This is a genomic window from Candidatus Manganitrophaceae bacterium (assembly GCA_016200325.1).
In the GTDB taxonomy this organism is placed as follows: domain Bacteria; phylum Nitrospirota; class Nitrospiria; order SBBL01; family Manganitrophaceae; genus Manganitrophus.
The window spans coordinates 346,030-461,372 of the sequence record JACQEZ010000019.1; the positions used below are offsets into that span (position 1 = coordinate 346,030).

General features: G+C 58.0%; 105 protein-coding genes, 2 tRNA genes, 1 pseudogene and 2 riboswitches (2 of these 110 only partly in view). Of the genes and pseudogenes, 43 read left to right on the forward strand and 65 right to left on the reverse strand.

Features of this window, described 5'->3' with window-relative positions:
- Positions 1–124: the 5' end (the start) of a 16S rRNA (uracil(1498)-N(3))-methyltransferase gene (locus tag HY282_16560; protein MBI3805363.1), read on the reverse strand. The gene continues 641 nt to the left of window position 1, outside the view; 124 of the gene's 765 nt are visible here — the first part of the coding sequence; its start codon is at positions 122–124; its stop codon lies beyond the left edge, outside the window.
- A gap of 555 nt (positions 125–679) precedes the next feature.
- Here HY282_16560 and HY282_16565 point away from each other — a divergent pair.
- Positions 680–1,423, forward strand: coding sequence for a 2OG-Fe dioxygenase family protein (locus HY282_16565; protein ID MBI3805364.1), 744 nt, complete (start codon positions 680–682; stop codon positions 1,421–1,423).
- 103 nt (positions 1,424–1,526) lie between these two features.
- On the opposite strand, the gene HY282_16570 is transcribed toward HY282_16565, so the two are convergent.
- On the reverse strand, positions 1,527–1,805 hold the full coding sequence (locus tag HY282_16570; protein ID MBI3805365.1) for a hypothetical protein: 279 nt from the start codon (positions 1,803–1,805) through the stop codon (positions 1,527–1,529).
- A 252-nt stretch (positions 1,806–2,057) separates the two neighbouring features.
- Here HY282_16570 and HY282_16575 point away from each other — a divergent pair, with 252 nt between their 5' ends.
- A complete protein-coding gene (locus HY282_16575) occupies positions 2,058–2,615 on the forward strand; it encodes a hypothetical protein (protein MBI3805366.1) in 558 nt (185 codons plus the stop codon).
- A 243-nt stretch (positions 2,616–2,858) separates the two neighbouring features.
- Here the strand turns inward: HY282_16575 and HY282_16580 are convergent, their stop codons facing one another.
- The 14 genes and pseudogenes from HY282_16580 to HY282_16645 all read right to left on the reverse strand — a co-directional run bounded on the left by HY282_16580 (position 2,859) and on the right by HY282_16645 (position 18,401).
- Complete coding sequence (locus HY282_16580; protein ID MBI3805367.1) at positions 2,859–3,152, reverse strand: nucleotidyltransferase family protein; 294 nt, start codon at positions 3,150–3,152, stop codon at positions 2,859–2,861.
- A 188-nt stretch (positions 3,153–3,340) separates the two neighbouring features.
- Positions 3,341–3,592, reverse strand: coding sequence for a DUF433 domain-containing protein (locus tag HY282_16585; GenBank protein ID MBI3805368.1), 252 nt, complete (start codon positions 3,590–3,592; stop codon positions 3,341–3,343).
- A 231-nt stretch (positions 3,593–3,823) separates the two neighbouring features.
- Positions 3,824–4,705, reverse strand: coding sequence for a restriction endonuclease (locus HY282_16590; GenBank protein ID MBI3805369.1), 882 nt, complete (start codon positions 4,703–4,705; stop codon positions 3,824–3,826).
- A gap of 14 nt (positions 4,706–4,719) precedes the next feature.
- Positions 4,720–4,793 (reverse strand) — tRNA-Gly (locus HY282_16595).
- Positions 4,794–4,914: 121 nt separating this feature from the next.
- A complete protein-coding gene (locus tag HY282_16600) occupies positions 4,915–8,025 on the reverse strand; it encodes a type I restriction endonuclease subunit R (protein MBI3805370.1) in 3,111 nt (1,036 codons plus the stop codon).
- Positions 8,026–8,029: 4 nt separating this feature from the next.
- The gene (locus HY282_16605; protein MBI3805371.1) at positions 8,030–8,527 is read right to left on the reverse strand and encodes a DUF4411 family protein; all 498 of its coding nucleotides are present in this window, start codon (positions 8,525–8,527) and stop codon (positions 8,030–8,032) included.
- Positions 8,527–9,699 carry an ImmA/IrrE family metallo-endopeptidase gene (locus tag HY282_16610; GenBank protein MBI3805372.1) on the reverse strand — a complete coding sequence of 391 codons (1,173 nt, stop codon included), beginning with the start codon at positions 9,697–9,699 and terminating at the stop codon, positions 8,527–8,529. Before HY282_16610 ends, HY282_16605 begins: the two co-directional genes overlap by 1 nt.
- A 26-nt stretch (positions 9,700–9,725) precedes the next feature.
- Complete coding sequence (locus tag HY282_16615) at positions 9,726–10,400, reverse strand: hypothetical protein (protein ID MBI3805373.1); 675 nt, start codon at positions 10,398–10,400, stop codon at positions 9,726–9,728.
- Between the two features lie 71 nt (positions 10,401–10,471).
- A complete protein-coding gene (locus tag HY282_16620) occupies positions 10,472–12,571 on the reverse strand; it encodes an SAM-dependent DNA methyltransferase (protein MBI3805374.1) in 2,100 nt (699 codons plus the stop codon).
- Between the two features lie 164 nt (positions 12,572–12,735).
- A pseudogene (locus tag HY282_16625) lies at positions 12,736–13,488 on the reverse strand (DUF1016 family protein).
- A 327-nt stretch (positions 13,489–13,815) separates the two neighbouring features.
- Positions 13,816–14,052, reverse strand: a complete 237-nt coding sequence (locus tag HY282_16630) for a DUF2283 domain-containing protein (protein ID MBI3805375.1) — start codon at positions 14,050–14,052, stop codon at positions 13,816–13,818.
- A gap of 960 nt (positions 14,053–15,012) precedes the next feature.
- Positions 15,013–15,582: a response regulator gene (locus HY282_16635; GenBank protein ID MBI3805376.1), complete on the reverse strand. Its 570-nt coding sequence runs from the start codon at positions 15,580–15,582 to the stop codon at positions 15,013–15,015.
- 161 nt (positions 15,583–15,743) lie between these two features.
- Complete coding sequence (locus tag HY282_16640; GenBank protein MBI3805377.1) at positions 15,744–16,886, reverse strand: hypothetical protein; 1,143 nt, start codon at positions 16,884–16,886, stop codon at positions 15,744–15,746.
- Positions 16,887–17,036: 150 nt separating this feature from the next.
- Positions 17,037–18,401: an ankyrin repeat domain-containing protein gene (locus HY282_16645; GenBank protein MBI3805378.1), complete on the reverse strand. Its 1,365-nt coding sequence runs from the start codon at positions 18,399–18,401 to the stop codon at positions 17,037–17,039.
- 282 nt (positions 18,402–18,683) lie between these two features.
- Between HY282_16645 and HY282_16650 the strand changes: the two genes are divergently transcribed.
- From HY282_16650 to HY282_16675, 6 genes are all read left to right on the forward strand, one after another.
- Positions 18,684–19,916, forward strand: coding sequence for an HDOD domain-containing protein (locus HY282_16650; protein ID MBI3805379.1), 1,233 nt, complete (start codon positions 18,684–18,686; stop codon positions 19,914–19,916).
- 170 nt (positions 19,917–20,086) lie between these two features.
- Positions 20,087–20,704, forward strand: coding sequence for a pyridoxamine 5'-phosphate oxidase family protein (locus tag HY282_16655; protein MBI3805380.1), 618 nt, complete (start codon positions 20,087–20,089; stop codon positions 20,702–20,704).
- Positions 20,705–20,930: 226 nt separating this feature from the next.
- Positions 20,931–23,516, forward strand: coding sequence for a S8 family serine peptidase (locus HY282_16660; GenBank protein ID MBI3805381.1), 2,586 nt, complete (start codon positions 20,931–20,933; stop codon positions 23,514–23,516).
- A complete protein-coding gene (locus HY282_16665) occupies positions 23,513–24,064 on the forward strand; it encodes a protease complex subunit PrcB family protein (protein MBI3805382.1) in 552 nt (183 codons plus the stop codon). The genes HY282_16660 and HY282_16665 overlap by 4 nt, the downstream gene beginning before the upstream one ends.
- A 334-nt stretch (positions 24,065–24,398) precedes the next feature.
- The gene (locus HY282_16670; protein ID MBI3805383.1) at positions 24,399–25,637 is read left to right on the forward strand and encodes a DEAD/DEAH box helicase; all 1,239 of its coding nucleotides are present in this window, start codon (positions 24,399–24,401) and stop codon (positions 25,635–25,637) included.
- 116 nt (positions 25,638–25,753) lie between these two features.
- Positions 25,754–25,930 (forward strand): hypothetical protein, encoded by a 177-nt coding sequence (locus HY282_16675; protein MBI3805384.1) that lies wholly within the window; start codon positions 25,754–25,756, stop codon positions 25,928–25,930.
- 175 nt (positions 25,931–26,105) lie between these two features.
- Here the strand turns inward: HY282_16675 and HY282_16680 are convergent, their stop codons facing one another.
- Complete coding sequence (locus HY282_16680; protein MBI3805385.1) at positions 26,106–26,639, reverse strand: hypothetical protein; 534 nt, start codon at positions 26,637–26,639, stop codon at positions 26,106–26,108.
- A gap of 97 nt (positions 26,640–26,736) precedes the next feature.
- Positions 26,737–27,588, reverse strand: a complete 852-nt coding sequence (locus HY282_16685) for a phosphosulfolactate synthase (GenBank protein ID MBI3805386.1) — start codon at positions 27,586–27,588, stop codon at positions 26,737–26,739.
- Between the two features lie 149 nt (positions 27,589–27,737).
- Here HY282_16685 and nth point away from each other — a divergent pair, with 149 nt between their 5' ends.
- The 3 genes from nth (at position 27,738) to HY282_16700 (ending at position 29,561) form a co-directional block, all read left to right on the forward strand.
- Entirely contained in the window at positions 27,738–28,379 is a 642-nt protein-coding gene (gene nth / locus HY282_16690) for an endonuclease III (protein ID MBI3805387.1), read from the forward strand.
- Between the two features lie 96 nt (positions 28,380–28,475).
- Complete coding sequence (locus tag HY282_16695) at positions 28,476–28,667, forward strand: hypothetical protein (protein ID MBI3805388.1); 192 nt, start codon at positions 28,476–28,478, stop codon at positions 28,665–28,667.
- 207 nt (positions 28,668–28,874) lie between these two features.
- Positions 28,875–29,561, forward strand: coding sequence for a response regulator transcription factor (locus tag HY282_16700; protein MBI3805389.1), 687 nt, complete (start codon positions 28,875–28,877; stop codon positions 29,559–29,561).
- A gap of 65 nt (positions 29,562–29,626) precedes the next feature.
- Here the strand turns inward: HY282_16700 and HY282_16705 are convergent, their stop codons facing one another.
- On the reverse strand, positions 29,627–30,049 hold the full coding sequence (locus HY282_16705; protein ID MBI3805390.1) for a hypothetical protein: 423 nt from the start codon (positions 30,047–30,049) through the stop codon (positions 29,627–29,629).
- 107 nt (positions 30,050–30,156) lie between these two features.
- Between HY282_16705 and HY282_16710 the strand changes: the two genes are divergently transcribed.
- Both HY282_16710 and HY282_16715 read left to right on the forward strand, forming a co-directional pair.
- Positions 30,157–30,546 carry a hypothetical protein gene (locus tag HY282_16710; protein MBI3805391.1) on the forward strand — a complete coding sequence of 130 codons (390 nt, stop codon included), beginning with the start codon at positions 30,157–30,159 and terminating at the stop codon, positions 30,544–30,546.
- A gap of 718 nt (positions 30,547–31,264) precedes the next feature.
- Entirely contained in the window at positions 31,265–31,570 is a 306-nt protein-coding gene (locus HY282_16715) for a DUF3800 domain-containing protein (GenBank protein MBI3805392.1), read from the forward strand.
- 424 nt (positions 31,571–31,994) lie between these two features.
- Here the strand turns inward: HY282_16715 and HY282_16720 are convergent, their stop codons facing one another.
- From HY282_16720 to HY282_16735, 4 genes are read right to left on the reverse strand one after another with little or no spacing between them, the layout of a single operon-like run.
- Complete coding sequence (locus HY282_16720; protein MBI3805393.1) at positions 31,995–35,036, reverse strand: DEAD/DEAH box helicase family protein; 3,042 nt, start codon at positions 35,034–35,036, stop codon at positions 31,995–31,997.
- Between the two features lie 9 nt (positions 35,037–35,045).
- The gene (locus HY282_16725; protein MBI3805394.1) at positions 35,046–37,001 is read right to left on the reverse strand and encodes a site-specific DNA-methyltransferase; all 1,956 of its coding nucleotides are present in this window, start codon (positions 36,999–37,001) and stop codon (positions 35,046–35,048) included.
- Positions 37,002–37,015: 14 nt separating this feature from the next.
- Positions 37,016–37,774, reverse strand: a complete 759-nt coding sequence (locus HY282_16730; protein ID MBI3805395.1) for a DUF4391 domain-containing protein — start codon at positions 37,772–37,774, stop codon at positions 37,016–37,018.
- Positions 37,774–40,971, reverse strand: a complete 3,198-nt coding sequence (locus HY282_16735; GenBank protein ID MBI3805396.1) for a helicase — start codon at positions 40,969–40,971, stop codon at positions 37,774–37,776. The genes HY282_16730 and HY282_16735 overlap by 1 nt, the downstream gene beginning before the upstream one ends.
- A gap of 473 nt (positions 40,972–41,444) precedes the next feature.
- Here HY282_16735 and HY282_16740 point away from each other — a divergent pair, with 473 nt between their 5' ends.
- A complete protein-coding gene (locus HY282_16740; protein ID MBI3805397.1) occupies positions 41,445–42,275 on the forward strand; it encodes a hypothetical protein in 831 nt (276 codons plus the stop codon).
- A gap of 809 nt (positions 42,276–43,084) precedes the next feature.
- Here HY282_16740 and HY282_16745 read toward each other — a convergent pair.
- The 5 genes from HY282_16745 to HY282_16765 form a co-directional block, all read right to left on the reverse strand.
- Positions 43,085–43,546 (reverse strand): hypothetical protein, encoded by a 462-nt coding sequence (locus HY282_16745; protein MBI3805398.1) that lies wholly within the window; start codon positions 43,544–43,546, stop codon positions 43,085–43,087.
- On the reverse strand, positions 43,543–43,890 hold the full coding sequence (locus tag HY282_16750) for a helix-turn-helix domain-containing protein (GenBank protein ID MBI3805399.1): 348 nt from the start codon (positions 43,888–43,890) through the stop codon (positions 43,543–43,545). Before HY282_16750 ends, HY282_16745 begins: the two co-directional genes overlap by 4 nt.
- 309 nt (positions 43,891–44,199) lie before the next feature.
- Positions 44,200–44,613, reverse strand: coding sequence for a hypothetical protein (locus HY282_16755; GenBank protein ID MBI3805400.1), 414 nt, complete (start codon positions 44,611–44,613; stop codon positions 44,200–44,202).
- Positions 44,610–46,856 carry a DUF3631 domain-containing protein gene (locus HY282_16760; GenBank protein ID MBI3805401.1) on the reverse strand — a complete coding sequence of 749 codons (2,247 nt, stop codon included), beginning with the start codon at positions 46,854–46,856 and terminating at the stop codon, positions 44,610–44,612. Before HY282_16760 ends, HY282_16755 begins: the two co-directional genes overlap by 4 nt.
- A gap of 3 nt (positions 46,857–46,859) precedes the next feature.
- Positions 46,860–47,072, reverse strand: a complete 213-nt coding sequence (locus HY282_16765; GenBank protein ID MBI3805402.1) for a helix-turn-helix domain-containing protein — start codon at positions 47,070–47,072, stop codon at positions 46,860–46,862.
- 174 nt (positions 47,073–47,246) lie between these two features.
- Between HY282_16765 and HY282_16770 the strand changes: the two genes are divergently transcribed.
- Together HY282_16770 and HY282_16775 are read left to right on the forward strand one after the other, a co-directional pair.
- Entirely contained in the window at positions 47,247–47,927 is a 681-nt protein-coding gene (locus HY282_16770) for a hypothetical protein (protein ID MBI3805403.1), read from the forward strand.
- Positions 47,908–49,029, forward strand: a complete 1,122-nt coding sequence (locus tag HY282_16775; protein ID MBI3805404.1) for a site-specific integrase — start codon at positions 47,908–47,910, stop codon at positions 49,027–49,029. The genes HY282_16770 and HY282_16775 overlap by 20 nt, the downstream gene beginning before the upstream one ends.
- 14 nt (positions 49,030–49,043) lie before the next feature.
- Here the strand turns inward: HY282_16775 and HY282_16780 are convergent.
- The 4 genes from HY282_16780 to HY282_16795 form a co-directional block, all read right to left on the reverse strand.
- Positions 49,044–49,119 (reverse strand) — tRNA-Met (locus HY282_16780).
- Positions 49,120–49,334: 215 nt separating this feature from the next.
- A complete protein-coding gene (trpS, locus tag HY282_16785; GenBank protein MBI3805405.1) occupies positions 49,335–50,354 on the reverse strand; it encodes a tryptophan--tRNA ligase in 1,020 nt (339 codons plus the stop codon).
- Entirely contained in the window at positions 50,351–51,166 is an 816-nt protein-coding gene (locus HY282_16790) for a sirohydrochlorin chelatase (GenBank protein MBI3805406.1), read from the reverse strand. The genes trpS and HY282_16790 overlap by 4 nt, the downstream gene beginning before the upstream one ends.
- Complete coding sequence (locus tag HY282_16795; protein ID MBI3805407.1) at positions 51,163–52,185, reverse strand: hypothetical protein; 1,023 nt, start codon at positions 52,183–52,185, stop codon at positions 51,163–51,165. The genes HY282_16790 and HY282_16795 overlap by 4 nt, the downstream gene beginning before the upstream one ends.
- Before the next feature lie 261 nt (positions 52,186–52,446).
- Between HY282_16795 and HY282_16800 the strand changes: the two genes are divergently transcribed.
- The 12 genes from HY282_16800 (at position 52,447) to HY282_16855 (ending at position 63,545) form a co-directional block, all read left to right on the forward strand.
- A complete protein-coding gene (locus HY282_16800) occupies positions 52,447–53,217 on the forward strand; it encodes an alpha/beta fold hydrolase (GenBank protein MBI3805408.1) in 771 nt (256 codons plus the stop codon).
- Between the two features lie 91 nt (positions 53,218–53,308).
- Positions 53,309–53,641, forward strand: coding sequence for a hypothetical protein (locus tag HY282_16805; GenBank protein MBI3805409.1), 333 nt, complete (start codon positions 53,309–53,311; stop codon positions 53,639–53,641).
- A gap of 100 nt (positions 53,642–53,741) precedes the next feature.
- Positions 53,742–55,100 (forward strand): hypothetical protein, encoded by a 1,359-nt coding sequence (locus tag HY282_16810; protein MBI3805410.1) that lies wholly within the window; start codon positions 53,742–53,744, stop codon positions 55,098–55,100.
- Positions 55,101–55,111: 11 nt separating this feature from the next.
- Positions 55,112–56,053, forward strand: coding sequence for a zinc ABC transporter substrate-binding protein (locus tag HY282_16815; GenBank protein ID MBI3805411.1), 942 nt, complete (start codon positions 55,112–55,114; stop codon positions 56,051–56,053).
- 162 nt (positions 56,054–56,215) lie between these two features.
- Positions 56,216–57,046, forward strand: coding sequence for a metal ABC transporter permease (locus tag HY282_16820; GenBank protein ID MBI3805412.1), 831 nt, complete (start codon positions 56,216–56,218; stop codon positions 57,044–57,046).
- Positions 57,047–57,082: 36 nt separating this feature from the next.
- Complete coding sequence (locus HY282_16825) at positions 57,083–57,556, forward strand: hypothetical protein (protein ID MBI3805413.1); 474 nt, start codon at positions 57,083–57,085, stop codon at positions 57,554–57,556.
- Between the two features lie 4 nt (positions 57,557–57,560).
- Positions 57,561–59,480 (forward strand): Ig-like domain-containing protein, encoded by a 1,920-nt coding sequence (locus HY282_16830; protein ID MBI3805414.1) that lies wholly within the window; start codon positions 57,561–57,563, stop codon positions 59,478–59,480.
- Positions 59,481–59,679: 199 nt separating this feature from the next.
- The gene (locus tag HY282_16835) at positions 59,680–60,024 is read left to right on the forward strand and encodes a hypothetical protein (protein MBI3805415.1); all 345 of its coding nucleotides are present in this window, start codon (positions 59,680–59,682) and stop codon (positions 60,022–60,024) included.
- A 74-nt stretch (positions 60,025–60,098) separates the two neighbouring features.
- Positions 60,099–60,422, forward strand: coding sequence for a hypothetical protein (locus tag HY282_16840; protein MBI3805416.1), 324 nt, complete (start codon positions 60,099–60,101; stop codon positions 60,420–60,422).
- A gap of 93 nt (positions 60,423–60,515) precedes the next feature.
- A complete protein-coding gene (locus HY282_16845; protein ID MBI3805417.1) occupies positions 60,516–61,505 on the forward strand; it encodes a transporter in 990 nt (329 codons plus the stop codon).
- 25 nt (positions 61,506–61,530) lie between these two features.
- Positions 61,531–62,958, forward strand: a complete 1,428-nt coding sequence (locus HY282_16850; GenBank protein MBI3805418.1) for a YncE family protein — start codon at positions 61,531–61,533, stop codon at positions 62,956–62,958.
- An 11-nt stretch (positions 62,959–62,969) separates the two neighbouring features.
- Entirely contained in the window at positions 62,970–63,545 is a 576-nt protein-coding gene (locus HY282_16855; GenBank protein MBI3805419.1) for a TlpA family protein disulfide reductase, read from the forward strand.
- Positions 63,546–63,554: 9 nt separating this feature from the next.
- On the opposite strand, the gene hemG is transcribed toward HY282_16855, so the two are convergent.
- Positions 63,555–64,997, reverse strand: coding sequence for a protoporphyrinogen oxidase (gene hemG, locus HY282_16860; GenBank protein ID MBI3805420.1), 1,443 nt, complete (start codon positions 64,995–64,997; stop codon positions 63,555–63,557).
- Positions 64,998–65,561: 564 nt separating this feature from the next.
- On the opposite strand from hemG, the gene HY282_16865 reads away from it, so the two are divergent.
- Together HY282_16865 and HY282_16870 are read left to right on the forward strand one after the other, a co-directional pair.
- Complete coding sequence (locus HY282_16865; GenBank protein ID MBI3805421.1) at positions 65,562–66,356, forward strand: class I SAM-dependent methyltransferase; 795 nt, start codon at positions 65,562–65,564, stop codon at positions 66,354–66,356.
- 460 nt (positions 66,357–66,816) lie between these two features.
- Positions 66,817–67,401, forward strand: a complete 585-nt coding sequence (locus HY282_16870; GenBank protein MBI3805422.1) for a CHRD domain-containing protein — start codon at positions 66,817–66,819, stop codon at positions 67,399–67,401.
- Positions 67,402–67,521: 120 nt separating this feature from the next.
- Here HY282_16870 and HY282_16875 read toward each other — a convergent pair whose 3' ends face one another.
- Both HY282_16875 and HY282_16880 read right to left on the reverse strand, forming a co-directional pair.
- Complete coding sequence (locus HY282_16875; GenBank protein ID MBI3805423.1) at positions 67,522–68,130, reverse strand: fibronectin type III domain-containing protein; 609 nt, start codon at positions 68,128–68,130, stop codon at positions 67,522–67,524.
- Positions 68,131–68,417: 287 nt separating this feature from the next.
- Positions 68,418–69,047, reverse strand: coding sequence for a cysteine hydrolase (locus HY282_16880; GenBank protein ID MBI3805424.1), 630 nt, complete (start codon positions 69,045–69,047; stop codon positions 68,418–68,420).
- A gap of 197 nt (positions 69,048–69,244) precedes the next feature.
- On the opposite strand from HY282_16880, the gene HY282_16885 reads away from it, so the two are divergent.
- Together HY282_16885 and HY282_16890 are read left to right on the forward strand one after the other, a co-directional pair.
- Positions 69,245–70,780, forward strand: a complete 1,536-nt coding sequence (locus HY282_16885) for an MFS transporter (protein ID MBI3805425.1) — start codon at positions 69,245–69,247, stop codon at positions 70,778–70,780.
- A 197-nt stretch (positions 70,781–70,977) separates the two neighbouring features.
- Positions 70,978–71,364, forward strand: a complete 387-nt coding sequence (locus HY282_16890; GenBank protein ID MBI3805426.1) for a nuclear transport factor 2 family protein — start codon at positions 70,978–70,980, stop codon at positions 71,362–71,364.
- Positions 71,365–71,401: 37 nt separating this feature from the next.
- Here HY282_16890 and HY282_16895 read toward each other — a convergent pair whose 3' ends face one another.
- The 20 genes from HY282_16895 to pdhA all read right to left on the reverse strand — a co-directional run bounded on the left by HY282_16895 (position 71,402) and on the right by pdhA (position 91,551).
- A complete protein-coding gene (locus HY282_16895; protein ID MBI3805427.1) occupies positions 71,402–72,370 on the reverse strand; it encodes a ferrochelatase in 969 nt (322 codons plus the stop codon).
- Positions 72,367–73,434: a uroporphyrinogen decarboxylase gene (hemE, locus tag HY282_16900; GenBank protein ID MBI3805428.1), complete on the reverse strand. Its 1,068-nt coding sequence runs from the start codon at positions 73,432–73,434 to the stop codon at positions 72,367–72,369. Before hemE ends, HY282_16895 begins: the two co-directional genes overlap by 4 nt.
- Positions 73,435–73,565: 131 nt before the next feature.
- Positions 73,566–74,453 carry an energy transducer TonB gene (locus HY282_16905; GenBank protein ID MBI3805429.1) on the reverse strand — a complete coding sequence of 296 codons (888 nt, stop codon included), beginning with the start codon at positions 74,451–74,453 and terminating at the stop codon, positions 73,566–73,568.
- Between the two features lie 2 nt (positions 74,454–74,455).
- Positions 74,456–75,268, reverse strand: coding sequence for a heme ABC transporter ATP-binding protein (locus tag HY282_16910; GenBank protein MBI3805430.1), 813 nt, complete (start codon positions 75,266–75,268; stop codon positions 74,456–74,458).
- Positions 75,255–76,328 (reverse strand): iron chelate uptake ABC transporter family permease subunit, encoded by a 1,074-nt coding sequence (locus HY282_16915; GenBank protein MBI3805431.1) that lies wholly within the window; start codon positions 76,326–76,328, stop codon positions 75,255–75,257. Before HY282_16915 ends, HY282_16910 begins: the two co-directional genes overlap by 14 nt.
- Complete coding sequence (locus HY282_16920) at positions 76,325–77,245, reverse strand: ABC transporter substrate-binding protein (protein MBI3805432.1); 921 nt, start codon at positions 77,243–77,245, stop codon at positions 76,325–76,327. Before HY282_16920 ends, HY282_16915 begins: the two co-directional genes overlap by 4 nt.
- The gene (locus HY282_16925; protein MBI3805433.1) at positions 77,242–77,925 is read right to left on the reverse strand and encodes an adenine nucleotide alpha hydrolase; all 684 of its coding nucleotides are present in this window, start codon (positions 77,923–77,925) and stop codon (positions 77,242–77,244) included. Before HY282_16925 ends, HY282_16920 begins: the two co-directional genes overlap by 4 nt.
- A gap of 34 nt (positions 77,926–77,959) precedes the next feature.
- Positions 77,960–78,523 (reverse strand): cob(I)yrinic acid a,c-diamide adenosyltransferase, encoded by a 564-nt coding sequence (locus HY282_16930; GenBank protein ID MBI3805434.1) that lies wholly within the window; start codon positions 78,521–78,523, stop codon positions 77,960–77,962.
- A gap of 28 nt (positions 78,524–78,551) precedes the next feature.
- The gene (locus HY282_16935) at positions 78,552–79,961 is read right to left on the reverse strand and encodes a cobyrinate a,c-diamide synthase (GenBank protein ID MBI3805435.1); all 1,410 of its coding nucleotides are present in this window, start codon (positions 79,959–79,961) and stop codon (positions 78,552–78,554) included.
- On the reverse strand, positions 79,951–80,898 hold the full coding sequence (locus tag HY282_16940; protein MBI3805436.1) for a cobalamin-binding protein: 948 nt from the start codon (positions 80,896–80,898) through the stop codon (positions 79,951–79,953). Before HY282_16940 ends, HY282_16935 begins: the two co-directional genes overlap by 11 nt.
- Positions 80,899–80,940: 42 nt before the next feature.
- Positions 80,941–81,681, reverse strand: a complete 741-nt coding sequence (cobS, locus tag HY282_16945) for an adenosylcobinamide-GDP ribazoletransferase (GenBank protein ID MBI3805437.1) — start codon at positions 81,679–81,681, stop codon at positions 80,941–80,943.
- 8 nt (positions 81,682–81,689) lie between these two features.
- Positions 81,690–82,748, reverse strand: coding sequence for a nicotinate-nucleotide--dimethylbenzimidazole phosphoribosyltransferase (gene cobT, locus HY282_16950; GenBank protein ID MBI3805438.1), 1,059 nt, complete (start codon positions 82,746–82,748; stop codon positions 81,690–81,692).
- Entirely contained in the window at positions 82,745–83,275 is a 531-nt protein-coding gene (gene cobU, locus HY282_16955; protein MBI3805439.1) for a bifunctional adenosylcobinamide kinase/adenosylcobinamide-phosphate guanylyltransferase, read from the reverse strand. The genes cobT and cobU overlap by 4 nt, the downstream gene beginning before the upstream one ends.
- Positions 83,276–83,283: 8 nt before the next feature.
- Positions 83,284–83,871: a hypothetical protein gene (locus HY282_16960; protein MBI3805440.1), complete on the reverse strand. Its 588-nt coding sequence runs from the start codon at positions 83,869–83,871 to the stop codon at positions 83,284–83,286.
- Positions 83,872–83,885: 14 nt separating this feature from the next.
- Positions 83,886–85,769 carry a TonB-dependent receptor gene (locus HY282_16965; protein MBI3805441.1) on the reverse strand — a complete coding sequence of 628 codons (1,884 nt, stop codon included), beginning with the start codon at positions 85,767–85,769 and terminating at the stop codon, positions 83,886–83,888.
- A gap of 21 nt (positions 85,770–85,790) precedes the next feature.
- A riboswitch (cobalamin riboswitch) is annotated at positions 85,791–86,088 on the reverse strand.
- Between the two features lie 121 nt (positions 86,089–86,209).
- Positions 86,210–86,411, reverse strand: a riboswitch (cobalamin riboswitch).
- Positions 86,412–86,493: 82 nt separating this feature from the next.
- On the reverse strand, positions 86,494–86,943 hold the full coding sequence (locus HY282_16970) for a hypothetical protein (protein MBI3805442.1): 450 nt from the start codon (positions 86,941–86,943) through the stop codon (positions 86,494–86,496).
- Positions 86,936–88,024: a type IV pilus twitching motility protein PilT gene (locus tag HY282_16975; protein MBI3805443.1), complete on the reverse strand. Its 1,089-nt coding sequence runs from the start codon at positions 88,022–88,024 to the stop codon at positions 86,936–86,938. The genes HY282_16970 and HY282_16975 overlap by 8 nt, the downstream gene beginning before the upstream one ends.
- Positions 88,025–88,262: 238 nt before the next feature.
- The gene (locus tag HY282_16980; GenBank protein ID MBI3805444.1) at positions 88,263–89,483 is read right to left on the reverse strand and encodes a 2-oxo acid dehydrogenase subunit E2; all 1,221 of its coding nucleotides are present in this window, start codon (positions 89,481–89,483) and stop codon (positions 88,263–88,265) included.
- 2 nt (positions 89,484–89,485) lie between these two features.
- Complete coding sequence (locus HY282_16985; protein MBI3805445.1) at positions 89,486–90,463, reverse strand: alpha-ketoacid dehydrogenase subunit beta; 978 nt, start codon at positions 90,461–90,463, stop codon at positions 89,486–89,488.
- Positions 90,460–91,551, reverse strand: a complete 1,092-nt coding sequence (gene pdhA, locus HY282_16990; protein ID MBI3805446.1) for a pyruvate dehydrogenase (acetyl-transferring) E1 component subunit alpha — start codon at positions 91,549–91,551, stop codon at positions 90,460–90,462. The genes HY282_16985 and pdhA overlap by 4 nt, the downstream gene beginning before the upstream one ends.
- Positions 91,552–91,701: 150 nt before the next feature.
- Here pdhA and HY282_16995 point away from each other — a divergent pair, with 150 nt between their 5' ends.
- Genes HY282_16995 through HY282_17020 form a run of 6 tightly spaced genes read left to right on the forward strand, consistent with a single transcriptional unit; the run spans position 91,702 to position 97,838 of the window.
- Entirely contained in the window at positions 91,702–92,892 is a 1,191-nt protein-coding gene (locus HY282_16995) for a thiolase family protein (GenBank protein MBI3805447.1), read from the forward strand.
- A 29-nt stretch (positions 92,893–92,921) separates the two neighbouring features.
- On the forward strand, positions 92,922–93,803 hold the full coding sequence (locus HY282_17000) for a 3-hydroxybutyryl-CoA dehydrogenase (GenBank protein ID MBI3805448.1): 882 nt from the start codon (positions 92,922–92,924) through the stop codon (positions 93,801–93,803).
- Positions 93,800–94,948, forward strand: coding sequence for an acyl-CoA dehydrogenase (locus HY282_17005; GenBank protein MBI3805449.1), 1,149 nt, complete (start codon positions 93,800–93,802; stop codon positions 94,946–94,948). The genes HY282_17000 and HY282_17005 overlap by 4 nt, the downstream gene beginning before the upstream one ends.
- Positions 94,945–96,552: a methylmalonyl-CoA mutase family protein gene (locus HY282_17010; GenBank protein MBI3805450.1), complete on the forward strand. Its 1,608-nt coding sequence runs from the start codon at positions 94,945–94,947 to the stop codon at positions 96,550–96,552. Before HY282_17005 ends, HY282_17010 begins: the two co-directional genes overlap by 4 nt.
- A 1-nt stretch (position 96,553) precedes the next feature.
- Positions 96,554–97,396, forward strand: a complete 843-nt coding sequence (locus HY282_17015; protein MBI3805451.1) for an MBL fold metallo-hydrolase — start codon at positions 96,554–96,556, stop codon at positions 97,394–97,396.
- Entirely contained in the window at positions 97,389–97,838 is a 450-nt protein-coding gene (locus HY282_17020) for a cobalamin B12-binding domain-containing protein (GenBank protein MBI3805452.1), read from the forward strand. The genes HY282_17015 and HY282_17020 overlap by 8 nt, the downstream gene beginning before the upstream one ends.
- A gap of 344 nt (positions 97,839–98,182) precedes the next feature.
- On the opposite strand, the gene HY282_17025 is transcribed toward HY282_17020, so the two are convergent.
- Positions 98,183–99,433: an imidazolonepropionase gene (locus tag HY282_17025; GenBank protein ID MBI3805453.1), complete on the reverse strand. Its 1,251-nt coding sequence runs from the start codon at positions 99,431–99,433 to the stop codon at positions 98,183–98,185.
- Positions 99,434–99,608: 175 nt separating this feature from the next.
- Here HY282_17025 and HY282_17030 point away from each other — a divergent pair, with 175 nt between their 5' ends.
- The gene (locus tag HY282_17030) at positions 99,609–100,028 is read left to right on the forward strand and encodes a DUF5069 domain-containing protein (protein MBI3805454.1); all 420 of its coding nucleotides are present in this window, start codon (positions 99,609–99,611) and stop codon (positions 100,026–100,028) included.
- A 317-nt stretch (positions 100,029–100,345) separates the two neighbouring features.
- Positions 100,346–101,479, forward strand: coding sequence for an ABC transporter substrate-binding protein (locus tag HY282_17035; protein ID MBI3805455.1), 1,134 nt, complete (start codon positions 100,346–100,348; stop codon positions 101,477–101,479).
- A 400-nt stretch (positions 101,480–101,879) separates the two neighbouring features.
- On the opposite strand, the gene HY282_17040 is transcribed toward HY282_17035, so the two are convergent.
- The 5 genes from HY282_17040 to HY282_17060 all read right to left on the reverse strand — a co-directional run bounded on the left by HY282_17040 (position 101,880) and on the right by HY282_17060 (position 108,910).
- Positions 101,880–102,272, reverse strand: coding sequence for a hypothetical protein (locus HY282_17040; protein ID MBI3805456.1), 393 nt, complete (start codon positions 102,270–102,272; stop codon positions 101,880–101,882).
- Between the two features lie 527 nt (positions 102,273–102,799).
- Positions 102,800–104,485: a urocanate hydratase gene (gene hutU / locus HY282_17045; GenBank protein MBI3805457.1), complete on the reverse strand. Its 1,686-nt coding sequence runs from the start codon at positions 104,483–104,485 to the stop codon at positions 102,800–102,802.
- Complete coding sequence (locus HY282_17050; protein MBI3805458.1) at positions 104,482–105,531, reverse strand: agmatinase family protein; 1,050 nt, start codon at positions 105,529–105,531, stop codon at positions 104,482–104,484. Before HY282_17050 ends, hutU begins: the two co-directional genes overlap by 4 nt.
- Positions 105,532–105,675: 144 nt before the next feature.
- Positions 105,676–106,347: a lytic transglycosylase domain-containing protein gene (locus tag HY282_17055; protein ID MBI3805459.1), complete on the reverse strand. Its 672-nt coding sequence runs from the start codon at positions 106,345–106,347 to the stop codon at positions 105,676–105,678.
- 130 nt (positions 106,348–106,477) lie between these two features.
- Complete coding sequence (locus HY282_17060) at positions 106,478–108,910, reverse strand: endonuclease MutS2 (GenBank protein MBI3805460.1); 2,433 nt, start codon at positions 108,908–108,910, stop codon at positions 106,478–106,480.
- Between the two features lie 69 nt (positions 108,911–108,979).
- Here HY282_17060 and HY282_17065 point away from each other — a divergent pair, with 69 nt between their 5' ends.
- Complete coding sequence (locus HY282_17065; GenBank protein MBI3805461.1) at positions 108,980–110,545, forward strand: NFACT family protein; 1,566 nt, start codon at positions 108,980–108,982, stop codon at positions 110,543–110,545.
- Here HY282_17065 and HY282_17070 read toward each other — a convergent pair.
- A complete protein-coding gene (locus HY282_17070; GenBank protein MBI3805462.1) occupies positions 110,531–110,932 on the reverse strand; it encodes a response regulator in 402 nt (133 codons plus the stop codon). The two genes, HY282_17065 and HY282_17070, sit on opposite strands and share 15 nt — an antisense overlap.
- A gap of 380 nt (positions 110,933–111,312) precedes the next feature.
- Here HY282_17070 and HY282_17075 point away from each other — a divergent pair, with 380 nt between their 5' ends.
- Positions 111,313–111,576: a hypothetical protein gene (locus HY282_17075; GenBank protein MBI3805463.1), complete on the forward strand. Its 264-nt coding sequence runs from the start codon at positions 111,313–111,315 to the stop codon at positions 111,574–111,576.
- 7 nt (positions 111,577–111,583) lie between these two features.
- Here HY282_17075 and HY282_17080 read toward each other — a convergent pair whose 3' ends face one another.
- Genes HY282_17080 through HY282_17090 form a run of 3 tightly spaced genes read right to left on the reverse strand, consistent with a single transcriptional unit; the run spans position 111,584 to position 115,048 of the window.
- Positions 111,584–112,732 (reverse strand): citrate synthase, encoded by a 1,149-nt coding sequence (locus tag HY282_17080; protein ID MBI3805464.1) that lies wholly within the window; start codon positions 112,730–112,732, stop codon positions 111,584–111,586.
- Positions 112,719–113,657 carry a methylisocitrate lyase gene (gene prpB / locus HY282_17085; protein ID MBI3805465.1) on the reverse strand — a complete coding sequence of 313 codons (939 nt, stop codon included), beginning with the start codon at positions 113,655–113,657 and terminating at the stop codon, positions 112,719–112,721. The genes HY282_17080 and prpB overlap by 14 nt, the downstream gene beginning before the upstream one ends.
- On the reverse strand, positions 113,654–115,048 hold the full coding sequence (locus HY282_17090; GenBank protein MBI3805466.1) for an MmgE/PrpD family protein: 1,395 nt from the start codon (positions 115,046–115,048) through the stop codon (positions 113,654–113,656). The genes prpB and HY282_17090 overlap by 4 nt, the downstream gene beginning before the upstream one ends.
- A 237-nt stretch (positions 115,049–115,285) precedes the next feature.
- Here HY282_17090 and HY282_17095 point away from each other — a divergent pair, with 237 nt between their 5' ends.
- Positions 115,286–115,343, forward strand: partial view of a nucleotidyltransferase gene (locus tag HY282_17095; GenBank protein ID MBI3805467.1) — the start only. Its footprint extends 560 nt past the window's final position; 58 of the gene's 618 nt are visible here — the first part of the coding sequence; it begins with the start codon at positions 115,286–115,288; its stop codon lies off the right edge, out of view.

Below are 115,343 nucleotides of genomic sequence, written 5' to 3' on the forward strand. Positions count from 1 at the left end.
CGACCCGCACCCCCTCTCCCGACACGACCTTCAGGACATTGAGCAGATGCGCGGCGCGGGGCCCCGACAGGGTCACCTCGCCGGAATCGCCGACTTCACTCCGCTCCAGAATAATGAGATTCATCAAAACCCTTCCGTAGGATATCTGCTTGCAAGGCGAGCGCTTCGCCCCTTGCCGCATCTGAGCAGCCATCCCGATCTTGCCGCTCTCCATTCGGACACGGAGAGCGATTATACCCCTCCTGCCGGAAGGAGGAAAGAAGGAAGATCCGCTCGCCCCCTCCGGTCAAGAACCGTCCTAATCTAGTGTTCTTTGTGTTTGAATTAAAAAGGGGCGTAAGCGCCTGCGCGTCAAGGGCGCACCACGCCCCCCCCACCCTGCCGCGTTTTATATCAGACGTCCCATCGACCGAATCAGGTCACCTGTCGAAGCACCATCCGCGGTGCCCTCCCGCGCGTGGTGCAAGTTGTGACCGTAAGGGGGGAGCCGGGGGGGATCTCTCCCCCCGGCTGCACGGGGAGGCCGGAGGGGGCCGGGCAGTCGGCCCCCACGGTGGGGGGTGGGGTAAAACCCCACGAACTTAGGCAGCCATTGATTTCGATCGCATTTGGGGGTATCCTCTTGCTCCGTCCGCTGTGCAATTTCTTTTTTTGCGAGGCTCCGCTCCCGAGATCAACCATGCCGACCACGATTCTCTCTCCCCCCTTTTCACCCCCCGACCAGCTGCCGAAGGCGCTGCGCGCCCACGGCTATGCCGTCCTCCCCCCCGCCGGCGTCTGCGCGCTCGCACGCTGTCAGCCCGCGGACTTGGAAGCGCTCCAGCCGAGCTGGAACGACCTGCCGTTCGATGCCTACCTGAAAGACAGCGGCCGCTATCGGCGCCGGCGGCACGCCTCTTTTGTCGTCGACGGCATCGACGTCAAGCAGGTGCCCCACCGGGCGCATTGGCAGCCGCTCGACTACAATGCCCTGCATGGCGGGATGAAGCGGCTCTTCGAGCCGATCGCGCCGGCGACCGTCGCGGCGCCGGTCTGGGCGCCGCTGCTTCAGGCGATCGGTCAGATCTGCTCAGAGATGAAAAATCCGCAGCCCTGGTATGTCGAGGCGCACCAGTTCCGGATCGACACGGCGCACGGCATCGGCCGGCCGACGCCGGAAGGGGCGCACCGCGATGGGGTCGATTTTGTAGCGATCTTTTTGGTGGGGCGGGTGAATATCAAAGGGGGGGAGAGCCGGATCTTCGAAGCGGCCGGCTCGAACGGCAAGCGGTTTACGCTCACGGAGCCCTGGACGCTGCTGCTCCTAGACGACACGCGGGTAATACACGAATCGACGCCGATTCTCCCGACGGCGGAGGGGGGCTATCGGGATACGTTGGTCCTGACCTATCGGGCCGGCGGGTTCCAGGAAGAGGGGTCGTGATCGACCTCCTTGGGAGCCAGTTGGGAGCCGGTCGGAACGACCGCTTTTCATCCGGCTTGGTCTTCATGGGATGTTCGAAACGCTCGGGACCGGCCGATCCTCCTCAGCCGAGGTAGCCTTTCTTCGAGGGATCATAGACGAGCGCGCCGTCGCGGACCAGCTCAATCAAATATTCATCGACCAGCTTGTTGAAATTTTTCTGCTTGGCCGCGCGCTCGAACGGCAGGAGGTCCGGCGCCTCGCTCCGGTAGCAGAGGGGAATCAACGGATGTTCCTGCAGCGCCGCGCGAATCGCGTCGCGGGAAAGGGCCTCGCCCCCGCGCCGAACCAGCTCGACAATAAAACTTTTTACTTCGTCTAAACGTTCCGCTTCTGGATGCATCAGCCGACCCCTTTTTATTTCCGCGAGTATACCATGAAGCCGTCAGCGGTGTCAGCGCCGAACGGTTCATCCCGTCGCCTCGCCTTTCTTATTTGATCTAGCGTATAGGATGTGTTAGAAAGGGAGGTGCCTTCGATCCCGCGGCGGAAACGCGGGGGTCTTAAGACGGCGCGTCTTCCTCATTGATTCTTCCAGATCGACCTGCTTGTTCCAATCGATTCGTAAGCCCACCCTATATAAGGAGCGGCCCCGATGCGTTCTCTGATGATTGTCTTTAGGCGATCTTCCCTTCCCCTTCGATGGGGTTTTCTGGCGGTCGGATTGATCCTTTGCCTCGCCTCTTGGGCGGCGGCGGAGGATATCACTATTTCCGAGAAAGACTTTGGCTGCGTCATCGGCTTGCCGAAGGTCCGAAACACGTTTGTCCGACATGCCGATCCGGCGAAGCAGAAAGAGGCGATGCGGATTCTTCAAGACCGTGTGCCCGACGCGGAGTATCCGGTCGGCACGATTCTGCAGCTGGTTCCGGCCGAAGCGATGGTGAAGCATCCGCACGACAAATTTCCCAACACGAACGGCTGGGAGTTCTTTGCGCTCGATCTCTCCGAGCAGGGGACAAAGATCAGAGACCGGGGCGATCAGGTGAAAAATCTTTCGGTCAACCTTCCCTGCTTGAGCTGTCACGTGCCGGCGAAGAAGTTCGATTTCGTCTGCGAGAAAGGGCATGGGTGCGCCCCGCTTCCCTTCGACGATCAGAAAATCGCGGAGATTCAGAATGCGGATCCGCGCTGCGTCAAGAAAAAAGGGTAGTCTGCGCGGGCCTTCTTAATCAAGGGCCAACACCGGTGATCCAGGTGGGGTTCATTTAAAAGGAACCTGTTTCCTTCTCAGGTGTTTGAGGAAGTGTCTTCCTTTCAAGCGAGGGCATATTCAAGCGAGCGAGGGTTCTCCATCCGTTTCGATGCGTTGAGGATTTCGATGCCGACTGCGTGAACTCCTGCGTTTCCAGAAAACAGGTGAGGATATCGGCCACGTGGTCACGATAATTTCGGGTCACGCCAGCACCGCCTCGGCCAGAACCGTGCGCCCGATTTCCGGCTTCAGCGCCTTCTTTGATACCAGATCCACTTTGCCTCCCAGCCGTTCGCTGAGAAGTTCTTCGAGTTCCAGAAACTTGAACAGTCCGATCGGCGGCTCGAATTCGACCAGCACATCAATATCGCTTTCTCGGTGGGCTTCGTTGCGTACCACGGAACCGAAGATGCCGATGGTCTTCACGTTGTATTCGGCCGCCAGCTTCGGCTTCATCATCCGGAGAATCTGAAGAATCTCGGTTTTTGTCTTCATGATTTTTACCTCTTCTCAAATCTCCCAAAACGATAAGTCAATAAAGATTCTCACAAGTGGTCCTTGCAACGTGAGCGCTACCGGTTAGAGCGCCCGAGATGTCCAGAATCTCTTATGGGGTTCGGCTGATTCGAATTGGCACGAACAATCGTAAAGTCGCAACTTTCATCCGCTAAAAACCGCATACTTTATTTTCGGATCGGTCGTTTCGGTTTTTCTAAGAGGATCGTCTCTTCGTGGGCCACCGTATCGGCCGCATAGCCGACTGCAGCCTGAATATCTTCGCGCGTCAATTTGGGGTAAGCATCTAAAAGGTCCGTCTCGGTGGCGCCCTCGCTCAACTTCCTGAGGATCAGTTCTACAGTAATTCGGGTTCCGCGAATCACCGGTTTCCCCAGCATCACCTTCGGGCTCATCTCGATTCGATTCGTGCTGGCCATCATCGGGCCTCCAAATAATTCGAGTTTCTCGGAATCTTATGTTCTATTTGTAAATCTATCTTTGATATCTGTTTGCAAGTATGCGCTGAATTATAATATGAAGCAATCTCTTAAGTAAGCTGGAAACCGGGTCATTTAGGAACTAGGAATCAAGGAAGAGGTCAATCGTAAAATGGGGCAAGTCTTGTATTTTGAGAATCTATCAAGAGCACTAACCTCCTTCAATTAAGGTTAATCAGAAGGAGAAAAGAAATAAACAGCCCTGAGAGGGAGTAAGCGCCTTTGAACTTTTGGGATCTTCTCATAATGTTCAACCCAAAGGTCGAATAATCGTTTAAGGTCCACAAGCATAATACGTCTCTTCTCCTGCCCTCGCGCAGTTGACTCTGCGTCGCTTGTGAAACCGCCCATCGAGACAAAGATACCTGCATCACCATCTCCAAGCGTAGCTAAGAAGGCCCGAACCCCATCACCCGTCACTTTATCTGACCGCCGCTTCACTTGAACTTTGATACGAGCACCTTGAATGCCCAACGGATCGTTATAAGCGATAATGTCGATTCCTTTATCTGGGCCCGGTGGGGCAACCCAAGAAACGTGATAGCCCATGCCTCGAAGGAGAGCTGCCACAAGATTCTGAAAATCTTGTGGGCTTATTCTAGAAAGATGCTCTTGAATTTCGACCCAAGCACTCTCCTCCGCCTCTTCTAAGGTTGTCGTCGCACCGGCAGATTCGCTCTCGACTTCCGGCTCTTCTTCTGGTTGGCTCCTCCTCCATTGGCGATATAACCGCTCTGCCTCCCCAGCAAGGGTTTCAGGATCTCTAAACTTTTCGTATGCTTTTTTTCCTTCTTCTGTAATAGTCCATTGACCTTTATCCTTTACGAGCCAGCCCGCCTTTACGGAAGAAATCGTTGTAAATCGAACCCCTTTTTCGAAGCGGCGGACGTTCGGCTGCTTGGGAAACGTACTCTTTTCAAACGTAGTCAGATTAATTTTTCGGCTGAGCATGTCCAGGACGATCATTGCAGGAAGCCCATCAGGATTCACCATCAAAATTTCGAAAATGTTTTGGATGTACTCTCCTCGCCGACGCCGAGTTAATTCAGCCATTGAAAACTCCTTTGTACAAGAGATCGAACTCCTCCCAATGCGGCCTAAAGCTTGGGAAGCTCCTACGCTACCACTGCGCTACTCCCGCGTTGGACCTAAGATTACAACCGGCTGACTATCTCATCGGTGCTAGGTCTCGCGAGTGGGTTTGATCTGCTCTGGTTTTTCTTACGAACAAAAGCAGACTTGTATCCGTTTTCTATTCTGAATTAAATTCCAGTGGGCGTATCCGAATCTACCCGTTTACCTCCACGAACCGCTTCAAAAATTTCCTTCGCAAGAATTTGAAATGCAGAACCTTGGAACTCGTGGTCCGCCATATAGCGCGTGACGATCTTATCGTTCTCGACCATGCGCTCGATCATGAAGTCTTCAATCAACTTCCGAATACCGAGCTCGAACTTGTCGAGTGGATTAGCAAGGGCGGTCTGGATCACGTGCTCGTCTTTACAGGCTTTCTCCTTAATCTGCTGAAAGAAAAGTCGATCCTCCTCGGTGAACTGCGTGCCGAAGCGTTCGTTCAAAACCTGAATGATCTCGGATAGCGGCGCTTTCTCGTCCTTTGCCTTGCCGGTTCCCACTTCCGTTGGACTTTTCACATACTGCGCGTCCCCTTCCTTCAATTCGATCGCTCCGGAGAAAACACGTTCAAGCCGATAATATTGCAGACCTACTTCCTCACCCACTCTCACGATTTGCTCGTCACGATTCAACGGCAGATGTGGAAGTAGGAACTTTCCATAGCTGTATAGCATCTCCAGTTCGGGATCGGTATACGGAATGATCTGGCTCAAGAAAGCGTATACCTTTACATACCCGCCCAGCTTCTCTCGGAATTCTCTCCGCTTCTCTTCGTCAGTAATCGCTTTGAAGCGGTCCACTGCAGGTTGAAGGTGGCGCTGCATCCGGGCATGATCGGAGGGCGTCTGGCGCTCGGCGGGCTTATAGAAGATTTGCGCAAAGGCTTCGACCTCGCTCCAGTGATAGACCTGAGCCTGATCGAGTTCGTGCTTCAGCGTCTCCAGCTTGGATGGATCGGATGGCTCCTGAAGACCGGTCTTATCATAATACGGTTTAAACGCTCGATAAATATTCTCCGCATCATTGACGAAATCGAGAACGAACGGAACGTCCTTTCCCGGAATCATCCGGTTCAAGCGAGAGAGCGTCTGCACCGCCTGAACACCGTCGAGCCGCTTATCAACATACATCGTGTGGAGCAGTGGCTGGTCAAAGCCGGTTTGATATTTATTTGCGACCAATAAGATCTGATAGTCAGGAGAATCGAAGCGTTCGGGAAGTTGTGATTCACTGATCGGTTTACCCGTCACCAGGTCTATATTCATCCCAGGCTCGGTGTATTCTTGCTCCGTGTCCGGATCTTTGACGGTTCCGCTGAAGGCGACAAGTGGACGGATATCAGTGTACCCATGCTCCGCAATGTATTGATCGAAAGCGAGTTTGTACCGCACAGCGTGCAGCCGCGAAGAGGTGACCACCATTGCCTTGGCACGCCCACCGAGCCGGTGCTTTACGCTCCAGCGAAAATGCTCCACCATCACTTCGGTCTTCTGCTCAATACTGTAAGGATGAATGCTCATGAATTTAGCAAGCGCCCGCACTGTTTTTTTCTTCGGGAGCTTTGGGTCCTCTTCGGCTGCTTTCAGCAATCGATAATACGTTTTGTACGTTGTATAGTTTGTCAGGACATCGAGGATGAAGCCTTCTTCAATCGCTTGCCGCATACTGTAGATATGAAACGCTTCCGGTTTGCCGCTCGCGCCGACGCGGCCGAACAGCTCGATCGTTTTCCCCTTCGGCGTTGCAGTGAAGGCAAAGAAACTAAGATTCTGTTGAGGTCCGCGGGACTGCATCACCTGGTTTAGCCGGTCTCCCCAATCCGCTTCCTCCTCATCGCTTTCTGTCGCAGCGCCGAGAATTGCCTTCAGCTCCCGCGCTGTCTCGCCGGTCTGGCTCGAATGGGCTTCATCTACAATCACCGCGTATTTTCTTGCTGCGATCGCCGCTTCCCACGCCTTGGCTTGCTGCTTCTCTTCTTCCGTCGCCTTCTCTCGACTCTCCGCGCCCGCGACATGGAGCAGGCCACGCAGGACGAAGGGGAACTTTTGCAATGTGGTGATCACAATCTTGGTTCCATCGACCAGGGCCGCCGCTAGCTGTTTCGAATCTTCATCAATCGCCTTCACGACCCCTTGGGCATGCTCGATCTGATAAATCGCGTCTTGAAGCTGCTGGTCCAGTATGCGGCGATCGGTGATCACGATGACGCAGTCGAATACTTTCTGGTCTTGCTGATTGTGAAGGCTCGCCAGCCGGTGCGACAGCCACGAAATGCTGTTCGTCTTCCCGCTCCCCGCGGAGTGTTGGATCAGATAGTATTGGCCGGGTCCCTCTTGCCGCGTCTCCGACACAACTTTCCGAACGGCGTCAAGCTGGTGATAACGGGGAAAGATCAGTGTCTCGCGGGTGATCCGCCGCTTGCCTCCTTGACCGTCATCCACTTTCTCTTCTTTCTTTTCGAGAAACATGAAGTGGCCGAGGATATCGAGGAAGCTGTCGAACGGCAAGACTTCCTCCCAGAAGTAACCTGTTCGATAGCCGGAAGGGTGCTGCGGGTTGCCGGCACCGCACTGGACTTCACCGGGATGGCTGCCTCTGTTAAAGGGCAAGAAGTGAGTCGCTTCCCCTCGCAGGCAGGTCGTCATATGAACTTCGTCGGGGTCGGCGGCGAAATGAACCAACGCCCTCGACTTGAACTGGAACAGCGGCGCGCGGGGGTCGCGATCTTCTCGATACTGCTTGACCGCATGGCGCCAGTTCTGGCCGGTGCCGGGATTCTTCAACTCGCAGGTGGCCGCAGGCAGACCGTTCACCGCAAAGAGCAGATCGATTGTGTCATTTTTCCCGGGATGGCAGGGCACCTGCCGGGTCACCGTCAGGCGGTTCTTTTCGAAGAGCGCCAACGTTTCATAGTTCAATCCGTGGGCGGGTTTGAAGTAGGCGAGGCGGAAGGTCTTTCCGTAGAACTTGAACCCGTGGCGTAGAATATGGAGCGTTCCTTTAAGGTCGAGTTCTTTGACGAGGGTTGAGATAAGAATCGGCTCCAGCCCTTCGCCGTGCAGGCCTTTCATTTCGGCCCAGAGCTTCGGCTGGGTCTCTTGAAGGAAGGCGAACACCTGCGCCGGGAAGAGCGCCCGCTCCCCGTCCCATTCTATTTTCGCTCCGGCTGTCCAACCGGCGCGGACCAGGAGGGTTTCTCCCACATAGGCTTCAAAGGCCCGTTCGGTGGTTTGCGACATGCCGTCACGCCCCTTTTGCGCCGAGGACAAATCGCGCCCGTTCTCTACGCAGCATTTCATAAGGTGTCATGCACTTGATACTCAAGCCGATACAGACGTTCGGGATTTTGACCTTACGCACGGTTTCCGCGGCGACTTCATGCGTGACCACGGTATGTTCGTGCGCGAGCGCTTGGGCGACAAGATAGTAGTCGGCGAGCTGTAAGAATGCATTGACCGCGGCGGCGCTGTATCCTTGGCCGGTGACCCAGGTGCTCACCCTGTTCAGAGCGGGCAACATCTCCGCGTCGGGCGGCCTGAAAAAACCGGCCCCGCGCGCGGTCGTCCATTTCGCAAGGCCATCGTTCCCGGCGAGGAGCTCGTCGCCCACGCGCTCGATGCTGAAGACATTTCCCGCCGCATTTTCGGCGGCCAGCCAATCCCAAAACGCAGGGCAGAAGTCGAATCCGTAGTGCAGATTTTTTGCTTGGATAAAGATGTTGGCGTCAAGGAGGTATCCCATCAGATGCGGAACCTCAGGCTTCGGCCCAACTCGTGGAAGGTTTCGATCTTCGAGATTCCGAGCAGGCGGAACGCGTCACGATAGAGGGTTTGGCCTTCCAGCGTGCTCTCGACCAGGGCACGCGCGAAACGTTTGCTGACACGCGCCGCCTGCGTGAGGTAGAAGTCTCCGCCGCTTCCCGCCGGCCGCGCAAGCAGCCGCTCCAACTCTGCGGCATATGCCTGATGAAATTCCGCTCGCGAGAACCCTCCCGCGTCGAAGATCCGGCGGATGATGACGAGCGTGCTGACCTTGAAACGCCGCGCGAGCCGGCTGATTTCCAGCGCCGGATCTTCGTCCGCTCGAAACTCATCCCGCATCATTTGCAACGGCACCAGCAATTCCGCAGCGACCTGATTGCTCCATCTTTCCACAGCGTACCCGGCGGCTGGCACGTTTCGCGGACTATCTATCACCTCCGCGGGATCGGAATTCGAGAGGGCGGACTCCCCAAGCCATAGGTGGGCCAGCTCATGGGCGAGGGTGAACATCTGCCCCGCCTTGGTGTCCCCGCCATTGATAAACACCAACGGCGCCAGAGCATCGGCCATTGCAAATCCGCGAAACTCGTTCGGATCGAGCCGTCGGGTGTTGTTATTCAGCACAACGCCGCTGCACATGACCAGCGCGCCCAATGCGTCCGCCTGCGCGATGAAGTGACGCAGCGCTTCGGTCCACGTTGGGCAATCGCGGCGCGCGTCGAGATCGAACCGGAGCGCCTGCCGCATCTGCTCGGCCGTCTCTTCCACCGGGCTGTCGAGACGAACGGAGCCGACGAACCGGCGTGGCTCGATGCCGGCGAATCCTGCATACTCGCGATACCACGCCTGCCGCTGCTGGCAGAGATAGATCATCTCCAGGAGGTTGGGGCTGGGCCGCGCAATTGATTCATTATTGATGGTGCGGAAATCGGGGATCGGGATTTCCTCAACGGGAGGTTCGGGGAGAAACAAGAACCCAATCGGCGTGTAAGTCGCCTTGGCAAACTTCTCCAACTGTTTGAGGGTCGGCTTAGCCTCTTCGACTTCCCAGAGATCAAGCTTGGGGAACCGGCCCATCAGCTCATCGAGGCTGAACCCCGCGCGCTCGCGCGCCCAGCGGAGCAATTCCGGTTTGACATCCACTCGCATCATGTCTGTACTCTAGCGATCGCGCCGACTTACGTCAAGGCGCTGCTTGCCGAAGCGGCCTTTCGGACATCGATCTTTCCCGTCACGGCGGCCGTGATCAGGGCGGTACGGTATTCCTGTAGGAGTTTGAGCAGAGAAGCAAATAGCCCATCTGTCTCGTCATTCATTACCTTGCGTTTCATCCCGGCAAGTCCATCTAGTTTGGCCATCTGTCTATCCAGAAACTCCGAGATCGCTTGCTGTTCCTTAATAGGAGGAATTGGTATCCACGCATCACCAATTGCGCTCTTCGGCAGACCATAGCGCGTCACACCACTTGCTGAGATCTGGAACTGTTGGTTGATAGCGCAAGACTGGAAAGCACGCAGTAAATAACGACCCAAGAGTATTGTCGCATGTGGTCGCACAATGGCAAGATGATAGCCACATACCAGGTCGGGGGCAGACTCCTCTACAAGTGCGGGGACTGCGATATCGTTCCACTCCTCTGAATCCTTCGTGATGACGACATCCCCAACACGAAGCCCAAACCGGCGAATTTCCTCCGGGGTCGCAGTCGTCTCCATAAGACCCATGTTAGGGCGAATGAATTCGTTATAGTAGACATCAGTGTAATTACAGAGTTGAACAGGTAGTTCATCCTCCGACGGCACTTTGTCCACACTACTAACCCAGTAGTTGGCAGATGTCTTGAGCCTCTTCACCTCCCAATGCTAAGGCACGTTGCCTAGCCATTCAATTCCACTCGATTTGTATTTTGGGTAGGTCGCGTGTCTCATTTCGTCACATCCTTGAGTAAGTCCAGGATCTCATCTTCCAATGTCTTAATCTCCGACTCGATCTGTCCCAATGGCCGCGGCGGTTCATATCGGTAGAAGTGACGGTTGAGCGGAATCTCATAGCCAACTTTGGTCTTGCTGTGATCGATCCAGGCATCCGGGACATGCGGCAGCACCTCGCGCTTGAAGTACGCCTCGATGTTCTCCTTCAGGGGCACGCTTTCGGTATCTCGCAGTTCGGGATCTGGCTCCGGTTTGCCGTCACGGCCGCGGCAGATCTCGGCGGTTTCGTCCCGCTCACTAAGAGCGCTCAGCACCGCCTTCAGTTCCGGGGAGGCGAGGCGCACATTCTGTTCTCGTTCCATCTCATGGAGTTCGGTCAGGAAGGCGTTGCGATCTTTGTAAAGCTTCTGGCCATTGGCCTTACCAAACGCGCGGAGTAGCGCGAGGATTGTTTCTTGCCGGTCCTTCCCGGCCGCGATCTCCTGGAGCCTGATCTTTTCATTCTTCTTATTGCTGGCGGCGAGATTCTTGAACCCGCCCTCCTCCGCGATCCGCGCGATCCGTTCCTCCGTGGTCTGGAAGTTGAGCCGCAATGGACGCTCGACGGTGATTTTGTGGAACCCGAAATCAGCATTGTCGAAGATTTTGCTCACGACAAGCGTCTTCTGGAGCCCGTCAATGATGAACGCGCGGGTCTCGCCGTCGCGGAAATTTCCGAAGACCCGGGTAATCTCGCCGATCTGGTCGGGTTCGCCCTCCTCTTTGTCGCCGATCTTGTTGCGCTTGTTGCCGAGGCTTTTCCGCATCTTCACATAGAATTGGCGCGCGTCGATAAGCTGAATTTTCCCCTTGCGTTCTTTTTCTTTCCGATTCGTGAGCACCCAGATATAAGTGGAGATGCCGGTATTGTAGAAAAGCTGGTCGGGCAGCGCGACCACGGCCTCCAGCCAGTTATTCTCAATGATCCATTGGCGAATGTTGCTCTCGCCGCTTCCCGCATCGCCGGTAAAGAGCGGAGAGCCGTTAAAGACAATCCCGATTCGGCTGCCGCCTTCTTTGAGCGTCCGCATCTTGGAAAGCATATGCTGAAGGAACAGAAGCGAGCCGTCATTGATCCGGGGCAGCCCCGCGCCGAAACGGCCTTCGTAGCCGAGGGTGCGGTGCTCGTTTTCGATAAATTGCGCCTGCTGTTTCCACTCAACGCCGAAGGGAGGATTCGCCAGCATGTAGTCAAAGGTGCGCTTCTTCCCCTCCTTGTCTCGATCAAAACCATCTTTGGCAAAGCTGTCACCAAGGACGATGTTGTCGGCGTCTTCCCCTTTGATCAGCATGTCCGACTTGCAGACAGCCCAGGCTTCGTCGTTCCAATCCTGGCCGAAAAGGTGCGGGTTGGCCTCCGAGTTGAGATCTCGGATATATTTCTCGGCCACGGAGAGCATACCGCCCGTTCCACAGGCAGGATCGAAGATGGTCTTCACCACGTGACTGCGGCGAAGATCTTTCTCCGGTGAGAGAAGCAGGTTGACCATCAGCTTGATCACCTCGCGCGGGGTGAAGTGCTCCCCCGCTTCCTCGTTCGCCTGTTCCGCGCCGATCCGGATGAGTTCTTCAAAGACATAGCCCATCTGAACGTTGTCCACTCGCTCAGGGGAAAGATCGACTCTCGCGAACGCCTTGATCACTTCATAGAGCAGATTCTTTTCAGCCATGCGGGCAATCTGCTGATCGAACGCAAAGCGATCCATGATATCGCGAACGTTTTTGGAAAACTTATTGATATAGCTATTGAGATTAGGGGCAAGCTGATTGAAGTCGTCAAGAAGTGTGGAGAAATCGAGCTTGGATAAATTATAGAACGGGCGGCCTGTCGTCTTCTGAAGCAGGCTTCGGACGACGTTCTCCGGTTTTGTTTTGATCGCGGCGTGCTTCTTCAGCACCTCTGCCTTCGTCGGAGCAAGCAGACAATCGAAGCGGCGGAGGACAGTGAGCGGCAGAATAACCTTGCGGTACTCGTTCCGTTTGTAAGGACCACGGAGCAGGTTGCAAATGCTCCAAATAAAATTGGCAAGCTGGGAATGGGTCTCAGGGCTCATTGATGACTCCTAACAATACGACTGAATAAAAATGATGGAGCCCGCTCCTGGTATTTCTCTGGGGGATGAAACGAATGGCTTACTATATCAAATCGGAGAAAAAGATCAACCGGAAATGTACGGAGGCAATCGGTCAATTAGGAATGACGAATGAGCAATCGGAGTCAGGATCCATCCGTCAACTCACTCCGTAACGCATTGGAAAGTTGTTTCGGGCTCGGCAGCTTTCCTTTGAACTCGGCGGGGAGCCGCGGCTGAAGTTGATACTCCGCAACACCGATCGGGTTGGTCTTGGTTTTCAGGGCAAACTCCACTTCCAAATTGTCCTTCTCCGCGCAAAGGATGATCCCGATGGAGGGACGGTCGTCGGAGGCGCGCTCTTTTTCGTTGAGCAGGTTCAGATAAAAATCCATTTTGCCGGCATACTCCGGCTCAAACGGGCCCACCTTCAACTCCACCGCCACCAGCGCCTTGAGAAAGCGGTGATAAAAAAGAAGGTCGAGGAAATACTCCTTCTTCCCAAGCGTCAGGCGATGCTGGCGGCCGACAAAGCAGAATCCATAACCCAACTCCAGGATGAAATCCCGCAGTCGGTCGATCAATCGATCTTCCAGTTCCCGCTCTTTCACCACCCGGCCGAGGCCGAGGAATTCGAGATTATAGCTGCTCTTCAGCGCCTCCTCCGCCTGCTCGGCCAACTGCTCCGGCAGGGCGGCGGGGAAGTTGTGCGCCTTCCCCTCTTTGAGAGACCGCTCATACGCCCCGGCCTTGATTTGATTCAGCAAGACGTTGCGGCTCCAGCCGAACCGCGCCGTGGCGCGGAGGTAGTAAAAGCGGACAGCGGGTTTTTGGATCTTGTTGAGAATCAAAAGGTGGTGCCCCCATGGAATTTCTTCAACAGCCTTCCGTATCAATTCTACCCCTTGCCGCTCATCCATTTTGGCAACAAGTTGTTGCCGAGACTCCGATCCCGGCGAAGGGGTGGATAATCCGGCAACAGCCTGTTGCCAAATTGAAGGAGAGGAATAGGCTTCGTAAAGATCTTGGGGTCAAGTCTTGAATTTTGAGATTCAAGAATATAGTGCCCGGCTCCTGGTATTTCTCTGGGGGATGAAACGAATGGCCTAATATAGATAATCGGAAGGAAAAGTTCAAGAAAACAGATCGGCTTCAGGGTAATCCTAGACAAACAGAGTCAAAGTCTGCTGTCCCACTGACTCCCATTTCTGGCACAGCCTGTGCCGTCATTTCTTGGCCCGTTTGCTCGCGTGCAAAACGGTAAAACCGATGACCTCATCGCCTTCATACCGGACGATCACATCGTCGTCCGTCATTTCGCTGTCAGTGGCGTAGCTCGGCTTCTTGTAATTCACATACAGTGTGTCCGCCTCGGCGTCGTACGTCAGCCAGACCGCGTGCTGTGGCGCCCGGTTGACGGCCGGAATCAGTTTCAAATATTCCTGAAAATCGGTTATGGCCATACCTGTCTCCTCTTTGCAAGCGACCGGACTCTTCGAGTCAGGAACGCGGTAATGATAAAACCGTCATTCGACCCTTCCCGATAGACAACGACAAGATGCTTGCTCTCTTCTAGTTCTCGGACGGCGATCAGGATACGCTCCGGCTGCAACACGGTCGCCACTACCTCCGAGCGTGATCCGGCCAGCTCACAATGCTCTTCCGTGATATGAGCCCATCGTTCATCAGTGAGTCGAATGGCGACACCGTTCTTGGAAGTCACCCGATCAATCATCGCACCCTGCCGGCTCTTTTCCTTATTTTTGGATTAATCTCAATTCGATCTATGACCTAGACATAGGTCTACTTTAACTTATTACATGGACTTGAGTACTAAGCTAAAAATATTGTCCAAATTTGTTTTAGGTTAATATTGTCAGCACCTTCAGTCTTATACTAAAGCACAGTTTGACACTATATACAGTTAGTACTTGCTAACACTTGCTAACACCACTTAGCACTCACTAACACTATGGACACTCTCTAGCAGGTGTTAGACTCACTAAGCACAGTTTGACTCACTATATGCAGTTAGTACTGCTAACACTTGCTAACACTGCTTAGCACGTCTTAATTAAATGCAAATTGCGGCTTACACCGAAGGTAAACCTTGAGCCACTATAATAGACTCTACAAAAATTTTCAATGAACTAACTTCTGATTGGGATGGACAACTTTTTTGGACTGGGTAGTTTTTCAGAGGTAATCGTTTAATTAAGAATTGAAGTATGGGTAGGGAGAATCAGATCGTCAACCAGTGGGGAGCTTCACCCCATCACGCCGTCGCGCTTTCGTCTTCATCAGAAATGCAGAATGCGCTATTTCCTCACCTTCGCACACGAGGATCAGAAGTAGAGCGTTTAAGAAAAGAACCTTTTCAAGAAAGAAGAAGAAACGAAGGTAGAGATAATCGGTGCAGTGGGTTAAGCCGTCGCGCGCTGTTTATTGAGCAGATGGGTGACCAGCTGGTCGACCCGCTCCACCAGACCGTCCATGCCGGACGACGTTCCTTTGTTGACGTAGCTGGCGGGGGCAAAGACGCCGAGCTGTTTTTTTAAAGTGTCGTCGCACTTTCGCGCGGAGAAGAAGAGAATCGGCGACCGGGGGACCTGGTACTTCCCTTCGAGCGCCCGCATCATCCGGGCGGCGGCGATCCCATCCATCACCGGCATCTCCAGATCGAGGATCACCAGGTCGACCGGCTGATGGTCGGCGAGCCGCGCATTGAAGAGGCCGATAAACTCCTGTCCATTGCCGGCGGTGATCACGGTGTCGGCGAGCCCCTTGTTCACCAACATCCCCTTCAGCAGGTCGTTGACGAACGCCACATCGTCGACGGTGAGGATGCACTTGGCCGCCGAGGCGGGAAGCGGCTTCGCCCCCAAAATAAATCCGCAGTAGATGCAGGTGAGCTCCTCGTTGCCGTCGCGGGTGATCCGATTCCACGGAACATTCTCACCGCAGCAGATACAGAACTTCGTCTCCTCCGCCATACAACCTCCGGCTCCTGATATTTCTTTGGGGGATGAAGGTAACTATAACAAATCGGAAGAAAAGAGCAAGGTCGGTCAATCCTACAATGCGGAAGGCGGAAGGAGGAAAAATCAATCGGCGTCCTTCTGATTTGAACGGGGAGGAGGGTGGGATGAGAACCTTAGCGCCCTCTCAACGACCGGCGAGAGGCACCCGCGGGGGCCAGCGAAGAAGGTGTGTGCGGAGTGGCCTGCGACAGCGGCGGCGCCATCGGCGAGATCGCGGGGCCGGAAGGGGGGGCGAGCGGCGTGACGCCGAAGGACGACCGGGGCTGCACGGTCGGCCGGCCGGCGGAGAAAGGCCGAGCAGAGGGGGCGCCATGAAGGCGGCGGCCAGGGTGATCGAGAACGAACGGCTGCGGCGGAAGCGGCACCGGGCGGCGTTCATAGAACGGGGGGAGGCCGAACCGACGGTCGTTCATAAAACGGTCTTGGATAAAGCGGTCTTGGCGGAGGTGGTCGGTGAAGCGGTGCTCAATAAAATGATCGTGGAATCCAAACCGGCGGCCGTGGAAGTGGACAGGCTGGTTGAAGACGAAAAATCCGTTCCATGACACCCCGTTCCAGAAGAACCCCTGATCGACCGGCACCCAGAGATAAGAGGAGAAGTACGGCTCCGGCGGCGGGGCGATCAAGATCAACGGCGGCGCATCGAGCACCGGCGAGGTCGAAGGGACGTTGGTAAGCGCCGGATCGGATCGGATCGGGATTGCGACGCCCAGGAGCGCGGCGGTGGTATCGAAGGCGAGCAGCGCCTCCTCCGGCTGAACGGAGAGGGCGCCGCGCTGCGCCGCCGAAACGGCCAAGAGCCGAAGCCGCGAGACGAGCTCCGGGGTGATCGGCGCCTCCAGGCTCCATCGTCCCAACGCCGGCGTGATCCGGCGCTGCGTGAGCAGGTCGGCCGCCTCCTCCGGCGAGAGGGAATCGCCCAACCCGAGCTCCGCCGCAAGCTGAACGGCAAAGGTCCCCTGCATCACGCGCGTCTCCTCCGGCGCCGCCGCCGGGGTGGGCGATTCGGGAAGCGGCGCGGTCGGCGCGGGCGGGGGGGCCGGGGTTTTCGGCGCGGCGGGCGAGGGGGGCTCTTTCAACACATCGGGGCGGACGCCGGGGGGAACGTTGCCGCGGTCATTGGTGGCGTTGAGGACCCCCTCTCCATCCTTCCAGGAGTAGAGCTCCGCCGGCGCCGGGCTGATAAGCGCGGCGAGGAGGAGCAGGGAGAGGAACGGCTTAAAAAGCGTTTTCGGCGTAAGTCCAGTCTTCTTCATATCTTCATTATAGGACGTTGGAGGGTGAGATTCAACGTGGCGGGACCGGTTCCGGGACGAGTTCAAAGTAGGATGGTCGCAATAAAGATAAGAACATTTGGAACGGGGAATCGGAGCGTTCACCGATCCAACGACAGGGCTCGGCGCCGCTTATCGGCCCGCGCCGGCCGCTTCGTCTGAATCGGTTCTATCCGTCTCAGCCGGCGGGGCCGGATTTTGAACCCGCTCCACGTTTAATTTTTCTTCCGACGGGGCCGCCTCCTTCTCAGCCTTCGCCAGAACTTGGGCCACCTCGGCATGACCCCGCTCTTTGGCGTAAACGGCCGCCGTTTTTCCCATCTCGTCTTGGGCATCGACCTCGGCGCCCCCCCGAATCAAGAGGTTCACCGCCTCCCCGTTTCCGGAGAGGGCCGCCTGCATCAGCGCCGTCCGCCCCTCCTTCCCCCGCGCCTGAACGTCGGCGCCGTTCTTGAGGAGAAGGGCGATGAGCGCCGGCTCCCCGTACCCGGCGGCCAGCAGAAGCGGGGTGTCGTCGGTGAGGGTCTTCGCATTGAGGTTGGCTCCCCGCGCGATCAGCAGCGCCACGACGGGGATCTTTTTCGCGGCGGTCGCTTGCAGCAGGGAGGTCTCGCCGTCGAAGGTGCCGGCATTCGGATCGACCCCGGCGTCGAGCAGCGTTGAGACGATGTCGGCATACCCGGCCCGCGCCGCCCCCCGCAGCGCCGCCCCGTCGGCCCGGGCGCCCCGCGCCAACAAGGTTTTGACGATGTCGAGGTGTCCCCCTTCGGCGGCGGCCCCCAGGACCGTCTGATGGAGATCGGCCGTGGCGTTGGGATTCGCCCCTCGGTCGAGGAGGAGCTGAACGGCCTCCGCCCGGCCCCGGAGGGCGGCGCCGCCGAGGGGGGTGGCCCCTCTTGCCGTCTTCGCATCGACATCGACCCCCGCCTCGAGCAAGAGGCGGATCACCTCGAGATGGCCCCGTTCCGCCGCCGCGGCGAGCGCGCCGGCCTTCTCGTCATAGGTGACATCGTCGAGCTTTTCGAGGAGCAGCTTCAGCGTCTCGGCATAGCCGTTCGCCGCCGCGCCGACCACCGAGGTCATCCGCGTTTTATCTTTTTCACACGTCCGCCCCCCCGCCTTCAGGAGCGCGTGGGCCGCCTCGGTCCGGCCGTTGGAAGCGGCCCAGAGCAACGCCGACTGCGCCCGGCCCCCGGCCCCGCAGAGATCGGCGCCGCGCTGAAGCAGCTGTTCGATCACGGCGACCTGGCCATTTCCGGCGGCCCAAATCAACGCCGGCCGGCCGCTCTTGTCTTGCACGTTCGGGCTCATCCCCGCCTCTAAAAATAAACTCACCCGATCGGCATCCCCCCGCCGGATCTGCTCGATGAACCCCTCCGGGGAAAAGGAGACATGAAGCGCTTCGAGACGCTCGCGAATCGACGCCGGCTCCTGAGCGCGGGCGGCCCAAGGAAAAGAGAGGAGAAAGATCGATACCCAGAGCCACTTCATCGTCATCGGACCTCCAAATAGAAATTCCGAAACCGCTCCCGGCAGTATACTTTTTACCGCTGAAGGAAGCAATCCTCTCCGCGGTCGTCCTCAACAGAAACCCGATCGAAAAACGCCGGCGCACAGCGGGCGTCCGGTCGGTCAGCGGACGATCTCCCCGGACGATCTCCCCCCCTCGCGGACGGCCTTCAATCCCGTCCGAGGGGCAAATGAAAAATCAGGACCCTCCTTTCCTTGACCGATCGGCATCGGCATGGTATCCATGCAGGGAATGACCGGAGGAGGACGATGGAGATTTACCTGGTGCGGCATCCGATTTTCAACCGGATGGAAGAGGTCGTCGGATATGAGGTGCTGTTTCGGGATGGGCTCGACGGGATGGTCGGCGCGCTCAGCCCCGATCAGGCGGCGTCGAAGGTGGCCGATGCCCTCTACCAGCTGGGGATCGACGCGGTCAGCGGCGGGAAAAAAGCGTTCGTCCCGCTGACCCGCAATCTCCTGCTGCAGGAGGCGGCGACCGTTTTGCCGAGCAGCCAGGTCGGCGTGGAGCTGTTGGAAGAGATGGACGCCGACCCGACGGTCCTGACCGCCTGCCGGAATCTGAAAGAGGCCGGAATCCCCCTCGTCCTCGGCGAATATGCCCTGGCGCCGCAGCGCGCGGCATTGCTGGAGCTCGCCGACATCGTGAAGATCGACGGCGCCGCCGTGTCGAAAGCAGACGGCGACTTCCGAGGGCGTCTGCCGGGGGCGACCCAGCTCCTCGCCTCGAAGCTGGAGAGCCGGACCGATTTCGAATCGGCGATGACCGCCGGCGGACACCTTTTCCAAGGGAGCTTTTTCAGCAAGCCGGTTTTGATGAAGGGGAAAGAGATCCCCGGCTTCAAGCTCAACTACCTCCGGATCTTGGAAGAGATCCAACGCCCCGAGCTCGACTTTGACCGGCTGGAGAAAATTCTCAAGGTCGAGATGTCCCTCTCCTACAAGCTCCTCTGCTACATCAATTCGGCCTTCTTCGGCTGGCAGGTGGAGATCCAGTCGATTAAACATGCCCTGGTGATGCTCGGGGAGGAATCCTTTCGACGGTGGGCGTCGTTCATCGCGCTCGCCGGGCTGGCGGGCGACCGGCCGCCGGAGCTGGTCTTTCAGGCGACCCTGCGCGGCCGATTCCTGGAGCTGCTGGCCGAGCCGTGCAAGCTGGGCCACCGCGCCGACGATCTTTTTTTGATGGGGATGCTCTCCCTCATAGACGGATTGGTCGGCAAGCCGATGGCGGAAATTTTGGACGGCATGCCGATCACCCAGGACATCAAGAACGCCCTTCTCGGAAAAGGGGGCCGGATGGACGACCTCTACCGCCTGAGCCTCGCCTACCTGGAGGCGAATTGGAACGCATTCGACACCCTCGCCCAGCAGATGGGAATCGATCCGAAAGCGATTCCGGAATGTTACACCGCCGCGCTCGCCTGGGCCAATGAGCACTTCCAAAACATCCCGGCCGAAGGAGCTGCGCAGAAGAAATAGACCCGGGCAAATCTGAACGAGGGTTCTCCTCATCCGTTTTCTTCTGAGCGTAAAAATCCGAACGCGCTCCCCATTAGAAAATCAGCCGAAAAGAAGATCACTCCGACCTTGACGCCGGCCCAGCCGCTTTGCTATCGTGGCCCTCAATCGAGGAGCGAGGAGGGAAAGCGATGTCCGATATCTATCGTGAGGGGCACCGGAAGCTGCAGGATCAGTTCGACACCCGCCGGCTGGCCGACCGGCTCGATGAGACGATCGTCCGGGATGGCTTCGATGAAGAAGATGTCGAATTTATTCGAAGCCTCGACATGTTCTTCCTGGCAACGGTCGACGATCGCGGAAATCCGACCTGCTCTTACAAAGCGGGAGCACCGGGATTTGTCCGGGTGGTCGATTCCCGCACCCTGGCCTTTCCGAACTATGACGGCAATGGGATGTATTTATCGATGGGGAATATTCAGGCGACCGGCCGGGTCGGGATGCTCTTCATCGACTTCGAAAACCAATCCCGGATGCGGGTCCAGGGGGAGGCGACGATCGATCCGAACGATCCGCTCCTGTCCGACTATCCCGAAGCGCAGTTCATCGTCCGGGTCCACGCCCGCGAGGTTTTTCCGAACTGCCCCCGCTACATCCATCAGATGACCCGCGTGAAGCGCTCCGACTTCGTCCCGAAAACCGGCTGCGAAACGCCGGTCCCTGCCTGGAAAACAAGAGAATGGGTCGGCGACGCCCTCCCCGCAGAAGATCCGGCGCGGGACCCTTCGCGCAAAACGCTGGAACGCTGACGCCCGCTTACCTGCGGGCGGAGGCAAAGGATCGCAACGCTATTTAAAGGAGCCGTCCACTCCCCCTGGCTTCTTTGACCGGGACCATTCCACATGCAAATACGACCTGTTCCGAATAAAAAGAACCTCCGAGACCTCATCCGCATTGACTCTTTTCGGAGAGTTCACGTAAACTGAATACGAAATGATCTGCGGTATTCTCCGGTCGGACATCAGGAAAAATAACATGCAACGGAAGGTATCCCTCCAGGGGAGTCGGGTTTCTCTTTCTTGGTTCATCCCCCTCTTCATCGGATCCCTGCTCCTCACCGCCTGCGGCGGCGGAGGGGGGGGCGGGAAGAGCAGCGGAGCACCGGCGGCGGCGATGGGAACCGCTTCGGGCAAGTTGAGCATCCCGCCGAACAATACGGTCGAGGTCGAGCCGAACGACAGCATCGCGCAGCCCCAGCCGATTTCCAGCCCGATCGCCGTTGCGGGAAGCGCCTCCATCAGCGATCCGGGCGCCACCCTCCCGACCAGCGACGGGGAGGTCCGCCTCCCCGACATCTTCAAGCTCACTGCGGCCGGTCCGGTCCGGATCACTCTCAGCATCGCGGCGAACGATCTCGACAAAAATGATTTGGACCTCGTTTTGATGGACACCACCGGCAAAGTGGTCGATTCGTCGGCCGGATTGACCGAAACCGAGTTGATTGAAACGACCGCCGGCGGCGATTTTCTCGTCGGGGTCGTCGCCTTCGCCGGAACCAGCGCCTATGTCCTCAACGTCGCGCCGATCGGCAGCTTGTCGACCGCCGGAGAGGCGGTTCCGCCCGGGGCCGACTTTGTTCCGGGAGAGGTGCTGGTGAAGCTGAAGCAGACGGGACCCGGGGCGAAGGAGAAAAGCGCATCGCTCGCCGCCCGGCACCGGCTGGTGCAAAAGCAATCACTCCCGCAGGGGGTCGAACGGATGCAGGCGACCCTCCCCTCCCTTTTGCTAAAGAACGGAACCGCGGTCCGATTGAAAATAAAAACGGCGAAGAGCGCGGCGAATGAATTAAAAGCGCTCACCCTGGCGACGATTCAGCACCTTCAAGCGGACCCGGAGGTCGCCTATGCCGAGGCAAACTTCCTCCGAAGGCCCTCCGCCGTGCCGGTCCCGAACGACACCCACTATCCGCTCCAATGGGATTTCGCCCTGATGAACCTTTCACAGGCATGGGAGGTGACGACCGGAAGCGACGACATCATCGTGGCGGTCATCGATACCGGGGTGCTGCACCATCCCGATCTGGAGTCGCGGCTGATCGCCGGATATGATTTCATCAGCGACCCGGCGACGGCGGGCGACGGGAACGGCCTCGATGCCGACCCGACCGATGTCGGCGACGATCCGAAGCACCAGAGCAGCAGCTTTCACGGCACCCACGTCGCCGGCACCATCGGCGCGGTGACCAACAATGGGATCGGCGTGGCGGGGATCACCTGGCAGACGAAGATCATGCCGCTGCGTGTCTTGGGCGACGGCGGCGGAAGCGACGCCGATATCGCCCAGGCGATCTATTATGCCGCCGGCCTCTCGAACAGCTCCGGGACCCTTCCCCCGGCGCCGGCCCGGATCATCAACATGAGCCTCGGCGGTTCCGGCTTCAGCCAGACGATGCAAGATGCAATCACCGCGGCGCGAAACGCGAATGTGATCGTCGTCGCCGCGGCGGGAAATGAGAACAGCAGCGCCCCCAGTTCCCCCGCCAGTCTCGAAGGGGTGATTTCGGTCTCGGCGGTCGATATTAATTCGAAAAAAGCCCCCTATTCCAACTACGGCCGGACGGTCGACGTCGCCGCCCCCGGCGGAAACACCGCCGTCGACCTCAACGGAGATGGATTCCCCGACGGGATCTTAAGCACGCTCGGCGACGACAGCGGCCAGTTCTTCTATCGCTTCTACCAGGGGACCTCGATGGCGGCCCCCCATGTGGCGGGGGTGCTGGCGTTGATGCTGGCGGTGAATCCGAAACTCACCCCGGTCGATATCGATCAGCTCCTCGCCGGCACCCACCCGTCGACGACGCAGCGGATCACGCGGGACCTGGGGCTTCCCGGCCGGGATGATTTTTACGGACATGGACTGATCGATGCCGCCCTGGCGGTGCAGGCGGCCAAGGCGGTTCCCGGCGGGGGAACGCAAACCATCCCGACCGGCTCGATTCTGACCGTCTCGACCCCGGTGCTCGATTTCAGCAATTACATCAGCACCCTCCAGATCGACATTAAAAATGCCGGCATCGGGACGCTCCAGGTGACCGGGGTCTCGGCCGACGCCCCCTGGCTGACCGTCACGCCGGCCTCCGGGACCACGCCGCTGACGATCAGCGCCACCGTCGATCGGACCTCACTGCCGTCGGGAAGTCAGACGGCGACGATCACGATCACCTCGGACGCCTCGCAAGGGAGCCGGACGGCGACGGTCGAGGTCCGGATGTCGGTCGGCGGGGCGACCGAGGGGAACGTCGGGACGGTTTTTGTCCTCGTCATCAACAAGGAGACGCTGGAGACGGTCGACGAAGCGCAGACGACCGCCGACCAGCATTATGCTTATACCACCCCTCAGACACCGGCCGGCACCTATCTGATCGCCGCCGGGACCGATCGAGACGGCGACGGCGTGATTTGCGACAACGAAGATGCCTGCGGCTTCTTCCCGGACGATGTCACCGTGAAACCGGGGGAAGATCTTCCGAATATCAACTTTTCGGTCGGAGAGCTCGCCTCTCCCCAATCGGTCCGATCGGCGGCCGGCCTTCAAGGCAAGAAACTGAGGCGGCTCCATTGAGTTTTTTTTCTGTGAAGAAGACGACCGCGAGCGCCTTCCGGAGCACCGCCCGGCCGCTTTGGATTGTTTGGACGATCTTACTCGCTCTGGCCGCCTGTGCGGCCTCTAAAATGGACTATGCCACGATCGATCAAGGGATCACTTCGGGAAAGCGCGCTTCGTCCCCCTCCGTCGAGGTGATCGGCGACCGGGCCGCTTTTGAGCGGCTCGTCACGGAGATCCACTCCGATCGGCTCCCCCCGGCGCCCCTCCCCGACATCGATTTTCAACAATGGTGGGCCGTTTTTATCTCTCTTGGGGAGAAACCTTCAGCGGGATATCGGTTAAAGATCGCGGAGGTGACCCGCGCCAAAGAGACGGTGCGGGTGAAAATAGAGACGGCGGCCCCCTCCCCGGGCGACCTTCAGGCGGCGGTGATGACCGCGCCGTTTGCCCTGATCAAAATAAAAAAGGAGCCGGCGGTCAAAAAAGTGGCGTTGATCGATGCCGACAACAACGTCATCGGGGAATACGCCGTCCCCGTCGAGACGCCGGGACCGAACGACTGACCCACCGCATCCATTGCAATGTAATCTCCCTCACCCTTCTGTTTTTTCTTGCTTATCCGGCCTTGTCTGTGATACCTTTACGTCAGTTTCATGAACCACGAGGCGGAATCCGCTTAGTTTGATCCCTCCTCAGAAGCGGGTTCATCCACTCCCATCGATGGACTCTTACACTTCACACGGTTCTTAAAACCCGAGCAGAAATGGGCCACCGCGGCGCCATGCTTCTACCCTTCTATCTAATAGCTAAATTTAGATAGCTGCGGAGAGCGCCCCGTTGGGATTTTGCTTGCCACGCGGGGACCGCGGTCCCTCACTTGTTAAATTAGGAGATTGAATGTCATTCGAAAGTCTGGGGCTTGCCCCCGAAATTATTCGCGCCGTTAAATCACGCGGCTATGAAACCCCTACACCGATTCAGGCTCAAGCGATTCCGGCGATCATGACCGGGAGAGACCTCACCGGTTGCGCCCAGACCGGCACCGGCAAGACCGCCGGATTCACCCTGCCGATTTTGCATCGCCTTCGCGAAGGAAAATCGCCGTCGCTTCGGGCGCTGGTGTTGGTGCCGACCCGAGAGCTGGCGGCCCAGGTCGACGACAGCATCCGCACCTACGGCCGGTTCCTTCGGTTGAAAACCGAGGTGGTCTTCGGCGGCGTCGGCATCCGTCCGCAGAAAGATTCGCTTCGCCGCGGGGTCGATATCCTTGTCGCCACACCGGGACGGCTCCAAGACCATATGCGCCAAGGAACGGTCAACTTTAAAAATCTGGAAGTGCTCGTTCTCGACGAGGCCGACCGGATGCTCGACATGGGATTTCTCCCTGCGATTCAGGCGATCCTCAAGCACCTTCCGAAAGACCGGCAGACCCTCTTCTTCTCGGCCACCCTTTCGGGAGAGGTGAAGAAGCTCGCCGATCAAATCCTAACCGATCCCCACGAGATTGAAGTGGCGCGACAGGGAACGCCGGCGGAAGGGGTTCGCCAGGTGGTCTATCCGGTCGATTCCTCCAGAAAGCGCGACCTGCTGGTCCACCTGATGGATCAGGAGAAGATGAGCCAGGTGCTCGTCTTCACCCGGACGAAACACCGTGCGAACGACCTTGCCACCCATCTGATGAAAAAGGGAAAGAGCGTCGCCGCCCTTCACAGCGATAAGAGCCAGGGAGCGCGGACCCAGGCGCTGGAGCAGTTCCGGCGGGGGAAGATCCAGGTGCTCGTGGCGACCAACATCGCCGCGCGCGGGCTGGATGTCAAAGGGATCACGCACGTGGTGAACTATGAAATGCCGGAGGCGCCGGAGGATTATGTCCACCGGATCGGGCGAACCGCCCGCGCCAAGGGAACGGGGGACGCGATCTCGCTGATGGCCCCCACAGAGCGGGGAAGCCTTCGCGACATCGAGCGGCTGATCGGCTCCCGCATTCCGCAGGTGCTCGTCGCCGGGTTCGAAGTGAAAGAGCCGGCGGCCGGTGCCGCCAAACCGAAGTCGGATAAAAAGCCGTTCCAGGCACGTCGCAAAAAAGAGGGCGGCTGGAAAGAGACCGATTTCAAAAAGCGCCCGAAACGGTGGTAGGATCCTCCGGATCGGGGGATGAAAATCGTATTGACTTCATCCCCCGATCCGGATAAAATCTGGGCTTTTTGAACGCCTAGATCGACGATGCACAATAACGAAACCAGGAGAAAGAAATGGCAGTTTTGATCAGAAAGTATAAATTACCCTCGGGCCAGCTGAAGGAAGATCGGATCACCGAACAGGATCGGATCGACCGGTACCTCGGGATGTTCGACCGGAATGACCTCAAGCAGATTCAGGCCGGACAGAAAGTCATGATCGAAAAAGACGAGTGGCAGCTTCTCCCCTAACGCCCTCCCCTCTCACTCATCCTCATTCTCACATGACGCTCCGGCATCGACGAAGAAAATGCGCTCTGAGACAGACACGGCAACCGGAAGCGGGCGAAGGGTTTAAGAGAAAGCGCAACGGCCGAGGCAGACGCCCCGGCCGTTTTTATTTAAAACCAGAGACGCTCGCATCCCTTTATCGATGCCTGAGCCTGGCCTGCCTGAGCGTTGCTTGATGGACCATGCAGAAATCGGCGCTCTTTCGGTCGATTTCATCCAGAGAACTCGAGAGATGCATAACACACTTCGGATTCTCGCAAGGGTCGAATGGATAGGTCCGTCCCAGCGCATGCACCCCCTCTTTGAGCAGCCGCGTCCGAAAAAGTGAATCGTCTTCCGGGGCGCGCTCCACCCCGGGATGAAGCGGCGCGAGGGAGACGATGGCGACGCGATCGACCCGATCGACCTCCGCCAGCACCGGATCCGACTCAGGATTGTAGAGGGGCGCGTCGACGATCCCCAACCGCCGCTCCTCTTCCCCCCGTCCCGCTTCCAACACCCGAAGAAAAATCGAAGAGCGAAACTCATTCCGATTCCGATCATACGCCCCCTCCGGAATCGTCAAAGAATCGCCAATCCAGACCTCCCCGCCAAACCGAAGGGCAATCTCTTCCCTTAGAAAATCGAGCAGCCCTTTCGGAACCGCATCAAATGGGAGAAGGGAGATCACAATACACCTCCTAAAGAGATGGAATTGAGGGTCTAATCAAAGAGACGACGTGTCGCTGACGCACTCTGTTACCTACTCTGAAACCTCGCCATCCGCCTCACGCCGCCTTATAAGTAACCACCCGCCCCCAAAGACTCTTCGTCCCCCAAATCCCCGACCGGAGCGACTCCAGCTGAACGATTTGACTGTGATCGACGAAAAGGTTCACCTCCGGCCCATAATTTTTGATATACCAGGCAAACACCTCCGGATCAGCCGCTTCAAACATCGGCTTCTCCAGCCCCAGGCCGCGAACAATCTTGGCGACGACATCGATCCGCCAGGTCGGCACATTCTCGGTGATCCCCTCCGACTCGATCATAATCATGTAAGCCCCCGCATCGATGAACCGCTTCGCCTGCAGGATCGCCCACTCCGGATCGCGCGTCCCCTCCGCCTGCAGCTCCGCGGAAGCGGTTGCCCCGCCGGCGCCGAACTGAATCCCGACCTCCGGCTTCGCCTTCATCCCCGCTTTTTGGACTTTCTCGACCAACCGGAGAAGATCATCGGTCGGGAGGGTGATGAAGCCGGCCGAGATCTCGATGATGTCGAATCCGAGCGCTTTGCACTCGCGGATGTAGTTCTCCACCGCCTGCGGGCCTTGGGTCAATATATGCTCGATAAACCCGCCGGTGGAGACGAGCACATCATAGGAGTGGCAGAGGTCGAGCAGCTCTTTGACGGCGCGCCGCGGCATCAGAGAGAAGGAGCCACCGGCAAACTTGAGGGCATCGACGTAGGCGCTCATCGTTTCCAGAACGTCTTGGAGATACCGCTTTCCCATCGGCGTGTAATACGGCCCCCGGATCTCGGTGACGCCGCGCGGGCGGGGCTTGCTCGGGCGGTCGTTCAACCGCAAAAACGAAAAGGCCCGTTCATCTTCTTTTTTTTGTTGTTGTGGTTCAGCCATACTGCCTCCTTCAGATCATTCCCAATGAAATTCCCTTTTTTTATTCTGCCACAGACGAAGCGGGCGCCACAATCGCCCGGAAGAAGGGGGCGCCGGGCCGATTTATTTTGTGATGGAGAAATTCAGCCGAGATGCGTAGAATAGGCGGGATGAAAAAGCGCCCCGACCAAAAAGCCGAGCGGCGGCAGCGGGCCGAGGAGATCATCGCCGAGCTCAAGACGCTCTTTCCGCAAGCGAAGATCGTTTTGAACTTTTCCAACCATTGGGAGCTGTTCGTCTCGGTGGTCCTCTCGGCGCAATGCACCGACAAGATGGTGAACCAGGTCACCGCGACCCTCTTTAAGAAATATAAGACGCTCGACGACTATGTGAATGCCGATCCGGAGCTGTTTGAACAAGATATCCGGCAGACCGGCTTCTATCGGAATAAAGCCAAGAGCGTCTTGGGGGCGGCGCGCCTGCTCAAGGAGCGGTTCGGCGGGACCCTCCCCCGAACGATGGAGGAGATGCGGACCCTTCCCGGCGCCGGACGAAAAACGGCCAATGTCGTCTTGGGCAATGCCTACAACATCGTCGAGGGGATCGCGGTCGACACCCATGTGAAGCGGCTCACCCGGCGCTGGAAGCTGACGCGGGAGAGCGACCCGGAGAAGATTGAGCGGGATTTGATGGAGCTGATCCCGAAAGAGGAGTGGTTTCGGTTTACCTATTTGGTCATCGAGTATGGACGGAAGTACTGCACCGCCCGGCCCCATCCCCACGAGGCCTGTCCGCTGAGCCGGTTTGGATAAGGGGGATGCGCGGCGCGCGGTTGGAGCAGAAGGATCACCATGCAGGCAAGGGAAGCGTCTGAACGCTCCCGATTTTAATAACTGAGGAGGAATCGAATGGCAAAAGTGTCTAAGAAACGACGGCAGTTCATGATCCGCAAGAAGCGAAACCTCCGCGACAAGGTCAAGCGGTTGGAGCGGCAATATACCACCGCGCGGTCACGGGGAGAAAAGGAAGATATCCTGGCGCGGATTCGGAAGGTCTCTCCGACCTACTCGCCGGAGAGGATCGTCCAGGCCGCCAAGTAGGATTTCCGGCGGTCTTCCGGACGATCTTTCGCAATTCTTGGAAAGAATAGCCATGCGAAAGACCCGCCGTTCCTGAAACAAAGAATTTACATCTGATTAACCTCCCCTTAATCAGACATCGGTAAGATTGAAATGAGGTAAATCGACCGGGTGGCGTTCGAGACGAACGCGCGGTCGAATGACGCTGATCTTACTTTAGGGGGATGCATGTCTCAGAAGATCTTGGTGGTGGATGACGAGCCCGATTTAACCAAACTGGTCGCCCACCATCTTCAGAAAGAAGGGTTCGAGCCGATTGCCGTCTCCAATGGGACGGAGGCGCTCAAGATCGCCTCGAAGCAGCCGGTCTCCTTGGTGATCCTCGACGTGATGATGCCGGGAGAGGACGGCCTCCAGGTCTGCCGGAAGCTACGCGGCAAGGAGGAGACCGCCTCCCTCCCGATTCTGCTCCTGACCGCCCGCGATGAAGAGAGCGACAAGGTGGTCGGGCTGGAGCTGGGGGCCGACGACTATGTCACGAAGCCTTTCTCTCCCAAGGAGCTGATGGCCCGGGTGAAGGCGCTGCTGCGCCGAACCGAGCGGCGGGAGTCGGCCTCCGGGTACCATTTTCGCGACCTGACGATGGACCTCGGCCGGCATGAGGTGAAGGCGAGCGAGAAGAAGGTGGCGCTGACCGCCAAAGAATTCGCCCTCCTCGAGCACCTGCTGAAAAACAAGGGGCGGGTGCTGACGCGGGACTACCTTCTCAATACGATCTGGGGCTATGACTACTTCGGGACGACCCGGACGGTCGATGTCCATATCCGCCGGCTCCGCGAGAAGATCCCGATGCTCGCCGCCGCCATCGAGACGGTCCCCTCCCTCGGATACAAGCTGATCGAAGAAGACGAATAAGGAAACACCGGGTCAGACGGCGTCGGACGTTAGAATGGCTGCCCGATGGGAGCCGTCGGCCGCTTTCAAAAGAAAAAGAGCCTTTTAAGACGCCGCTTCAGGCCGCTTCCTAAAACAAGCTCGGAACACTCCCCCGCCAGGCGCCTCAATGCCGTCGGCAACGCGGCGAGGACGGGGCCGAGGTCTTCCAATCGAAACGTGACATACTTCTTTTTCCCTCGCCGCGACCGGATCCAATCGGAAATCGTCAGCTCTCCTGAACGAACATAGGCGACGGCGGCGATCAGATCGCCGAGCCCGTCGATCAACTTCACCGGATCGGAGGGCCGGGGAAGCGGCTGGTATTCGAGACCGATCAGATCAAAATAGCCGATCGCCGGAATGTTCTCTCCATTGATCACAGCCAGCTCACTCTGGTCATTCGTCCTGCCGACCGGCCCCACATTGAATCCATTGCGGGAAGACCGGGGGGAGATGACATCCGACATCCTAATCTTATATAATTTCCCTGTCGGGCATGCCCGGGACGGCTTGTCCTCGGAAATCGCAGTGGCGCATGCCGTTCACCCACATTCTAAGCAGAAAGATTTCAGGTATGTTTACGCAGGACGACTATGAAAAACTGATCAAAAGCTATAACGACGATTTCATCTACCTGCTTATTCGGGCAAGCCAGCAGAGCTATGAATGCCTGATCTCTTCCTTCATGATGCTGAAAGATTTATACGGCATCATTGTGAAATTCCAAGACTCGGGAAAATACCGGTTCAGAATTCTCCCCTATCCCTTGTCTTTTCGCTCAAGCGATGAGCTTCTCAGGACGATGGGATTCGACGACGAAGAGATCCGAAACATCTATGGGTTTCTGGAATTCGTGAAACAAACCCAGGGAAAAGAGTTCGAGGAATGTCTGGAGGGAAGCGTCTACAGTCTCTGCAAACGGCACCCCGGCGACGAGCCGTGGCAAATGAGGCGGTCGAATTAGCCGAGAGGCGCCGTTCGACATCGGTTGCGCGGTGTGCGAAAGCAGGGGGACAGGATCATGAAGGTTGGGGAAGAATGGTAGCGGCGGAGGGCTTCGAACCCCCGACACGCGGATTATGATAAGGATTTGGGGCTATTTTGATAGATTTTTACAGGCTGTGACAGATTAAGATTTTCTCTAGATATCTCAATGCCTTATTGCCTGACCCATTGCTACAGATTGATCCCGGCTTTGACCCGTAATCGGGACCAAAACCGTGACTGAACCGTGACCAAAACCGTGACCAACCGGAACGGGATATTTCCGTAGGAGAAGTGCCCAGGAGATGCGTCATATGCGAGTCGATCTCACTGATAGAATGTGATTTATCTATGCCCTTCATCGGGCTAAAATCGGTTGTACTAAGACATGCGACAACTATTACTAGTTAATAAGGCTTGATTATTGTGCTTGTCTTTGTTGATGAGTCCGGTGATTCGGGTTTAAAAATAGGTCAAGGCTCTACAGAAAAGTTCATCGTCGCGCTTATTTTATTTGAAGATCATGATGAAGCAGGATCAGCAGACCAAAGGATCTCCCTCCTTAAGAAGGAATTGGGGCTTCCATCGTGTTATGAGTTCCACTTTAATAAGTGTAGGCCCGACCTGCGGAAAGCATTCTTGGAGGCCATGGAGACGGATTCAAATATAAGGAGTCATTTTATAAATACATAAGTGGTTTGGTATTTCAGAATGCTAAACCTCAGCTTGATATGGCTACTGTAGTGTTAGATGGTAGTGGCAGTCAAGATTTCCGCTCTCAGTTAGATCGTTATTTAAAAAATAGGATCAATACTCCTGGAGAAAACCAAAGGATATTAAAAGTGAAGATCCAAGACTCCAAAAACAATAATCTTATTCAATTGGCTGATATGGTTTGCGGTGCGATTGCGAGGAGTTATAAGAGGCACAAACGAGATGCCGATGATTATAGAAAAATCATACGGCCAAGAGAGTTTTACGTTCAGGAATGGCCTGCAAAATAAAGCGGCCTGAATCCTAGCCCTCAAGGGGCACGCACACCATACGGTGACAATTCGGATTCAGGCCATTTCCAATTGAAATGGTATCAGTATGATATCATGATGTCAAGCATGATATCTTAAATATTAATCACTATAAGTTTATGATTTTTTATGGCTTTTCTGACTATCCCACCTTGCCTTATCTGCCTTAGCCTTTCAGTCGTACTTTATACTATGTCTTTCTTACCTCAATTAGCTGCTGGGCTAATTGATCGAAAATTTCTTCCTGAGAGATCCTCAAGTATCTCATGAATTTTTGAGATGTGAGTTTGGCGAACTGAGCCACTACCGGCTGAGGTGAAAAGGCCTCGCAAAGTAATACCGCAATGGGGACACCATTCCTTCTCTCGTTATTGAGCTAAACCAAGTCCGCTCCCGGCCGGATTCAGATGTGGGACATCAGGTCATCGATCTTTGTCGCTTTGATGAAGCGGGCGGGGTTCTCACTGACGGCCAGCGCTTCGAAGTGCGCCTCTCCACACTTTATCTTTGCGCTTTCCTTGTCCCGCAGGTCGTCGGTGAAGAGGCTGCTTTTTGTTTCGACCACGAAATAAAGACGCTCGGCTCCGTCTTTCTCTACTAGAACGGCCCAGTCTGGGTTATAGGTACCAAGCGGTGTGGGAACGCGGAACCAACCAGGGAGCTTGGCATAAACCTTGATCGCTTCGTTCTTTTCCAGTTGCTCGGCAAACGTGCGCTCGGTGTCGAACCGGTAGATCACCTGCTCATGGACCGACCTGTTGGAGTCGATCATCGACTTGAGATAGCCGATAAGTTCTTCGGTCTCGAATAGTTGCTGAGCGTAATAATCCTCCGTGCCAATACGCTGATATTTGATGCCATCCACCAGAGCGAGGCGCTTTGCGCGGTTGATAATCTCGGCGGTGAGTTCAATGAACTGTTGAGGGTTACGCTTGAAATCATCAAGCCGGGCGCTCTCCACCAGAATGCGGTGAATGCTGCGGCGGGTGAGTTGCGTCTTGTCTTGCAAATCGGTGAGGATATCGGGCAGATCGATGTCAGCCTCGTCGAGCGTCACGGGGGCGGAGGTGGCCGTCTCCTTCGTGTCCACGCCGGCGCGTCCGATAGAAAGGTCAGCCTTGCGCCATTGCAGCCGCATCCTGGCAATGACGAAGCTCGAATCTTTGATCGCCTTGATACAAGTCGCGAGCAATGCTTCATTGTCGAACTGTACACGGTAGGTGGTTTTGTGCTTGATACGGTCCCACAGCGCCTTGAACTCCGCACTGTGCAGCACGGCCTGGCGGGTCTTCACATGTTTGCGCTCGTCAGCATTCTTGATTTCAAACCGTCCCGCCAGCTTGCGAAGAATTTCCGCCACCTGCGGCAGTTGGGCTGCGAACGGTTCCGGCAATGCCAGCGTGCCGTCCTTGAGCTTCTGGCGCAGGGTGTCCTGCACCTTGCCTTGGGCATTCACGAGACCGGCCGAGCGCAGATGCTCCCAAAGCACCTTTGACTGCTCGAGACCCAGAGGCGCGGGTTGGCCGTCGGCTCCCGTGGCGATGATCCCAGCAAATTGGTGGGTCTCCACAATGCCGAAGCGGATGCCGGTTTCGTCCTCGATCTCCTTCTGGAGTTTTTCCGCGAACTGTTCATAACTCTCCGTTGCGATCACGGTCAAAGTGTTCACCTCAAACCCGCGCAGGCGCTCGCCCTTCTGGTTCACGCACAGGCGCAAACCTCGCCCGATGGTCTGGCGGCGCTGCTGCTCGGAAGCCATCTCGCGAAGGGCGCATATTTGAAAGACGTTCGGATTGTCCCAACCTTCGCGCAGCGCGGAGTGGGAGAAGATAAACTTGAGAGGCGTGTCGAAGCTTAGCAGCTTCTCCTTGTCCCGCATGATGAGGTTATAGGTGTCGTCGTCCGCCTTCGTATCCCCGCGCGTGTCCTTCAACATCTCCACCGTCTTGGTACCGACCTTTTTCTTGTCGATAGAGAAATAGCCATCGTGCACGTCCTCTGCGGCGGTGGTCAGGTCTACTTCCTTGAAAAGGCTTTGGTAGTCAGGATGGTTGGCGAGGCGGCGGTATTCCTCCTCGAAGATGCGGGCATAGTCCCCCTTCACCGCGTTGCCGTCGGCATCGTATTGCCGGTATTTCTCCACGGCATCGACGAAGAACAGGCTGAGCACCTTGATCCCCTGCGGGGTGAGGCGCTTCTCCTTGTCCAGGTGCTCCTTGATAGTGCGGTGGATCATCTGACGCTGTATGGCCAGCGGGTCTACGTCACCATAGGATTGGCCAAGGCGAAGGTATTGCTCACCACCAGGGTAGCGCAGTTCCAGGAATTCATCATTCTTGGCGACGCGGATCTCACCCACCCGGCAGTCGCGATAAACGGCCCGCCCGGTAGTCATTTCCAGGTCGTCGCCATCCTGCACCATGATTTCGCGTCTTTGCACGCCGGTGACCGTCTGCACATCGACATCAACCTTGGCCGTGATGACACCTCGTTTATTGCTCACGGAGAGCAACCGCAGATATGCTTTATTGTGACCGCCCTCTACAGAGGCTGCCGCTACTTCGATCTGCTTCACCAGCTTCCGCTCGTAGGCGTCCACCGCGTCGAGCTTGAAAACCATGTGGTGCGCCTCTTTGGGCGTCGCGGAATAACGCAGGTTGCACAGTGGATTCATCCGATCCATGGCCTTCTTACCCTTGCCGTCAAGTCCGCCTTCCACACTCTGCGGCTCGTCCACAATGATGATGGGGCGCGTCGCCCGGATCAGATCGACGGGCTTCTCCCAACCGGTATCCTCGTGACGGCGATACATCTTGTTCTTCGATTTCTCTCGGCGGGCGGCCTCGTCCGCTTCCTCCGTTTGCGCCTGTTGTTCGTCGCCGAACTTGTTGATCGCACCGACCGTCATGACCATGATTTGGATCTGTGGGCTGGTAGCGAAGTTCCGCACTTGGCCGAGCTTCTCCGAATCGTAACTGAAGAAGTCGAACGGCGGGCCTGCATAAAGCCCTTTCAAGTGCTCCTCGGCGGTCTCGATGGTATGATAGACGCCTTCTTTGATCGCCACCGATGGCACCACGATGACAAATTTGGTGAATCCGTATCGTTTATTCAGCTCGAAGATGGTGCGAAGATAGACATAGGTCTTTCCGGTGCCGGTTTCCATCTCCACAGTGAAATCGCCGGACGCGAGCAAGGCCGAGGGAGCTAGCCCGCCCCGAAGCTGGATGGCGTTCAGATTCTTCAGGATCTCGTCGTCCAGCAATGTCAACCGATTACCGATACCCATGTCATTTTCTGCGAAGCCCATCCGCTGCTGCGGGTCCGCGGGGTCGCGAGTGACGGTGAACTCGGTGCGGCAGGTCTCCTGCCCACGAAATAGATCACATACCGCTTCGATGGCCTGAAGCTGGTAGTCGAGGTTAGGTTCGAAGTGCAGTTTCATGCTCCCTGCCTATAAGCTACGCACGTTTTCCAGCCCATGCTGCTGAAGAATGGCAGCGAGGTTCGTCTTGGCCACGTCATCAGCAAAGGCGCTGTCACGAAAGACCACGGTGCTCTCGCTGGCAGGCGCTTGTTCCTTATGCCACGCTATAATGCCCATGGCCAATGGCTCCACATCCTCCCGCACGATGGACTCACTCAGGCAGACGATCAACACGCCACCGCCAATGCTGTGGACTTCATGCTCCTTCTTCATGCTGCCTCCCACCTTCTTCATTGCCATCGGCACGGTGAGGTCGAGGCCAAGCTTGAGCAGGAGTTCAAAGAGGATGTCCTGCTGGGTGCGGCCTACTTTTAGGTTCTCCGCATGCGCTTCAAGGCTGGCGGCAAGGGCAGCGCGGTCCGGGTCCCACTCCTGAATGTTACTGCTATCGAGCTTGAAGACGCGGAAGCCGAGGTCTCCCGCAAGCATCGGGTTTTCCTCCCGAATCTTCTTCCCGGCTCGGCGCAGACGTTCTTTGGTCAGTTCCGCAATGTTTCTTGGCTTGCCCAGCTTATCGCACTGGTCGGCGGCCGTTTTCTGATCTTTGTTTGCCGGATCGAGAGGCTCAGGAAGCTGAACCAAAATGTGTCGACGATATACTCCGTCAGCCGTATTTTGCGCCCACACTGCGTGTCCTGTCGTTCCCGATCCCGCGAAGAAATCGAGGACGATGGGCGCATTATCGTCCCGAATGGCATTAGGACTTGTGAGACCGAGTATTCTTCGAATGAGGCGCGTCGGCTTCGGGTTGTCGAAGACCGCCTCCCCAAAAAGCTCTTTCACTTCCTGCCCACCTTCGTCCGTCGTACCCGTAGACTCATAATCCCATAAATCGATGGGAACCATCCCTTCGTCCATCTCAGTTAGAAAATTCTTCAAGCGAGGGAACTTGGCGTCGCCAGCTTGCCCCCACCACAATCGTTTTTCCCGCACATGCCGTTCATGTTCGAGTCGCTCGTATTTCCATGCGTGCGTCGGATGGTCAACTGGAGCACCCGAGACGGGGTTCACGATTGTGTATACAAGATTTGGCCGTTGATCTTTCGTTGCCGGATTGACGTAGGACGAGCTTGTCCACTCTCCGCGTGGATCATTGTCTGGGTTGGAATAGATTTCCTTCGACTTTTCCCCTCGTGCTTCGCGCAAAATGGCGACCGCGTCGGACTTTCGGAATGCGATAAGCGTGTCTTTCAGTGAATAGAAGAGTCGCGCATTGTTACTACGCGTGTATCGTTTTTCCCACGCAATCGCACCAAGAAAATTTTCCTCTCCGAATATCTCCGCCATAACTGCTTTGAGGTGGGCGGACTCACCATCGTCGATGTTAACCACTATTAGCCCATCATCCCTCAGTAGATTTCTCGCAAGCTTCAACCGCGGATACATCATATTGAGCCAGTCGGTGTGAAACCGGCCGCTCGCTTCGGTGTTGCTGCTGATCTTCTGCCCTCCCTTGGTCTGTCCAGTCAATTCCAGATAGTTCTTGATGTTGTCCTGAAAGTTGTCTGGATAGACGAAGTCCTTGCCGGTGTTGTACGGCGGGTCGATATAGATCAGTTTCACCTTCCTGGCGTAGTATTTCTGGAGGAGTTTGAGGACTTCGAGGTTGTCGCCCTCGATCATGAGGTTCCGGGTGGTATCCCAATCCACCGAATCCGCAGGGCAAGGCCGCAACGTGCCGGTGCTAGGGGTAAGCGCAAGCTGGCGGGCGCGGCGTTTACCATGCCAGTTGAGGCCGTATTTCTCCTCAGCATCGGTGACGGTCCGGTCGCCCACGAGCTGCTTGAGCACGTCCAGATTCACGGCTATGCCGTCTTTGCCCTCGGTGATGAGTTCGGGGAAAAAGGCTTTGAGCTGGGCAAGATTCTGTGCAACGAGGTCGGGCGACTTCGTCTCGGGGTCACTATCGGTCAGTTTTTTCATTGTGTCCTTGTTCTTCAAAGTTTTTCGCGAGCGGCGGCTTGAGCCGCCTCCACGCGCTTCAGTTCCAGGTTCAATTCTACCTGCCGCGCCACCTGCTTCTCCTTCACAGCGGCCGCACGCAGGCGGGCGATCTCCGCATCGAGCCGCGTGCATTCCAGCAAGGCGTCGCGCCGGGCGGCAGCGTGTTCGGCGTTGCTGGCTACCGAGAACACGCCGGTCACGCGGGCAGCATGGAAGGCAAGCAGTGTATCTATCCAGCCCTGATACAGTGCATAGAGCGTTGTTCGCGGCTGCTGACCCAGCGCCAAGGCACCACAGAAGGCCGGCCAGCACTCGCCATCGCGTGCCGCGTCCCATTCAGCGGCGACTACCTCACCCTCAAGCACAGTCTTACCCGCTTTCCCCTGCGACCAGCGCTTGTGGGCGGCAGAAATTCCAGGTCGGCCTCCCTGCTCCGTCAACAGCAGCAGCGGATAAGGTACCGCGCGGTGCACCAGCTCCACCAGCCGCGCCGTCCTGGCCTCGCTCCGCAAGGTGAAACGCAGCACGGCGATCTCCAAATATTCCTGCACGTCGTCTCGGTACTCGGGTACACCGATGGTCGTGGGCTTGAGAGCCGCCAGCCAGAACAACTCCTCGATGCCGTCATTGATAATGCGCTTGTCAGCGGCTGTGGGCGCACCATTTTCGAGCAACAGCTTCTTGGGCACGCGCTGATCCACGCGGCTGGTGGCTGGCAGGTCGAGGGCGGAGACGAGCGCGTCGTGGTTCATCATGCCGCCTCGGACAACACCGCGAGCCAGGCCACCACCTCAAAGTCGTTAATACCCGCAAACTCGCCCTTCATGGCATGAGTGCCGCCGGGACTGAACAGACTCGCCACGGCGCGCTCTTCGTTCTTACCGACCACCGAGGCCACGGCGGCGGCGAGCAGGCGCTGCGCAGCGCGCATGTCCTCGCCCTCCTTTGTCGCCTTATCGAAGCGGGCGCACGCCTCTGCATCGGGCAAGTCGCGCCCGAGGCAGAGGCGCTTGAGCCGGTCAAGAATCTGCTTGGCTTGCGTGTACGGGAGCAGCACCGTGCCACCGTCGCCCACATGCACGAGATAATGAGCACCAAGTGGATAGCCGGCCTCGGCGCTGCGCTTGGCGGCCTCGCCCTCGGCACGGAGGCAGAAGATGATGCCCGGCGCGATTTCCGCTTCTGTGGTAGTCGTGACCGCGCATGTGCCGAGCGGCAGACTCTCCAGCACGCCGGGATGTGCCTTGAGGTATTGCGCCAGATCGATACGGAAGTCGGTCAGTGTGAGGTCCGCAATGGAGATGCCGGTGGAGAGGTCCTCCAAATCGATCACTGCGTCCTGGAGTTTCAACAGTTGCTTGCGGCGGTACTCCAGATCGTTCATCTGGTTGCCGGATTGCTGCTCGATTAAATTCTCCTCGCCGGTCGCGGAGATGTCAAGCAGCACCATGCGGCCGCTAACCCGCTGTTCCAGGTTGATATATTCCTCCAGCTCCATGTTGGGCCAGAAATTGACGAGTTGGATGCACTCATTGGGCGAGCCGATGCGATCAATACGGCCGAAGCGCTGAATGATGCGCACAGGGTTCCAGTGGATGTCATAGTTAATCAGCCAGTCGCAGTCTTGGAGGTTTTGACCTTCGGAAATACAGTCCGTGGCGATGAGCAGGTCAAGCTCGCCGTCGCCGGCGAGTTCCTCGGGCCGCTCCTTGGACCGGGGTGCGAACGTGGTAAGGATCGATGCCAGGTCTTTGCGCAGCCCGTGCAGCGTCGTCTGGTTTCGACCCGTGCCGGTGACAAGCGCCGTATCAATACCAAGGGTTATTTTCGCCCAAGGTGCGAGCTGATCGTATAGATATCGGGCGGTGTCCGCAAAGGCAGTGAAGACGATCACCTTGCGGTTGCCGAGGTTGATCGGGTTACGGCATTTGTGTTCGATCATCTCACGCAGGGCAGCAAGCTTAGCGTCACGGGAGGCATCCACCTGGGCCGCCGCCGCGTGGAGGGTCGCCAAACGGTTGCGGTCCTCTATCAGATCCTGTTTCCAGCGGATGAGGTCCACGTCCTTCAGCAGCACCTTCACCTTGCGTCCGACGAGCAAACTCTCGAAGGCGGAATCGTCGAGGTCCACATCTTCGATGTCGATCTCCTCCAACTCCTCGGCGTGGCTCTCGATATGGGCCAGGGTGACCTCAACGTCTCGTAGTTGACGCTGCACCGTGAGGGCAAACGATGGAACCGCGCTTTCCATGCGCTTAAGCACGTTGACACGCAACAAGTGGATCAGGCTTTCCTCGCGGTCGGCTTGACGGAAGAAGCCCTCGCCACCGCGAATCTCGGTACTGTACTTCTTGTCGTAAGCCGCCTGCTTGTGTGGCAGCACGTACCGGAGGGGCGCGTAGGAGGCGAGGGTTAGGCGGCGGATTTCATTGTTGATCTCGCGGATCGAGCGGAATTCGCCGGCTCGGTCCACATCGGCTTTGATGTTGATCGGTTTCAATCGGTCTGGAAAGCGTCCGGTTTCGGCGGTGCCGTAATACTTCTCGATATGCTTGCGCGAACGGGCGATGGTGAGCAGATCAAGCAGAGTGAAGTAATCGAAGCCGAGCATCTCGATCAGCCGCGAGGGCGTCCGATCCGGGTCATCGAAATCGAGCCAGCGGTTGAACTGCTTCTGCGCGAGGCGCGTGGTGCTGTCGATGCTGCCGATGCCGTGATCCAGCAGAGCCGTGTCGTCGCCTTCTGTAGCGAAGGCGATCTGGTTCCGTAGATCGGCCATGCGGTTGTTGACCGGCGTCGCCGAGAGCATGAGTACGCGGGTCTTGACGCCTTCCTTGATGATCTTGCGCATGAGGCGATCGTAGCGGGTCTCGCTGCCAACCCGCGGCGTTTTCTTGTTGCGGAAATTGTGAGATTCGTCAATGACGACAAGGTCATAGTTGCCCCAATTGACATGTGCCAGATCGATATCGCCTGACAAACCGCCATCGCGTGACAAGTCCGTGTGATTGAGGACGTCATAGTTGAAGCGGTCCGGGGCAAGAAAGTTCCGCCGGTCATTCGTCTTATAGAGAGTCCAATTGTCGCGCAGCCGCTTCGGGCAGAGCACCAGCACCCGATCATTTCGCAGTTCGTGGTATTTGATGATCGCGAGCGCCTCGAAGGTTTTCCCAAGGCCGACACTGTCTGCGATGATGCAGCCGCCGAATCGGTTGAGCTTGTCGATCGCGCCGACCACACCGTCGCGCTGGAATCTGTAAAGTTTCTTCCAGACCACCGTATTGCGGATACCGGTCGCCGACTTGACGATCTGATCCTCGTCGAGCGCATCGTCGCGGTCCCTGAATAAATGGAAGAGAATTAGAAAATAAATGGATGACGGCGGCTTGCGCTCAAAGATATTTTCGAGTTGTGCCAGTAAGACGTTTTTTGCCTCTGGCGAAGCGGGAAGACTATTCCAAAGGGCGGTAAACCAAGCACCGAGCATGTTCCACTCGTCTGAGTTCTCGGAACACTGAATCAGACCGAACTGATTACCCGGCATGAGACCAAGGCCATCCGTCGTGAAGGGACAGTTTCCGGTAATGACTCGACGCAGAGCAGCGTCCATGTGACCCATAATCAAAGTGGACTGAGGAAGCACTCCGGTTGCTCCCCGGAGTTCAGTCTTGTTCTTGATCCACTCGGCACACAAGCGGGCAAGCCAGCGACCTTGGAGACGGTTTCGGAAAGGGCGATCCTTTTCCGAGCCGAATAAGCCGAGGTCATTCCCCTCAGCGACGGGTAGTATTAATCGACAGTAATCAAGTTGCGCCAGTAACTCACATACATCAGCAAAAGCGAAAAGCGACAGTGCAGGTGAAGCGACATCCAAGTGGGAATTCAGTGTAATACATTTGCGTAGTTCATCGACGACCCGGTCGTTGCCCGTGTTTTTAATCAGCCTCAATGTGCGCCCCAAACAATGGATACTGGAAACTTGGGTCTCGCGTTAACACGCTTGTTGGTTTTAAAGTGCGCAATGAAGTATTTGGAAATTCAGAAGCCAGAAAAGGCTTTCTTCGTATCTCGTTAAAGTATCTTAGGTGCCGAGTATACTCAAAAGGGAAAAGGATCGCAAGCCGGGTGTAAGTCGATTTGAAAATAGTGGGACATATTAAATCGGACAAGAAAAGTCGATTTATAGATGCCGCCCTGGTACCCGGCCAAGCCATGGGAATGCACCCTTTCTCATCTCGAAGGAGTGAAGGATCGTCGGACTACCTTGCTCGTTTCTCTTGACGTTATAGATATGGTCAACATAATATGTGTCTCAAAACAACTGGAGAGTTCGTGCAATTAGGGATGAGAACGATCTGTTTGCAATATATTCACAATGTTTAGTTGTGCTCTGGTGGAAATACCTTTTAAAAGAGGGGCATCATGAAACGGGAGGAAGTAGCCAACATCATTAACAGCAAGTACCAGCGGTACACAGCCGAAGTGATTAACCTTATCAAAGCACTCCCTTCAAACTGCCGCCAAAGCGGCGATGACTCTGGCTTGAAAAATGTGTGGGAGGAATGGAAAGCGCAGATTCAGGGCGAAGAATCCCCCCTTTTCTACGCTTATGAGGAAACGATCCGTGGTCTCTGCCGAAGTGTCATCCAGGCTCTACCTCAGGATGAGCAGTCGTTATTATGGCTTTTGTCCGACGGTTATTTTGATAGTGATAACGATTCTTCCTCTGCCGGCGCTCCTACGTTGGACGCGGTAGAAGACGAGCTTTATAATCGTATTTGGTCCATTGGTGCGGATGAAGATCTCTTGTCGGACCAGGAAGAGGATGAAGATCTATTAGGTGAGGATCATGAACTAACTGCTACCGAATCTAAAATCAATCAAGATAAACCAAGTTATGCCGCTAAAATAGTTGGAAAAAGAATCAGAGATGTTTACATCTCCAGGAAAACCGATAATGCGGCGACTCAAATTATTCTTATCTTCACGGATTATGATACTTGTGTATTTACTATCCAGCATTCTCTTCTTGAAGTATTATTCACCAGAGTAAATGACCCTAAATTTGATGATCGACTCCATGATAAACATTTCAAGCGCATCGATAGCGCGGTTTTCAGTGGAACCTCTGACAAAGAGGTCCATGAGCTTTATCATTGCCTATGGACCAAGGCCACAGTAGATCCAAAATACGATAAAGCTGAATGGAGAATGCTTGGCGATATTTTGAGGGAGTCTGGATTTAGGGTTTGATTGAGAATCTACTGCTGATTCGATTATAAAATGACCTTGGCTTTGGCACCTGACCCTTCTCAGAAAGTCCTTGCGCATCGGTATGCATTTCCGTAGCCATAAAACTATGGCTTTTACTCACAATTGCACAAATTGCGGTGTGGATTTCACTTCCGATCGCAGGCGGTGTCGTTTCCATTCCGTCTCGTGCTCGAATAGTTATCGATATAAACTAAAAGAACAGCGGATTGAGACCGCAGTCAGCCAGTTATCAATAAAGCAACAAAAATTCGTATCTAGGGTCATATCCGGTAAATCGCAGACGCAAGCACTCATTGATGCTGGATACAATGTAGGTAGCAGCGCAAATGCGCGTGCGTTAGCATCGAAGGAGATGAAAAGCCCTGAAGCGAAAGAGGCTCTTATGGTATTGCTAGAGGAGAATGATCTGGAGCTTTCACGGCTTCTGAATCTGATCGGTCAAGGTCTATCAGCCATCCGTACCATCTCCATACCGAAATTGGAAGTGATGACATGACAATCAAAACAAAGGCGACGAGCAAGCCAGGGAAGACACTGAAGAAGCAGTTAAAGACCTCTCAAAAGCGGATAAAGTACAAAGCCCAAGAGGAAAATTGGGGCCTGCCCCTGGTGGTGTCAAAACGCTTGCGCTCGGGATATAACGACCCCTCATCCAGCAAGGGAAAATAGATCTTCGCGGTCAAACCGTTCGGTCTGCCGATGATCTTGCTGCCCTTGCCCAGGGGGTAAAGAGATGTGCTAAATTCTGCTCCAATTCATCAATGTGCCGGCGGAGTGGGGTTGAAAGTTCAGGACAAGCCCTTTTCAATCCTTTCCTTTTTTGCTTCCAAAAAAATCTCAAAAGCACAATCGCGCTCCACCGCTGAAACATCGAACCCCAGAACGGAGCGAAGCCGATCCACGCGCGGCTTGGCTGGGGTCCGTGGATCAGGCAAGGTATATTCCTCCAACGGCATTACAGCAATCGCTGCAACGATCAAGGCGATACGATATTGATCCCCCGGACTGGGAGTTTCTGAAACTGGTGGGATCGGGTTGGCCTCCTCATCAATAACAGGCAGTATCCGGGGGAGAAACCTTTCTCCATCGGGGGACTGCACTCCGCCAAGACGGTTGGCTTCGGCAGGGGGAGGACCCCAAATCTCCACCATGTCGGGCCGTTGGGACAGGATCTCCGACCAGATGAAGAGATCCCCCACCGGAATAACCGGCCGGGTATCATTGATTTTTCTGAGATACCGCTGTCTCATAATGGTGCCTCTTCTTTAACTCGTTTTATTTGATCGGCCCTGCGTCGTTTCCTTTTCTCGTCAAGGACTTCAACCCGTTTAATTATGGCTCGGAATCGACGCATAGATGGCAGGCGAGGATGTTCTCCAAACTGCATCCTCCGATACCGCCAAACGGTCTTCAATGAAACCCCGACAAGACGCGCTGTCTCTCTGATGGAACATCCCTCGGACAGAAGGGCGACAATCGCCTTCTGCTTATCGGATGAAATGCGAGGAGCGCTCGTCCTTCGGGCAAGTTCCTTGAAGAGGGGAAGATGCCGCCGCTCAATCCTCGACGCCCCATTGACCTTGCTGATTTTCAACCCCCTCCGCTTCGCGGCGGAGCGCACGCGGAAATAAGAAAGACCGCGAAAACCACAAATCCCAGAAAGAAAGCCCATCTCGCGTATCGTTACCCAAGGATATACCTCCCTTGGCCGAGGGGAGAGAATTTCGTTCCGGGTGCGTTTGCGGGGCCTTCCAAAACACTTCTCCCGAATGCGCTTCGGAACAACCAGAAGATCGGCCCGGTCCGTCACCTCCTCCCCGTTCAAATACGTCAACCGCTTGCCGATCAGAAGGATGGTGGGACGACCTGGAACAGAAAAGATCATATCAGCCATGATCGAATGTTATACCTCGCTTAAAAAAATAGTGACGGGTTCCTTGTTATTGCCATGTTCGCTTTCCCTTCTCCTTGTCGCCACCGCTTCGGCGATCTCAAGGAGAATGTCCGCCATCTCCTGCCACTTCCCGGCGTTTCCTTCCTTCTCCGCCTCCCCCTGGATGAGGATGGCGACCTCCCATCGGTCTTTTTCCGCGTCGGTGAGCTTCCCCCAAGCGCAATGGGCCAGCTTCGGCCATAGATCCCACTTCATTTTCTCGAAATCGGCTAGTGTATTGACCAGTCTGAAGATTCCCCGCCGGATGTACGGGAGGGCCTTCTCCACCCGCTCGTCGGGGATCTCGACCGTTTCCCCTTCTCGGATCGACCGGACCTGATCGCCGATCCTGATTTTAACGGGCTTCGACGCAATGACCTTCATAATTCGATGACCTCCTCTTTATCAGGATTTTCCCCTTCATTGAGAGAGACCCCCCCCTTTTCCCCCTTTCGAAACGCTACACCGCTACAGCCTGTGTCACTATTGGCGATTCTCATTTTTTCAAGCGCTACACCATTTTTTTCTGTAGCGCTTTGAAAAACGCTAAAACCCGCGCCAGTATTGGTTTGTATCTCTGTAGCGCTTTGGAAAGGGGGAAAGCCCCCTTCTGGTAGATATCGTGCGAAAGCTTCGTCAAAATCTTCCTTGAGAAAGCCCTTTTTGACCCCTTCCCTGATCCGGACATCCCTTGATTTGATCCCGAAATCGTTCAGTAGCTTTGCCATTCTTGCTGGTGTCAGCCCCTTTCCCCCGAAGGCATCTGGCCAGGGTCGTTCTTCAAGTTTTAGAATTTCCTCTAAAAGAACGGATGAGAAAATCTTCTCTTCGTTTTTATGCCTCTCTGAGATTACCTCTCGTATGTCGGAAAGAAGCTTCACCCCAAGGCCGCCTTCTCCTGGGTCGCTTGATAGCTTTTCGGCGGCCCTCCGCACCTTCTCTGGCCACGCGCCCCCGGCTACTTCAGCGATAGCAAAGAGGGGTTGCCAGTTATCACGTGCCCGGTCGTTTAAGCTTTCGGGGGTCTCGGGATTTGTCTCTTTCAGCTTTCTCTCGTTGTCTTTCACCCACCTGAAAAGCTTCCGGCCAAGAGTCAAAAAGAGGCGGGAGTGTTCTCCTTTGAGTCGCTCTACTTTCTCCCCGGGTTTCTTTCTCTGTAGCGAGATGACGATACTCCGGTCGGTCATCGTCGCAGGTAGCTTTCCAATAAGAGCAACTACCTTTGCTCCCCAAGTATTAAACCGCCTCGGCTCATGGTCGTCTCCCACCGTCCGAATAACGAAGGCGGTTGTTCGGGTATGGCCGGAATTGAAGATTCCCCGCAGCTCTTCGTTGCCTTTTAAAAAAGAATCGGCCTCATCTACAATCAAGGTCGGAGACCACTTTTCGATCGACCGAAAGAGGGCTGGTCCGCTGATATTTGAAGAAGTAAGTGGTTTGGGAACTAATTGAGCAATGATCGAAAGGAGGGTCGTTTTTCCACAGCGCATTTCTGGAGATACGATTGAAAGAATAGGAGCAACTCTGAAAAGGTCGATAGAATGAGAAAAGGCAACCCAGAGAGGAATAGCCATCGCCGCGTGATCGGGTATAATCATAAACGTTTTCAGAGTTGTCTCGATCTCATCGAATAGGGCCGCGCCGTCTACCGGTTCATCCCAGGGAATGATCTCTTCAAATTCCATCGGGGTTCCGGTTTGCGATGTTTCGCCCTCCGGTCGAAGGGCCGCCACTTCCGCATCGAGCACCGACACCCGGACGCCGCCGATCTTTGCCACTCTCTCCCGGATCTGCTCATAATCGAGCAGCGATAATCCGGCGAGTGCTTGTAGGATCTCCCGAACGTTGGCCTTGTCGTCGCCGTCCTCATATGCTTTGAGCCACTCCTCGACAGTGAAGATCGGAGGGGCATCAAGCGGATCGCGTGGAAGCGATTGCAGGTCGGAGAAGTTATGCCGGAGAAGGTAATCGTCAAGTCCAACCTTCTCCCCGTTCGGCCCGGATGGAAGCAGGATCGCCGACACCTCAGCGCCGCGTTTTCGCAGTTCGACCGCCAAACGGTATTGAGCCTTCCTGACGTGCGGCTTTATCGCTTGATCGGAGTCGAAAACGATAAATACTCGCCGCTCACTCCGGCCATTCCATTCGATCATCGAAAGGTCTTCAATCGGATGGCTCAAGCCGTAGTCGTCTCTGTATGTGAAGGAGTCCACGCCGTTAAGCCCAAGGCATACGAGATCCGCCTGAACGCCCGAAAGCGCTTTCTTCACCCCTTCAGTGATGTATATATCGAGTATGCGCCGCGTCAGATCCTCCGGTTTTAGCATCGGAGGGATGTAGAGCCGATTTCGCGCTCCTTTCGGCATCAAATACTTTGCCGTGCGACCATCTGGAAAGCGGTAAGGCTTATCTGGCTTGACTGTCGTCAGGGGGGCAAGGTTGGGGTTTCCGTGTGTCGGCCAATCAACCCCCCATCCCGGCCCGCAATCAATGCCGTTCAAAATCCGCTTTGCCTCTTCCGCCTCGACCGACCTGATGCCAGCCGCTTCAATGGTCTCCTCGGACAAACCGGACTGCCGGAGATCTTCAATGTGCTCGGGCCGCAGTTTTAATGTCGTCATCTCCATGACTCACTCCGTAGAGGAATTCAATCCAATTGCCGGCCTGTACCCTTCCCGAATTAGTTTTTCAATGGCCTCCTCCGGAATCATGACGGCCCTACCGATTCGGACAGTCGGAAGTCGCCGTTGAAAAATCATTTTTCTGATCGTTGCTTCTTTCAACCCACTCAGCCTCGCGGCTTCCGGGACACGCAATAACCTTGACATACTCAGCGTAGCCATTCATTTTCCTCCTATATCCTGGTTGATATTGACAATGACAGCATCTTACTCTAGAATTCGTAATAATGTAAAACGCTACGAATTATGACAGATAAAAATTTAAAAGAAGAACAATGGGTTGGAAGCTTTATTTTTTGTTGTTCTAACTGCGACGTTTTATGACAGAGGTTTCCTATGAAGAGGTGGTATCCACTTCGTGATGAGTCTGCCCATTTCTTGGGGTACGTTAATCTGTACCGGATGAAGGGTGCCGACCTGCTTTTGACTCCGGAGAGCAAGATATGGAGCGGTGGTATTCCTTCGACACTGGAAGGTAAGGCATGGCGTGAGGCCATGGATGAAATCTGTGCGCATCTGGTCCAGATCGCGGAACCGCACCAGCAGCCGGGCATCAACCGGAGAAAGGCGCTACAGGGGTTCGCGCGGAAGACCACCCTACATGCCCATCAAACAATGTATCGTCTCGATGATAAATCTCTGGAGCTGGTTCCGACCTCGCGTATCACCTTTTATTCCCAGCCCAGGAGAAAAATTTTTGGTCTTGATGATAAACCGCAGGAGCCCGCTCCGGTCCCACCAAATTTCCATTTACCTGGACGTATGTGGACGCTGGCTACTTTTCTTATTCTGGACATCAAACGCCGACCAGAGAGGCTGAAACAATGCCAACACCATCAGAACGGGAGACAGTGCCCTTTCCTGGTATGGGACGAGTCCAGAAACAACATACGGAAGTTTTGCACCGACAAGGACTGTTGCAAAGACCGAAATAGGATGGCTCAGGAAAAGTTACGACAGAAGGTACGACTGACGCTTAAACATAAGGAGGCTAAACATGGCAAGAGCAGGCGGTAAGGATCGGGGCCTTGTCGAAAGACCGAAAGAATCGGGGATCTGGTGGGTCAGGGTGTGGCACGAAGGTAAAGAGCACTGGTACAGGGTCGGAGCCAAGAGCGCTGCAAAAGACTTATACCGCACCATCAAGGATAAACAGCGGCGGGGTCGATTCTTTCCGGAGGAATACGAGCGGAAGAAAAAGGTTCCACTTAAAGACTTCATGGATCAGGTGATCGCCGTTTCAAAAAAACAATCGCTCCGGGATGATAAACGCTTTGCTGAGTTTTGGGGGGAGATATTCAAAGACCGACCGATCGACACCATCAAGCCTGCGGAGATCGAGAAGGTCCAAATCCGGCTCCTGGAAGGCGATGGGAAGGAAGACATGGGACGGGAGCCCAGCACGGTCAACCGGTATACTGACTTCCTACGACATGTTTTCTATTTGGCGATCCGGGACAACCTAATTCAGTCGAACCCGGCCGCAAGGATCAAGCGATTCAAAGAGCCTGCCGGGAAGATCCGGTTTCTCTCAGAGACGGAGGAGAACCTTCTCGGGGAAAAGATCATCAATCCACTTCATAGGAAGATGGTTCAATTTGCACTCAATACCGGCCTTCGACAATCCGAGCAATTCAAGCTCCGATGGGAGAATATCGACACGGAGAGAAGGACTCTTTTTATTCCACGGTCAAAGTCTGGGGAGTCCCGTTCAGTCCCACTCAACGATCAAGCACTTGGGGTACTTCGATCTTTAACTTCCTGGATGACCTCCCCTTGGGTTTTCCCATCTGAGGTTTCTTCAAGTCCGATGGATGCTCGAAATTTCTACGGGAGGATCTATCTCCCCGCCCTGAAGGCCGCAAAACTGAACGGGGAAGTAAACTGGCACACGCTCCGACACACGTTCGCCAGCCGTCTTGTCATGGCGGGGGTCGATCTTCGGACCGTTCAGAGCCTGATGGGGCATAAGACAATCGCGATGACGATTCGGTATGCCCACCTCTCCGACGCGCATAGACTCGACGCAGTGAACCGCCTCTTTTCGAGTAAAAAAGAAAACGTAACCGTGACCAAAACCGGGACCAAAGAGGAAGTTATATCAGGGGGAGTGTCGTAAGTTATTGAAAAGGATGGTAGCGGCGGAGGGCTTCGAACCCCCGACACGCGGATTATGATTCCGCTGCTCTACCAACTGAGCTACGCCGCCATGTTTTGATTTTAGGAGATAACCGGTTCGTTTATATCATTTTTTCATTAGAGACGTCAATCGGGAAGCATCTCAAGTGCGGAATGCGGGATAAGAAAGCACTCAGCGATCAGCTCTCAGCAGTCAGCTTAAGCATGAAATCTTTAGGCTGATGGCTGACGGCTTTTTCCCTTTTTTCACTCCTCAATCCGAAATCCGCATTCCGCAATTGCGCTTCACCCCTGAAACGGGTAGTCGGTCTTCATCGCTCGCCGAACCGTCCGCATCGTCTCCTGCGCGACCGCGCGGGCGCGACGTGTTCCCTCCTTCAGAATTTCATCGACCGCTTTTTCGTTTTGATCGTAGTGGGCGCGCCGCTCCCGGATTGGGTCGAGAAAAGTATTCAGCGCTTTGGCCAGCTTCTTCTTCACCTCCACGTCGCCGACCTTTCCCTCGACGTAACGGGCTTTCAAGTCGGCGATCTCGGCGGCGTCCGGGTTAAAGGCGTCATGATAGACGAAGACCGGATTGCCTTCAATGTGTCCCGGATCGGTCGCGCGAAGCCGGGTCGGATCGGTGTACATCCGCATCACTTTTGCCTCGACCGTTTTAGCATCGTCGGCCAGATAGATCGCATTGCCCAAGCTCTTGCTCATCTTCGCCTGGCCGTCGATCCCGGGGAGGCGGGCAAACTCTCCCACTCTCGCCTGCGGCTCGACCAACACCGGCGCGTCGGGCGCATAGAGGATGTTAAAGCGGCGGACGATTTCGACCGTCTGCTCGATCATCGGGAGCTGATCCTTGCCGACCGGAACAAGGTCGGCATTGAAGATCGTAATGTCGGCGGCCTGATGCACCGGATAGACCAAAAACCCCGCCGGCAGGTTCTGCTCGAATCCTTTCTGCTGCATTTCGTCTTTCACCGTCGGATTGCGCTGCAGCCGGGCGACGGTGACGAGGTTGAGATAATAGATCGCGAGTTCGGCGATCTCCGGAATCATCGACTGGATCAGGATCGTGCTTTTCGCCGGATCGATCCCGACCGCCAGGTAATCTTTGGTCACCTCTCGGATATTCTGCTGTAGAATCTCCGGATGCTCGAAATGGTCGGTCAGCGCCTGAACGTCGGCGATCAAGATATAGGTCTCATATTCCTCCTGAAGCTTCACCCGGTTGATGAGCGAGCCGACGTAATGTCCGAGATGAAGCCGGCCGGTCGGCCGATCTCCGGTCAATATCCGCTTTCGTAGGTTCATCCTTCCTCCGTTAACTTCTTTGCCTTCAACCCCGGGCCCCCCGCCACCTCTCTCGCCTGGTGGATCCCCTCCCAAACGATCTCCGCCAACAGCGGGTGGGCGCCGAAGTACTCCGCCACACGGACCGAAAGCCCCGGATGGCGTTCCTTGAGTTTCTCCATTTTTAGATAAACCCCTTGTAAAATCCGCCCCGTGAAGAGAAAACAGGGGAAGACGACGATCGACCGTTTCCCCATCGCCGCACACTGATCGAACGCATCGGACAGGGAAGGCCAGGCGATCTCGGCGAAACAGGAGAGGAGCTGCACGCCGGGGAACGCCGGCCGGAGCTTGGCCGCAAAACGCTCCACCGCCTCGATCCGTCCCGGCTCGCTCCCGCCGTTGGCCACCAGCAGCAAGGCGCTCCGCCCCCCCTCCGAAGCGAGCGGCCCGATCCGAAGCCGTGCCAGCTCCAGCAGCTTCGGATGCCGGTGCATCGCTTCGCCGAAATGGATCGGGACCTCACGGTGACGCCCTCGCGCCTCCGTCAGCAGGCGGGGAAGATCGTTCAGCATATGCCGGCCGGGGAAGAGGAACAGCGGATAGGTCCAGATCCGCTTCGCCCCCTCCGCCACCGCCGCATCGATCGCCTCGGAGATCGACGGCGCCGTCAACTCCAAATAGCCGGCCTTCACCCTCGGAAAACCGGAATGCGCCTTGAAGAGGTTAATAAACCGCTCGAATTCTTCGATCGCAGCGACATCCCGGCTGCCGTGCCCCAGAAGAATGATCGTCTCTTCTCTCGGATCCGGTCTGGTCTCTCCACCGATCACGCCGCTCGGCTCTCCTTGAGATGAGCCATCCCGGCCCCTTCATCAAGGGCGCGCTCCGCGCGCCGTCCTCCCTCTGAAAAATCGGAGACCGCTCCCGACGCCACCAAGCCGGCGGCGGCGGCCAACACCGTCCACTCCCGCGCCGGACCGGCCGCCCGGCCGGAGAGGATCCTCTCGATCAGATCGGCCTGTGCCGCAGCATCTCCCCCCGGGATATCGGCCCGGCGCGCCGGGGCCTTTCCGATCTGGGACGGCGAGATCGAAACGGGCTTCTCCTCCCCGTCCACCATCAAATAGCCCTTCGTCTCGGCCGCGATCGACGGCTCCGGACCCCCCTCCACCCCCCGGATGATCAAGACCCGGCGGCTGCCGAACCGCCGGAGGGCCGACAAGGTCTTTTCGAAATAAGGGGGATGCGAGATTCCGATGAGGTGGCAGCCCGATTCGGCCGGATCGACTATTCGTGCAACCGCATTAAAAAGGGTCCGGACCCCGAGCTCGTTTCGCAAAAGCTGAAAGCGGTGAAGCGGCGGATTGAACCGGGCCACGTCGAGATAAAGAAAGCCGTGCCGCTCGAGGATCGTCGCCCCCTCCTGCGGGGTAAAATCGATGCAGATCCCGAGCGCCCGCAACACCTCCGCCGCGCCGATCCGCCCCGGCGTCTCCGAAAAACCATGAAGCAGCACCGGACGCCCGCACGCGGCGATCAGAAAGGCGGCCGGAATCACCGCATGAAAGAAGCTCTTCTTTCCGGCATAGACCGGGATATCCAAGGGGGATACTCCGGGGCGGAGCATCATCGGCTTATTGTAGCTCCGGCAGACCTCGGTGAAGGCGCGCATCTCGTCGTCGGTCTCTCCTTTTACCCGCATCGCCACCAGCAGCCCGCCCGCCTGAGCCGGGGTCGCCTCTCCGGAGAGGAGGAGCTGGGCCGCCTCGCGCGCCTCTTCATACGTCAGGTCTTGCGCCGCCTTCTCGCCGGCTCCCACTTTGTGGACCCACTCCGGCATTCGATTCATCGATCCATCCTCTCTTAATGCAACCGCCTGTATTATGGAGGGGGCGCGAGGAGGTGTCAAGAGGTGGGAGGGATAAAAATGAGAATCCGAAAAGGGATATCAGGATGAAAATACCTCCGTCGAAGAACGGACGGCGGCGCCCCCGACGCGCGGGCGGCGGTGTGCGCGAGCGGCGGGGTAATCGTCCCTTGCAATCGAAACGGGAAACCAGTATCCTCATTTTCATATCTCGCACATTTCGCCCTATTCACGAGGGGACCCATGGAAGAAAAATCGACCTTAGAATTGATTCCGGGGCATAAAACATCGGTGGTTCTCGCCGCTCCGGACCGGCCGACCGCGCAGGCGGTCCTCCTCTGCCACGGCTTCATGTCGGGGAAGGAGAGCGGAACCAACCGGACCCTCACCCCCCGCCTGCTCTCAAAGAAAATCGCCGCCTGCCGGTTCGACCTTTTTGGTCACGGCGAAAGCGACGGCCCCTTCGCGCGGCTGACCTTGACCCATTGTTTAGACCAGACCGAAGCGATGCTCGGCTGGCTGCGGGAGAAGGGCTACAGCCAGATCGCCCTCGTCGGATCGAGCTTCGGCGGTTTGATCGCCATCCACACCGCCGCGAAACATCCGGAGTTCTTCTCCGTCGCCTTCAAATGTCCCGTCTCGGATTACCCGCCGATCTGGCAGACACACCTCGGCGAGACCGGCATGAACCACTGGAAAGAGAGCGGACTCCTCGCCATCGCCACCCCGAACGGAAAGGCTCGGCTGGAATATTCGTTCTATGAAGACCTCTTGAAGTACAACACCTACCGCGCGGCGGCTCTGATCCAAAGCCCGACCTTGGTCATCCATGGAGAGGCCGACGAATATGTCCCCTTCGACCAGAGCCTTCGCCTCTTCGACACGCTCCGCTTGGTCAACGACCAACGGGAGATGGAAGCGATCGCCGGCGCCAACCATGAGTTCTCCAACCCGGAAGACTTTGAGAAGATGATCACCCGAATCGAACGGTGGATCGTCGATCATGCCCGATAAACGCGCCCCCGAATCGTCCCCGCCAGGGTGAACCTCTCCCCGGCGCACATGAATTCTTGACATGAAGATGCCGGAAAACTATACTGGGCCCATGTTGAACCTCCTCCTTCCCTTTTCACATCGCAAATCGCGACGCCGGTGGCGGACCGTCGGCATCACGCTGCTCCTTCTCTATTTCCTTCTCTTCTCCATCTTCTCCTTGTTTCATGCATACGCCGCCAATGAGCTCGACGGTGCGCACGGCTGCAGCATCGGCCAGTGGATCCACCTCGGCCTGCAAGCCGCGCTCTTCTTTTTTCTCGTTGTGCTTTCCACGCTGCTTTTCGACATCGACAGAAGCCCTGCGCTTCTGCTGGTAAAAACCCTCCTCTGGAGCGATCCCTTCAAACGGGGTCCGCCACGCCTCTCCCTCTCGACCTGCTAATCGTTTTTCAAAGCAGTTCATTTACAATCCGGCGCCTCCTGCCTAAAAGGGGAGGAGAGCGGCTCGGACTTGTCTTTGAACCTCTGGAGGAGGGCACTTCATGCGTTTCACTTTCCTTGTCATTCTCCTCTCTCTCATCGCTTTGGACCTCTCTCAGGTCAGTGCTGAGGAGCAGGACGCGGATCAACGCCAAAAGGGCGATCCGACTCAACAAGAATTAAAAGAGCTGAAAGACCAAGTCCATTCTCTGAAGAGTGAAGTCAACGAACTCCGAGGTCAGATGGAGAGCGCCGCTTCTCTGTCGGCGCAAAAACCGGCCCCGTTCCAAGGAAGAGGGGCGGCGGGTTCCTCCCTGATGAATCCGAAGATTTCATTGGACGGCCTCTTCGCCGCAGCAGCCTCTTCGGAGCCCGATCTTCAAAACATCGAGACCGGGGGACACGATCCGAACCAACGGGGCGTCACCGTTCAAAATGTCGAGCTGACGCTCAGCTCGGCGGTCGATCCCTATTTCACCGGGAATGCGAACATCGTTTATCAACTCGACCGAAATGGGGAGAGCTTCGTAGAACTGGAAGAGGCCTATCTCACCACCACCTCCCTTCCGTGGAACCTTCAGGTCAAAGCGGGACAGTTCTTCAGCCCATTCGGACGGCTGAACCCGACCCATCCGCATGCCTGGGATTTTGCCGATCAGCCCTTGGTCAACGGCCGCTTCCTCGGACCCGATGGGCTACGGGGACCCGGTATTCAGATCTCCTACCTCTTTCCCCTTCCGATCTATTCCGAAGCAATCGTCGCGGTTCAAAACGGCACCGGCGAGACCGGCTTCAGCTTTAGAAACAGGCCGGGCGACGTTCTTTTCGGGCGAACCCTGGTTGATCGCCCGGTCGCGCATCTCACCGACCTTCTTATTATTCCGAGGCTGGTCGGCTCGGCCGACCTGACCGACACGCAAACCATCGTCCTCGGGATCTCCGGCGCTTTTGGTCCGAACGCCAGCGGCACCGATACCCGAACGTCGATTGTCGGCGCTGATTTTTTCTACAAGTGGAAGCCGTTGCGCGCCGAATCGGGCTGGCCGTTCGTCGCTTGGCAGACGGAGGTGATGGCGCGCCGGTATGAAGCCGGTCCGGTCGACGACCCCTCCGCTCCGCTTCCGAAGCAAATACTGCGCGACCGGGGAGGGTATACCCAGCTCCTCTGGGGATTCAAACGGCAGTGGGTCGCCGGTTTTAGGCTCGACTATGTCGCCGGAGCCGGAGGCGATCCGGCGCTCGATCCTTTGCGCGATCGCCGGTTTCGTGTTTCTCCCGATGTCTCATTTTATCCGAGCGAGTTCTCGAAGTGGCGGCTGCAGTACAACCGGGATGAAATTCAAAGCCGGGACAAAGTCGTTCACTCCGTTTTTCTCCAATGGGAGTTCTTAATCGGCGAGCATGGGGCCCACAAATTTTAGGAGTATTTAAAATGAAAAAACGATCATCCCGCAGGGTCACCCTATCGATCAGCTTCCTCTCGGTCCTTCTCTTCGCTTTCGGGGCGGAGGCAAAAACAAAGATCGTCACGACGACCCCCGATTTCGCCGCCGTCGCCAGAGAAATCGGCGGAGACCGGGTCGAGGTCTCCAGTCTGGCAAAGGGAATACAAGATCCCCATTTTATTGACGCCAAACCGAGCTTTATCCGTCTGCTCAATCAGGCCGATCTCTTGATCGACGGCGGGGCCGATCTGGAGGTCGGCTGGCTCCCCCCGCTCTTGGAGAATTCACGAAACGGGAAAATCCAAACCGGCGCCCCCGGCCGGATCGTCGCCGCCACCGGCGTGAACCTCCTGCAGATTCCGACCCGGCCGGTCGAACGCTCCCAGGGGGACGTTCATCCTTTGGGAAATCCGCATTACATGCTCGACCCGGAAAACGGAAAGGTCGTCGGGGAGCAGGTCGCCGCCACCCTCTGCCGCCTCGACAGCCGCTCGTGCGATCAATACCGGAAAAATCAGACTGCGTTCAATCAACATCTCGATCAGAAAATGACCAAGTGGATGGAGAAGCTCGCTCCCTATCGCGGAACGAAGATTATCACCTACCATGACAGCTGGCCCTACTTTGCGGAGCGATTCGGCTTGATTGTCGTCGGCCATGTCGAACCGAAGCCGGGAATTCCCCCCTCCCCGGGACATCTGGAAGCGCTGGTCGATCTGATCACGCGGGAGAAGCCCAAAGTCATCCTCATGGAGCCTTACTTCAGCGAGCAGGCGCCGAGGTTCCTGGCGCAGAAAACCGGCATTCCGGTGTTGGTCCTTCCTCCTTCGGTCGCGCCGGAGGCGGGGATCAACAGCTACTTTGACTTATTCGATCAGGATATCGACCGACTGGCCGACACATTGATGAAAGCAGAGAAGAAGCCATGATCGGCGGAAGGGGCGGCGTCGGTGCCGGCGCGCCTTCCATCCGCGAGAATCGCCTCGGCAGAGAGCCATCGATTCTGATCGACAGTTTCACCCAATCGTCTATAATAGTGAGGTAGCGCGCCTGCCTCGACCGATCTCTATTTGTATATTAAGGAATACAGGGTGATCTCTTTTCTCCTTTGGCCTTTTGTTGTCTCTCTCATTTTGACCGGGATTCATACCTATCTCGGCATCCATGTCATTCGACGCGGGGTCATCTTCGTCGATCTCGCCTTGGCGCAAATGGCGGCGCTCGGCGCAACGCTGGCGGTTCTTTTCGGTCACGACCTCCATGACCCCGCCGCCTACTGGGCCTCTCTGGGGATGACCTTTATCGGCGCCGCCTTCTTCTCCCTTTCCCGCTCCCGAAAGGAGCGGGTCCCGCAAGAGGCGATCATTGGGATTACCTATGCCGTCTCGGCCGCCGCCGCGATCATCGTCCTGGACCGCGCCCCCGGCGGTGCAGAACATATCCGCGCCCTTCTCGTCGGTGATATACTCACAGTGACTCCGGCGCAGGTCATGAAAACAGCCCTCCTTTATAGCGCGGTCGGCCTCTTCCACTGGATTTTACGACAGCCCTTTCTCCTCGTCTCATTCCATCCCGAGGAGGCGATCCACAAAGGGTACCGGCTGCGCCTTTGGGATTTTTTATTCTATATGACGTTTGGAATCGTGGTGACGAGCTCGGTCTCGCTCGCCGGCGTGCTGCTGGTCTTTGCTTATCTCATTGTCCCGGCGGTTATCTCGATTCTCTTTGCGGAAACGATTGCTCAGCGACTCTGGATCGGCTGGGGACTCGGAATTGCAGCAAGTCTCCTCGGAATCGCGGCGTCGGTCACATTCGATTTGCCGACGGGGGCGTCGATCGTCTGCGCATTCGGGCTTCTCCTGGCCCTTTCGGTCGGGACGAGAGGCGCATACGGCCGCTTCCTGAATGAGGACGACCGTTAAACCATTTTACGTTTAGATAGAGGGAGGGAAGCAGTGATGAAACGGAACGTTCTATTTTTGATATTGGGTACCTTACTCTTTCTCGCCGTCGCTTCTCCCGCCGGGGCGGTGAAGCCTCGGCCGCCGCTCGGGCTTTTCCTTCAGCAGGGAGAAGCTTCGGAAGGGGGGATCCCCATTGCGCTCGTCGCCACGGCCAACGTCGATGTCGGACGGGTGGAGCTTTCGATCGAGCTTCCCCCCGGCCTCTCTTTAACGACGGAGGCGCCGACCTGGGAAGGGCCGCTCAAAAAAGGGGAGACGCATCGGATCGAATTCGTCCTCCAAAACCCGGGGGGCAACACGCCGCGCAAGGTGACCGGAAAGGCGATCGTCCACCTCGATCCTTCCGGCACGTTCGTTGAGAGAAGCACCCTTATCCTCAATGGGGCACAGGGCCAGACGCCGTCGCCGCCCCCTTCCGTTAAAAGAAAACAAGGAAAAGAGAGCATCCTCGAATATAAAGGAGAGTAATCTCATGCACATTCAGATTCGTTTTCGAATTCTACTCGGTTTCGCGCTGCTCCTCTCCGCCTGCGGGGGAGGCAAGGGGGGAAGCGGCGGCGGCGCGATTGCGCAAATTGAGGTCACCCCCCAGCAGGCGAATCTCTCCCCCGGCCAAACAATACAGTTCTCCGCGACCGCGCGGAACGCTTCCGGAAACACGATCGGCGACGTCACCTTCTCCTGGCAATCGCTCGATCCGAATATTGCGACGATCGATTCCAATGGGCTTGCCACCGGCCGGGGCGTCGGGGTCGCCACGATCGTCGCCGCTTCCGGAACATTCACCGGGAACGCTGACCTCGGGGTGGTCAATGCCGCCCGGGGCGCGTCGAACCTGACCCTCTCCGGCACGGCCCAATATGAAGACAAGCCGTTCGACCAGAACGGCTTTACCGGTGCGCGCACTCCGACCCCGATTCGCGGCGCCGTCGTGAACCTGATCGCCATCGACGGTTTTGCCACGCTCGCCACCGGCGCCACCGGCCAGGATGGAACCTTCTCTTTTTCCGGACTCGACAACTCCGCGCGGCGGGGGGGAATTTATCTCCAGGTCCTCTCCATGACCGATCCAAGCAGCGCGACCAAGATCGAGATCCGGAACAATCCGGACGAGCGCGCCCTTTTCGGCGTCTCTTCCGCGTCGATGGACGACGGCGCCGGAAGCGCCTTTACCGGCGTTCAGATCCTCGCCTCCGCCGCGTCCCGGATCGGCGGGGCGTTCAACAGCCTCGATGTTTTTTCAAAAGCAAGCGAATTAATCCAGAGCGCCGGCCCTTGCAATCGCCCGAACCATCCCCCGACCGCCTCCCCCTGCGTTCCGCCGCTGCTGACCGCCTATTGGGAGCCGGGGGGGTCCACCGGCACCTTTTACGACAACCAACAAAACGTCATCTATATCTTAGGCGGGGGAACCTCGGACAAGGACACCGACGAATATGACGACTCGGTGATCGCGCATGAGTACGGCCACTTCGCTGTCGCCCAGTTCTCTCACGACAACTCTCCCGGCGGCTCGCATGTCATCACCGACAATGCGCAAGATATCCGGCTGAGCTTCTCCGAAGGGTGGGGAAATTTCTTCTCCAGCGCCGCCCGCAACAACCCGCTCTATGTCGACACCTTCGGCCAGAGCGTTTTTTCCTTCGAGCTCGAAGGGCTCACCTCTCCTCAGCTGTTGGCCCCTCCGACCCTTCCGACCCTCGCCGTCTACGACACCCATGAGCTCTCCAACGCCAAAGTCCTCTGGGATATCTTTGATGCCCCCGCAAACGATGACGATCCCCTTCAACTCGGCTTCACCCCGGTCTGGCAGACGATCCTTCAGCTCCCTCCCCTCTCGCCGGCGACGATGGAGTTTTTCTGGCTGACGTTTAAAGGGCTCGATCCGGGCGATGCACCCGGTTTGCAGTCGATTCTGCAAGCGCGCAAAATCGAGTTCACGGCCGACCCGGCCCCCTCGGCCTTAATGCCCGATGGGGCGGCGCAACATCACACCCTTTATAAGAGCGACACCGATCCGACGGCGGATGAAGATGTTATTCCGCTCAATGGCCTGACCCTCAATCAGCACTACACAGTGGAGACACTGAATTTGACCAACGCCGCCGATACCTTCTTGGTGATCACCGATGCGTCGGAGAACCCCATTTCCGGATTACAGAACGACAACCGAAATGGCGCCGACGATCAGAGCTGTGATACCGCCACCCCGGTCGGAGACAACGGGCAGAGCGGGAGCGCCTGTCCGCCGAACGACAAGCTGACCCTCTCTTCCGCGATTTCATTTACGGCCCCTGCGGCCACGCTCCATGCACATGTCAAACACTCCCCGATCGCCCCCCCTTCGGCCGGGCTGTTCGGGTCGTACGATATCCAGCTGAAGAGCCCTTAAACTCAACTGGCGAAGAAGACCGGGCCTCGTGCGGGAGGTCCGGTCTTCTCTCTTCGGACCGGCCTCTTTCCAGATCACGGCTTTCCAGATCACCGGCTATCCCGCGACTGGATCGTCCTGATTGGGATCCAATCGATTTCCTTCCACCCGGCAGTGGAAAAGCTTGACAAGAGGAAAAAATCGGTTTATAAAACGGGGCATGTTTCCCCCTCGTTCTAAAAAGATCACCCTGCTTTTTCTTGCCATCTTCTATTTCAGCGCGTTATTTCTCGGAACCCTCTGCTCCTTTGATTCTCCAACCGGCCAGACCCATCATCACGGCCGGACGGTCTCGCATACCGCTTCCTGTCTTCTCGCCTGCGCGAGCAGCAGCGTTGCGGCGCGGCCTCAAAATCTCACCCTGACCCTCTTCCTTCTTTTCATCGGGATGTCGGTCGCCCTGGGGAAGGGTCTCTCCCCTCGATCGATCCCCCTTCGGCTCCAGAGCCGCGCCCCGCCCCTCTCATCGCTCTCCGTGTCAGCGGGCGGCCTGCTTCTTAAGTAAGGCGGCTCTCTCTGGATCACTGCGCCGATTGCCCCGCGCGGGCGATGTCGCGCGCATTCGATTGAATCGAACCGATGAACACCCTGCTTCGGGTTTGGACAAAACAGACGGCGCTTTTCTTCGTGCTGATTTATCTCTTTTCGACCGGGCTGATCACCGTCCGGGCAGAGGGGCATCTTCTCAGCCACGGGGAACATGCGGGCCACGCCAAGCGGCACGCCTCGTTTCTCTGCAGCTGGATCTGCGCCGCGTCGGCCTTCGTCCCGACGGCGGAGCAAGCGCTCGACCACCGGTCGATCCCCACGGCTGAAGATCGGACGGTCGAATCGGAGGAACCGCTTCGACCGCATTCCTTTTTCGCCTACACGATCCGGCCTCCCCCACCCTTTCCCCTCTAATGATTGCTCTTTGATCCCGCCAGGCGCGCGGCCGATACGACACCGCTGCGCCTCGGGCCACCTTATGACCAGAACCGGATGAAAGGAGTTTTCATGCGTCGGATATTTATCTGTAGTGCGTTCCTTGCGCTTCTCATCACCCTGATCCCCTCGCCGGGGGCGAAGCCCGCCCTGGCGAGCTGCGGATCGGCCAATTGTTTTCTCGTGACCGGCACCCAAGAGGGCATCGCGGAGCCGGGCGGCATCACGATGGACTTATCGTATCGCTGGATCCCTCAAGACCAGGTTCACAAAGGAAGCCATTCGTCCGATGTCGCCAGTGTGCCGGCGATCGATTTTGAGAACGGCCTGATCCTTCCGAATCATCACCAGGAGATCCGGACCAACAACGAGCTGATGCAGCTCGATGTCACCGTGGGGGTCACGACAAAATCGGCCCTCACCCTGGCGGTCCCCTTCTTCAACGACCGCCGCCATGAGCACATCGACGACGGCACCTTCAGCAATACCGGCGGGACGAGCGGGTTCGGAGATATCCGGCTGCTCGGGAAATATGCGCTTCTGGTCAGCACCCGCCATCTGCTCGTCGGCGGCGTCGGGATCAAATTCCCGACCGGCGAATACAAGCTGCTCGACCCGGAAGGGGCGATCGGCGAGCCGACGCTGATGCCGGGATCGGGCTCCTGGGATGGGCTGGCGTCGCTCTATTACAGCTATCAGATCCTTCCCCACGAGCTCGATGGATTCGTCTCGACCTCTTATCAATACACGACCGAGAATCCGCTCGACTATCAGCTCGGCAGCACCTGGATCGTCAATGCCGGGGCGAGCTATCGATTGACCGAGAAAATTGTGACCAGCCTTCAGGTAAACGCGCGCCAGGCGCCGCACGATGACTATAAAGGCCAGACCGTCTCAAACACCGGGGGACGGTGGATCTACATCACGCCGGGGGCTCGGGTACAGGCCTCGCCGAACACCGCCCTGTATGCCCACGTGCAATTGCCGATCTATCAATATGTCAACGAGGCGAACCTGGTGCCGCGGTATGGCTTGATCTTCGGGGTGTCGCATGTATTTTAACCTGAAGTTCTTTGGAGGAGACATCATGACGTCGAGAAATAATTTATTAAAATCCTCAATCGTCCTTTCCCTCTTTGTCCTGGCGGCACTCGCCGGCTGCAGCGGCCAATCGGGCCCCCCGGCCGGCCTCTCCAAAACCGGCGCCCCTCCGGGGGTGGAAGCCCGGATCTTCGTCGGGAATACGAACGGAAAGGTGTCGGTCATCGAGCAGGGGAGCGACGGAAATCCAATCGCCGAGACGATCGATCTCTTCTCCAGCGTCGGCGACATGGCGAGCTCAACGCGGAACCACATTTTCGTCAACATGGGAAGCACCAACCAGACCGCCGCACTCGACCCGGTCGGGGCGACGGCCGTCTTCAAAAAATTTATCGCCGTCGGACAACGGCCGGTTCATATCTACCGGGAGTCTCCCGATGGAACCCGGATCTGGGTATTGAACGATGCAGACCCGAGCACCGGGATCGATACCGTCACCTCCGCCTGCAACACGGCCCAAGCCGGATCGGTCTCCGTCATTCAGAACCATGACGAAGGGGGAGATGAAACGGGCAATGCCGGAGAGGTCCTCAAAACAATCTGTATTGGAAAGGGACATCATAAGGCGGCCTTCAGTTACCCGACCTCGGCCGCACCGACCGTTCCCCTCCGCGCGTTCGTCAGCAGCATCAAAGAGGGGACGATTTCAGTGATCGACAACGATCCGGCCTCACCGACCTATCTCACCGTGATAGGGACGATCGACCTCTGCGATTCGGCGGGAGAGGCGGCCCAAGGCAAACCGGCCTGCGACAGCAACCCGGCCACCTCCAACAACGCCGGGCCGCATGGGATGTTCTTCTCCCCGGTCAGCGGAAAGCTCTACAACAACAACGAGTCGTACGGCACGGAGAACGTCATCGACCCGGCCACCCTCGCGATCGAGGCAACCGTGAACATCGGCCCGGCCAGCGCGACCCACATCACCCCGGATGCCCGGTTCATTGTCGTTCGAGGGACCGATACACAATCCGATCCAGCCCGCATCACCGGAAACCTGGCGGTCATCAACGTCGCCGACAACAGCGTTACGATCACGAACCTTCCCGACGTCTCCCCCGGCGACCTTGCTTTTACATCGGATGGAGCGAAGCTTTATGTCGCTTCCGCCGCTTCCGGAAACACCGCTCAGAAGGCAAGTCAGAAGAGCAATGTCGTTCAGGTCTTTGATACCACGGCACTCCCGACGCTGACCCTGATAAAAGAAATCGGGATCGGGTCGACGACCGCCGGGAGGGTGATCGGACTGCAGGAGCACGACGGAACGGCGGAACATCTTTTCGCCACGAACCGGACCGACGGAACGGTGTCGGTGATCGATGCAAAGACCGATACGGCGATCAATACCGTCCAAGTCGGCGGAACGCCGACCAGCCTTCTGGTTTTTTCGATGGAAGGGGATCTTTCGCATTAACAGAGGTTCCAATGCAAAATATGCAAAATAAGCAGATGAAGAATGATCAACAAAAAAAGGGAGGGGCTTCGGCTCCTCCCCATTTCTCTCCCAGAGGAATCGCCCTCTTTGCGACCCTGCTCCTCTTTGGAGGAATCCTCACCGGAATGGGAAGCAAGCCGCCGCAAATCGGCGGGCCGGCGTCGGATTTCCAGGCCATCACGACCGAAGGCCAATCGGTCCGCCTCTCCGACTATCGGGGGAAGGTTCTTCTCCTCACCTTCTGGGCCACCTGGTGCGAGCCGTGCAAGAAGGAACTCCCCGAGATCGAAGCGGCATATGAAAAACACAAAAGAGAGGGGCTCGCGGTTCTGGCGGTCAATTTTGGAGAAAAGAGGGAAGAGGCGGAGACCTTCGCAAAAAAGATGGGCTTTCCCTTTCCGACCCTCGTCGATCGGAAGGTGGCAATTGCCGAACGGTACGGCGTGATCAGTCTGCCGGTCAGTTTCTTTATCGACGCGGACGGGATTATTCGAGAGCGGGTGATCGGCGGGCTCATGACCGAAGCCGGGATCGGCAAAAGCTTCGAACAGATTCGGAAACCGTAAGGCGAATTTCTATTTGGACGAGAGAAGCCGGCTGATCTTCTCCGCCGTCTCCCTCCCCTGGTGGATGCAGTCGGGGAGGCCGACCCCCCGGTAGGCCGCGCCGGCGAGGAAGAACCCCGGATGCTTTGCCGTCTCCTTTTCGACCGCATCGACCCAATCGAGATGGCCGACGTTGTATTGCGGGTTCGCTTTGATCCAGCGGAAGACGCGGGACACGACCGGCGCGGCGTCGATCTTTAAAATCGTCCGGAGTTCCTCTCGGACGGTGGAGATCAGCGCGGCGTCGTCGAGATGAACGAACCCCTCTTGATGCGCTCCCCCGACAAATGACCGGATCAAGATATGCCCTTCCGGCGCGCGGCCGGGGAACTTGGTGGAGGTCCAGGTCATCGCCATGATCTTTCGCTTCTCCCGCCGTGGGATGACCACCCCGAAGCCATTGAGCGGATGCCGGACGTCGGCCTTTCGAAACCCCAGCGAGACGGTCGCCGTTGAGACATATTCATTCTCCCGAAGCCGCTTCGCCAGCGCCGCGTCCCATCCGTCGATCCAATCGGCCGCCGTGTGTGTTTTCGTCGTGATGACCACCGCATCAGCCAGGAGCTGCTCGCCGTCGAGGGAGATCTCATACCGGCCGTCTATTGGGTTGGGTGGATTGGGATGCGGGCGGACGCCGATGACCTTTCGACCAGAGAGCAACGTCACCCGATCGAGTTTCGACCGGACCGCGTCGATCAGGCTGGAGAGCCCCTCGCGAAGGGAAACGAAGAGGCTCCAGTCACTCTTTCTCGGCAGCTTCTTCGCCGCCTCCCACCGCCGCATCCACATCGCCCAGACCAAGCTGCCATGGTCCCGCTCCATCTGAGCGAACTGGGGGAAGGTCGCCCTCAGGCTCAGCTTCTCGGCATCCCCCGCATAGATCCCGGCGAGGATCGGCTCGGCGAATCGGTCGACGGCCTCTTGGCCGAGCCGCCGCCGGACGAACGAAGCGATGCTTTCATCCCCGGCGCCCCCCCTCCGCGGAATCATCAGATCGAGCCCCATGCGCGCCTTGCCGAACGGCGACACCAGCGGCGACCAGAGAAACGGCATCACCCGCCCCGGCACCATCAGGTTGAACCCCTCCGGCATCGGGCAGAGCTTACCGTTCGAAAGAATGAAAATCGCCTTCTCGGTTGGATTCGTCTGAATCAGCCGATCGGTCAGCCCCAACCGATTACAGAGATCGAGGGCCCCCGGCTTTTGCGTGATGAACGAATCGGGCCCCCCTTCCATGACAAATCCATCGACCCGTTCCGTCACCACCTTCCCGCCGAAACGGGGTTCGACTTCGATTAATGTGCAGTCGATCGAGAGCCCCGCCTCCTTGATTTTCTCCTGGAGAAAATAGGCGGTCGCAAGCCCGGTGATCCCACCGCCGATGATGACGACTTTTTTAGAAGCCTGATCCATCTTCCCTTCCAACGCATTGAGGACTTCCGATTGTAACCCAAACCGGCTTTCGTTTCAAACCGGAGATCTCGCCCACTTCAACGCTCGACCGGCTCCTGATAGAGACGGACAAATTCCTCCAGTTCCGTTCAGATCAGAGGCGATCCAATACGCCATACCCGCTTCCTGGCATTTGTGTCCACGGCCCTCGATCTCCAGATTGCGAACCAGATCCAATTCGCCGTCCGGATAACCATGCCGCCCTTTTTCCCGACGTGCTCGTGCATATTCGTCAAACTCGCTTGCTCCATTCCCCCCAATCTCGCTGGAGCTGTTTTTCGTCCACGGACCGGCCGCGATTCGTCTTCTTACAGCGGTTCGACTCGGAATCTTAAATGACCGCCGGCTTGAACCGCAACGGCACTTTCTTCCGTTGCTTAGGGCAGCACGGTCTGTTTTTAGGTAAATCGCTCCTCTGCTTTGCTCCGAACAAAACATCGGCGTGATAAAGGAGGCCCTTTTTTATACCTATTATGTAACCCCAATATGGTATAATTTGCTTCATTCTTCCTTCGGAGAGACGGGATGGGAAAGAACTTCGTTGACGAGATAAACCAAAAAACGATGCGCATGTCGGTCGCTGATTATGCGCTTCTTAAGACGCTCTCTTCTCCCGAGCAGGCCGCCCTCAATGTCTGTATCGACGATGTGAAGGGCAAACCGATTCTCGATCTCGGCGTCGGAGGCGGGCGCACCGTCGAAGCACTCAATGCAATCAGCGCCGACTATGTCGGCATTGACTATGTTGAAGAGATGGTCGCCGTTTGTCGTAAACGATTTCCAGAGGTCCGCTTCAAACATGCGGATGCACGTTCATTGACCGAATTTCAGGATCGCTCCTTTGCCCTGGTTTTTTTTGCTTGTAACGGGGTCAGCATGGTCGATCACATCGGCCGATTGGCCATCTTAAAAGAGATCTATCGTCTCTTAACGCCAGGTGGCTTCTTTATTTTCTCGACCTATAACAGGAAGAATCTGCGCTACAGAGAGTTATTCCAGTTTCCAGCGTTTTCGTTTACAAACAATCCTGTTAAATTGGCGGCAAGATCGGCCCGGTTTTTAATGGATACCGCCGCGCGCGCGATCAATCGGATTCGATTTAAGTCTTATGAAGAACAAAAACCGGAATATGCCATGATCAATGACGTATGCCATAACTATGCAACGATGCTCTATTACATTTCACCCAACGACCAACGAAGACAACTTGAAACAATCGGATTTCTGCCTCATGCCACCGCTTTTGATTTAACCGGAGATCGGGTCACGCGCGAGACGCAAGATGATTCGCTCACCTATATCGCACGCAAGCCATTTTGACACGTGGCGGCGAATTAGGCACGGTCCAGGCGACTTAACCCCTCTCACTGGGCGCTCCGTCCTATCCAAATAGTATCCCGCCCCACAGCCGGGGCGGGATACCCCTCGTTCTAAAACACCTGATCCTAAACAGACACTATCCCGCTCCTAAATAGGCCTTCCTCACCGCATCGTCATGAATCAGCGCCTCACGCCGCCCCTTCAGCGCCACCGGCCGCTCTGCAGAACATACGCGTCGTCTCCCAACGAAAGCGCCCGCCGTGTATTCTGTTCGGATGGGGAACCGGCGCGCTGGAATAATAACGTCCCCGGCGCGCCTCCTAAAAATAATCTTGATTCCTCAAGTGGATTTCCACTACGATTCAGAGTGACCGATCCTCACACCGTCGGTCTGATACGGAAGGTGATCCAAGTCGATCCTCCGTCGATCACACCCATCACTCCACAAAGAGGAAAACCAATGAAAAAATATCTATTCACCCTCTTCGCGGGTGCAGCGCTGATCCTGCTCCAGGCGAGGACCGCCTTGTCCATCGACGACCTCAGTGGCCTACTGGTCCCCCCTCCCGGCTCCGGGCCGGTCAGTCTGGTGGCCCGGCTCTCCGGCTTCTCCGAGGTCCCGGCCCTCTCATCGCCGGGGACCGGCCGATTTACGGCGACGGTCAGCGCCGATCGGACCACCATTCGCTATACCCTCACCTACAGCGGGACGGAATCGGATGTCTTTATGGCCCACATTCATTTCGGGCAGATTTTTGCGAATGGAGGGATTTCGATCTGGTTCTGCGGAAATCCGAGCAGCCCCGTTCCGCCGCCGGCAGGTGTTTCCGTTTCCCCCTGTCCGCTCAGTGGAACCCTCCAGGGGACGATCACCGCGGCCGACGTCATCGGTCCCGCGGGCCAGGGAATCTCAGCGACCCAGTTTGACGAGCTCGTCCGCGCCCTGCTGCGGGGGCTCACCTATGTGAATGTCCACTCCCTCAAATATATTCCCGGGGAGATTCGGGGACAGATCGTGGTTCAACGGTTCGGCTTGCTGAATTAGTATCACCGTCTTACGTGATGAACCGGCCAAGGAGACCGTTCTCTTTGGCCGGTTTTGCGTCATTGGGGTCTCTCCCTCTCCTTCGGGCCGCTTTCCGGCGCGCCGAGGGGGTTCTGCGCTTCACCGGTCGGCAGATCTAACTCGCACAGAGCGGTCTGCCGAATGGGGACGGCCGCCGCGTAAGCGCCGCTTTAGCACAAGGAAAACGGATGCAAAAACAATCAGCAACAGATCGGCCCGATCCAGAAGATTTCCCCCCTCCTGAAGTGGGAAGCGGAGGCTACAGCCCCCTCCCCCTCCTTCCGACGCGGCGGGCGCCGCGCCCCCTTCATCAGTCCCTCCCGATCCATCCGCGACCGGCGAAACAGCGCCGAGGATCGTTTTAGAAACTTCGTCCGAGAAATCACTTTCACCGAAGCGGTCGTAGGCCGTGACCGAAAAGTAGTGGACGCCGGGGGCGATTCCGGAGAAGGTATAATCGGTTTTATCTTCAATTTTAATCGACTCAAAATAGTTCCCGGAGACGGTCCCATGATAGACCCGATAGCCCCTCACAGCCGCCGTGGGACTCGGATCCCAAGAGAGCCGCGCCTCTTCCGCACGGAGCGGCGGGAGAGCGCAAAAAAGGACAAAAAGGATGATTAAACCGGTCCCGGCCAGGGCCCTGGAGAGATCGAGTAAAAAGATCGGGGAGGAGAGCTCTCCGTGATGCTGCTTTCCCCTTCGCATGGGACACCCCTCCCTGGGTGAGTCGCGGAACGGCGATAGACCGTCTCGCGTTGATCTGTATGGGTGTCGATCTGAACAGGAGGAGGAAAGGGGGGACCTGAAAGAACGACCGGAAATAACATTAGAATCATTTGCGCAGTGGACCTCTTAAAATTGCATAAGGAAGCAGGAGGAATCAAGCAAAAAGTAAATTGCTTTTAGGGTCCACCCAGAGGGCCTGGCCATCCGAGATCGGCATTCAATGAACCGGCAGTGGAAACAGGATCATTCTCCAGGTGGGACTCTAGTCAAGCCGATTTCCGCCTCTGCGACGCTTCGATCACAGAGGGCCGACGGAAGCGGATTTGATTTGAGGGGCAAACCTCGGCTTTCAGCAGCCGCTTCATCATTCGAAGGGCCTGCCGATTTTCCTTTTCGCTGTATGAGGCGACGCAATCGGAGGGGATCGTGAGATAAAAATCGCGCAGGTAGGCATCATGGGCGGTAAAGAGGACGCAGTTGTCCCCGGTGAATCCGGTGAGGATTAAGGTTTTAACATGAAGATAGTCGAGGAGGACGCTCAGGGTGGTTGCATAGAAAGCCGAGTTTTTCGGCTTCAAGATAAAATAGTCGTCTTCTTCCGGCTTCAACCGCTCGACGAGAGGGCGTCCGCAGACGTCATCATTCAGACAATGGGAAACCAGCTTCTTGAAGTCCGACCGCCACTTTCCGAAGTTGTCGTTGACATAAACGACCGGGAGACCGGCCCGCTTGGCGCGCTTCTTTAGTTGGGCGATTTTTTCCGCCACCGGCAAGGCCCGCTTGAGCAGAGCGCGCCCTTCTTTAAACTCCAGATCATTGATCACGTCGATCAGCAGCAATGCTACGTCCGCCTTATCGGGGACATTGCCATGTAAATCTTGATTCCTCGCCGGCATCTTACGCTTCCCTCCCTCGGTCGGCCATCGACCGCTTCTTCTCTTCACGGAAGCCGCGTTATTCAAACGTCCTTTCTTATTTTACAATCTATGAAAAGAGCGGCGCAAGAGATCGAGGGGGACGGAATTCGATTGTGATCCCAGCGGGTAATGTGTATACTCCCCCCCTTGAACAATGCCTCTCGGAGCCCCTTCGGATGCAACGAAGCCTGAAAGAAAGATTCCTTTTAAGGCCGGGTGACCTGAACGCCTTCTTCGGCCTCGTCGTCGACAACATGACGCAGCTCGTCATCATGGCGGCGATCCTGATCGGCGTCTTCAAATTTCCCCACGAGATCGTCTACGGCCGGATGATCCCCGGCTCGGCGATCGGCGTCCTGGTCGGTGATCTGATCTTCTCGATCATGGCGATCCGGCTCGCCCGCCGGACCGGCCGGAGCGACATCACCGCGATGCCGCCCGGGATCGATACCCCCTCCCTCTTCGCCTTCACCTTCGGCGTCATCGGCCCGGCCTATCTTGCGACACACGATGCGATGCTCGCCTGGAAAATCTCGATGGCGGTCGTGATCCTCGTCGGGGCGACCAAGACGGCCGGCGCCTTTCTCGGACCGACCCTCCGCCGAATCGTCCCCCGCGCCGGCCTGCTCGGACCGATCGCCGGGGTGGCGCTCCTCTTAATTGCCTTCCTCCCGCTCCTGAAGATCGTCGCAAACCCAATCGTCGGTTTCTTCTCGCTCATCGTGATCCTCACCTGCATCGTCGGAAAGGTCCCGTTTCCTTTTCGGATCCCCGCCGCGTTTGCCGCGGTCATGCTGGGGATCGTCCTCTCGACCGTCACCGGTCTTTTCGAACCGGGACATGCCCCCTCGGTCCCGGCGGAGGCGACGACCTGGGCCCTTCCCTTTCCGACCCTCGCTTTCTTAGAAGGGCTTCCCCACATCCTTCCCTACCTTCCGATCGCCCTCCCCTTTGCGATCATCGTGATCATCGGCGGAATCGACGTGACCGAGAGCGCCGCGGCGGCGGGGGATGAATACGACACCCGGGCGATTCTCTGGACAAGCGGATTCTCGACGATGATGAGCGGCCTCTGCGGCGGCGTGGTGCAGACGACCCCGTACATCGGCCATCCCGCCTACAAAGAGATGGGAGGGGGCGCCGGCTATACGCTGGCGACGGCGCTCTTTATCGGATGTGCGGCAATCTTCGGCTTTCTCGGGAATGTGGTCGATCTGCTGCCGGAGGCGGCGGTGGCGCCGATCTTAATTTTCATCGGATTGGAGATCACCGCGCAGGCGTTCGCCGCCACCCCGAAGGAACATTACAAAGCGGTCGCCTTCGCATTTCTCCCGGTCATCGCGGCGTTGATTTTAATTGAATTGAACGGTCTGCTCGGCCACCTCGGGAAACGGGCCGCCGATCTGCAAGGAGAGACGGCGCAGAGCTATCAGGCCCTCCTCTTTCTCTCCAACGGCTTCGTCGTCTCGTCGCTTCTCTGGGGGGGAGGACTCGCCGAGATCATCGACCGGCGGCTCCTCCGTGCCGCCCTCTTCTTCGCCGCCGCCGGCGCGCTCACCCTCTTCGGCGTCATCCACTCGCCGTTCGACGACGGACGGCTCTTCTTTCCCTGGCAGAGCGAGACGACGCGGCCTTATGTGACCGCCGCGGCCTATGGATTGATGGCGGCGTTTCTTTTGGGGATGACCTCGTTTCAAAAGAAAGAAACATAGCGCCGATCCGTGCAGAATCGGCGTCCTCTCCGTCTCGCCGACCTCCTCCAAATTAATCGTTGACTTCCCTTCCGGAACAAGCTTATACAAAAAGGAAAGGCACCAGTCTTCATTTTTAGGAGATCTTTATTTAAATAAGCGCCCCGGTCACAAGAGGGATCTGAGGACCGTTGAACCGTGCAGAGAGGAGAATACCGATGGGTAAAGCGACCGAGATTGTTCAGCAAGCCTACGCGGCGTTTGGCCGGAAGGACTTACCGGCGATGATGAATCTAATTGCCGATGACGTCGATTGGGAGTTCGTCGGCTCGCCCAGTCTGCCTTATGCCGGACGGCGCCGAACCCCCAAAGAGGTCGCCGGCTTTTTCGAGGCGCTGCCGAAGGTGGACGAGATCCATCTTTTTGAGCCGCGCGAATTCATCGAGGCGAACGAGCATGTCACGGTCCTCGGCTGGGAAAAGACGACGGCGCTCGATACCAAAAAAGAATTTGAGAGCGAATGGATCCATCTCTTCTCCGTCAGAAACGGAAAGGTCACCCGCTGGCGCGGCTTCTTCAACACCGCCGCGCGCTATGGGATGTAATTCGGACTGAACGGGTGGTTCGGAAGAGATGTTTAGATCAATCGCTTTGCGCGGGCAGGTGGGTGTGGACGACCGCGGCGAGCGCTTGGATAAAAAGGGGCGAGGCATTGAGCGATTCGGTGCGGCGCAATTCGATTCCCTTCGACCGGGCGGTCTCTTTGTAGAGGATGTCGATATCATAGAGGATTTCGACATGGTCGCAGACGAACCCGACCGGGACGATCAAAAGATTTTTTTCCCCTTTGGCGGCAAGCTCGTTTAACACCTCATCGACCTCCGGTCCCAGCCACTTCCCCGGCGCCATGCCGCGGCTCTGATACGCAAAGCGGCTGTTCACCACGCCGAGCCGCTTCACCACCCCGGCAACCGTTCCCTCCAGCTCTTTCGGATAAGGATCTCCCTCGGAGAGAACCCGCTCCGGCAAGGAGTGGGCGGTAAAAAGAACCGGCACGGTCGACCGGATCGCCTCCGGATAGACGGCGAGCGCCTCCTTCACCTTCTTCGCGAAGGCGTCGAGCAACAGCGGCTGATTGTGCCAGCTCTCGACCGGCGTCACCGGCAGATCGCTCCCGGCATCGTTGAGCGCCGTCTTCAACGCCTGAATGTAGGCGCCGACGCTCAGCTTCGAGTAGTGGGGGGCGAGGCTGACGGCGATGAGATGCCGCGGCGCATCTGCCACGATCTCCTTCACCGACTCTTTGATGAAGGGAGACCAATGCCGCATCCCGATATAGACTTTGAAGCGGAGGGTTTTCTCGTTGAGCGCCGCTTCGAGCGCCGCCGCCTGCTGTTGGGTGATCTCCAACAGGGGAGACTTCCCCCCGATCAGCCGATAGCGCTCCCGGACCAGCGCGACCACCTCGGGGGAAGGGACCCGCTCCTTCATGATGTGCCGGAGGAACGGCTCGACATCGTCGAGAGAATCGGGCCCGCCATGCGCCATCAACAAGACCGCGATCGGATCGGAAGAGCTCTTCTTCAGCCGGTTTCCATTCTCGCCGCTCATCGACTACCCGGTCCCCCCCTCCGTGCGCTCTGCTGATGCACCCGCGCGATCACCGCGTCGACACTCTCGAGCGGCGTCTCCGGAAGAATCCCATGGCCGAGATTGAAGATGTGTCCGGGACGATTCGCCGCGCGGCGGAGGATCGCATCGACCTGGTTTTCGATCTCGGAGATCGGGGCAAAAAGGACGACCGGATCGAGGTTCCCCTGGACCGCCACGTCATAACCGAGCCGCTTCCACCCTTCGTCCAAGTTGACCCGCCAGTCGAGCCCGATCACATCACCCCCCGCCTCTTTTTGCAGCTCCAGCAACGTCGCCGTCCCGGTGCCGAAATGGATCAGCGGCACCCCGGCCCCCTGAAGCGCGGCGAACAGTCCCTTCATGTGGGGGAAGACAAACCGGCGGTAGTCGTCGGGCGAGAGGGCGCCGATCCAGCTGTCAAAAACCTGAAGCGCCTGGGCGCCGGCTTTCACCTGTGCCATGAGATAGTCGGAGAGGACACGGACGAGCTTCGTCATCAAGAGATCCCAGACCTCCGGCGCGCCATACATCATCCGCTTGGTGTCGAGATAGTTGCGCGAATGTCCCCCCTCGATCATGTAGCTCGCGAGGGTGAACGGCGCGCCGGCGAATCCGATCAGCGGCACTTTCAGCTCGCGGCGAACCTGCCGAATCGCCTCCATCACATAGCCGAGGCTCTCTTCGGGCACGACCGGCCGGAGCGCTTCGACCCCTTTTTTATCCTTCACCGGATTGTGGATCGCCGGCCCTTCCCCCTTCACGAATTCGAGCTGCAACCCCATCGGCTCGAGCGGCAGGAGGATGTCGGCAAAAATAATCGAGGCATCGAGGTCGAACCGCTTGATCGGCTGAAGCGTCACCTCGGCGGCGAGCTCCGGCGTCTTGCAGACGGTCAGGAGCGAATGCTTCGCCCGAATCTCGCGAAACTCCTTCATGTAACGGCCGGCCTGTCGCATCAGCCAGATCGGCGTGTAATCGACCGGCTCACGCCGGCAGGCTTTTAGGAATCGATCGTTCGTAGGAACCCCCTTTCGATTGCGGATTGCGGAGTGAAAACAAGGACAAATATTTTATGTCCTAATCTGCAATCCGAAATTTCTTCACACAGGCGGTGGATTTTAACATCCTGGGGAGGAGGTGTCAAACGCTGGAAGCAGCCCTGTTGACGGCGCTTCTAGGGATGGTCGAGGGAGAAGGTCACCGGGATCCGTACCGCGGCGGCGACCGGACTGTCGCCGCGCCGCGCGGGGAGAAAGGTCCACTTTATCACCGCCTCGACCGCCGCCCGGTCAAGATCGACATGCCCGGAGGAGCGCTCGATCACCGCCTGGCCGACCTGGCCGCTCGGGAGGACGGTGACTTTAAGCAGGGCCGTCCCCTCTCTCCCCTCGGCACGCGCCGTCTCGGGATAACGCGGCTTCGGATGGGATCGGCCGTCGGCGCGGGGCAGGATAAAGCGGGGCCCCGCCCCGCCGCCGGTGCCGTCGATCCCGCCCGGGAGCGCGTCGCTGACGGTCGGCTTCAACGGTCCCTCGCCAGGGAAGCCCGGTTCGACCCCCTCCCCTTTTTCAGTCCCCTCTCCCGTCGATCCCCCTTCGGAGCGCTCTCTCCCGGCGACGAGCGTGACGGTTGGTAGCGACTCTAGTGACGCCTGCGCGGCGGTCTCACCGGGTACAGAGGACAGATCCGTTCGAGCGGATGCCGCCGATGTCTCCGGCGGGATCGGTTTCTCCTCCGGTTGCGGCGGCTCGGAAACGGCCTCTGCGCTTTCCAAATTTGCCGGCTTTGTGGAAGGGGAGGGAGACGGCGGCGACGTTTTTTTGAGACGCGGGGCAGGAGCTTGGGACCTCTTCTGGACAACTGGGGGGACCGACGGGTGAGACGGTCCACTCGGATTTCCTTCCGTCGCGGCAGCGACCGAGCCGAGCCCCTCGAATGAAACGAGCTCCACCTCAAACCGCTCCTCTCCCCCCCCGCTCCGACCGGCGATGGAGAAAAGTCCGGCCAAGAGGAGCAGGTGGAAGAGAAGGGAGACAATCACTGACAGGCGTGCGCTTCGCATCCTTATTCCCTCCCCCGCTCCGCGATCGACAGAGGGGTCACCACCGGATAATGGAGCGTCGGATGGAGGGTGACCTCCGCCTCGATGCCGTAGACCTGCCGCAAATGCGGCTCGGTTAAAACGTTGCGAGGCGTCCCGTCGGCGACGACTTCGCCCCGGTGCAGCAAAATCAGGCGATGACAGTAACGCGCCGCCAGATGGAGGTCATGCAACGCCATGACGACCGAGATCCCCTTCCCGGTCAGCGAGGCAACCAGGTCGATCAGGCCGAGCTGATGCTGCGGGTCGAGATTCGCCGTCGGCTCATCGAGGAGGAGCGTCGTCGCCTCTTGCGCCAGTGTCCTGGCAATCAACACCCGCTGCAGCTCGCCGCCGGAGAGCGCGGTGATCGGCCGGTCGGCGAACGTGTCGGTCTCCGTCAGCCGCATCGCCTCTTCTACGATCTGACGGTCGGCTGTCCTCTCCCGCTCGAACCGTCCGAGGTGGGCATACCGTCCCATCGAGACCGCCTCGCGACAGGGGAAAGGACTCTCCGGCTGCGGGTTCTGCGGCAGGTAGGCGATCCGCCGCGCCAGCTCTTTTTGGTTCCACCGGTCGAGTGGCCTCCCGTCGAGGAGAATCGTCCCGGCGGTCGGCGTCAGGAGCTTCATCAGGAGCTTGAGGAGCGTCGACTTCCCCGCGCCGTTGGGCCCGATCAGTCCAACAAACTCCCGCGGCCCGACCGTAAAATTAATCCCATTTAAGACAGCCGCGCCCCGCCTTGAGAAGGAAACCCCTTTGAGGTCGATTCCGACGATCATATTATCCTCTCGCATCCCGAATCCCCTTGTGCAGCAGATAAAGGAAAAAGGGAACGCCGACCAACGACGTGATCGTCCCGAGCCGCATCTCCTCCGGCGCGATCGCCACCCGCGCCAGCAGATCGGCGAAGACCAAAAAACTCCCCCCGGCGAGAAAAGAGGCCGGCAGCAAAATCCGGTGGTCGGGCCCAATGACCAGCCGGACGACATGCGGAATGATCAATCCGACAAAGGCGATCGTCCCGGTGAAGGCGACGGCCGCGCCAGTCACCAAGGAGGAGAGGACCAAAAGAGACCGCTGAACCGACTTGATGTTCATCCCGAGCGCCGCCGCCCCCTCTTCCCCTTCCGACGCCAGCAAATTGAGGTCTCGGCCGAAGAAGAGGAGTCCGATGCTTCCGAGTAAAATCGGACCGACCGCCACCTTCAGATGAATCCAGCCCCGCGCATCGAGCCCCCCCATCAGCCAGAAGAGGATCTCCCCAACCACGGCGACCGACGTGATCCGGGAGAGAATCAGCGAGAGCATCGAGACCATAAAGATCCCGACCGCCATCCCGGAGAGGAGAAAGGTGGTGACCGGCGTCTTTCCGTCTCGGGTCGCGATCCGATAAACCAAGAGGACGGTGCCGAACGCTCCGCCGAAAGCGAACGCGGGAAGGATCAGCGGATGGTGGAAGGCGATTCCGGTCGTCAGCGAGATCACGGCACCGAGCGCCGCGCCGGCCGAAAGGCCGATCACGCCGGGATCGGCCATCGGGTTGCGGAAGAGCCCCTGAAGCGCCGCCCCCGAAATGCCGAGCCCCCCGCCGATCAGCGCCGCCAGCAGCACCCGCGGGAACCGGACCGTCGTAATGATGATCTCCTGCGAGGGATCCCATCCGGTCCAGTGGACGAACGGGAGCTGATTGAGGACGAGCCGGACGACGATTGGAAAGGGAACCGAGACGGCGCCGATCATTGTCGCTGCGAGAATGCTGCCGATCAAAAAGAGTACCAGAAGGGAGAGCCAACCGGCGGCAGGACGGATGCGACGGAGAACGCGGCGCTCGGCGGCAAGAGAGGCGGTCGTCATCGTTTTCCTCCCCCCTCCGGCTGCGCCGTCTTCTCCGCCGGAGCATCGAAGCGCTCCGGATGGATCACCCGGGCGACCTGTTCGATTCCGTCGATCAGATAGTGGGACACCGACGAGAGATGTTTCTCCGGGATGGCGTAAACGCGCCGGTTCCGGATCGCCGAGAGATGTCCCAGCGCCGGATGGGTGATCAGCTTTTGGTAGAAGTCGGGCTCCTCCGGATTCCAATCGCTGACGATGACGATCTCCGGATCGAGCTGGATCAACGTTTCAATCGAAATCTTCTGATGTCCGACCAGTCCCGCCTCGGCGGCCCGATTCCGGCCGCCGGTCAACACCGCCATCTCATCAAACATCGTCTCTTTTCCCGCGACCACCCCGGTCGGGCTGTAGAAGAGGACCCCGGGCCGCGTCGACGCGGCGCCGACCCGGCTGACGATTCGCTGGAGGCGGCGGCGCATCTCGGAGACGATCTCCTCCGCCCGTGCCTCTTCACCGACCGCTCGGCCGACGGCAAGGATGTTCTGCTCGACCCCTTTAACAGAAGAGAAGAGGGCGAGCTTCATCACCGGGAGCTTCGCATCGGTCAGCGCCTTCACCACATCGGCGGCGGTGTAGGTCGCCACGAGCACCAGGTCGGGATGGAGCGCGATCACCCCTTCCACACTCAGGTGAAGATGGTTGGGAATCTGTTTGGCTTGCTCCACGACATGCGAGACGCCGGGATCGACCGCGAGATAGGTCACGGCAACAATCCGCTTCGGGTCGACCAGGGAAAAAAGAATTTCGTCGGTGCCGAGGGTCAACGAGACGATCCGCTGCGGCTGGGTCGAAGAACCGGTCTCCGCCGCCCGCACCGATGAAAGATCGACGAAGAGGAGAATCAGCACGAGGGTGCGGGTAAGGCTCCATTTCATCGAACCGCTTCCTCCGTAGCCGGCAGCAAATCGGCGAAGACGAACCCGTCCCGTGTGACCACCTCGCCGACCTGAACCTCGATCGGCTGCCGGAACATCGGGCCCTCAATCGCAAAGCTATGGAACTCCCCCCGCTCGCCGCAGGGATCGACCTCTTTCGGCAGGTCGGCCAGAAACGCCGCATCGAACGTTCGCCCGGCGAACGATGGAGCAAGATGCCTTGGATCGACACAGGTGATCACCGCCCGCAGGCCGCCGGCAATCATCTCGCGAGCAAGGCGGTCGGTCGGGATCTGCCAGAGGGGAAAGAGCGGCACAATCCCGGTGCCGGCCAGCTGCCGCTCGCGGTAGGCCCGAATCTCTTCCAGAAAGAGATCGCCGAAGGCAACGTGGGTCACCCCCGCCTCTTTCGCCTGATCGATCAATGTCCGCATCGCCGCTTCATACGCCTCGTTGCTGCAGGGATCGGGAATCGAGACGATCTGGAGCGGGAGTCCCGCCGCCGCAGCCTGCGCCTGAAGGAGGCTCACCCGGACCGCATGCATCGCCACCCGTTGGTGCCGGGCATTGACGGTCGTGATCAACCCGGTCACTTCGACCTCCGGCTGCGCCCTTAATCGATAGAGCGACCAGGCGCTGTCCTTCCCGCTGCTCCAAGAAAGCCAGGTTCTCTTTTTCATCGATACTCCGCAATCTGCATTCCGAAATACTTTCCTACGCTCGACTGTCCCACAAGACATCGGGCATCCCCTTCTGTTTGTTCTCGTAGCGCGCCATCACGAAGAGGAGGTCGGAGAGGCGGTTGAGATAGGGAACGGTGAACGGTCCGACCGGCTCGCTCCGGCGGAGGGTGATCACCCGCCGCTCCGCACGACGGCAGACGGTGCGGGCAATATGGAGCTGTGCTGCGCCGGGCGCGCCGCCGGGGAGGATAAAGTTGGCGAGCGATTGCAGGCTCTCGGAGAGGCGGTCGATCGACCGCTCCAGGGCGTCGACATGGCGCTGCTCGATCTTCGGCACCTTCAGCCGGGCCTTCTCTTCTTCCGGAATACAGAGATCGGAGCCGAGATGAAAAAGGTCGTTCTGAATCGAAGCGAACATTTCGGTCAAGAGCGGATCGAGACCGGCGGCGAGGGCGGCCCCGATCTGGGAGTTGAGCTCATCGACCGCCCCATACGCCTCGATCCGTGCCGAATCTTTCGGAACGCGCTGCCGGCTTCCGAGCCCGGTCGTTCCGTCATCGCCGGTCTTCGTGTAGACTTTCGTAATCCTCGGCATCTCTCTCCTCCTCTGCGGCGTCAGAAAATCAGCACGCCGCCTTGAACGAATGGACCTCTTTCCACCGGGCAGACGACGCCACGAAGGTCGCGGCCGCTTGGGGATTGGAACCGAAATGGAGATGGAAGTAACTGGCCAGCAGATTCCGGAAGAGATATCCCTCCCGCCGCGCCGGACCTTCTTTTAAAACGCGGTAGACCCGCTTCACCCCTTCCCCCTCCGGCGGCTCCTCCTCCCATCGGGAGCAGTGGAATTCGTGCCCCCGCGCCCGCGCGCCCCGGCCGAGGAGCGGGCTCTCCTCCGTGAACTCCACCTCGACATATCCGATCGCCGAGAGCCGCGATTCCATCCGGATCGATCCGGGAAGGAGCCCCACCATCTCAAATCGGTCGTCGGAAACGAGACGGAGCTCGCGGGCGAGATAGATCATCCCGCCGCATTCCGCATAGACCGGCCCGCCCGCCTCCGCGAACGCTTTGATCGCGCTCCGCATCGACCGGTTCTCGGAAAGGGGCGCCGCGTAGAGTTCGGGATAACCTCCTCCGAGGTAGAGGCCGTGAGCCGCGTCGGGGAGCGCTTCGTCATGAATCGGGGAGAAGAAGACCAGCTCCGCCCCTTCCGACGCAAGCAATGCCAGGTTGTCCGGATAATAGAAATGGAACGCCTCATCTTGGGCGACGGCGATCCGGCAGCGGCGCGGCGTCGGCGTCATCCGCTCGGGCGCCACCTCGATCGGCGGCGCAGCGCGGGCGAGGTCAATCAACCGGTCGAGGTCGAGGAATGACCCGGCCAATTCAGCGAGACGGCCGATCACCTCGTCGGAGCGTCCGGATTGGCTGGGATGAACCAGACCGAGAGGACGCTCCGGAATTTTAATTTCCGCTTCTATCGGAAGTCCCCCAAACGACGTCAGAGTGGGCTGAGCGACCGTCTGAAGCCATTGCAGGTGCCCCTCGCTCCCCGCCCGATTAAAAATAACCCCGGAGAGCGACAGCGCCGGATCGAAGGAACAAAATCCGTGGAGGAGCGCACTGAGGCTGCGGGCCATCCCGGAAGGGTCTACGACCAAGAGCACCGGCGCCGAAAGCCACTTCGCCATCTCGGCGGTGCTCGCCTCCTCCCCCTTCGTCTCCCGGCCGTCGAACAGCCCCATCATCCCCTCAATCAAGGCGATATCGGCGCCGGCGCATCCTTCGGTAAAAGAGCGGAGGTTCTCTTCGCGGGAGAGCATCCAGCCGTCGAGGTTTCGGCAGGGCCTCCCGGCCAGATGCCGGTGCTGAAGCGGATCGAGATAATCGGGGCCGACTTTGAACGGCGCAACCCGAAGACCTCGCCGGCGAAGGGCCGCGGTGATCGCCATGACGACGGTCGTCTTTCCGACGCCGCTGTGGGTTCCGGCAATCACCAATCGGGGAAAGGGTCTTTTTTCAAGCGCCAACAGAGACCCTCCTGAGATGCTCCAGATCGAGCGGCCGATAGGCGTCGCTCGGACCGGGCCAGTCGAATTCCTCCGGATGGATCAGCGCGGCGAGCAGCGCCAGGCCGTCGACGACGCGGGGGCCGGGCCGGGCGAAGTAACTGTTGGCATCGACGGCATAGACCCGCCCCTCCCGCACCGCCGAGAGCCGCTCCCACTCGGGATAGCGGGTCAGGAGCGCCACCTGGCGGAGGACCTCTTCGAGGTTAAAGCCGCAGGGGGAGAGGACCAATACCTCCGGATCGTAATCGAGGATCTCCTCCCAGGCGACGCGGGTCGAATCTTTTCCCTTCTGCGCCAGCGCATCGATTCCTCCCGCCCGCTCGACCAGCTCCGGCATCCAATGGCCGGCATTGTAAGGGGGCGAGAGCCACTCCATGCAGAAGACACGGGGACGGCGCGGCAGCCCGGCCGCCTTCCTGGAAATGGTTTCGACCCGTGCATTCAGATCCCGCAATAAATCCGACGCGGCGTCGGTCCGGCCGGTCGCCTCCCCCAGCTCGCGGATGTTCTCAAAGATCTCCGCTAAACTCTTCGGGGTCATCCAGAGGATTTTCGGCGGCGCCGATAAAAACTTCACCACCCGGCCGACCTCATTTCCCGACGGGGCGCAGACCTGACAGAGATCTTGGGTGACGATCAGGTCGGGCGCCAGTTTTTTTAGAACGGTCTCATCGACGACGTAGAGGCTCTGCCCCGCTTTCATCATCCGGCTGACCGCCTCATCGACCTGCTGCGAGGTGAGCCCCTTCATCTCAATCGCCGATCGGACGACGACCGGCTTCGATCGGACCTCCGCCGGATAATCGCATTCGTGCGTGATGCCGACCAACTGGTCTCCCAGGCCGAGCGCACAGACCATCTCGGTGGCGCTGGGAAGAAATGAGACAATCCGCATGTGATGCCCCCCTTCCGGAAAAGGTTTAAGAAAGAATCTCCATCATGTTTCGATCAGAGGGGAAATCGCCACGATGAGAAATAGGACCAGTACCTCGCTGATTTCATTCAACGCCCCGAGCGCATCGCCGGTCCAGCCGCCGATTTTTGCCTCCAGCAGACGGTTCAAAAAAAAGAGGACCGGCAAAACGATTAAGAAAGACAAGAACCCCGGAACCGGCCGGATTGCACAGGCGAAGATCAGCGCCAGAGCGGTGCTGACGGCACACTCTCCCCAGCCGATCTTTCCGATAAACGGCTTGGCGGTCCCCTCCTCCCGCGCGTAGCGTCCGACGAAAGCGGCGAGGACCATCGCCCAACGGCTCACCGTCCCCATAATCAAGAAGCTATAGAGAGCCCCATGGGCGATCAACTCATAAAAAAGAGCGTACTTCAAGAGCAAAATAACAATCAGTCCCATGACCCCGAAGGCGCCGATCCGGCTGTCCTTCATCACGGCGAGAATGCGCGCTCGATCGCCGCCGGCCGCCAAGCCGTCGCAGAGATCGGCCAGCCCGTCGAGATGCAGCCCCCCGGTGATCACCATCAGGAGGAGAACGATCAGGGCGGCGAGCGGTCCGGGGGGGAGGAGCGGCCGGAGCATCCGCGCCGTCCCCATTAAGGCGAATCCTATCAGAAATCCGACGGCCGGGAAATAGTGGACCGAAGCAGGGAGCGGGGCCGCGTGGTTTCGACGCGCGGGGAAAACCGTTAAGACCGAAACGGCGGTCCAGAAATCTCTCACCCGCTTTCTCACCCTTTCTCTGAAATACCCGCTTCATCGAAGGTCGCCATTTCGGTTAAGATGCGCAGCGACGCCTCCACGAGATTGATCCCGAGCGCGGCCCCGCTTCCCTCTCCCAGCCGCATGTTTAAATCAAGTAGGGGATCGAGCCCCAGTGTGGCCAAGGCGATCCGATGGCCTGCCTCGGCCGAGCGATGGGCCGCCAGCAAAAAGGGGTTGATCTCAGGCTTCAGCGCCGCCGCGACGAGGGCCCCGGCGGTCGAAATGAATCCGTCAATCACGACGGGGAGCCGATGCGCGGCAGCCCCCAAGAGGAGCCCCGCAATCCCGGCAATCTCGTACCCCCCGACTTTGGAGAGGAGTTCCATCGGATTCGCCCGATCGGGCCGATTGATGTCGAGGGCCTGTTGAATCACGGCCCGCTTTTTCTCAAGCGCCGCATCATCGATTCCGGTTCCCCGGCCCGTGACCGCCGCGACGTCAGACCGGGTGAAGATCGCCGTGATCGCAGCGCTCGGCGTCGTGTTTCCGATCCCCATGTCGCCGGTGGCGAGGAGACCAACCCCTTCCTTCGCCGCCGCTTCGGCCAATTCGATTCCGATCAACAAGCTTCTCTCGGCCGCTTCGACCGACATCGCCGGACCCTGGGCGATGTTGTGGCTCCCTCGAGAAACCTTTCGATCCAGCAGGCCGGGGAGCGCTCCGAAATCATGATCGACCCCCATGTCGACGACCCTTACCTCCGCGCCGACATGCCGGGCGAGCACATTGATCGCGGCGCCTCCCCGAAGGAAGTTGTAGACCATCTGAGCCGTCACCGCTTTCGGATAGGCGCTGACCCCTTCCTCCGTCACCCCATGATCGGCGGCAAAGACGAAGATTACTTTTTTCAGCGGCAACACAGGCGATTTTCCGGTCACGTGAAGATACCACGCCGCCAGCTCCTCCAATCGGCCGAGGCTGCCGGGCGGTTTGGTCAGCCGATCGAGCCGCTTTTTCGCCAGGAGGTGCCCGTCGGGATCGAGCGGCCGGATCTGCTCCAAGGTTTTTTGAATTTTCCGATTCATTTGATCTTCTGAGGAAGCCCAGCCACCATCCAGTAGACGTCGCGGGCGACCCGCGCCAATTGTTGATTGAAGACACCGGCGAGCTCACGGAACCGCCTTCCGAGCGGCGTCTCGGGAATCAGCCCTCCTCCCACCTCGTTGGAAACCACAATGAGCGGATAAGAAAGGGTCGGGAGGCACTCCAGAAAAGTCTGCATCGGCCCTTCCACCGAATCAGCCGATCGCGCGTGATCGATCGGAGCGTTCTGAGCGCAGAGCAAATTTCCGAGCCAGACCGTCACACAATCGACCACCACGACCTCAGCCTTTCCTTCCAAGCCGGACAGGCAGGCGCCGAGCTGAAACGGCTCCTCGATTGTCTCCCAGGCGGCGCCCCGCTCCTCTCGATGCCGCGCGATCCGCTCCCTCATTTCGTCATCGATCGGCTGCGCCGTGGCGACGAAGCGCCGACGGCCCGGAATGTGCCCCCCTTGCTCCAGAGCAAATCGGCTCTTGCCGGAACGTGCGCCGCCGAGGATGAAGGTCATCCCCTTCACTAAGAGGCGCCCCGCATCGGCGGTGGAAAGGGCTGCCTTGCACGTCGAATCGCGCCGGCGATGAGGTGGAGAGAGACGGCCAAGACGACATAGCCGAAGGCCTCCATCACATAATGAGGATAGTATCGGGCCACCCCCGCCGCATACTGGACGACGCTCATCTCCGCGAAATATTTTGAGAAGAGATAAAAGCTGGCGTTTGAAATCAGGAAAGCCGTGCTGGCGCTGACGAAGAGCGTCAAAGAGAGCGGCAGCAGGGTCTGCCAATCGGAGCGATGCCGCCGCGCATACCAGCGGCCCGCCCACCAGAGCGTCGCGTAGGTCGGGATCAGGAAAAGATAGGCCGGCGTGATACACCAATCACTTCCGCCGCCGACCGTCGCGGCATAATCAATGAGCGCCGCCTCGGCCAGAAATGCGGGAAAAAAGATCGATTGGAGATAGAACCCGGAGAGGAAGAAGGCCGCCAGCGACGCATCACCGAGCCCCACCACCGATCCGATCGGGTGAAAGCGGGTCGCCGCCATAAAGGTTGCAAGCACCAAGGAAACAATCAGAGCCGTTTTTCTATTTTCGAATCCGTTCATCTGTTTCTCCCTCCTTAGAAAGTCACCTTGACGCCGCCATAGCCCGAGCGCCCCGCCGTCCCATAACCGGTCACCTCCTGATATTGCCGATTAGAGAGGTTTTCAAGTCGGGCGAAGAGGGCGACATTTTTATTGAGGGTGTAGGTCCCGGCGAGATTGGCGACGGTATAGTCGCTCATTGGAATCTGTCCGACATCAAATCGCTTTCCGACATAGAGAACCTGGAGCACCAGGCGAAGGGGGTCGATGGGCCGCACGGTGAGGCTCCCGCTGGCTTTGTGGCGGGGTCGTCGAACCAGCTCCGCCCCGGTCTCCTCGTCCTCTGTGTTCATCAGGGTGTAATTGGCCGAGAGCAAAACCCTCTCGATCGGTTTCGCCGAGACCTCAAACTCCCACCCGTTGATCTTGGCCCGAGCGACGTTCTCGGGAGCCCCGATGAAAGTGGTCGGATCGAAAACAAAAACGATCAGATCTCGGATCCGATTCTGAAAATAGGTGACGTTGAGATGCACCCGCTCATTCGAGAGCGACTGCTCAAAGCCGACTTCCACACTCCGGCTCCGTTCCGGATCGAGATTCGGATTGCTAAAATTTGGAAAGAAGAGGTCATTGATCGTCGGACCATGAAAGCCGGTTCCATAAGCGGCTCGAACCTTGCTCTGCGTTGCGTCGATTAAATAGGCCGTCTCAATCTTGTAGGTCGTCGCATCGCCGTACCGATTGTTATGGTCATAACGGAGCCCCAGGTTGAGAATAAAAGGGAGCGGGCGGAATTGGTTAAACGCATAAAAGGCGTTGTTGACGGTCGCTTCGTCGAAGCTTCCCTCGCTCTTGCCCTGTTGCGACTGATACTCATAACCAACGGTTACCAGATCCTGGCGGCTGACGGCGAGGTCGTGTCTCCAATCCAACCACTTTCGCGACGTGTCGAACTTTGCATTGTTGAAGACATCGGCCGGATCAGGATCGGACAACCGAAGCTGATCGGTGTCATACCCCATTTTTAAATGCTGCTTCCATCCGTCGACGAGCGTCGTCGTCAGGCCGAGCGCGGTCACCCATAATCGATCTTTTTGAACGAAGTTGGGAATATCGACCGGACAGACGAAGGTCACCGGATCACAGCCATCCAGATCACTTTCCGAATGGGTATAACGCGCCGTCCATTCAATGCGTGTCTTCTCGGTGAGATCGAATCCCAGTCTGGTCGAGAGGGTGGTGTTCTCATATCCGTCGTCTTCGGCATTGCCGGCGCGCCGGTCCGCTCGAGAAAATCCCCGGCTGTCTATCCGTCCCGCAGAAAGCGAATAGTCAAACCGCTCAGTCGATCCGCTCACGCCGGCGTTCTCCCGAAAGGTATGATAAGCCCCCGCCTCGACCGATAGAGACGTCGTTGGGGGACCTTGTCCCTTCTTCGTAAAAATTTGGATCACCCCGCCGATCGCGTCCGATCCATACAAGGTACTCTGCGGGCCGCGAATCACCTCAATCCGCTCGATGTTATCGACCGTCAGATCGGAAAAATCGAACGCGCCCGAGGTGGGGTTGTTCACCGGGACCCCATCGATCAGGACCAGCGTATGGGCGGAGTTGGTCCCGCGGGTGAAGACCGAGGTCGTCGCCCCGAGTCCCCCCTGCGCCACCACATCGAGCCCCGGCACTTCGCGGAGCGCATCGGCGACGGTGATCAGATGTTTTTCTTCAATCGTCTTCTGATCGATAATGGTGACGGAGGCGGCCGACTCGCGCAGCGGCACCTCTGTCAGCGTCGCCGTCACGACGACGGGAGGAAAGGTTGGAATCTCTTCAGGGGATGTTTCTTCTGCGCCAACTCGGGTGCCGACGGTGATCAAAACGAGAAATGAACAGAGCAAAACACGGCGATGGAACGGGGTCATGTACCTCTCCCTTCGAAAGGTGAAATGTGATCCTAAAGGGCCCGGTCTCCTGGCTGAGGGCAACCTACTCCCACGCCTTCCCATCCATCAAATGTGGGCGAATGTGGGGCCCGTGCGGTGAAGAGGCGCAAATGCGGCGCCACTTCATCCTCCGATGCCCCACGCCCGCGCTCGCATTGGCGAAGCCAAATGCTCGCTTTACTCGGACAGTGGCCGTTGTGGTTTCGTTCCCATCACAGTTGCGGGGCAGCAGCGGTCTCTCACCGCTTTCCCAATCAACCCTTTAAGTTATTTAAGAAACAATCAGCGCTCCGCTGGGAGCGCTCCGCTTTAAAGCTGAATACGTATCGCTTTCTATCCAAAAAAAATCCCCGCCTTCCAATGGCCGATGGAAGGAGGGGATAGAATGAGTCCACCCTCCTGTCTTGACCATCGCAGACAGGTGTTCTTTCCACTCAGGCAGGTCTTCTGGCTTTGGGATGACCTTACTCCCGGCCCCTTCCCGTCCTTCGCTAAGCTTAGGACAGTGGTGCATGGCCGGTTTCGCATCCCATTACAGCGGCGGGTCCGCTCCCGAATTGCACGGGATTCCCTTTTCAATCTCGACGTGGCGTCGAGATCACCTGAACGGTTTCTTGTGTTGAGAGGCTATTGTATACCAGGTAGGTGAAACGAAATCAACTAAAAAATAAATCTTCGGAGGGCGAGGAAACGTACCTAGAAGTTAATCTCTCACGGAGAGGACAAATTTCTGATTGATATAGAGGATGTATTCCGACTGGACCAGGGGGAAAAATTGAAGCGGCTGATTAAAATAATCTTTGACGCGGCAGAATCCTTCGGGGAGGTTGACGAAGATGTCGCCCCGGATTTCATTTCCCCGGAGCATTTTCAGGGAGACGGTATATTGTTTCCCCAGCGTCATCAGGTCGTCCTGTTCCAAATCGACTCCGACCTTGGCCAGGGCGATATGACGCCGGTTAATCAGCAAGGTCTCGCGCTTTGTTCTTAACGGGATCACCCGCGTCTCGTCATTTAAAAGATCTCCGATCTTCTGGAGACCCGCGTGATGCGCCTCGTAAAGGCGGAGGAAGACCTCCCCCTCGACCTCACTTCCATCGGCGAGCTCGAACAGAACCGAGCGGATCTCTTTCTCAATCCTCCGCTCATCCACGGGCGGGCGCTCCTTGCGTGGCGGCGGCCTGTCCCGGCAAAGGGAAGAGGGCCTTGTTGACGGCGAATTTATGCGCTTCCTCGACGGTGATTTTCTTGGCGGCGAGCAGCGCTTGAATCGCCTGATCCATCAACTGCATCCCCTCTCCTTTACCGGTTTGAATAATCGAGGGGATCTGGAACGTCTTTCCTTCCCGGATGAGGTTCGACACCGCCGTGTTCACCGACATAATTTCCAGCGCGGCGCAGCGCTTTCCATCCACCGTCTTCAACAGGTTCTGGGCAATCACCCCTTTGAGCGACTCCGCCAACATCGCTCGGATCTGCTCCTGCTGGCCCGTCGGAAAGACATTGATGATCCGATCGATCGTTTTTGCCGCGCTGCTGGTGTGGAGTGTTCCATAAACGAGATGACCGGTCTCCGCCGCCGTGATCGCCAGCTCGATCGTCTCCAGGTCGCGCATCTCGCCGACCAGGATAATATCGGGATCTTCTCGAAGGGCTGCCCGCAGCGCGGTGGCAAACGATTTGGTATGTTTTCCCACCTCCCGTTGATTGATCAGACATTGCTGGCTGACATGGACGAATTCGATCGGGTCTTCAACCGTAAGGATATGCTCTTTTTGCGTTCGATTGATATGGTCGATCATCGCGGCGAGGGTGGTCGATTTTCCGCTTCCGGTCGCGCCGGTCACCAAGACCAGCCCTTTTTTAAGATGGGTGAATTTCAAAACCGATGGGGGAAGACCGAGCTGCTCGGTCGTCAAAATCTGCGTCGGGATCATCCGAAAGACGGCGGAGATGCCGAGGCGGCCGAAAAAAATATTGGCGCGAAAGCGCGCCTCCAGCGCAGGGACATCATAGGCAAAATCGATATCGCGGGTTTTTTCGAACTCCTGCTTCTGCGCGTCGTTCATGATTTCATGGAGCAGCGCCTGGTTCTCCGCATGGGTCATTTTTTTATCGTTGACCGGGACCAAGTCTCCCGCCGCCCGCATGAGGGGGGAATTTCCCGGAGAGAGATGAAGGTCCGATCCCTTTTTCTCTCTTAATGCTTTGAAGAGAAGATCGATCTGAGCCATAAGAACTCCAATAGACTGCGAAGACGAAGTCAAGCTTAGCATAAGAAGAAAAATCCGCAAGCGGGATGCAATGAAGGACGGTAATTTATGTGAAGGATAAATACTCGGTGGGAATATGGAAGAAATGTTTTGATCCTAAAACAAGAGCAAAATAAAAGCAGGGGCGGTCCGCCAAACCGCCCCTGCCGTATCGAAGGACCCTGGGAGGAGGAACAGGGGGGGGCCCCCTCCGCAGCAGCTATTTGCCTTCGATGAGCATTAAATCGGGATCTTCCAAATGTTGAATCACCGTGTTCATGAAGCGCGCCCCCTCGGCGCCATAGATCACGCGGTGGTCGAAGGTGAGGGAGAGCGGTAGAATCTTCCGGACGACCATCTCTCCCGACCGGGCCACCACCCGGTCTTGAATCTTGCCGAGGCCGAGAATTCCGACCTCGGGATAGTTGACGATCGGCGTTCCGTAGATCCCGCCGATGACGCCGTAGTTCGTCAAGGTAAACGTCCCGCCCTTCAAATCGGCCAGATCGACCGTACGGGCGAAGGCTTTCTCGGTCAGCGCCGAGATCTCTTTGGCCAGATCGAGAATACTTTTCTCATCGGCTCGCTTGACCACCGGAACCATCAGCCCTTCGGGCGTGTCGACGGCAATCCCGATATTGTAATATTTTTTGAGGAGGATCTCTTCTTTCTCTTCGTCCAGGGTCGCATTGAGGAAAGGATATTCTTTGAGACCGGCAACGACCGCCTTCACGATGAAGGGAAGATAAGTCAGTTTAAAGCCGCGCTCCTCAGCGAGCCGCTTCTTTTTGGAGCGGACCTGCTCGAGCGCAGTTACATCGGCGTCATCGGTGAAGGTGACCGCCGCCACCTTTTGGGAAGACTCGGTCACACGACGCGCCGCACTCCGCCGGACCCCCCGGAACGCGACCCGCTCGATCGGACCGAGCAGACTCGCCTCGGCCGATTGTGGCGCCGGGGCAACCCCTTTTGAGATCTGAGCGGCCTGGTCAATATCCTCGCGGGTCAAACGTCCACCGGGGCCGCTCCCCCGGACCTTCGAGAGATCAACCCCCAATTCTTTTGCCCGGGCCCGAACCGACGGAATCGCCCGGACCTTAAACTCCTCCTCCGCCTCGGTCAGCCGACCGACGACCGAGCCGGCATCTCTTCTCGCTTCCGGCGCCGGCTGTTTTTCCGGCGCTGGCTTTGCGATCGGGGAACCGTCGGTCTCGACGACAACCAGCACCGAGCCGACATGAATGATCTCCCCCGGCTTTCCGTTCAACGCTACGACCTTGCCGGTGTAGGGCGACGGCAGCGTTACCACCGCCTTATCGGTCTCCACCTCCACGAGCGGCTGGTCTTCCTTGACGAACTCCCCATCGGAGACGAGCCACTTGATCAGCTCTCCCTCGGTGATCCCTTCTCCGACATCGGGAAATTTGAACTCTTTCCGCATCTCTAAAATCCTACCACCTGTTCGGCCGCCTCGACGATCTGATCGACATCGGGGAGATAATATTTCTCCGTCTTCGGAAGGGGGATCGGCGTGTCGAAGCCGGTCACCCGCGCGATCGGCGCCTCCAGCGACAGGAGCGCCTCCTCACAGAGGCGAGCGGCAATCTCGGCGCCGAGTCCGCAGGTCTGGGGCGCTTCGTGAATGATCACGGCACGTCCGGTCTTCTCGACCGATCGAATGATCGTTGCGGAGTCGAGCGGCGAGAGGGTCCGCAGATCGATCACCTCCGCCTCGATTCCTTTCTCCGCCATCCGATCGGCCGCCTTCAGCGTCGGGTGGAGCATCGCCCCCCAGGCGATGAGGGTCACATCTTTTCCCTCGGCAACCAGGCGCGCCTCGCCGAGCGGAATGAGATACTCCTCCTCCGGCACCTCTTCTTTAATTGCCCGATAAATCTTGGCCGGCTCAAGAAAGAGAACCGGATCGGGATCGCGCAGCGAAGAGAGGAGCAGCCCCTTCGCCTCCGCCGGCGTCGACGGGACCACCACCTTCAGGCCAGGGGTGTGAACGAAGTACGCCTCGGTGCTTTCCGAGTGGTGCTCCGGCGCATGGATGCCGCCGCCGTAAGGGGTCCGGACGACGAGCGGGCAGGTATATCGTCCGCGGGTGCGGGTCCGAAGCCGCGCGGCGTGCGAGATCAACTGCTCCATCGCGGCATAAAGAAACCCCATGAACTGAATCTCGACCACCGGGGTCAGGCCATAGGCCGCCATCCCGATCGCCACGCCGACAATTCCCGATTCGGAGAGTGGGGTGTCGACCACCCGCCGGTCGCCGAATTGATCGACCAATCCCTCCGTCACCCGAAAGACACCGCCGTCGCGCCCGATGTCTTCCCCCAAGAGGACCATATTCGGGTTGCGCTCCATCTCATGGCGAAGCGCCTGGTTGATTGCTTGGACCAGGTTGAGCTTGCTCACTCTTTCTCCTTTTTTAGTTTTTTGAGGAGTCGCTCTTTTTGTCGAAGGAGATCCGGGGTCGGATGTGCAAAGAGGAAATCGAACATCCCTTCCGGATTCAGGGGGCTAACCGATTCGAATTCATGGACCGCCGCGGCGACCCGCTCCTGCGCCTGACGGCGGGCCGCTTGCTCATCCGATTCCGACCACCCATACTCCTGCGCGATAAAGGCGCGCAGCCGAATGAGCGGGTCTTTCTTCCGCCACGCCGTCACCTCTTGCGGGCTCCGGTAGCGAGACGCATCATCGGCGGTCGTGTGATCGCTGAGGCGATAGGTGAAACACTCAATGAAGGTGGGACCGCCACCGCTCCGCGCTTTATCGAGCGCCTGCTTCACCGCGGTGTGGACGGCGAAGACATCATTGCCGTCAACCTGAATCCCCTCGAACCCATAGGCAATCGCCTTCTGCGCCAGCGTCGCCGAAGCGGTCTGACGAGAGAGCGGCACCGAGATGGCCCAATGGTTGTTCTGACAGATGAAGACGATCGGAAGACGGAAGACGCCGGCGAAGTTCAGCCCTTCGTGAAAGTCCCCTTTCGAGGTCGCCCCATCGCCGAAGAAGGTGACGACCGCAACCGGATCGTTCTTAAATTGGGCCGCCCAGGCGGCGCCGACCGCCTGCGGGATGTGCGTCCCAACCGGGATGGCGATCGGAAAGTCATGCTGTTCTTCAGGGATGGCGCTTCCCCGCTCGTCGCCCGACCAGTATTGATAGATCATTCGCATCGGAAGGCCGCGGAGGAGCGAGACGCCCGGCTCGCGAAATGCGGGAAAGACCCAATCGGAGGGACGGAGGGCCGCCACGGCGCCGACCTGGGTCGCCTCCTGTCCCTGAACCGAAGCATAGGTGCCGAGCCGTCCCTCGCGCTGAAGGTTCAGCGCCTTCTCATCGAAGGTCCGGATGAGCAACATCGCCTCATAAAAACCTTTTACCTCTTTCTCATCCTTTTTATCCACACCGGACCAGAGGTCTCGATCGACCCGGCCCGCTTCGTCTAAAATTTGAAGAAATTCAACCTTGAATTGATGAAGCACTTTCTTCGGCATTCACCCTCCTTCACGCTGAATTAATTATAACACAACCTCTCTTTCATTTGCCTTCACCCGCCTGATCAGAAGCGATCATCGCACACTGCGGGCCGCTTGAGAAGAGAGGGGGTTGTGTTATAATGACGTTTGGATTCAGGAGCACTTTTCATGACGCAAAAAGTTGTCATCGTCAGCGCCGTCCGAACGGCGATCGGGGCCTTCCAAGGCGCGCTCGGTTCCCTCTCTGCGACAGCGCTCGGCAGCCGTGTGATTGCAGCCGCGGTTGCGCGTGCAGGGCTCCAACCGGGGCAGGTCGATGAAGTGATCATGGGAAATGTTCTCTCCGCCGGACTCGGACAGGCCCCGGCGCGACAGGCGGCCCTCGGCGCCGGCCTCACCGACACCGTCCCCTGCACGACGATTAACAAAGTCTGCGGCTCCGGGCTGAAAGCGGTCATGATCGGCGCGCAGTCAATCGCGCTCGGCGATGCGAACATTATCGCCGCAGGCGGCATGGAGAGCATGACGAATGCCCCGTATCTGTTGGAGCGCGCCCGGTCGGGCTACCGGCTCGGCCATGGGACGTTGGTCGACAGCTTGATTAAAGACGGGCTCTGGGATGTCTACAATGACTTCCACATGGGGGTCGCCGCGGAGCGATGCGCCGAAGAATATCATCTGAGTCGCACGGAGATGGATGACCTCGCCGCCGAGAGTTACCGGCGCGCGATAGCGGCCCAGCAGCAGGGAGATTTCAAAAAAGAGATCGCGCCGATTGAGATCGCCGGCCGTAAAGGACCGACGACCTTCGCAGAAGACGAAGAGCCGAAGCGGGCCGACTTCGAAAAACTCCGCAAGCTCAAACCGGCGTTTGAGGGCGGGGGGAAAGTGACGGCGGGGAATGCCTCTTCCCTCAGCGACGGCGCCGCCGCGACCGTCCTGATGTCGGGCGAAGGGGCCGCGCGTCTCGGAATCTCCCCCCGCGCCGAAATCGTCGGATATACCATGGCGGCAACCGCACCGGCCCGCTTCACCGTCGCGCCGGCGGCGGCGATTGCCGCCCTCTTGAAGAAACATCACCTGACCCCCTCGGAGATCGACCTCTTCGAGATCAATGAGGCGTTCGCCGCCTCGTCGATCGCCGTGATCCGCGACCTCGGAATTGATCCGCAGAAGGTGAACCGCCGCGGGGGGGCGATCGCCCTCGGTCATCCGATCGGCGCGAGCGGGGCGCGCATCCTGACCACCTTGATTCATCTATTAGAAGACCTCGACCTCTCCCGAGGCGTCGCCAGCCTCTGCATCGGCGGGGGAGAAGCGGTCGCGATGTTGATTACCCGTCGCGTCGGTAAAAAATAACAGCTCAATTCGATTGTGAGGAAGGTTGAATGGAAGTAAGCATTATTGGCGTGGTCGGCGCAGGACAGATGGGGAGCGGCATTACGCAGATCGTCGCCACCGCGGGATACCATGTCCTCCTCTATGACCTTGAACCGAAGTACCTAGAGACCGGGGTTGAACGAATCACCGAGGGGCTTAACATGGAGGTCAAGAAGGGAAAGCTGACCGAGTGGCTCCGTGAGAAGACCCTGAAGAACATTAAAATCACGACACGGCTGGAGGACATGGCCCATTGCCATATGATCCTCGAAGCGGCGCCGGAGCGGGAAGAGGTAAAAATGGAGGCGTTCGAAGTCCTCGATACCGTCTGTCCCAAGGAGGTGGTCTTTGCCACCAACACCTCTTCTATCTCGATCACCCGGCTCGCCTCCGTGACGCACCGGCCCGACAAGTTTATCGGGATCCATTTCATGAACCCGGTCCCCCTGATCGATCTGGTCGAAATCGTCCGCGGCTGGCAGACTTCCGATGCGACCTTTCTGCAGGCGAAACACTTCGTCGAGAAGCTCGGAAAAACCGTCGTCGTCGCCAAAGACTCTCCCGGTTTTATCATCAACCGTATCCTGATGCCGATGATCAATGAAGCGATCTTCGCCGTCATGGAAGGGGTCGGCACGCCGCAAGACATCGACACCGCGATGACGGTCGGCACACGCCATCCGATCGGTCCGCTCGCGCTCGCCGACCTGATCGGGCTCGACACCTGCCTCGACATCATGGAGGTCCTCTACACCGAATTCGGGGACAGCAAGTACCGACCGGCCCAGCTCCTTCGGAAATATGTCGAAGCCGGTCTCCTCGGGAGAAAATCGGGGCGCGGCTTCTATATATATAGGAAGGAATCAACCAAAGAGGAATCGAAGCCGTGAATCTGCAGCGCACCGAAGAGCAACAGATGGTGGTCGAGACGATTAAATTATTTATCGAAAAAGAGGTCGCGCCGGTCGCCGCTAAGATGGATGCCGCCTCGGAATTCCCCCATGCGCTCGTGAAGGCGCTCGGTGAGATGGGCTTGATGGGTGCGTTTATCCCGGTGGAGGAAGGGGGCTCCGGGATGGACCTTCTTACCTATATTTTAGCGATGGAAGAGGTCTCCAAAGCATGGGCCTCCCTCGGCGTCATCATGACGGTCAACAATTCGCTTGCGTGTGACCCGATTCATCGTTTCGGGAACCCCGCGCAGAAGCAAAAATACCTCGCTCCCCTCGCACAGGGGCGGCTTCTCGGCTGTTATGCGCTGACCGAACCGGGCGCCGGCTCCGACGCCGGGGGAATTGCGACCCGGGCGCGCCGGGACGGCGGCCATTACCTCCTCAACGGGACCAAGCTCTTTATTACGAATGGAAAGCAGGCCGATGTCGCCATCGTCTATGCCGTGACCGACCCGACGCGGGGGAAGAAAGGGATCTCGGCCTTTATTGTCGAGAAGGCGTTCCCCGGCTTTCACGTCGGAAAGATTGAAGACAAGATGGGATTGCGCGGCTCCGACACCGCCGAGCTGATCTTCCAAGAATGCCGGGTTCCGGCGGAAAATCTCCTCGGCGTCGAAAATGAGGGGTTCAAGATCGCCCTCTCGACCCTCGACGGCGGCCGGATCGGGATCGCGGCGCAGGCGCTCGGCATCGCGCAGGGGGCGCTCGATGCGGCGGTGGCCTACGCCAAAGAGCGAAAACAGTTCGGTCGACCGATCGCCGAGTTTCAGGCGATTCAATCCATGCTCGCCGACATGAAAACCGAGATCGACGCCGCCCGTTTGTTGACACACCGGGCCGCCTGGATGCGGCAGCAGGGCCGGCCGGTGACAGCGTGGGCCGCCCAAGCCAAACTGTACGCCTCGGAGATGGCCAACCGGGTCGCCTACAAAGCGGTCCAGATCTTCGGCGGCTACGGCTTTATCAAAGAATTCCCGGTCGAGCGCTTTTATCGCGACGCGCGAATCACCACCCTCTATGAGGGGACGTCGGAAGTGCAGCGGATGGTCATTGCACGCCACCTTATGCAATCGGTCAGATGAAGAAAAAGACGACGGAACGTCAACCTAAATTTACCAACCTCTCCAACATCGAAATCGACCGGCTCTACACCGACCGATCGACCCGATCCCTCGATCCTCAGAACGATCTGAATCAACCTGGAAAATTCCCTTACACCCGCGGCGTCTATCCGACGATGTACCGAGGCCAGCTCTGGACGATGCGGCAGTTCTCCGGCTTCGCCTCCGCCGCCGAGACCAACGAGCGCTATCACTACCTTTTGAGCCAGGGGCAGACCGGCCTTTCGGTCGCGTTTGATCTCCCAACGTTGATGGGGTATGACTCCGATCACTCGAAGTCGCTCGGCGAGGTCGGAAAGTGCGGCGTGGCGATCGACACGATTCACGACATGGAACGGCTCTTCGACGATATCCCGCTCGATCGGGTCAGCACCTCGATGACAATCAACGCGCCGGCGATCGTCCTCTTCGCGATGTACCTCGCCGTCGCCGAAAAGCAGGGGGTTCCCTTCCAGCAACTGCGCGGAACGCTTCAGAATGACATTTTAAAAGAGTACATCGCTCAGAAAGAGTGGATCACCCCGCCCGCCCCCTCTTTGAAGCTGATCAACGACACGGTCCGGTTCTGCGTGGAGGAGGCCCCGCTCTTTCACCCGATCAGCATCTCCGGTTATCACATCCGGGAGGCGGGATCGACCGCGGTGCAAGAGCTCGCCTTTACCCTCTATGATGGACTGACCTACGTCGGATCGGCCATTCAATCCGGCTTAAAAGTAGACGCCTTCGCCCCGCGGCTCTCCTTCTTCTTCAATGCCCACAACGATTTCTTCGAGGAGATCGCCAAATACCGCGCCGCCCGGCGGCTCTGGGCGCGCGAGATGAAGCGGCGCTTCCATCCGAAAGACCCCCACTCGTTGATGCTCCGCTTTCACACGCAGACCGCCGGCTGCACCCTGACGGCACAACAACCCTACAACAACATCGTCCGGGTCGCCCTCCAGGCGCTGGCCGCCGTTTTGGGCGGAACGCAGTCTCTCCATACCAATTCGATGGATGAGACCTACGCGCTGCCGACGCAGGAGGCGGTGACGATCGCCCTTCGGACCCAGCAGATCCTCGCGCAGGAGACCGGCGTCGCCCACACGGTCGACCCGCTCGGCGGATCGTATTATATCGAGTGGCTGACCGATCAAATGGAAAAAGAGACGCGCCGCTACTTTAAAAAGCTCGACGCGATGGGGGGGATGCTTCGCGCCATCGAGAAGGGATTCCCGCAGCAGGAGATCCACCGCGCCGCCGTCGCCTATCAGGAGGAGATCGACCGGAAGGAACGGCTGATCGTCGGCCTGAATGCGTTCGTCGAAAAAGAGGCGCGGCAAATCGAGATTCTAAAAGTCACCGGCGATGTCGAGCGGCGACAGGTCGCTCGGCTGAAGAAGGTCAAAGCAGCGCGGGATGAAAAAAAACTTCAACGCGCTTTGCAGCGGCTCACCGCGGCCGCGCAGGCCGACGCCTATCTGATGCCGCTGATCCTCGACGCGGTTCGGGCCTGCGCAACGGTCGGGGAGATCTCCGACGTTTTCAGAAAAGTCTGGGGCGAGTACCGCGAAACGGTCTCGTTTTGAAATGAAACTCGGCGCCTTTGAAATTGAACCCTTGACAGACGGCACCTTTCGACTCGACGGCGGGGCGATGTTCGGCGTCGTCCCGAAGGTCCTTTGGGAAAAGCACCATCCGGCCGACGCGCGAAACCGGATTCACCTGGAGCTCGGCGTCCTCCTCGTCCGGGCGCACGGAAAAAATATTTTGATCGACACCGGCATCGGGAACAAAGGGGATGCGAAGTTCAATGAGATCTACGCGGTGAGCCGGACCCCGTCGATCGAAGAATCGCTCGGCCGGAACCACCTCTCCCCCGCCGACATCGGATTGGTCATCAACACCCACTTTCACTTCGATCACGCCGGCGGAAACACCCGGCGCGACGAGCGGGGCCACATCCACCCGACCTTTCCACGGGCAACTTATTTCATCCAGAAAGGGGAGTGGGAGTTCGCCAATACCTTTAACGAGCGGACCCGCGGAAGTTATCTCCTTGAGAATTATGAAGTCTTGCCGAAAGAGGGGCGGCTCGATCTCCTCGAAGGAGACTCCGAAATCCTCAAAGGGATCTCGGTCGTCCGCACCCCCGGCCACACCGCGCACCATCAATCGGTCCTGATCGAATCGAATGGCGAGAAAGCGCTCTTCATCGGCGATCTAATCCCGACCGCCGCCCATCTCCCTCTCCCCTACATCATGGGCTATGATCTCTTCCCCCTCACCACGCTGGAGACAAAGCGGCAATTGTTGGAGCAGGCGTATGAAGAGCATTGGCTCCTCATTTTTCAACATGACCCCAAAATTAGGATCGGCTACCTGAACAAAAAAGAGGGACGATACACGCTGGAGGAGGTTTCGTATGGCTAAAACCGCAACCCAGCGGACTTCGTCAAAATCATCCACTCGACAAAAACCGGTCGAATGGCGAAAGCGGGTGCTGCTCGCCAAGATCGGTCTCGACGGACATGATCGAGGGGTCAAGGTGGTCGCCCGCGCGCTGCGTGACGGCGGAATTGAAGTGATCTATCTCGGCCTCCATCACACCCCCGCCGAAATCGTCCTCTCGGCAATCCAAGAAGATGTCGACGCCATCGGCCTCTCCCTCCACTCCGCCGCCCACATGACCCTCTTCCAAGAGGTCCTCAGGCTGCTAAAAAAAGAGAAGGCCACCGACATCGCCCTCTTCGGCGGCGGCATCATCCCGGAAGAAGACATCCGCGACCTCAAAAAAAAGGGGGTCCGCGAAATCTTCACCCCCGGCACACCGCTAGAAGAAATCGTCCGATTTGTAAAAGAACTCAAAAGATAAGAGTGCAGAGTGAAGGAGAGGAAAGAACGGTCAGCCATTGGCTAAAAGATTAAAACCTCAAGCTGACTGCTGAACTCGGTCTTCTTCAAAGCGCCTGCGCGTCGAGGAGGTCCTGTGTCCGCCACTCTACTGCGTTTTTGATCAAACGTTTCCATCTACCCTTTCAGGGCGCATGTCTGAGGCGCAGTCCGCACTGCTTTATGTGCGGTCGCGCCGAGTTCGGCCGCAGGGGGGCCAGGGGGTTCCACCCCCGGCGTCTGGGGAAGCCGGAGGGGGCGCGACGAGGCGCCCCCACGGTGGGGTTTGGGGTGAAACCCCACGACCCTCGAACCTTCCCCTAGAAATCAGCGCCCCGAATAAACGACCTTCCCCTTCTTCAAAACCTGCTCCACATGATTGACCCCAAAGAAATAAGGGAGCTGCTCATAATGCTCCAGATCGAGAATCAACAGGTCCGCCTGCTTCCCCACCTCCAAGCTCCCGACCTGGGCCTCCAGCCCCACCGCATGCGCCGCATTGATCGTCGCCGCAGAAATCGCCTCCGCCGCCGTGAGCTTAAAATCGCGCACCGCCAGATGAATGATTTCTTGCATCGAAAGACAGGGGGACGAGCCGGGATTAAAATCGGTCGCCAACGCAACCGGCACCCCCCCCTCCACCAACGCCCGCACCGGCGGAAAAGAGGCCGCCCCTAAAAAATGAGAGACCCCCGGCAACAGCACCCCGACCGCGCCGCTCTCCGCGAGCAGCGGCACCTCGTCCGGCCGAATATGATCGAGATGATCGACCGACCGCGCACCGAACTCCGCCGCCAGGCGCACCCCCCCTTGATCGGAGAACTCTCCCGCATGAAGCTTGATTCCAAATTGATTCTGCCGGGCCGCCTTTAACACGCGCCGGCTTTGCTGATAGCTGAACGCCCCCTCCTCACAGAAGACGTCGCAGAACGCCGCCCGAGATCGAACCGACGGGAGCATCTCGACGACCTGATCGACATAGGCCTCCGGCCGATCGGCATACTCCTTTGGAATTGCATGGGCTCCTAAGAAAGTCGGAACGAGATCGAGCGGCAGCCGTTTTTGCAATTGCGCGATGACTTTCAAGATCTTGACTTCGTTTTGAAGATCGAGACCATAGCCGCTTTTGATTTCGACCGTCGTCGTCCCGCAGGCAAGCATCTTCTTCAGATAGGCCTCGGCCCGCTCCGTCAGCGACTTCAACGAGGCGGTCCGGGTCGCTTCGACCGTGCGGAGGATGCCCCCTCCTCTCTTGAGGATCTCTAGATAAGGAACCCCGCGTAGTTTCTCGGCCCATTCTCCTTCGCGGCTGCCGGCGAAAACGGCATGGGTGTGTGGATCGACAAAGCCCGGCAGGACGACGCTCCCTTCCGCATCGATCTCCCGCCGGGCCGGGCCCTTTCTGCGGTACTCCTTCTGCGTACCGACCCAAGCAATCTTTCCACGGGAGGTCGCCACCACCCCGTTTCGAATCAACCCAACCTCGGAGAGCGCCGGCCCGCGCTTGGGCCCGCCGGGAGAGGCGACGGTGAGGAGTTCGCCACAGCCGACGATCGCCAGATCAAAGACCGGGGTCATGGTCCTCTCCTCTCATAAAATGCAACGTGAAACCATCACGCTCCCTCACATTGATTTTTTGGGTTTTCCTGTGATATACCACACTCACATCCAATTTCAAAGGACGATCTGCTTGCCTGCAGGAGAGCGTTATCCCTGCCGGCTCAAGCCTTTGCCTTTTCCCTGGAGAGTGAGAATGCGCGTTCCCGGTTTACGTCCCTCGTCCGACAAGGTCGGCGGCCTGGTCTACTTCGGCAGGATGCTCGATAAAATTCGCCTGCAAGCCCAAAACAAGCTTCCGCTCGACTATCATAAAAATCTCGGCACCGGATTCGACGGCCGCTGTGTGAGGTTCCTGCGCATCGATTATATGACGCTGGTCAATCGCGTCATGCAAGGAGGAACCGACGAAGAGATTTTAGGCTGGTGCTTCAGCCAGGGACGACAACCAAATGCCGAGGAGATCGAAGTGTGGAATGGATTTATGAGCAAGCGGGGTTGGAACGACGAAGCAACGGAAGTGTTGGAGAAGATGAAGCACGACCGCGGCTTCGCAGACCGGGCCGACATCCGAACGATGTTTGAATTTCACAAGGCAGACGAAGAGGACGATTAAAGGTTTGCAGTTGATCAGACCTCCTTTCCTGAAATCCACCCCTCTGCCAGCCTACAATCCCTGAGGTTTCAAAGAGCGCCGCGCCCTCTCGGCGTTCCATTCTCGGCAGGTATAGAACCATCCTTCAGATCGGAATATCCAGAAAAGGTGTTATATTTGTAATTCTGAGAGGGATGGCAGGCTCTTCGAAGCTCATCAGATCTTTTATTCTTAAGTAAAACCGCGATCGATCAGTTTCGATACTCCCGGACCAGAATTCAGTTTAATGAAATCGTTATCTTAAAATGCTGTTTTTCATAAGTCATGGAGTAGGTGGGATGAAGATCCAGCACTGGGCACTCGTTATTTTAGTACTTTTATCAGCCTCCTTTTCTCAAGCGGAGGATGGGGTCACAGACAAAGAGATTCTGATCGGCATGTCCAATGGCCAGACCGGACCTATTTCCGAAAACGGCAAGATGATGAAGGAAGGGGCGACGGTCTACTTCAACAAGGTGAACGCCGCCGGAGGCGTTCAGGGCCGCAAAATCAGGCTGCTGGTTTATGACGACCTCTACCAGGCCCCTGTTGTGTTCGCGAACACCCGCAAATTAATCGAGGAAGAGAAGGTGTTCGCTTTGTTCGGGTATATCGGTTCCGGAAATTCAGCGGCGATCGTGCCGATCATCACCCGAGCCGGCGTCCCCTATCTCTTCCCATTGACGGGCGCTGAAATTATCCGCAATCCCGTCAATAAATACGTCTTTAACCTTCGCGCCAGTTATGCGGACGAGATCGAGGTCATGGTCGAGCGGTTGACTGAGGACCTTCATATTCAAAAGATCGGCATCTTTTTTCAGACGGACGCCATGGGGGACGCAGGTCGCGCCGGGGTGGTGCGGGCCTTGCGAAAGCGGAACATGGCCTTGGTCGGAGAGGGCAAGTTTGTCCACGATACCGTTGATGTTGATGAGGCCTTCGAAGCGCTGATCAAGGCGAATCCCGAAGCGGTCATTATGGCTTGCACCTATCAGCCCTGCGCCGCTTTTCTCAAAAAAGCAAAGGCGCGTCGATTCAATCCTAAGTTTTTACTCGTCTCATCGGGCACCGTCCCCTTAATCCACGCGGCGGGGAAAGATGCCGACGGGCTCATTGTGACCCAGATCGTGCCGAATCCAATCGACAGCACCTTGCCGATTGTAAAAGAGTATCTCTCGGACATGAACGCCGCAGGGCGCATCCCCAATCCGGTCAGTCTGGAGAGCTATCTCGACGCCAAGGTTACGGTCGAAGCGCTGAAGAAAACCGCTCCGCTCACGCGTGAGGCCTTTATTTCTACGCTGGAGCAGCTAAAGATGGACGCGGGCGGACTGGAGGTCTCATTCAACCCGACGGACCATCAAGGCTTACACCAGGTCTTTTTAACAAAGATCGAAAACGGCAAAGCGGTGACGATCCAAAACCTCAAATAGGAGACGGTAGACGGTCCCCATTCCATGACCCCTTGCAATCGATCTTCTAAAAAGCATGAAATTTTATTCGGCCGGTCTGCCCCTCGGCAGACCGGGAAGATTCTAGCTGCTGCAACTTCCTCCACGAACGCCAGAGAGACCCTTTCATCTTATCTCTTGCTTCTCGTTACGCCCACCGCTCTTAGAGAGCTGACACTCCCCTTCGCTCCCCCCTTTTAAACCGGTCGGCGGATGATCAAGGCTGAACTGGCACTTGATGATATCACCGCTCAATTGAACTTGGATATGTGAGCCGATGGGCCGATGGGATTGACAATGTCATCACCGCCCCTTCCGTTGAAAAGCCGTGGTCCGAGTAAAAGACCACGGCTTTTCATATTAAAACAGGGACCGGCCGACTTTAACCGCCTCCCCCGCGCGCCTCACCATTTCCTCCTCGGCCGGCACTCTGACCGCCGGCGCTGGGGGAGCCTGCTTTGAGTTTACCGCTCGATGGGTCATTATTGGAAGGGTCGCTCTTTGCACTTCCCGCGGCGGAAGGCCCCGCCCCTTTTCCCGAGGCCTCGATGCAAGGGTTGGTGCCATCAGGCTGCTTGGCCTCCGGTGAGCCGCTTGCTGCACCGGCCGGTGCCATACCGGGGGGGCATTGGACCGCTCCCGCCTTGCTCTCGGCGCTCGCCGAAGATTTTGGGCTCCCTTCGGAGGAAGCGCTTTCCGCAAACGCCGGTATCCCCTGAGACATCACCAACGCAAGAACAAACAATCCGATTCCGAATTCGTGAACTCGCCTCATCTCTTCCCTCCTTTAAATGTAAATGTGATCATTCGTTCCGTTATAAACAGTGCAACTGAAGTGCTCCGTCAAACGAGGAGTGACGTCCGAATGATGGTCGTTATAGCAAATCGAAACGGCCCTCGTGAAGCTGCAAGACCTCACCGTCAGCTCGGCATCTAGAAGCCTGCAACATCCCGTAAGGAGATGCATTTTGCCGAGCCTCATCTATAAGATTAGACAACTTTGTAATCGTGCGTCAATTAATCTGAAAGGATTATTCCGTTTTCCCTGATGGTGTCGTGGCAGGTGAAGTGAGGGGATTTCGCTGTATCGTCTTCTGGAGTAGAAGATCCTCTATCGAAATAGAAGCGCTTTGGAAAATTAATGATCCTCGCCGTCGCCTCCCCTCGACTTGGGCGATCCTCTCGGGGTGGAAAGCGCGTCGGGATTGTCTAGAATCTCATCATTGGTCGTTCGAACACTCGGAGGCCCGCCCGATTTTCTTTTTTATATCTTTTTATATCATTGATGTCTATTTTGGATGTCTATTTTGGAATCTTCACCTTCTTCTTACGTGACGTCTCTTTCGCCTTTTCATACCCCGCATCGACATGCCTCGCCACGCCGATCCCCGGATCGACGGTGAGGACACGGGAAAGGCGCGCCTCGCGGCGCTTCGTTCCATCGGCGACGATCACCATTCCCGCATGAAGCGCGTTGCCGATTCCGACCCCGCCGCCGTGATGGAAGGAGACCCACGACGCGCCGGAAACCGCATTCAACGCAAAGTTCAGCAGCGGCCAGTCGGCAATCGCATCGGAGCCGTCGGCCATCCCCTCCGTCTCTCGATAAGGCGACGCAACGGAGCCGCAGTCGAGGTGGTCTCGGCCGAGGACGACCGGCGCCGACACCTCCCCGCGCCGAATCAAGTCGTTGATCACGAGTCCAAATTTTTCACGGTCGCCATAGCCGAGCCAGCAGATCCGGGCCGGCAGCCCGGTGAACGGAATCTTTTTCTGTGCCAGATCGATCCACCGCTTGAGCGCCCGCGCTTTCGGAAAGGTCGCCTTCAGCGCCTGGTCGATTCGGTAGATGTCTTTCGGATCGCCGGAGAGGGCGGCCCACCGGAACGGGCCTTTCCCTTCGCAAAAGAGCGGCCGGATATAGGCGGGAACAAAGCCGGGATATTTAAACGAGCCGTCCCTATTTTTGATCGGCACCCCCGCCAATGCGGCCTGTCCGCGCAGGTTGTTGCCATAATCGACTGCGACCGCGCCGGCCGTCTGCATCGCCAAGATCGCCTCGACATGGCGGGCAATCGTCTCGAGCGACTTTTGGCGATAGGTGCCGGGGTCATCCTCTCGCAGCCGGTCGAGCGCTGGGAGGTCGCCGATCGGGACATAAGAGAGAAGATCATGCGCCGAGGTTTGGTCGGTCACGATATCGGGAATCTTTCCGCGGCGGACCAGCTCCGGATAAACCTCGCCGGCATTTCCGACCAGTCCGACCGACAGAGGCCGGCCGCTCCGGCAGGCGCTCTTCACCCAGGTGAGCGCCTCATCGAGCCGATCGGTCATCCGGTCGCAAAACCCTTCTTTGACCTTTCGCTCGATCCGCTCCGCCCGAACCTCCACGTTCAGGATCGCCGCCTCGTTCATCGTCGCCGCAAGCGGCTGCGCCCCGCTCATCCCCCCGAGCCCAGCGGTCAGAATCCATTTTCCAGAGAGGGATTCGGCTCGAAAGGCTTGCGTCGCGATCGCTGCGAAAGTTTCATAGGTCCCCTGAAGAATCCCTTGTGTTCCGATGTAGATCCAGCTTCCCGCCGTCATCTGACCATACATCATCAGTCCCATCCGGTCGAGCCGGTCAAACGCCTCAGGCGTCGCCCAGGCCGGCACGAGGTTGGAGTTGGCCAGGATGACGCGCGGCGCCTCCCGGTGGCTCTTCGCGATATAAACCGGCTTTCCGGACTGAACGCAGAGGGTCTCATCGGGCGCCAATTCTCGAAGCGCCTGAACCATCCGGTGATACTCTTTCCAATTTCGCGCCGCCCGGCCGGCGCCGCCGTAGACAACCAGGTTCTTCCAATCAACCGCCACCCGTTCGTCAAGGTTGTTCATCAACATCCGGAGCGCCGCTTCCGCATCCCAGCTTTTGCAGCTTTTCCGGGCACCGATCGGTGCAGAGATCGGCTCTTGAGGCCGGAGCGCCTCGAACATCGGACGACTCATCGTTTCCTCCCCGAGGGTGGGGTTCCCGGACCGCCGGGAGAGGGGGGGACAAATCCAATCACCCTTTTCTCGGCCTCTTTCCGCCGGGCGAGGCCGGCCAGGAAGTGGAGGACCAGCGCGGCCGTCAGGCGCGCCGTCCGCCCCTCCTGATCAAAGACCGGGTTCATCTCCATCAGGTCAAAATAGGCGACCTTTGGATCGACTCCGGCAAGGTATGCGGCGAGCGAGACCTCTTCCGGGGTGAAACCATCGGGAGAGGGGGCGGAGACCCCCGGCGCGAACGCTTGGGCGACCGAATCAAGGTCGATCGAGCAAAAGACTTTCTCCGTGCCGTGCCCGGCGATCTGCAGCGCCTTCTCCACCACCTCGCCAATCCCCTTTTGACGCGTCTCCGAAAGGGAGAAGATCCTCGCTTTTTTGGCGAGAAGGTATTCGAAATGCCCCTTCGCATTGACGAGGCCGTTGCCGCCGACCTCAACAAAATGATCTCCGGAGAGATTCGGGAGCTTCTCAAGGATGTTGCGAAAGGGGGTCCCACTCGTCGGAACACCGTTGAGCGGCTCTCGGACGTCAAAGTGCGCGTCGAGGGTCAATCCGCCAACCGGTCCCGGCGTCCGCTGTGCGAGCGCCCGCACCCCGCCGAAGGTGAGATCATGCCCGCCGCCGAGGAGGATCGGGAGGGCGCCGAGGTCGAGGATCGCCTCCACCGCCTTGGTCAGGCGATGGTGCGTCTGCTCGATCGATTTTTCATCGGGAATCAGATCTCCGAAGTCGGCCAACGAAAGGGTGGTGAGATCGGCCTGCCGTTCGAAGTTGTAGGCGGTGCCGTATCGCTTCAGCTGAAGCCGGATCGCCGAGGGGGCTTCCGCCGCCCCGCCGCGGCCTCCGCCGTGCACCACGCCGGCATCGGAAGGAACGCCCAACAGCCCCGCCCGGATCGGCTGTCCCGCATACGGCGGGAAGAGATGCCGAACCCGTATATCGGTCGTGCCGAGCGGATCGTCATAGATCTGGATCTTGGCCGGTTGCAGATGGGGGATCTTCATTGGTTCTTATTATTGCAAATTGACCTGGGGATGGCAAGAAGCGGCGGCGTGCCATGGGGTTTCAAATGAGTCACGGCCCAAGACGCCAGGACCGCCGGAGGGACATTTAGATTTAGATCGATCAGATCTGTTGAATGAAGAAGGTTAGACGGAGGGAAAGGTTTCGGTCTCTTCTTTTTCTTCAGGCGCGAGGCCGAGAAATTCTTGGTAGTGTTTTAACACCTTCTCCGCATATTTCGTCGGAATCTCCTCCCCCGATTCGACCCACCGGACCACATGGGTCGGCCCATAGTTGTAGGCGGTGAGGGCCAGGGTGAGATCCCCGAATTTGGCATTGAGGGTCGAGAGGTAATGAATCCCCAGCTTGATGTTGGTGAAGGGATCAAAAAGCGGCGCCTCCCCTTTCCAGTCGACCTTGCTCACCTCCGCGACCTCTTTTGCCGTTGTCGGGATCATCTGCATTAACCCGATCGCCCCTTTCGGCGAGGTCGACCAATTATAGAAGGAGCTCTCCGTGGAGATGAGGGCAATGATCAATTCGGGATCAAATTGATGGCGCTGGCTCTCGGCCACGATGAAAATGGCCAGCCGTTGCTCCTCCTCGGCCTGCAGCCCCGTATGAAAGCGCGACAAGATCTTTCGCACCTTCTGTTCACGTGCCGTCTGAAGCGCCTGACGTGCAAACGTGGCCTCGGAGAAACCGAAAGAGAGAGAGGCGATCGGCGAAAATTCCGCCGACAGAGGGTGGAGGAGAAAGAAACCCATCGAGAGGGTAAAGAAGCAGGGCTTGATATATTTTTTAGCTCTTTGAATCATGTCGGGTCACTTTACTAAAAAAGACCGGCGGCGTCAACCCCCCTCGAAAGAGGGAATTGACAATACCTATGTGGAATAGTCAATTATGGAATAGAAAGGCCTTGTGATAAGGAAGAAACGCCGGGATGTGCTACGCGTCCCGTAAGGTCGCAATGGTCACCGCATCCCCCCCTTCGGCCGACTCTCCCGGTCGAAAGTGGCCGATGTAGGGAGAGACGGAAAGAGATTCCCGGATCGCCTTCTTGAGCCGACCGCTTCCATGCCCGTGGACCAGGCGGACTTCCCGTTCGCCCGACAGCATCGCTTGGTCGAGAAACCGCTCCAGAAGGACCAGCGCCTCTTCGACCCGCTGTCCGATCAGATCGAGGGCGAGGCCGGTCGGGCCGGAGTCGGTTTGGCGGAAAGAGGGTGAAGCAGGGGATGCCTCGCGCGTCTCTTCCGCCCCTTGAAGCGCTTCGGGAGAGACCCACAGGATTTGCTGCTCCACCTGGACCCGAACCCGCTTCGATTCGCCGGGCGGGTCGAGCAAGATGCCTCTCTTTCCGAGCGAGAGGATCTCCACCGGCCGGCCGACTTGCAGCGGCGGGGAGGCCGCCGGAGCGGCCGGTGCGATCTTCTCTCCGATTTTCCCCGCAATCGCTTCGAGGGCCCCCTTCCCTTTTTGAATCGACGCGGCCTCTTTTTTCCCTCGCAATGACGCCATCAACACCGCGATCTCCGACCGCGCCTCGGCCACCGCCTCCGAGACCCGCTGGCGGACCCGCTTCTGAATTTCTTTCTCGCTCAGCATCCAGCGCGCCGCCCCCTCTTTCTGTGCGGTCGCCGCCGCTTCGGCCTCTTCCCGCAGCCGCTGCCATTTTTGCCGCTCTTCTTCCACCGTCCGCCGCTCCCGCTCCAGTTCGGCGAGCATCCGCTCCATCGCCTCTTCCTCCGGTTTGAGGCGAGCCCGTGCCTTTTCAAGCAGCGCCGCCGGAAGACCGAGTCGGGATGCGATTTCCAAAGCGGCGCTTCTCCCCGGCATCCCGAGAATCAATCGATAGGTCGGTGCCAGCCGCGTCAGGTCAAACGCCAGGCTCCCGTTTAAAAACCGGGGATCGCTCTGCGCCAGCCCCTTGAGGGAAGGATAATGGGTGGTCGTCACGATCCGCATCCCCCGGTCGACCAGGGCGACCAGCACGGCGGCTGCCAGCGCCGCCCCTTCAGCCGGATCGGTCGACGTGACCATCTCATCGAGCAGCACCAGCGATCCGCGCGGGGCGGACTCGAAAATCGTGACGATTTTTTGAAGATGGGCCGAGAAGCTGGAGAGATCGCGCGAGAGGTCTTGGTCATCTCCAATGTCGGCTATCACCGACGGGAAGAGGGGCATCTCCGATCCCTCCCGGCAGGGGATCGGAAGACCGGCGCGAACCATCAGAGCCAACAGGCCGATCGTCTTCAGCAGCACCGTCTTGCCGCCGGTATTCGGGCCGGAGAGAATCAAGGCCCGCTTTTCCTCCTCGATGACAATGTCATTGGGAATCACCCCCCCTTTCCGCAAAAGAAGGAGGGGATGACGGGCCTCCCAAAGGCGGATCGGCCCCGCTTCATCATGAACCTGCGGGAACGTCGCACAGATCTTCTCCGTCAGGCGGGCCGCGGCGCGGAGGAGGTCTATTTCTATAAACGCCAGCAGGGTCCGCTGCAGCCGCTCCGCCTCTCGCCCGACCTCCTCGCTGAGCGATCGTAAAATCCGCTCCACCTCCCGCGCCACCGCCAGCTGGGCGACGCGGAGCCGGTTGTTCGGCCCGACCAACTCCCTCGGCTCGACAAAGGCGGTGGCGCCGCTCGCCGAGAGATCATGAACGACCCCGCCCTCTTTGTTCTGATGAGCCACCTTGAAGGGGAGGACATACCGGCCGTCCCGCTCCGTGTAGTACGGCTCCTGAAGCAGCGTTTCGTACCGCGCGGAGCGCAGCATCCGATCGAGCTGGTCGGTGAGCGCCTCGCGCGCCTGGTTGGCCTCCGCGGTGAGCGCCCGCAGCGCCGGGGTCGCCCCCTCCTGAATTCTCCCCTCCGGATCGATCGCCGACGCGATCTTGCCTCGCAACCCTTCCAGGGGCTCTAACAAAATCGCCTGCCGAAAGAGACCGGGCGCCTCTTCCTTTTTTTGATTCAAAACCGAGCGGACCGTCTGGGCCTGGTCGAGGAGATCGTGAATGCTCCGCAGCTCCGTCCCCTCCAGCACCGCCCCTTTGATTGCGCGGGTCAGCGCCGGACGGGGATCGGCAAACGCTTCCAAGGGGATGTTCCCCCCCCCTTTCAGGAGCAGAACCGCTTCCCAGACGGTCGCCAACCGCTCCCGGACCGCGTCCGGCCGGTCGAGAAACGGAAGGGCGCGACAGCGCTCCACGGTCATCGAGAAGACCGTTTGACGGCAGAGCGCATCGATCAATTCCGGCCAGCCGAGCGAGTTTAAACTCTGTTCATAAAGACGGCCCGATTCCCCCGATTCCCCCGATTCCCCCGATTCCCCCGATTCCCCCGATTCCCCCGATTCCATTGTCCCATTGCCTTCTTCCATGATTCTCCAAAGAGGGCGCGCGCTCGACCGAACCCTCTGATGTTGAATTCTGCCGAGCGGTGACGGCCGTTGCGAAAAAAAGAGCGACCCGGTACAATCAGGCCTCCGAAATCGCTCCATCGTTTTGTGGCCGTTTTGTCGGTGGAGCTAAATTATCACAAGGGTTGGAAGGGGGTCAAACCGGTGTCGCTCGGCGCCCAGCAGATTGCGCAGGTTCTCGGGGAGATTGGACCCGCTTTAAAGGGGGGGGTCCTTCACAAGATCGATCAGCCCCAGCCGTGGAGTCTTGTCTTTGAGATCCACCGGGGGAGAGAGCGCTTTCATCTTTTTCTCTCCGGCCACCCCCGCTTCTCCCGCATTCACCTCTCGACGAAAACACACCCCACCCCCTCCTCCCCCCCCCGTTTCTGCCAGCTCCTCCGTGCGCGGCTTCGCTGGAAGCGGATCGTCTCGCTCGATCAGATGGGAGAAGACCGGATCGTCCAGATGACCTGCGCCTGGAACGACGAGACAGCGGCGCCCGCGACCGAGCCGGGAAGTGTCTCACTGATCGCCGAGTTGATGGGGCCGGCATCGAATTTTTTGTTGATCGACCCCGATGGAATCGTCCTCGGCACCCTCTCTCCCCCCTCTTCCGGACGCGCCTTGCAGGTCGGCGCGCCTTACCGGCCGCCGCCGCGTCCGACCGGAGGCGCGTTCAAAGAGAGCGCCATTCCGCTGCGCGAGGCGGGGCCGTTTTCTTTTAATCATGCGGTGGAGGCCGCTCTCTTACCGCTGGAAGAGGCGACATCGGCGGAAGAGGAGAAGCGACGGCTCCTCGCCGTGATCGACGCCGACATTCGGCGGGGGGAGAAGCGGCTCCGACAGCTCTCCACCGGAATGCAGGAGGCTGAGAGAGCGGACCAATATCGCCATGAAGGGGAGCTGCTGAAGGGACACCTTCACGAGGTCCAGATCGGGATGACGGAGATCACCCTTTTCGATCCGGCTCGGCCGGAAGCGGGGCGCACCCTTCCCCTCGATCCCGCCCTCTCCCCGTCGGAGAACCTCGCCCGGATCTTCAAGCGATACAAAAAAGCGCAGGCGGCCCAGGCCAACCTTCGAATTCAGATCGAAAAAACGACGCATGCATTGGAAGCCTTGGAGCGCAACCGCCGGATCCTACTGGAGGGGGGAACCGTCGCCCTTGAAAGAGGAGACGGCCGCCGATCGCCCCCGGAAAGAAAAAAGAAGCAAGAGAGTGGACCGCCGCAGTTTTTATCGGCCGACGGATGGACCTTGGTCGTCGGAAGAAACGCCCGGGAGAACGAAGAGATCACCTTCCGAATCGCCCGCGGGAACGACCTCTGGTTTCATGCGCGGGGGGTGCCGGGCTCACACCTGGTCGTCCGGATGGAGCGGGGAAAAGAGATTCCCTATCAAACGCTGCTCGATGCCGCCACGCTGGCGCTCCACTTCAGCGACGCCAGGAAAGCAGGAAAGGGGGATGTCGTCTACACGCACCGGAAATATTTACAAAGGCCGCGGGGAGGGAAAACGGGCGCAGTGGTATTGTCTCAGGAGAAGAATATCTATATCGAAATCGAATCGGGGCGACTGGAACGGCTCTTTAAGGAGAAATTATCCCCCCTCTAATTTGGCATAGAGGCGTTTGTGATCGAAAAGCTGTTCCTTCACCCGGAGGACAATCTCATCCGGATTGATCGGCTTGACGATATAGTCTCTCGCCCCCAGTTCGATCGCCCTCGCCCGGGAGGCCGGATCGACTTTGGCCGAAATGATCACCACCGGGATTGGGTTAAACCGGGGATCGGCCCGCAGCGCTTCCATGACGCCGAATCCGTCGAGCTTCGGCATCATGATATCGAGGAGAATCAGCGCCGGAATTTCTTCACGCACCTTCTGAAGCGCCTCCATGCCGTCCCGCGCGGTCATTGTATCGTATCCCTCCTGCGACAAGATCGCAGTCAGGATCAGAATGGTATCCGCATTATCGTCTACAATTAGAATCTTCTTCGACAACGCACCGATCCTCCATACTTGGCATACTTGACTGATTTATTCAGCGCTCCGCGGAGTGCGGCCCCATCCTCCGAGGGCTCGATTTCTAAGAATTAACTCCCAAATGATAGAAATAATTGAGTGAGGCGCGGAACCGTTGATTCAATTCTAAATAAATGCATTTACCCATTGCAAGGACTATATAAGCCAGTAGATCTCTGTAGAGAACCCTGATTATTCGGCGCAACATTTCGATTAAAACGGGGAAAATCCCGGAAAAATCCCAAGAAGACTTGAAAAATATTTTCAAACGACTAAGATAACCCGGACGACGCAACCGCAGTCCGATCCGGCCGACTGGACCTCATGATGCGAACGACTAAACGAAGGAGACCCGATTGATGAATCTTAGATTTGAAAAGCTTCCCGGCCCGGTCTATCCCGCCTACCTTCATGTCGGCGATTACTCGATCGCCCTCGAGCCGGAGTTGGTCCAAGCGCTCAAGGAGAGTGTCCGCCTCGATCCGACGGCGTTCTTTGGAAACTTGATCGGAAAGATCGGGATGAACCGCTACCTCAAAGAGATGATCGAAGAGGCGATTTCAAAGTCGGAAGATCCAACCCTATTGGCCAAACAGCTGCAGCAAGCGCTGGAGACGCTCTGAGCGGAAATTAAGATCTCGATGCAATCGGCAGGTACGGCCGCTCCCCCGGTCCCGTATAGCGGCAGCGGGGTCGGATCAATCGATTATGATCGTGCTGCTCCATGACATGCGCCGACCAACCGGCGATCCGGCTGCAGACAAAAAGCGGGGTATCGAACTCGATCGGAAGGCCGAGCAGGTAATAGGCCGAGGCGGAATAGAAGTCGAGGTTCGGGTAAAGCCCCTTTTCCCGCCGTATTTTTTCCTCGATCCGGCTGGAGAGATCAAACCAGCTCCGATCGTTCTTCTGCTCCCCCAAGGTGCACGCATATTTTTTAATGATATCCGAGCGGGGGTCGCCGCTCTTTAAGACACGGTGCCCGAAACCCATGATCCGCTCTTTTCGAGCAAGCCGCTCGCCGATATATCGATCGGCCTGTTCGCTTCCCCCGATCTCCAAAAGCATCTTCATCACCGCTTCGTTGGCGCCGCCATGCAGCGGCCCCTTCAGCGATCCGATCGCCGAGGTAACTGCGGAATGAAGGTCGGAGAGGGAGGAGGCGGTCACCCGCGCTGCGAAGGTCGACGCATTGAATTCGTGCTCGGCATAAAGAATCAACGAGACCTCCATCACCTTCGCCGAAAACGGATCGGGCCGGCTGCCGGTGATCAGGTAGAGCAGGTTCGCCGCGTGAGAGAGTTCGGGATCGGGGGGGGGCGGCGCCTGCGGCGCACTCCGGAAGGCGGCCAACAGCGAGGGGATTTGGGCGATCAGCCGGATTGCTTTTCGGAGATTCGCCGGATGTTCATTTACGCTTCGATCCGGATCTTCGAGGCCGAGGAAGGAGACCGCCGTCCTCAGAAAGTCCATCGGATTGACATCGCGTGGAACGCTCTTGAGGAAGCGGCGGACCGTCCCGGGAAGGGGACGTGCAGCGGCCAGTTCTGTCGAGAAATCGGAGAGCTCTTTTCGATTCGGCAGCTTTCCGATCAGCAACAGGTATGCGACCTCTTCAAAAGAGGCGCTCTCGGCGAGCGCTTCAATCCGATACCCGCGATAGAGCAGCCCGCCGGTCGTCTCCTCAACGTCACAGATCGCCGACTCGCCGGCCAACACCCCTTCCAGGCCGGGATGGATCGGCTCCGATCCGGCGGCCTCTTTATTAGGTTCGCTCATCCTTCCCCCATTTTCTCTTCCCCCGTTTTCCCTTCCGAGCTTCTGAAGCAAGCTCCGCGTCGAGCCGCTCGTAATCGTCATAGTGGATGACCTCATAGAGCGCGCGCCGGGTCTGCATCTGTCCGAGCAGCCCCCGAGAGGTTCCCTCTTTTTTCAGCGTGGTCAGCGTCTCCTCCATCGCCTGGGCCGCCCTGCGAAAGAGGGTCATCGGGAAGAGGATCAACCGATACCCCATTTTCGACAGATCGTCCGCCGAGAGGAGCGGGCTTTTTCCAAACTCGGTCATATTCGCCAAGAGCGGCGCGTCGAGCTTTTGGGCGAACGTGGCAAACTCCTCCGCCGACTCCAACGCTTCCGGAAAGATGACGTCGGCCCCGGCATCGACATAGCGGCAGGCCCGATCGAGGGCGTCTCGCAGGTTCGTCACGCCGCGGGCATCGGTCCGAGCGATGATGATAAAATCAGGATCGTGCCGCGCGCGGATCGCCGAGCGGATCTTCTGCACCATCTCTTTCGCCGGGATCAAGCGTTTTCCCGGCAGATGGCCGCAGCGCTTTGGAAATTGCTGGTCTTCGATCTGGATGCCGGCAACCCCCGCTTCTTCGAATGCCCCGACCGCCCGGACCAGATGGACCCCCTCGCCGAAGCCGGTGTCGGCATCGGCAATCGCCGGGATCTTCACCGCCCGGGTGATATAGGCCGCCTGCGTCGTCACCTCGCTCAACGAAAGAAGCCCGATGTCGGGAACCCCCGCCACCCCGTTGGCAAGGCCGGCGCCGCTGATATAGACCGCCTCGAACCCCGCCTGCTCGATCAGCTCGGCGGAGAAGGCGTTGAACGCCCCCGGCAGGATAATAGACCGCTTCTTGATCATTTGCCGGAGCCGCTTTCCCGGCGAGGCCGCGCCCCGCGCCGCGGAGGTCATCGCTTCCCTCGAATGGCGAGCGGGGCCAAGATCTCTCCGATCGACCGGATCTTCTCCAATCCCCAGACTCGACTCAAGAGGGTCTCGATTTGACGGTTTGAAAAGAGCGGTCCGGCCAACCGCCTGAACTTCTCCTCGACCTCGGCATCGGTCATCGGGTTCTTCGGATGGCCGCGCGGATGGTCGACCTGCGCGACATACCGCGCGCCGCTTTGCTCGATCTCGACGATGTTGGCGATCGCAGTCGGATAAGCGGCGGAGAGGGCCGGATCGGGGAGGACCCGCACCTTCTGGATCAGCGCATGGAGCTTCGGGTCGTTCAATCGCTTCGGGCTGAATTGCCGCAGGCCAACCTCCCCGTCGAGCAAGGCCACCGAGACACAGTAAGGAAGGGAGTGATCGGCCGTCTCCCGCGTTTGAGGATGCCACTTCTCCCGATCGCGGCCGATGATCTCGTAGGAGATATCCGAAGTTTTAATCGTGATTGAGTCGATGGAATCACCTTTTCCTTCGATCTCTTCGCGCAGGCGAAGCGCCGCCTGAACGGCGCTCTGGGCATGGTATTCGACCGGGAAATATTTGATATAGCTCTCCATGATTTTGAACGGACCGGCCGGATGAAGCGGCGGGAGATCGAACTCCCCCGAGACGATTTTCTTGAAGCCCTTCTCCCCTTCAAAAATCGGCGCGGGACCGGTCATTCCGAGCCGCGCGAGGGCGACGGCGAAGAGGGCGTTGCGGGCGGCGTTGGCGAAGGCGGCCGCCTTCCACATCGAGATCTCGCCGACGCGCGTCTGACGCAGCGCCTGATTCGGCGTGCCGGCCAGCCCGAGCGCATGAACCGTCTTCTCTTCCGAGAGCCGCCAGAGCTTCGCCGCCGCCAGCGTGCTGGAAAAGGCGCCGTAGGTGACATGGTCCCACCCGCGCGGGCGGAGGGCCGCGGCATCGCAGAGGCGGCACTGAATCTCATATCCGAGGACCATCGCTTCGATCAGCGCCCTTCCCCCCCGCCCGGCTGCCTCGGCGGCGGCCAATGCGGCGGGAATGTTGTCGCTCGGATGGGCCGGCTCTTTGGAAAGATAGGTGTCGTTGTAGTCGAGGTAGCGGATGGCGGTCCCGTTGGCAAAGGCCGCCAGATCTTCCGTGGTGCGATGGGCCTCGCCGAGGAGGGTGGCGCCGGAGGGGAGGCGAACCGATCGGGCCATCTTCCGCGCGATCTTGGCCGGCGCGCTCTCCCAGCCGCCCAGGGCGCAGCCGAAGGTGTCGATCAGCCGGCGCTTCGCCTCGTGGATCACCTCGGGAGGGAGGGTGCGGTAAGAGATCTCTCGACTAAAGCGGGCGAGCCGCTCAGCCAGGGTGGAACCGATTTCATGATCGCGTATCTGTGTCATCGCGCCTCCGAATCGACATGTAATTTCAGTCTACAAACGTTTGGGTGAAGTGTCAATCAAAGGTAGGGCGAAGCTCCGGTGAAGCGCCGACAAAAGCCGGCAAGCGGTCAGAGGCGGGCGCTTTGCCTCCCCTCTTTTTCCGCCATCCCGCCCCATGCTATAATCAATTTTGTTGCGAATGTCCTTCCATTTTCAGACGACGGTCCTTCGCCCCTTATTTTCCACCCGGAGTATCCCATGCCGACTGAACCGCTCCCCCCCAAATTGATCGAGGATGATGACATTCACAAGGTAC

Coding starts and splice junctions, on each gene's coding strand:
- HY282_16565 (MBI3805364.1), top strand. CDS start 680: ATGCCGACCACGATTCTCTCTCCCCCCTTTTCACCCCCCGACCAGCTG.
- HY282_16570 (MBI3805365.1), bottom strand. CDS start 1,805: ATGCATCCAGAAGCGGAACGTTTAGACGAAGTAAAAAGTTTTATTGTC.
- HY282_16575 (MBI3805366.1), top strand. CDS start 2,058: ATGCGTTCTCTGATGATTGTCTTTAGGCGATCTTCCCTTCCCCTTCGA.
- HY282_16580 (MBI3805367.1), bottom strand. CDS start 3,152: ATGAAGACAAAAACCGAGATTCTTCAGATTCTCCGGATGATGAAGCCG.
- HY282_16585 (MBI3805368.1), bottom strand. CDS start 3,592: ATGGCCAGCACGAATCGAATCGAGATGAGCCCGAAGGTGATGCTGGGG.
- HY282_16590 (MBI3805369.1), bottom strand. CDS start 4,705: ATGGCTGAATTAACTCGGCGTCGGCGAGGAGAGTACATCCAAAACATT.
- HY282_16600 (MBI3805370.1), bottom strand. CDS start 8,025: ATGTCGCAAACCACCGAACGGGCCTTTGAAGCCTATGTGGGAGAAACC.
- HY282_16605 (MBI3805371.1), bottom strand. CDS start 8,527: ATGGGATACCTCCTTGACGCCAACATCTTTATCCAAGCAAAAAATCTG.
- HY282_16610 (MBI3805372.1), bottom strand. CDS start 9,699: ATGATGCGAGTGGATGTCAAACCGGAATTGCTCCGCTGGGCGCGCGAG.
- HY282_16620 (MBI3805374.1), bottom strand. CDS start 12,571: ATGAGCCCTGAGACCCATTCCCAGCTTGCCAATTTTATTTGGAGCATT.
- HY282_16630 (MBI3805375.1), bottom strand. CDS start 14,052: ATGGCCATAACCGATTTTCAGGAATATTTGAAACTGATTCCGGCCGTC.
- HY282_16635 (MBI3805376.1), bottom strand. CDS start 15,582: ATGGCGGAGGAGACGAAGTTCTGTATCTGCTGCGGTGAGAATGTTCCG.
- HY282_16640 (MBI3805377.1), bottom strand. CDS start 16,886: ATGAAGAAGACTGGACTTACGCCGAAAACGCTTTTTAAGCCGTTCCTC.
- HY282_16645 (MBI3805378.1), bottom strand. CDS start 18,401: ATGACGATGAAGTGGCTCTGGGTATCGATCTTTCTCCTCTCTTTTCCT.
- HY282_16650 (MBI3805379.1), top strand. CDS start 18,684: ATGGAGATTTACCTGGTGCGGCATCCGATTTTCAACCGGATGGAAGAG.
- HY282_16655 (MBI3805380.1), top strand. CDS start 20,087: ATGTCCGATATCTATCGTGAGGGGCACCGGAAGCTGCAGGATCAGTTC.
- HY282_16660 (MBI3805381.1), top strand. CDS start 20,931: ATGCAACGGAAGGTATCCCTCCAGGGGAGTCGGGTTTCTCTTTCTTGG.
- HY282_16670 (MBI3805383.1), top strand. CDS start 24,399: ATGTCATTCGAAAGTCTGGGGCTTGCCCCCGAAATTATTCGCGCCGTT.
- HY282_16675 (MBI3805384.1), top strand. CDS start 25,754: ATGGCAGTTTTGATCAGAAAGTATAAATTACCCTCGGGCCAGCTGAAG.
- HY282_16685 (MBI3805386.1), bottom strand. CDS start 27,588: ATGGCTGAACCACAACAACAAAAAAAAGAAGATGAACGGGCCTTTTCG.
- nth (MBI3805387.1), top strand. CDS start 27,738: ATGAAAAAGCGCCCCGACCAAAAAGCCGAGCGGCGGCAGCGGGCCGAG.
- HY282_16695 (MBI3805388.1), top strand. CDS start 28,476: ATGGCAAAAGTGTCTAAGAAACGACGGCAGTTCATGATCCGCAAGAAG.
- HY282_16700 (MBI3805389.1), top strand. CDS start 28,875: ATGTCTCAGAAGATCTTGGTGGTGGATGACGAGCCCGATTTAACCAAA.
- HY282_16705 (MBI3805390.1), bottom strand. CDS start 30,049: ATGTCGGATGTCATCTCCCCCCGGTCTTCCCGCAATGGATTCAATGTG.
- HY282_16710 (MBI3805391.1), top strand. CDS start 30,157: ATGTTTACGCAGGACGACTATGAAAAACTGATCAAAAGCTATAACGAC.
- HY282_16720 (MBI3805393.1), bottom strand. CDS start 35,036: ATGAAACTGCACTTCGAACCTAACCTCGACTACCAGCTTCAGGCCATC.
- HY282_16725 (MBI3805394.1), bottom strand. CDS start 37,001: ATGAAAAAACTGACCGATAGTGACCCCGAGACGAAGTCGCCCGACCTC.
- HY282_16730 (MBI3805395.1), bottom strand. CDS start 37,774: ATGAACCACGACGCGCTCGTCTCCGCCCTCGACCTGCCAGCCACCAGC.
- HY282_16740 (MBI3805397.1), top strand. CDS start 41,445: ATGAAACGGGAGGAAGTAGCCAACATCATTAACAGCAAGTACCAGCGG.
- HY282_16745 (MBI3805398.1), bottom strand. CDS start 43,546: ATGAGACAGCGGTATCTCAGAAAAATCAATGATACCCGGCCGGTTATT.
- HY282_16755 (MBI3805400.1), bottom strand. CDS start 44,613: ATGAAGGTCATTGCGTCGAAGCCCGTTAAAATCAGGATCGGCGATCAG.
- HY282_16760 (MBI3805401.1), bottom strand. CDS start 46,856: ATGGAGATGACGACATTAAAACTGCGGCCCGAGCACATTGAAGATCTC.
- HY282_16765 (MBI3805402.1), bottom strand. CDS start 47,072: ATGGCTACGCTGAGTATGTCAAGGTTATTGCGTGTCCCGGAAGCCGCG.
- HY282_16770 (MBI3805403.1), top strand. CDS start 47,247: ATGAAGAGGTGGTATCCACTTCGTGATGAGTCTGCCCATTTCTTGGGG.
- HY282_16775 (MBI3805404.1), top strand. CDS start 47,908: ATGGCAAGAGCAGGCGGTAAGGATCGGGGCCTTGTCGAAAGACCGAAA.
- trpS (MBI3805405.1), bottom strand. CDS start 50,354: ATGAACCTACGAAAGCGGATATTGACCGGAGATCGGCCGACCGGCCGG.
- HY282_16795 (MBI3805407.1), bottom strand. CDS start 52,185: ATGAATCGAATGCCGGAGTGGGTCCACAAAGTGGGAGCCGGCGAGAAG.
- HY282_16800 (MBI3805408.1), top strand. CDS start 52,447: ATGGAAGAAAAATCGACCTTAGAATTGATTCCGGGGCATAAAACATCG.
- HY282_16805 (MBI3805409.1), top strand. CDS start 53,309: ATGTTGAACCTCCTCCTTCCCTTTTCACATCGCAAATCGCGACGCCGG.
- HY282_16810 (MBI3805410.1), top strand. CDS start 53,742: ATGCGTTTCACTTTCCTTGTCATTCTCCTCTCTCTCATCGCTTTGGAC.
- HY282_16815 (MBI3805411.1), top strand. CDS start 55,112: ATGAAAAAACGATCATCCCGCAGGGTCACCCTATCGATCAGCTTCCTC.
- HY282_16825 (MBI3805413.1), top strand. CDS start 57,083: ATGAAACGGAACGTTCTATTTTTGATATTGGGTACCTTACTCTTTCTC.
- HY282_16830 (MBI3805414.1), top strand. CDS start 57,561: ATGCACATTCAGATTCGTTTTCGAATTCTACTCGGTTTCGCGCTGCTC.
- HY282_16835 (MBI3805415.1), top strand. CDS start 59,680: ATGTTTCCCCCTCGTTCTAAAAAGATCACCCTGCTTTTTCTTGCCATC.
- HY282_16840 (MBI3805416.1), top strand. CDS start 60,099: ATGAACACCCTGCTTCGGGTTTGGACAAAACAGACGGCGCTTTTCTTC.
- HY282_16845 (MBI3805417.1), top strand. CDS start 60,516: ATGCGTCGGATATTTATCTGTAGTGCGTTCCTTGCGCTTCTCATCACC.
- HY282_16850 (MBI3805418.1), top strand. CDS start 61,531: ATGACGTCGAGAAATAATTTATTAAAATCCTCAATCGTCCTTTCCCTC.
- HY282_16855 (MBI3805419.1), top strand. CDS start 62,970: ATGCAAAATATGCAAAATAAGCAGATGAAGAATGATCAACAAAAAAAG.
- hemG (MBI3805420.1), bottom strand. CDS start 64,997: ATGGATCAGGCTTCTAAAAAAGTCGTCATCATCGGCGGTGGGATCACC.
- HY282_16865 (MBI3805421.1), top strand. CDS start 65,562: ATGGGAAAGAACTTCGTTGACGAGATAAACCAAAAAACGATGCGCATG.
- HY282_16870 (MBI3805422.1), top strand. CDS start 66,817: ATGAAAAAATATCTATTCACCCTCTTCGCGGGTGCAGCGCTGATCCTG.
- HY282_16875 (MBI3805423.1), bottom strand. CDS start 68,130: ATGCGAAGGGGAAAGCAGCATCACGGAGAGCTCTCCTCCCCGATCTTT.
- HY282_16880 (MBI3805424.1), bottom strand. CDS start 69,047: ATGCCGGCGAGGAATCAAGATTTACATGGCAATGTCCCCGATAAGGCG.
- HY282_16885 (MBI3805425.1), top strand. CDS start 69,245: ATGCAACGAAGCCTGAAAGAAAGATTCCTTTTAAGGCCGGGTGACCTG.
- HY282_16890 (MBI3805426.1), top strand. CDS start 70,978: ATGGGTAAAGCGACCGAGATTGTTCAGCAAGCCTACGCGGCGTTTGGC.
- HY282_16895 (MBI3805427.1), bottom strand. CDS start 72,370: ATGAGCGGCGAGAATGGAAACCGGCTGAAGAAGAGCTCTTCCGATCCG.
- HY282_16905 (MBI3805429.1), bottom strand. CDS start 74,453: ATGCGAAGCGCACGCCTGTCAGTGATTGTCTCCCTTCTCTTCCACCTG.
- HY282_16910 (MBI3805430.1), bottom strand. CDS start 75,268: ATGCGAGAGGATAATATGATCGTCGGAATCGACCTCAAAGGGGTTTCC.
- HY282_16915 (MBI3805431.1), bottom strand. CDS start 76,328: ATGACGACCGCCTCTCTTGCCGCCGAGCGCCGCGTTCTCCGTCGCATC.
- HY282_16920 (MBI3805432.1), bottom strand. CDS start 77,245: ATGAAATGGAGCCTTACCCGCACCCTCGTGCTGATTCTCCTCTTCGTC.
- HY282_16925 (MBI3805433.1), bottom strand. CDS start 77,925: ATGAAAAAGAGAACCTGGCTTTCTTGGAGCAGCGGGAAGGACAGCGCC.
- HY282_16930 (MBI3805434.1), bottom strand. CDS start 78,523: ATGCCGAGGATTACGAAAGTCTACACGAAGACCGGCGATGACGGAACG.
- HY282_16940 (MBI3805436.1), bottom strand. CDS start 80,898: ATGCGGATTGTCTCATTTCTTCCCAGCGCCACCGAGATGGTCTGTGCG.
- cobT (MBI3805438.1), bottom strand. CDS start 82,748: ATGAATCGGAAAATTCAAAAAACCTTGGAGCAGATCCGGCCGCTCGAT.
- cobU (MBI3805439.1), bottom strand. CDS start 83,275: ATGACCTTCATCCTCGGCGGCGCACGTTCCGGCAAGAGCCGATTTGCT.
- HY282_16960 (MBI3805440.1), bottom strand. CDS start 83,871: ATGAACGGATTCGAAAATAGAAAAACGGCTCTGATTGTTTCCTTGGTG.
- HY282_16965 (MBI3805441.1), bottom strand. CDS start 85,769: ATGACCCCGTTCCATCGCCGTGTTTTGCTCTGTTCATTTCTCGTTTTG.
- HY282_16975 (MBI3805443.1), bottom strand. CDS start 88,024: ATGGCTCAGATCGATCTTCTCTTCAAAGCATTAAGAGAGAAAAAGGGA.
- HY282_16980 (MBI3805444.1), bottom strand. CDS start 89,483: ATGCGGAAAGAGTTCAAATTTCCCGATGTCGGAGAAGGGATCACCGAG.
- pdhA (MBI3805446.1), bottom strand. CDS start 91,551: ATGCCGAAGAAAGTGCTTCATCAATTCAAGGTTGAATTTCTTCAAATT.
- HY282_16995 (MBI3805447.1), top strand. CDS start 91,702: ATGACGCAAAAAGTTGTCATCGTCAGCGCCGTCCGAACGGCGATCGGG.
- HY282_17000 (MBI3805448.1), top strand. CDS start 92,922: ATGGAAGTAAGCATTATTGGCGTGGTCGGCGCAGGACAGATGGGGAGC.
- HY282_17010 (MBI3805450.1), top strand. CDS start 94,945: ATGAAGAAAAAGACGACGGAACGTCAACCTAAATTTACCAACCTCTCC.
- HY282_17015 (MBI3805451.1), top strand. CDS start 96,554: ATGAAACTCGGCGCCTTTGAAATTGAACCCTTGACAGACGGCACCTTT.
- HY282_17020 (MBI3805452.1), top strand. CDS start 97,389: ATGGCTAAAACCGCAACCCAGCGGACTTCGTCAAAATCATCCACTCGA.
- HY282_17025 (MBI3805453.1), bottom strand. CDS start 99,433: ATGACCCCGGTCTTTGATCTGGCGATCGTCGGCTGTGGCGAACTCCTC.
- HY282_17030 (MBI3805454.1), top strand. CDS start 99,609: ATGCGCGTTCCCGGTTTACGTCCCTCGTCCGACAAGGTCGGCGGCCTG.
- HY282_17035 (MBI3805455.1), top strand. CDS start 100,346: ATGAAGATCCAGCACTGGGCACTCGTTATTTTAGTACTTTTATCAGCC.
- HY282_17040 (MBI3805456.1), bottom strand. CDS start 102,272: ATGAGGCGAGTTCACGAATTCGGAATCGGATTGTTTGTTCTTGCGTTG.
- hutU (MBI3805457.1), bottom strand. CDS start 104,485: ATGAGTCGTCCGATGTTCGAGGCGCTCCGGCCTCAAGAGCCGATCTCT.
- HY282_17050 (MBI3805458.1), bottom strand. CDS start 105,531: ATGAAGATCCCCCATCTGCAACCGGCCAAGATCCAGATCTATGACGAT.
- HY282_17055 (MBI3805459.1), bottom strand. CDS start 106,347: ATGATTCAAAGAGCTAAAAAATATATCAAGCCCTGCTTCTTTACCCTC.
- HY282_17060 (MBI3805460.1), bottom strand. CDS start 108,910: ATGGAAGAAGGCAATGGGACAATGGAATCGGGGGAATCGGGGGAATCG.
- HY282_17075 (MBI3805463.1), top strand. CDS start 111,313: ATGAATCTTAGATTTGAAAAGCTTCCCGGCCCGGTCTATCCCGCCTAC.
- HY282_17080 (MBI3805464.1), bottom strand. CDS start 112,732: ATGAGCGAACCTAATAAAGAGGCCGCCGGATCGGAGCCGATCCATCCC.
- prpB (MBI3805465.1), bottom strand. CDS start 113,657: ATGACCTCCGCGGCGCGGGGCGCGGCCTCGCCGGGAAAGCGGCTCCGG.
- HY282_17090 (MBI3805466.1), bottom strand. CDS start 115,048: ATGACACAGATACGCGATCATGAAATCGGTTCCACCCTGGCTGAGCGG.